Raw genomic sequence first — 98,172 nt, 5'->3', positions numbered from 1 at the left:
CGTCCGTGATCAGCGCCACGTCCGCGCCCAGGCCTCGCCCCATGATTAGGCTCGTAGGGCTTAGCATCTCTTGCATACCCGGGCCTCCGCGCGGCCCTTCGTAGCGGATGACGACTACGTCGCCTTTACCGACTTTGCCCTTTGAGATGCCCTCTATCGCCTCGTCTTGGCTGTTAAAGCACACGGCCTTGCCGCTAAATTTACGCTCGCCGATGATGCCCGCGGTTTTTATGACGCAGCCTTGCTCGGCTAAATTTCCAAACAAAATCGCCAGTCCGCCCACGTCCGAATAGGCGTTTTCGACCTTATGGATGACCGATTCGTCTTTTATGACGCTAGCGCCCACGCGCTCGCCCAGACTCTCGCCCGTGACCGTCGGCGCGCCCAGATCCAGCAGTCCGTTGTCGCGGCGCGAAATTTCGTTTATCACGGCGCTTAGGCCGCCCGCGCGGTCGATATCCTCCATGTGGATATTTGGCAAGCTCGGGCTGATTTTAGCGATGTGGGCGATCTTGCGGCTGATGTCGTTTAGGCTTGCGATTTGCAAATTTACCCCAGCTTCGCGCGCGATAGCTAGGATGTGCAGCACGGTGTTGCTGCTGCCGCCCATCGCCATATCGACTACGAGGGCGTTTTGGATAGATTTTTCGTTCACGATGTTGCGGATTTTATATTTTTCATCTAGCGCGATCTCGCAAATTCGCCGCCCGGCCTGCCTGATGAGCTCCTCGCGCTCGGGCGTAAGAGCCGGCACGGTGCCGTTGCCTTTTAGCGCGATACCCATCGCTTCGCATAGCGTGTTCATCGAGTTTGCCGTAAACATCCCCGAGCAGCTGCCGCCGCTTGGACAGGCTTTGCACTCGATCTCTTTTAGCTCCTCGGCGCTGATCTCTTTGGTTTCAAATTTACCCACCGCCTCAAACGCCGTAGATAGATCGATCGGCTCGCCTTTTTTGGTGTAGCCCTTTTTCATCGGGCCGCCGCTAACAAAAACCGTCGGTACGTTCACGCGAAGCGCGCCCATAACCATGCCGGGCACTATTTTATCGCAGTTTGGCATGCAGACAAGCGCGTCTAGCTGATGAGCGTTCATCACCGTTTCGATCGAATTTGCGATTAGCTCGCGGCTAGGTAGGCTATAAAGCATACCGCTGTGCCCCATCGCGATGCCGTCGTCCACGCCGATGCAGTTAAACTCAAACGGCACGCAGTCGTTTTTGCGGATCTCGTCTTTTAAAATTTCGGAGTATTTGTTAAGGAAAAAGTGCCCCGGGATGATCTCGATAAAGCTATTTGCTACGCCGATAAACGGCTTTTCAAAGTCCTCGTCTTTTAACCCCGTCGCTCTTAGCAAGCTTCTGTGCGGCGCGCGCGTATAGCCTTTTTTGATGATGTCGCTTCTCAAATTTGATCCTTTTGGTGAAATTTGAGCGATTTTATCAAATTTAGGATTAAAAAGCTTAATTTAAATCAAATTTGAGTATATTTAAACTCTTTTTTAAACAAGGAGTGAGATGCTTTTTAATTCATTTGCATTCATCGTTTTTTTCTTGCCGATTACTTTTAGCATTTATTTTATATTAAATAAATTTAAGCTAATCCAACTAAGCATTTTATGGCTTACTGTCGCCTCATTGTTTTTCTATGGATATTGGAATTTTATTTATATTCCGCTTATTTTATGTTCGATCACGTTTAACTTCTACGTCGGTCATCTTCTTTGCAATCACCCTTCCCGCAAAAAGCTTATTTTATGGGCGGGCGTCGCGGCAAATTTAGCCTTGCTGGCCTACTACAAATACACCGATTTTTTGATAGCGAATTTTAACGGAATTTTCGGCGCCGACGTACCGCTGCATCACGTTATTTTGCCTCTTGGCATCAGCTTTTTTACCTTTACGCAAATAGCGTTTTTGGTAGATTGCTATCATGAAAAAGTAAAAGAACCGAGCTTCCTTCGCTACGCGCTTTTCGTTACGTATTTCCCGCATCTTTTAGCCGGCCCTATCATCCACCACGCCGAGATGATGCCGCAGTTTGCGAATTTACGCTTAAAGCGCATAAACTATAAAAATTTAAGCATCGGGCTTTTTTTGTTTTCGATCGGACTTTTTAAAAAGGTCGTAGTGGCCGATTTTTTTGCTAGATTTGCTATTCATGGATTTGACGTTTACCCTACGCTTAGTATGAGCGAGGCGTGGATAACGAGCATTAGTTATACGTTTCAGCTGTATTTCGACTTTAGCGGTTACACCGATATGGCCATCGGTATTTCATATATGTTTAACATTATCCTGCCGCTAAATTTCAACTCCCCTTACAAAGCGCTAAACATCCAAGACTTTTGGCACAGATGGCATATGACGCTTTCTAGATTTTTACGCGATTATATCTATATCCCGCTAGGAGGTAACCGCAAGGGCGAATACCGCACTTACGCTAACGTTTTTGCGGTGTTTTTGCTGGGCGGACTCTGGCACGGAGCGGGCTGGATGTTTATCATCTGGGGCGCGCTGCACGGACTAGCGATGATGATTTGTAGATTTTACGGCGCGCATTTTCGCCCGATGAATAAATTTCTAGCCTGGTTTATAACATTTAACTTTATAAATATCACTTGGATATTTTTCCGCGCTAGAGACCTAGATAGCGCGATGAAGGTGCTAAAGGGCATGTTTGATTTTAGCTCGGTTAAGATAAATTTTAACTATTTAGAGCATATAAGCAATTCTTTAGGATTTAATCAAATAAATTTCCTAGAAACGCCGCAAATAGCCATGGGTACGTTTTGCGCAATCATAGGCGTCACGCTTTTGGTTACGGTTTTTGGACGAAACTCGAACGAAATGGCCGCTAGAGCAAAATTTGGCTTTCTTACCGCGCTATTTACGGCATTTTTGCTTGCTTTGGCTTTTGTTTTTAGCTCCGGAGCGCAGGAGTCTCCGTTTTTGTATTTTAACTTTTAGGATTAAATTTGAAAAAATATAAAATTTTCCTCATCGCGCTTCCCGTTTTGACGCTCGCTTTGATCGGAGCTTATTTGGCGTTTGCGATGTTTCTCATCAGAGTTTCGTCGGCTCATCACTATGCGTATAAAAACTATCTCATAACAAACACTACCGATCAAAACCGCATCATCGTAGAAAGCGGCTCAAACTCATACCACGGCATAAACTCTTTGATGCTTGAAAAGCACTTTGGCAAGCTAACGATAAATTTAGGCGACCACGGCGGCTATCCGCTGCTTCATAGGCTATACCGCGCGGCTAAATTCGCCCACAAAGGCGATATTTTTATCCTGCCGCTAGAGTATCGCTACTATATCGGCGACATACCGCCCGATACTTATTACTACGGGATTTTTTTCGAGCTACATCATTTTTACGACTATTTGCCGTTTTTAGAAAAGCTAAAAACTATCTCGCAAATCCCGCCGCAAGCCTTTATGAACGCCGTAACCAGAGACTATAGGGATAGGGCGGCGTTTAAGATAAATTTTAACAACTTTATCCATCGTTGGCCGCAAGCCGTGCACGATTTTTCGCCTAATTTTAAAAACGGCGAGCGCGGAGATTATCAATACGTCGGCAAAGTAGACGAGGCAAGAGACACCCAGATGCCCTGCCAGCAGTATATATTTTTCACCGATTTTTCGGGTAGCGAGATCGGCATAAACGATATTTTTAGGCAAAATTTAAAATTTATGAAAAAGCTGGAGCAAGAAAAAGGGATTAAATTTATCTTTACATATCCGGCCGTCGCGGGCGATGACTGCTACGATCTAAACGACCCGCACGCTGCGGATAATCAAAAATTTTTAAAAGACGTAAAAAAGCTCATCGAAGATAACGGTTTTGAGATGATAGGGGATTATAAAGATAGCTATTTCCCGCGTAAATTTCTGCACGACACGTGGTTTCATCTAGTGCCCGAGGCTAGGGATATGCGCACGCAAAAGCTAATCGAAAATCTGGAAAAATCAAAATACGCAAAAGAGCTGCACGCAAAATAAATATCGGTTTGCGGTTTTAAATCGCTAAATTTATACGAGAATCAAGGCGAGCTTTGGATTTTGGGCTAAATTTGCTTTACGAAATTCGTGCGTTAAATTAAGCAAACGCGAAAATTTAAATTTGAGCACAGATATCCTTTGCGCTCGCGTAAAAATAAAATCTCGCTATGCGCTTGATCTTATCGATTTTACACCGCGCGTAAATTTGGCTTTAAACCGCGGATTTTGCACTACTAGCGCTCATATTTATAAAGGATTACGGCCGCCGAAAGCTAAAGCCGCGACTTTAGACGCGCTAAGAGCGGTTTAAATATTGTTTCCTTTTGGTAGTTTTTATGAGATTGCGCTCCGGCTAGACTAAATTTTACTTTACTTTAATTTTTATATTATAAAATTATTAAAAGTAACCGAAAGCGACCGCTTGCAAGGAAATTTACGTCTAAGGATATGAGCCGTATCGGCAAATAAAAGCCGTTTGGCGACCGGGCAATCTAGCTTTTGCCTAATGTACGTGAATTTGGCATTTGCGGGCTTGTTTTTCGGGCATAGATTTAGTGCAAAGTCGGAGCAAATGGACTAGGCGTAATTAAACGGCGAATTTGGGTTCTAGCGCAAGAAAATGCGATAATTTTAACTTCGGTTCGTCTTAGCGCCGTTGATTTAGGGTTAAATTTGGGGCCAAATTCGCCGAGGATAAATTTAGCCTTTTGCGCTGCGAAGGCGGCTTTGGCGCCCGGTGCTTAGTTTGCTTGATTTTGCTGGCTATGCTTAAATTTGACCGTATTCACGCCGAGTCGTAAATTTAGCGCTATGATAAATTTAAAAATCAAAAAAGGATCAAAAATGCTAACCAATCCCGTTGTAATCAGCATCATCGTGATGACCGCGCTTTGTTTGCTAAGGTTTAACATCCTGCTTTCTATCCTCGTCTCCGCTCTAGTCGCGGGACTCATCTACCACGGCGGATTTGGGGGCGTAGAGTCCTTTTTGGGCGCTCTAAAGGCGACTACTTCGACGCTGATAACGGGTATGAGCGGCAACCTAGAAACCTCGCTTAGCTACATCCTGCTAGGCGCGCTTGCGGCCGCGATAGCCGATACGAACCTAACTGCGATCCTCATAAACGCCGTTAGCAAGGCTCTAGCGAAAACCAGCACCTATTTCGCGCTTATCATCGCCGCGATTGCTTGCTTGTCGCAAAATTTGATTCCCGTGCATATCGCTTTCATCCCGATTCTCATTCCACCGCTTTTGCCGCTGATGAACCGCCTAGGCATCGACCGCCGAGCCGTCGCGTGCGCTCTTACTTTTGGACTAAAGGCGCCTTACGTTAGCCTTAGCGTGGGTTTTGGCCTTATCTTTCACGGCATCATCCAAAAAGAGCTCGCAAACAACGGCGTAACGGTGCAGATGAGCCAGATTTCAAGTGTGATGTGGATAGGCGGAGCCTCGATGCTAGTCGGACTCTTTTTGGCGATTTTCGTCTTTTACCGCAAAAGGCGCGACTACGCGCACACTAAATTTGAAAGCGGCGAAGAGAGGGAGGCGCAGATAGCCGCAAGCCTAGAAATGACTAAAAAAGAGTGGGCGGTGCTAGGCGGCGCGGTAGTAGCCTTTGGGGTGCAAATTTATACCGAAAGTATGCCTCTTGGTGCGCTTCTTGGGCTTTTAGTCATGATAGTTTTGGGCGGTATCGAGTACCGTAAAATCGACAAGATCATGGACAGCGGCCTAGCGATGATGGGCTTTATCGCATTTATCATGCTCGTTGCCGCAGGCTTTGGCTCGGTTTTGCGCGAGAGCGGCGGCATCGAGCAGCTAGTGAGCTTTGCTAGCGAGGTGGTGGGCGGCAAAATAGGCGGCGCGATACTTATGCTAGCTATCGGTTTGCTAGTTACCATGGGTATCGGCACGAGCTTTGGCACGATACCGATCATCGCGGCGATCTACGTGCCGTTTTCGCTGTCGCTGGGTTTTTCTCCGGCGGCTATTATCTTGCTAGTAGGTATCGCGGCGGCTCTGGGCGATGCGGGCAGTCCCGCTAGCGACAGCACGCTAGGACCTACGAGCGGTCTAAACGCCGACGGCCAGCACAATCACATCTACGATACGTGCGTGCCGACGTTTATCTTCTTTAATATACCGCTGTTAATCGGCGGCGTAATCGGTGCGATGATTTTGTAAATTTCACGGCTTGTCTCGCGAGCGCTTTTAAATGATTTCGTAAATTTCGCCCTACGACAGACTATACGTCTAGTCTTGGGACGAAATTTACTTCAAAACATTTAAAATCATCTCACGATACTTCGCCTTAATTTTTTTCATTCAAATTTTGAAGTAAATTTACAAAATTTAGCTCATATATTCTTTTTGTCGTTACTTTCACAAATACTAAACCAAATTTAAAATTTGGAACGTCTTTTGCTTTGACTAGCTTAAATTTCACTTTTTACAAAGGATAAACTATGATGAGATCGCTATGGGCAGGCGTTACCGGACTGCAAGCTCACCAGATCGCTATGGACGTCGAGGGCAACAACATCGCCAACGTAAACACCGTCGGCTACAAATACAACCGCGCAAATTTCGATGACCTTATTTATCAACAGTCGCGTATCGCTACCTCACCGCAAAATCAACACGGCGGCGTAAATAACATGGAGGTGGGTCTAGGCACTCAGATAAACTCCACAACGAGAATTTTTAAGCAAGGCTCTTTGCAAACCACCGACAAGCAAACCGATATCGCGCTTCAAGGCGACGGGTTTTTTATGGTTAGCCCGGACGGCGGCAAGACCACCTACTATACTAGAAACGGCGATTTTTCAAGGGATAGCGAGGGTAACTTTGTCGATAACGGCGGAAATATCGTGCAAGGCTGGATGAGGGACGAGGTTACGGGCGAGATAGATCCGACCAGGCCTCTTAGCGATATAAAGATACCCACCGGCCTAACCGTGCCTGCTCGCGCTACGACAAATATCGCTCTAAAGGGAAACTTAGACAGCGGCAACGACGTGGGAAATAAAAAAATACCTATCTACCAACTCGATCAGTATCATAACTGGGTCGATACTAATAAAGACGGCATCAAAACCGACACGGAAAGACACGAAGAAAACAATATCGGCGAAAATAGATTTTACGTAAATAGGCAAGGCGAGCAGAGAATGACCGAGCGCGGAGCCGATCTTGGCGTTTTATTTAATAATGCCGGCGACGCGTATAATCTACGCACGGGGCAGGGTATATGGGTTAGCTATGCCGATGCTAAAACTAGGGCTATGGACGTAGGCGCTAGAAACGACGGAACCTTTGCGGCGCCTAAAAATTTGAACGTAAATTTAAACGGCGAGACCATAGTGGCAACGGTAAATAGCGTAAGCGAGCTAGCTACGGCTATAAATCAAAGATATAGCAAAACGGGCGTAGAAGCTAGCGTCATAAACGGCAATCAACTAGTTCTAACCAACAGAAACAACCTAGGCACTACCGCAGCCAGCAGAAACATAAAAATGACCGTAAATAGCGGCGATACCATCGGCGGAGACTTCGTAGATACTAAGGTCATAACCGCGTACCAATATACTTACAACAAAACCCGAGTCAGCGCGCTACACACATACGACGACGCTATGGCTAGAGAGGTAACGACTACCGAGGATTTGCGCGAAGCGATGCAAAAAGATGCTAGATTGTTTACCAACTACGAGGGCAGAAACGTAGATAATCCTAACGGCGCGCTCAAAGCCGGACGCGAGCTAACGACGGCTGCGACGGCGGTAACGACTGCGCTACCTAGCGATACTGCTTTAGCGACTGCTGTAACGGACGCAAATAACGCTACTACGGCTTTAGCAGCGGATCCAAATAACCCCATCTTGAAAGCCGATTACATTGCAAAGATCGCGACTCTAAATACCGCTATGAATACCGCAGTAACGGCTAACCCGACTAATGCTGCTCTAAGTTCTGCAGTAGCTACGGCTAAAAAGGCGATCGCATCTTTTACCGATACCGTAGACGCCATCAATTCAAAAAGAGATCTTGATGCCGCTAGAGGTACTTCGAACGAGGCAGCGGCTCAAGCGGCCTACGACGCGGCATACGCTAAGGCGTTTAAAAACTACAACAAAAACGACGGCGTGGAGATAACCGTGAACGAGCACGGCCAGTTTCAGGTAAAAAATCCTAGCGGAGACGCCTTTAACTCCGACGACGGCGATGCCACAGACGCAACGGGCGGCGGCACGACGAACAACGCAGATACGGGTATGGACGATCATAATATAAATTTAGCTATCACGGGTCTAACAAACGCCGCCAACAACGTAACCGAAAACGTTAAATTTACGGCATCTATGGCGCCGCTCTCAGGTTCGTTAAGCTCCGGAGACGCTGCAAGAGTAACCGATAGCCTAAATATGGCGGCTCATAGCTCTAGCACCGATATCTACGACAGCCTAGGCACGAAACATAACGTTAAGATGGACTTCGTAAAGCGCGGCTATACCGAAAACGGCGGAACGGAGTGGACGATGGTGATCCAGGTGGCCGAACCAAATCAAATAAGCACTACAGAGCCTAAAAACGTGATAACCGGTTACGTGAGATTTAACCCGGACGGCTCGCTAGCGACGTATAGCCCTGCTAGCATTACCTTCGGCGCGCAAAACGGCTCGTCTATCGGTCAGCATATCGAGCTAAAATTCGGTACTACGCAGACTACCGACGGACTAACCAGCACCGATAATAACTCAAGCACCTCCGACATCAGCCAAGACGGATATGCTAGCGGCGAGCTACACGGACTAAGGATAGACGGAGCAGGTACCCTCATAGGCTCTTTTACCAACGGCAGAAGCCTAGGACTCGCGCAAGTGGGCGTAGCTAAATTTGCAAATAACCAAGGCTTAGCCGGCGAGGGCGGAAATTTATTTTCTCGCACGGCAAACTCGGGCGACCCAATCATCGGCGCAGCTCAAACTGCCGGACGCGGTAAAATTTCGGCCTCAAGCCTTGAGATGAGTAACGTCGATCTATCTCGCTCGCTAACTCAGCTCATCGTCGTACAGCGCGGCTTCCAGGCTAACTCAAAGACGATAACTACTAGTGACGAGATGCTAAACACGCTGCTTCAGTTAAAATAATTTTAATTCTTAGGGCGGATAAAACCGCCCTAGCTTTATAAAATATGCTATACTCGCTTAAAAATTTAGGATAAAATATGCAAAAAAAAGAAGAAGAAATCAAAAAAGAGATAAAAGAAAAATTAAGAAAAGTCGTTTTAAATAATCCTAAAATAAAAGCAATTTACGAGCGGCTAAAAGATAAATGATCTACCCCGATATAAAAGACGCGGTAGAAATACATAACGACATCATCGAAAATATAGGCGGCAAAAGCGGCTATAACGAAGTTAGTATCGGTTATCTGGCTTCTGCTTTGGAGCACGTTAGAAATGATGAATTTTATCCGAATTTTTTAGATAAATTAACTCATATCGTATTTTCGTGCGTCAAATTTCATCCGTTTTTAGACGGCAACAAACGAACCGCCATACAGCTTGGGATATATTTTTTAGAATTAAACGGAATGGACGGATACTTCGTACATTTTGCGAGCGTTATGGAAGACGCGGTAGTAGATCTGGCGGACAACAAAATCTCTAAAGACGAGCTAAAAAATATTATCTCAAATATCATCTACTAAAATCAAATTTTTATCGATTTTTAGCTAAATTTACCGCTAAATTTAACTAAAAGAGTCAAAAATGCAAGTAACGCTTCTAAACTACACCCCGCTAAACATCTGCTCGCACGCGATCCGCACATGCTGGCAAAGCTTTGAAAAGGGCGATAACGGCGGCGAAAAAGACGTCGAGCTGATTGAGCGCGTCGGCAATAAATTTAAACACGCCAGCACGCTAGAGCACCTCTCATACAACTTCTACATCCAAGGTATCTCGCGCGCCTTGCTACAAGAGCTGGCCCGTCACCGCGTAGCAAGCCTCAGCGTAAAATCAACGCGCTACACGCTAAAAGAGCTAAAAAAAGAGCTCAAATTTGAGCTTGGCGACTTTGAGCGGGCGGCGAGATTTATAGTATTAACCGGCGACGAAACGGTCGATAACGCAAGTATCAAAGCGCTAGAAAACCTACGCGAAATCCTCGCAAACACCACAAAAAGCCTCGACATCGTCAAATACTGCCTACCCGAGTGCTACAAAACCGAGCTCACGTGGAGCGTAAACGCGCGCAGTTTGCAAAATTTCCTCTCGCTTCGCAGCTCAAAATCGGCGCTTTGGGAGATCAGAAATCTCTCGCTAAAACTTTACGAGTCGCTGCCGCAGGAGCATAAATTTATATTTGAAAGCTGCGTAAATCAAGAAACGCAGCCTAAATAAACGGCTCAAAAATATCGCGCCCTCTAGCTGCCGGCAGCGGCTTTGCGGAGTATGCGGGCAAATAGGGTTTAACCGCGTGCGGATTTAGAGTAAACGTTTGATAAAATTAAAAAACCTCTCTCAAGCGCTATGTTCATAGGCATAAAAGCCGAAATTTTAGGCACTTAGAAAGCAAAATTTAAAATCGGCGCGAGTTGAAGCGAAGTTTTATCTGCGGCGTAATCGCGGATTATTTATCAGGACTTTGCATTGCGCGCGTAGGCGATTACGATAAAAGCTCCGCTTTAAACAAATCTAGATTTTTTACCTCATTTTGCCGCGGTGATAGAGGCGCTTAAATTTCAAATTAGATCGCTGAAAATTTAGCGTAATAGCAATTTAAATTTCTAAATCATAAGTGCGTAATGGCGAGGCTCTACTCGCGCTTAATCAAACCAAACGCTTTAACTGCGTATGAAGGGTTTTAAATTTATCGCTAAACGGCAAAAATCTAATCAGGCCTTAAATTTATTTTTGCGCTAAATTTTTGCTATTTGAAGCTGCTTGCCCTAAAGGCACGATTCGTCAGCCGTTTTGCTTGGGATAAGTTTGGATTTAAAGACGCGGTTTTAGGCTGATTATGAGAAAAAATCGCTAATCGCCAAATTTGGCGACAAAAATCATAGAGCCGAAAAGAATGCCAGGAGAAAAAGCAAAAACCATGTAAATTTAAAAATCCGCCGAAAATCGGCGGAAAAACTATTCGTCGTATTTTAAGAAAATATCCTCGCCGCCTTTTTCAAGGTTTAGGATACCTTCGCCGCGTTTAAACGTTATCTCGGCGCCGTCGTCGTTAGCTAGTCTCGTGCCGCTTGCGGTGACCGCGTTTTTAAGGTTGATTTTGCGTCCTTTGCTATCTTCTAGCACGGCGGTATTAAATTCGTCCGTCGAGCTTAGTTTGACGACGTATTTCGGATCGTTTATGCCGGTAAATTTAATCACTTCGGCTTGCGATTTGGTGATTTGCGCTTTGTTTGCGCTTTCGCTTTTGTTTGCCTGGCAACCGCTAAGCATAGCAACTGCGGCAAAAGCCGCCAAAGATGAAACTAAAATTTTCTTCATTTTTGTCCTTTTTTTGAAATGAGACTGAAATCTTACTTTAAAATAATTTATATAAAGTAAATTTAACCAAGCGGAGTCCTCGCTCAAGGTTAAATTTACTCGCGGGCTTACGCTTACTTAGAAAAATAAGCCGCCGCGCGCTGTCCAAGACTCTTAAAAAACTTGTAAAAATAGCGAATTTAAACTAGTTGCATCCGCAACCGCAGCAAGATTTAGCGCCGCCGTGAAGCTCGGAAACGTAAAATTTAACCGAATTTAGCCCCTCTTTTAGCGCCCACTCGTAAGCGCTCGAAACAAAATCCCAGTTGATATTTTCAAACAGCTTCTCCAAATACGCCGGGCGCGCGTTTCTGTGATCAACGTAGTATGCGTGCTCCCAAACGTCCGCGACTAAAAGCGGCACGAGGCCCTCAGTTACCGGGGTTTGCGCGTTGCTTGTTTGTACGATTTGTAGTTTGTCCTCTTTTGGATTGTAAACCAGCCACGCCCAGCCGGAGCCAAAAAGCGTAGTCGCAGCCTTTAAAAACTCATCTTTAAAATTTGGAATATCTTTTTCCAAGCGCACCTTTAGTTCGTCGCTCATCTGGCTTTTTCTAGCGATGCAATCCCAGTAAAAGTCGTGGTTGTAGACCTGAGCCGCGTTATTAAACACGCCGCCGGAGCTTTTTGTCAGGATATCAAAGAGGCTAGCGCCCTCAAACTCGGTACCTTTTATCAAATTATTTAGGTTATTGATATAGGTTTGGTGGTGTTTGCCGTGGTGATAGTTACAGGTTTCCTCGCTTACGACGGCGTTTGCCTTCGGGTCAAAAGGTAGTTTTCTAAGTTCAAACATAATTTTTCCTTTGTAATAAAATTTATCGGTATTATAGCGACAAAAGAGTAACTATTTTACTAACGCTTTAATAAGCTTTTATCAATAACCGTAGATTTTGCGATAAATTCGGATGTTTTATCTTTAATGATAAATTTAGCGACATGCTCGCTGGTTTTGTAAATTTTAGCCTAAATCGCAATTACTAGCTTTTAAGCGCTAGTTCGCTCATAGAGCCGTAAAGATACGGCACACACGCGATTTTATTTAGCTCGAATGATCTTTAAAGAAAATCCTAGTCTAGCAAGCTTTTAAGCTCTATAACGAAGCGTCAAAGAGGGCGTAAAAGCGGTAATTTTAAAAGAGCGGTCCGTTAAATTTAACCAAAGCTTAGTATGATAAATTTCAACTTAAAAGCAAGCAAAATGTAAGATAGTGTGTATTTTAGTAACATTTGATTAAGTAAGGGCTGGCAAAATATAAAGTGAAACGACAATATTATCTATGCAGATTTATCTATGTGTTACTTTTTTACACATAAAAGGGATAAAATTTACGATATAAAAAGGAAAATTTCCAAATTCGCTAGTTTTATATTTTATAATCGTTTCAAGCTAACACATAGCGCATTTCACAAAAAGGACTTCACATGAAATTTAAGTTACTTTCCGCACTGCTTCTTTCTTGCGCGCTGGCCGGAAGCGCATTTGCCGCAGGCAAAACATACACGATCAAATTTGCTCACGTCGTGGCCGCCTCTACGCCAAAAGGCAAGGCTGCCGATTTTTTTGCAAAAAGAGTCGGCGAGCTTAGCGGCGGAGCGATCAAGGTCGAGGTGTATCCTGCCGCGTCGCTAATGGATGACGATAGGGTTTTTGCAGCGCTAAAGCTTGGCAACGTCCAAATGGCCGCGCCTAGTTTTTCTAAATTTACGCCGATAGTACCGCAGTTTCAGCTATTTGACCTGCCGTTTATCTTTAGAGACAACGCCCATCTTTACGCGGTAGAAGACGGCGAAGTCGGACAAGCTCTAAAAGATATGATCGCTAAAAAAGGCTTCATCGCGCTTGATTTTTGGGACGCGGGATTTAAGCACTTTAGCTCAAGCAAAAAGCCTATCGTAGAGCCTGCGGACGCTAAGGGACAAAAATTCCGCATCCAAAGCTCAAAGGTGCTTGAAGAGCAGATCAAAGTAGTCGGCGGCAACCCGCAAGTATTACCGTTTTCAGAGGTTTATCCAGCCCTACAACAAGGCGTAGTCGATGCGACGGAAAACCCGCTTTCAAATTTCTACAACTCCAAATTTTACGAGGCGCAAAGCTCTTTAACGCTATCTAGCCATGGATATTTGGGATATTTAGTCGTTATGAGCGAGAAATTTTGGAAAGGTTTGCCTGATGATATGAAAGCTCACGTAACGCAAGCTCTAAAAGAAGCTACGGCGTTCGAGCGCGAAGAGACGGCTAAAGAAGAAGAGCATATTTTAAGCGAGCTTAAAAAATACGCAGGCGAGAGCAAAAAGCTTGAGATAATCGAGCTAAATGCCGATCAAAAGGGCAAATGGGCAGAGGCTATGAAGCCGATTTATCCGAACTTCTACAACGTGATCGGTCAAGACCTGGTAGAAAAAACGATAAATACGAAGTAGGATTTTATGGGTAAATTTTTTGAGATTTTAGATGTCGGCATCGCCTCGGTAAACAAAACCGTGGCGGTGCTAGGCATCGCCGCAGGTACGCTGCTAGCCTTCATTAACGTCGTTATGCGCTACTGCTTTAACACGGGTTGGTCGTGGGCGGGCGAGCTAACCAACTACCTTTTTATCTGGTCGGCGTTTTTTGCCGCAGCATACGGCTTTAGAAAGGGCATACATATCTCGGTTACGATTTTGATCGAGAGATTTCCGCCCATCGTCGCAAAGGCCTACCTCATCTTAGCAAACATCATAACGACGGCGTTTTTGATGTTTATAGTAGATTATAGCGTGCAGTATCTACAGGTGTTGATCGAGCTTGATTCCATGAGTGTGGATCTAGGCGTGCCGGAATGGGTGCCGATGCTGGTACTTCCGATAGCGTTTTTGGGTGCTAGCTACCGTGCCGGAGAGAAAATTTTCCAGATCGCTATGACGCCTTCAGATAAAGTCATCATAAACAACGAAGCCGAGATGATACACGACTCGGTCAAGAAAAGCTAAGGAGAGCCTATGACCATTGCATTTTTATTTATCTCGCTGTTTGGCCTTATGCTTATAGGCGTTCCCGTCGCTGTTTCGCTTGGAGCTAGCACGGTTTTAACGATGCTGCTCTTTACCAGCTTAGATGTTTCGGAGGTGCCTCAGCGTATTTTTGACGGTATCAATAAATTTCCTCTCATGGCGATTCCGATGTTTATCCTGGCAGGAAATTTACTGAGCAAGGGCGGTTCTGCTAGACGCATTATAGATTTTGCTAAATCTATGGTCGGACACCTGCCTGGCGGCCTGCCGATGAGCGCGATATTTGCGTGCGTGATATTTGCCGCGGTTTCTGGTAGCTCGCCCGCTACGGTCGTAGCGATAGGCTCTATTATGTTCGTCGCCATTAAAGAAGCAGGCTACCCGAAAGAATACGCCGTGGGCGGCATCACGACGGCAGGCTCTCTAGGCATCCTCATCCCGCCTTCGGTCGTTATGATCGTTTACGGCGTGACATCGGATACCAGCATCGCGAAGCTATTTATGGCGGGCGTGGTGCCTGGACTGATGCTAGGCGGCATGATGATACTTCAGACTTATATCGGAGCGAAAAAACTCGGATTTAAAGCTACTACGCCCGAGCCTTGGAGCGAGCGAATAAAAAAATTCGGCAAAGCCTTTTGGGCACTGCTAATCGTAGTAGTCGTTATCGGCGGTATCTACGGCGGCATTTTTACGCCGACCGAGGCTGCGGCAGCCAGCGCTATATATGCGCTGATTATTTCGCTATTTGTCTATAAAGATATCAAATTTAAAGACCTGTGGGACATCTGCCTAGAGTCTGCCATCACGACGGCGATGATATTTTTCATCATCGCAAACGCGTTCGTATTTGCATACCTGCTAGCTACCGAAAACATCCCGCAAACGATAGCAGAGAGCATCCTGGCCGCAAATATCGGCAAGATCGGCTTTTTAATCATCGTAAACATCCTGCTTTTCATCATGGGACAGTTTATGGAGCCCTCATCGGTAGTGATGATCATGGTGCCGCTACTGCTACCGATCGCAAAAGCGCTAGGCGTGGATCCGGTACACTTCGGTATCCTGCTAATCGTGAATATGGAAATCGGCATGATCACGCCGCCCGTGGGCTTAAATTTATTCGTCGCCAGCGGCCTAACTGGCATGAATCTAAAAGACGTCATCGTCTCATGCTTGCCGTGGACTTTGACGCTATTTATCGGGCTTATTTTAGTGACGTATATCCCGGAGATTTCGCTTTGGTTGCCTAATCTTATGTACAAAAACTAACCGACTTATAAATTTTGCGAGCGGGCCTAGCTAAAGCCTTGCTCGCCTTAAATTATGCCTCGCTAAATTTACCTCAAAAGCCCAAATAAAGCCAAAGTGTCGTATAATTTTTGCAAATAAAAAAGGGGAGATTATGTATAGCGTCAAACTGCATATTTGCTTAAGCGAGGATTTAAAAAACAAGCTTGAAATTTTAGAAAAAATCCAGCCAAGGCTGCGCTTTACGCACGAATTTAGCACTATAAAAAGCTCAAGCGATATCCCTGCGCCCATACCCGACGAAAATCAATATCTCATCATCGCAAGCGAGAGCTGCGGACTAAATTTACCCGAGCTAAAAAACCGTATCGGCAAAAACGGCTTTTTGGCGATTTACGCGAGGGATGCGGACAAGATAGCCGGCGAACAAAAAGATGCCGCCGATGAAATTTGGCTAGAAAGCGCAAATTTAGACGACTTTTACTTTGAAAAAGCGCTAAATTTGATCGCCGAGCGTAAAGAGGCGTGGCTACAAAAAACGTGGTTGCAGACGACGATAAACTCATCTCCAGATATGATCTGGTTTAAGGATATGGACGGACTGCACCTAGAGGTAAACGACGCCTTTTGCGAGGTCGTAGATAAGCAAAAAGACGACGTTCGCGGTAAAGATCACTACTATATCTGGAATATCCCAAAGGAGATATACGAGCAAACGGGCTACGTCTGCGTCCAGACCGAGGACGACGTCGTAGCAGCGCGCAAGACCTGCCTGCTGGACGAAGAGGTGATGAAGGCAGACGGCAAGCTAAGCAAGCTAAAAACATATAAGACGCCGATATTTGACGGCGAAACTATCATCGGCACCGTCGGCATCGCTCGCGACGTGACGAAAGAGTACGAATATCTGCAAAACATCGAGCATCTAGCTCACTACGATCAGCTCACCGGATTAGCAAATCGCAACCAGCTGGACGCATTTTTAGACAATCTAAAAACCACGCATATGAGCATACTTTATATGGATTTAGATCGCTTCAAGCAGGTAAACGACGAGCACGGACATCAGGCGGGCGACAAGGCTCTGGTTGCGATCGCGGAGCTGATAAAGGAAATTTTTAACGACGCTATGAACGTACGCATAGGCGGAGACGAGTTTATCTCGATATTTACCGACGGCGCGAATATGCAAAGCATAGCGCCTCGCGTGCAAATTTTGATCGACCGATTTTTTAAAATTTGTCAAGAAAATCCACTATTTAGCGGACTATCCGTGAGTGCCGGCATCGCAGAAGGACAGATCGGACACGGCTCGTTTGATCTGCTGCTTCAGCGCGCCGACGATGCTCTTTATAAGGCCAAACACGCGGGCCGCGGCACCTACTGCATAAATCCCTGGGAAGACTTTGAGCAAAAATAAATTTACGCGAGCGTTTGTCGGCCGGTAGCGATGCGGCGCAAATTTACGGCGACTAGTCAGCGCCCACGCGGCTTGGCGGCCGACCGTAAATTTTATACCACTTCTTATCTTTTACTCTAAATTTTCCTCAAATTTTGCCGATATCGTTAGAAAGCCAAATTTTAAAAGGATTTTAGATGATAGGCGGCGTAAACGGATTTAACGCAAATGCAAATTTCGATTTTAGCGGCGCTCGCGGGCAAAATTTAAAAGCACGCGAGGAAAAAGAAGCGGCGAATTTGATGTCAAATTTGACGGCACAGATTAATTACGATACGGTAAATCCAAGCGAATTAGACTACGACCAACTAAAAATTTGGGCGGACAAGGTTGATCCAGAAAAGCTAACTGGTAAAAATTTAAGCATGTGGTTGGGTGCGAAAATGAGATTTGACGAGCTAGAGGATGGATGGCGTAAGGAGTTCGGACTAAAGCCTAGCGAGCCCGTATTTGCTAGGAGGATATTTTCTCTAAGCGGCTACACGAGAGACGATAAAATCAGCATCTGGGGCAAGATGAACGGGCTTGATCCGAGTACCGACAAAGAAAAAGCCGCCGAGCTAAAAAGCTTCGTAGATAGCACGCGAGCCTTGATCGCGCACGCGGGCGATCCGTCCGGTATATTTAGACAGGATGTCTTTAGCGTGGATAAGTTTTTGAGTAAATTTAACGTCGATCTGGGCGGGTTTGGCACAGGGCTTGGCATGCGTAGCGGCAGCGGTCTGGTAATGGACGCCGAGGCCTCGAAACTGCTGGATTCAGACATGAGCGAGGAGGAGTTTAAAGATAAGTGGCTCGAGTACGCGGCAAATAAAATCCTAGGCGAATACGCAAATGTTAAAATTTCGCTCAAGGACGGCGCGCTAAATTTCGACCAAACGCCCGCAAAAGAGCGCATTACGCTTCTTGGGCAAGAGATAGAAGATCGCGTGAGCTACGCGGACGAAGCAAGTAAAAAAGAGTTTTTTAAATTTCTAAAAGACGTATTTAAAAACGGCGAGAGTATCGGGGACGCGCTGCAAAAAATCGCGCTAAAAAAGGGCGACTTTGACGAAACAGCCAAAAAGGAAGCGCAAGCAGACGCCGCAAAAGAAAAGAAATTTAAACCGATCAAAGCGACGAGTAAAAGCCAAACCTACGTTTACAAGGATATAAAGCGCGAGTTTTTCGAGAAATTTATCAAAGCCGAACAAGAAAGAGGAACAGACGTAACCAAGCTTTTAGAAGCTCTAAATAAAATCCGAAAGCTAGATATAAATGCCTAAATTTGAAGGCAACAACCGCCAAAAATCATCAAAAGCAGGATGAATTTGTATATCGGCGCAAAGCCTGTTTAAATTTAACTGAGCCTACGCAAAACGGTCGTCTCGCCTTACTCAATATTTAGTTTAAATTTGATTACGAGTCAAATTTACGCTCCAAATTCGGCCTGCCGGCAAATTTGCCCCGCAAAGCCGAACTTGAGCGCAAATCGCATCTCGTAGCTATCTTCTTCGTCTTCGTCGCCGTATTCGTAGTCGTTCTCGTCGTAGTTATAGCTGTATTTTTCGGATCTTTCGTCGTCAAATTCGGAGTATTCCTCCTCCAAATCTTCCTCTTCGTAGTCAAATTCTTCACTCATTTTCTCTCCTTTAAAATTATTTTTTCACTTCTTCGACATATAGGCTCTGACTAGGGAAGGCAAATCCAAGCCCGTTGGCCTCTACGATATTCATTATTTTTAGCATCACGTCCTCTTTGACGGCCAAAAACTCGCCCCAAACTATCGTCTTTGAAAAGCAGTACACGAGGATATTTATCGAGCTATCGGCAAACTCGTCCACTACAACGAACAAATTTGACTTATATCCCGCCAGGTCGTCGATCGAGACGATACCGCGGTCGTAGCGGCTAGCCTTTTTCGAGCCCATATCGTCGCCCTTTGCGATATCTGGGTGGTCGATTAGCATCTGTTTGATTTCCTCGACGCACTTTTTGATCTGCTCGGTCGTGGCGCTGTATTCTAATCCGATTAGCATCCTGATGCGTCGTCCCATTTTTCGCCTGCTCCAGTTTCGGATCGGATCGCTAGCTAGCTTGGAGTTTGGCACAAATATAAGGGCGTTGTCAAAGGTTCGCACGGTCGTTTTCCTAAGTCCGATCTCCACGACCGTTCCCTCGATGTCGCCGCACACGATCCAGTCGCCCTGAGAAAACGAATTATCAAAGAGCAGCATAACGGAAGCAAAGAAATTCGCCAAAATATCCTTAGTCGCAAGAGCCACCGCAAGGCCGCCGATACCAAGAGAGGCGATGATGGCACTAACGTTAAATCCGAGCTTGCTAAGCACGATAAGCAGCGCGATAACGAAGATGATGAAATAGATGATCTTTAGGATCAAATTTATCACCTCTTTGCGCCCGCTTTTTTTGGTGAGTTCGTTGATGAGCACCATGCCGTAGCCGTTTAGTACGCTAAGTATGAGCCAAGTGACGGCGATGACGAAAGTGATCGCTAAGAAATTTGCAAATTTTATCGGCATCGGAGCGGGATAATACGCGATCGAGACGCAAATATCTATCGCATAGGCGATAAGAGTGAGTAGCATCGGGCGCTTGATGATTTCTACGATGCGCCCTTTCGTCTGTCTATCCGAGTCGTGCTTGACGAAAAATTTCATCAAAGCCCACAGCGTGAGCCTACTAAGTAGCGTCGTAAACGAGACGAAAAACAAAAATACGACGAATATAATCGCAGCCTTGCCGACGTTAAATTTACTCGTAAAGGAGGCCTTTTCGTTGATAAAATCGATCGCCGTTTTTAAATTTAGCTCCGAAATGATGTAGTTTGACGTGAGCAGCTCGGCGTTATCGCGCAGGTAGTGGAGTATCTCCTCAAGCGTCTTTTTGTGCGCCTCTAGCGCCTCTAGCTCGCCTTTATGCGCAGCGAGCGCTTCTTCATTTAGACTATCTTTAAACTCCTTAAACTGCGAGTAAAACTCGGTCTGAAAGCTAAGCAGCGTTTCCTCGACGGCGAGCCTTACGTCCACGGCCTTGCCGCCTTCTTTGAAGATATTTTCTAAATTTAAAAGCGAGGAGTAAAACAGCCCGTCAAGCCGCATACGCTCGAACTCCAGCTTGTCTTTTACGTATAAATTTTGATTGTCCGAGTTTTTTAGCCGTTTGATTTTTGATTCCAAATTTTGCATTTCGCGCTTAAATTTTTGCACCTGCTCCTCGTCGATTTCGATTTGCATGATGAGGTAGGGGATTTGCTCGATTAGCTTTTCTTTTTTCTCCGAGACGGTTTTAAAAAGCACGTTTTTATCGGCAGTTTCGTTATTTTCAGCCGATTGCGCCTTGATAACGGCGATCTGAGCGTTTGCTTCGTTGATTTGATTTACGACGCTTAGGATATCCGTGGCGTTTATGTCGTCGATTTTGGTATTTGCTAGTAAATTTAAGCCAAAGCACAGCGCAAAAACGGCGGCTAAAATTTTTCTCATTTCTCGACTCCTAGCAGTTTAAAGCTCTTCGTCGCGAAGTTGTAGTTGTAGATTTCGCCCGTTTCTATTATGTAGTGCCAGGCATAAATTTTTAGCTCCTCGTCTTTAAATTTAGCCTTGACGTCTGGATAGCTCAGTAAATTTTCAAACGAATTTACGAGGCTTAAGCGCTCGGTTAGCCACTCTCTTTTTGCGATATTGTCGCCAAAAAGCTTTTGAACGCGCTTTTTTACGGGCTCCAGCAAATCTAACCAGCGCTTTACGTTTGGCGTTTTGCTAAATTTAGCCTCATCCATCCATAAAGCCGCGCAGCCGCCGCAGTTGCTATGTCCGCAAATGATGACGTTTTGCACGTTTAGCGTTTGCAAGGCGTACTCGATCGCCGAGGTCGTAGCCAAAAACTCCTCGCTTTTGCGGTACGGAGGCACGATATTTGCGATATTTCGCACGACGACTAGGTCGCCCGGCATCGTGTTTGTTATGAGGCTAGGCACGACGCGCGAGTCGATACAGCCGACAAAAAGAGTGTGCGGCGTCTGCTTCTCGCCCAGGCTTTCAAAAAGCTCCTTGTGTTCTAAAAAATCTTCTTCCATAAATTTGACGGCACCGTCTAAAATTTCTTGCATTGTATTTTCCCGAATAATTTTTTAAAATATTATATCAAAAACGTTTCAAACTTCGTTAAAATTTTTTAAATTGCTTTTTGCGCGCCAAATTCAGCGATTTTTTATATTTTATTTACCTATTTTTGGCTAAATTTGCATCAAAAATTAAAAAGGAGAGAACATGAGTTTATACGACAGAAATTATGCAAGCTCAAGCGAGCATGAGGTTGCCGGCGAATATTCGCAAAGCGCGCTTAGTACGTTTATCAAGCAAACTTATCAGCTTTTCGCGGCTTCGCTTTTAGCCGCCAGCGTCGGAGCTTACGTCGGGCTTTATAGCTCGCTGGGAGCGACGGTAGCAAGCAACTACTGGCTGTTTGTGATACTTGAGCTAGGGCTTTTGGTCGGTTTAATGTTTGCCAAACGCAAAGCGGGCTTAAATTTGATCCTGCTTTTTGCATTTACTTTCGTTAGCGGACTTACGCTTACGCCTATTTTAGGACGCACTTTTGCGATGCCCGGAGGCGCTGCGATAGTAGCTCAGGCCTTTACGCTTACGACCATAGCATTTGGCGGACTTAGCGTGTTTGCGATGAACACCAAACGCGACTTTACGACGTGGGGCAAGATGCTTTTCATCACGCTTATCGTTTTGCTCGTGGCTGCGATTATAAATATATTTTTCCACAGTCCGATTTTACAGCTTGCGATTGCTAGCGTGGGCGCGGTTTTATTTAGCGCGTATATCCTTTACGATACGCAAAATATCATCCGCGGTAACTACGAAACTCCGATCGATGGCGCAGTTGATCTTTACCTTGATTTCTTAAATTTATTCGTTTCATTGCTTAGAATTTTAGGATTTTTTAATAGCGATGACTAACGACGAGCGGCTTTATCGCGTAATAGACGCAAATTTAAACCGCTTAAAAGAAGGGCTTAGAGTCGTCGAGGACGTCAGGCGTTACGGCTTTGACGACCTAGCCCTCGCTAAAAAAATCAAAAACCTCCGCCACAAATCAAAAATACCGCAAAAAGAATTCTTAAAATTTCGCGACGCCGCAAACGACGTGCTAAAACCGAGCCTAAAAGACGAGCAAATTCGCCTAAATTTAGACGATTTGCAAACTGCCAATATCAAACGCGCGCAAGAAAGCGCAAGGGTTTTAGAGGAGTGTTTTAAGCTCGTTGATGTTAAAATTTCCGAAATTTTTAAGGGCGTGCGCTACGAACTTTATGAGATAGAAAAAGAAATTTAACCCAAATTCAAAACTTTTTTAGTATAATCGCGACTAATTTTGAAAATTTAAAAGGATTTTTAATGGATTCGCTTTTTTTAGTATTGCAGTTTATTTTCGCGGTAGTTTTGACGATCGCCGTTTTGCTTCAGAAAAGCTCCTCTATCGGACTAGGCGCGTATAGTGGCAGTAACGAAAGTCTATTTGGCGCAAAAGGACCGGCCGGATTTTTGGCTAAATTTACCTTCGTCGTGGGCGTTTTGTTTATCCTAAACACCCTAGCGTTAAGCTATTTTTACAACACGCAAAGCAGCAAATCTCTCATAGACAGCGTCGATACTTCGTCGCTACCTGCGGCTCCTGAGGTAGTCGCACCGCAAGCTCCTAGCGCTCCTACGGCTCCTGTAAGCGAGAAAAAATAAGGAGCGTCAATGAAAAAATTAGTTTCCGTGCTCACGTTTTTCGCGGCGGCGCAGTTTGCGCTTGCAGACGCGCATATCTTTAACTATCACAGATTTGACGACGATAGGCATCCTAGCACCAACATCTCTAGCAAAAATTTACGCGAACAGTTTGAGTATTTTAAGGAAAAAGGCTACGAGATCATCCCGCTCTCAAAGCTCGTGGATGCGATAAAAAACGGCGAGCCGGTGTCTGATAACTGGGTCGTTTTAACCGTGGACGACGGCTACAAGAGCTTTTACGAGAAGGGTTTGCCGATATTTTTAGAGTACGGATATCCGTTTGCGCTGATGATTTACGTCGAGGCTACCGCGCGAAAATACGGCGACTTTATGACCTTCGAGCAGATCAAAGAGATCGAAAAATACGGCGAAGTTGGCTATCACTCCTACGGTCACTTACACATGGTCGGTCTTAACGAGGAAAAATTAAAAAACGATTTTGAGGACGGTATAAGCAAATTTGAAAAAAATATGGGCTACAAGCCGCGATATTTTGCATATCCTTTCGGCGAATATAACGACAGAGTACGCGACGTCGCGATAGAGCACGGTATCGAGGTGATACTTAGCCAAAACTCGGGCGCAGTCGCGGCAGATAGCGATCTACACGAGCTAGATAGGATCCCTGCGATGAACGGCACGCACCTACCATCCGCGCTTGCAAGCAAATTTCTAAAAGCCGAATGGATACTTCCGCAAGACTATCCTAAGGATAATAAGATTAGCGAACTTATCATCAAAACGGACGAGAACGCGACGCACGGCTACTTCTCGATGACGGGGCAAAAAACAAAAAAAGTTAAACTCGAAAACGGACAGATGACGCTTAAATTTAACAAGCCGATCGACCGATACAAAGTCAGAATGAGCCTTAAGGTAAACGGAAAAACGACGACAAAAATTTTAGTAAAGGATATAAATGCTGAATGAAATTTATAAAAAGCAAAAAGAGCATAGCGACAAGTGCATAGAGGGCCTAAAACGTGACTTTAGCACGCTTCGCACGGGCAAGGTAAATATAAGCATAGTCGATAATATTTACGTGGATTATTACGGTAGCCAAACTCCGCTAAACCAAGTCGCCACCGTACTAACGAGCGATGCTAGCACCATAAGCATTACGCCGTGGGAAAAACCGATGCTAAAAACTATCACTGCGGCCATCTCTGCGGCAAACATCGGCGTAAATCCGAACAACGACGGCGAGAGCGTGAAGCTGTTTTTCCCTCCGATGACGGTCGAGCAACGCCAAGAAAACGCAAAGCACGCTAAGGCATTCGGTGAAAAAGCCAAAGTCAGCATAAGAAATATCAGAAAAGACGCTAACGACGAGGTAAAAAAACTGGAAAAAGATAAAGTTATCACTGAAGACGAGAGTAAAAAAGGACAAGACGAAGTCCAAAAGATCACTGATAGCTACACCTCAAAGATCGACTCGCTCGTAAAAGAAAAAGAGAGCGAACTTCTAAAAGTATAACGCTAAATTTAGAGGCGGCAGCGGCGTGCTACCCCTCTTAAATTTTAGAGCTCGCCGCAAGCAAAATATAAAATTTACAGCATTCAAAAGTGCAAGATAAAGCCACTAGACAATCACGTGGCTTGTTAAATTTCAGTCTATCTCATAAATCTTAGAATCCTAAATTTAGCTCGCTTACCAAATTTATAAATTCGGCAGTATCTACCCGTAGCGTAAAGCATATCGTTTTTGGCTCAAGGCAAGTCGGTCAAATTTCTCCCGTCAACTTTAAAATACGATACGGCTCATTTTATTGGAACATCGCTTCATGATTGTTTTGCTTTTTATTATATCTAAAACCCTACTTTTCTTCACTCGTAGCTATTTTTAAAAACAACAAACATGGTGAAGCAAGGCAGAATACGCCATTTTAAACAAAGCAAGAAAATCTCTTTTTTAATTTCGTTGCAGCCGTTACTGTTGCCTGGCTTGAAAAATATCTCTTTAAGTTTAGATATATTTAGCATAAACATCCATTTACTTTGCGGTAGCAAGGCAAGTCCGTAGTATCTGCGCTTAGCTTTATTAATAAGATGCCTTCTATTTGATAAAAACTCATTTTAAAATTTTTAACTTATTTTAGTCTGTATTTTAAAAGTATTTTGAAGCTATTTAGGAGTAAAGGATATCCGCTTTTTAAGAAATTATCCACTATAATCTTACGATACAAAAATAAATCTCGAAAGTCTATAGTGGCAAAAAAAGATCTTTTAAAAGGCGCGAATAACTTAAATTTTAAAAATGCGAGCGACTCTGATATCTCTGTTTCGTCTTTTGATTTTTTGGACGATAGCGCCGTTATCGATATTAGACCTCGTATTGATAAAAGCGGGGCGGAAAAACTACTCGGTCCAGGCGATATGTTGGTAAAAATTAATGGTGAAATAACTCATATGTTCTCGCCGCTCTTAAATCCCGAAGACATAAAACAAATTTTAAAAATTTAAAAATAAAAGGTAAAAAATGAAAAAAATCCTCATCATCGCAGGCTCATGCAGCAACGGCGGCGCGGGACTGCAAGCCGATATCAAGGCGTGCGCGCACTTTGGCTGCTATAGCGCGACGGCGGTCACGGCGCTAACGGCCGAAAATACGGACAAGATCAAAAATATCGTCTCGCTAGATCCGTCATTCATCGCCGATCAGCTCGAGATGCTCTCGGCAGAGTTTAGCTTCGACGCCGTCAAGATCGGCATGCTCTTTAACGAGCCTATCATGGACGTCGTGCAGAGCTTTTTAGAGAAAAACTCCGCTCCCGTGGTGCTAGATCCAGTCTGCGTCTCGAAAATGGGGCACAAACTCATCAAAGATAGCGCCATCGAGAGGCTAAAAGAGCTGATGAAATTTGCCGCCGTCACGACGCCGAACCTGCGCGAAGCGGACGTGCTTTTCGGCGATGATTTTACGAATTTGCCGTGCGACGTGATCGTGAAAAAGCACATCATCGCGGGCAAAAGCATCGACACGCTTTACCGCAAGGACGGTAGCGTGCAAAACTTTGAGACGCCGCTAGCCGACCCGCTGGTTATCATCGGCGCGGGTTGCACGTTTTCTAGCTCGCTAGCCTGCCTGCTCGCTCGCGGCGAGAGCCTAGAAAGCGCCGTCCAGCAAGCCAAAGAATACATCTACAACGCCATAATCACCGGCATCGACACGAATCTGGGCGCAAAAAAACTGCTAAATCACGGGGTTAAATTTTAAATTTAGCGTGTTTTTGCGGCAACCTACCAAAGTACGGCCAGATAAATTTATATAAGATTAGCCCAAAAAAGCATATCGGGTTTAAAACTTAATAGCGCACGGGATAGAAGTTGCCGCATTTTACTTTGGCAGGGCTTTGGGGGCTGGGTAATATCGTTAATTCGTAAGAAAATAAACCCGACCTCGCGATTAGGAATTCAAGGTTGAGTTAGACAAATACGCCGATGTTAGATGCTACAAAAATTCTGCTAGATTGACGTTAAATTTGCGTTAGTCTAGCATTAAGTCGTTTGCGTAATAAGACCGCGTAGATTTAAGTTACTGAATCGTGAGTGCTTTACGCTGCTGGGTCATAGTCTGAGTTTTGCGCCGGTATTGTAAGATTGTCGCGTTATATGGTTGGTTTAAATTTTGCCCAAAATTTAATAGCCGATTTATCGTTTTGGCAGGTTTCAAACCCTAACGGGTTAAATTTGTGCCAATTTTGCCGTTTTTCGCGGCCTAGTTTATTTTTAGCTAGCTCTTTTGGTACGGTTTATAAAGATGACGCTATGTTAGGTTATAGTTAGCTTTTATAGTTTATTCGCTTTAATTATATTTAATAAATGATAACGCGGAAATTTAGCAAGGATTTGGGTGCGGCAAGCAAACAAAATCCCTAAAAAATTTAAACCGCTAAAATCTTGCAGATTAGATGTCTTTAGTCGTTTGCATTCGTAAAAAACAAGCTTTGGCGAGGTTTAGTATTTTTTGCCGACTTTTGCTTTAGGGCGATATTTTATTACTCCGGTTTAGCGCGTCTTGCTTGAGCGTCCTGCGCTAGCGCGGATTTAAGCGGATTTGCGCTTCGTTTAACCCTAGCCTTATAAATATAAATTTCTCTCGACGACTACAAAAGCCCGCGTCCGTATTTTATATTCGCCGCAAGCGAAATTTGATTAGAGCTGCCATGCTTGCTGCGGTATTTTTATTTACTTTATTTGTTTTGCTTTTATATTTTATTTTTTGGCATCGCTACTCTTCATATAGATTTTATTCATTTCATATCTATTATGACGATTTTTACTTTTGCGGCCCATGTTTGCTTGTTTTTGCTTGTATATCTTTGCCCGCTACGGCGATAAAGCTTCTTGTAAGTTTCGCAAATAGCGATATACTCGCGTTTTAGATTTTTCTAGCGGTTAAATTTAGGCTATTTTAAGGCCTAAAAATATAAACTTTTATCGCAAATAGCCCTAAATATGAGTGTTTTGGTGCGTGTAAATTTACCCCGTTGGGGTTTGAAACGTTATAATTCGATAAACAACTGGAATGGCGAAAATAAGTGTAAATTTACCCCGTTGGGGTTTGAAACGCTTCTAGCAAAACTCAGATAGCCTCGTAGCCCTTGTGTAAATTTACCCCGTTGGGGTTTGAAACTCAAGCCTTGAGTAGTAATTATATAGCTCATAATTTGTGTAAATTTACCCCGTTGGGGTTTGAAACCGTTTGAGGAGTTTGCGGCGATTAGGCCGGTTAGTTGGTGTAAATTTACCCCGTTGTGTGGGGGGGGAGTAAGCACCCAACCTATCCAGCCGCCAAAAATCAAATTCATACGCTAATGGGCATTTAAACGTCACCCATTTTTGGTTTTCGGGCAGATTTAAACCGACGAGCAAATAGACGCGCCGCAGACTGCACCGCCTCTAGCGATGATTTTACGCGTCTAAACCCGCTTGCTAGGGCTAAATTTGGCTTTGCTTGCAGAGGCTATTTTGCGCCCGCCTTAATCCCTTTTTATGCTTTTGATGATATAATTTCTCAAAAATAAGACTTTTGCGATTTGGAGCAAAATTTAGGCTTTGGATCAAATTTAGCGCGATTTTGGCGGCTAAGTTCGAGTCTGAAACCGCGCCGCAGCGAGCTTGATTTGCGCAGGTAAGCTTAAATTTAACGCCCTAAAAGCGCAAACGCTCTAAAATTTATCAAAAAAGGAGCCAAAATGAAAACGCTAGTAGTTTTATCCCATCCAAATTTCGCCGCCTCTCGCCTAAACAAGGCGCTGGCAAACGTCGCTAAAAGTGCGGGCGCCGAGGTTCGCCACCTAGAGGGACTATACGGCACCGACGCCCTTAAAATCGATGTCGCGGCGGAGCAGGAGGCATTTTTGCGCGCCGATCGCATCGTGTTTTTGTTTCCGATGATGGGCTTTAACGTGCCGTCGATGCTAAAGGCCTACATCGACTACGTGCTAAGCCGCGGCTTTGCCTACGGGCAGGGCGCGAAGATTGCGGGCAAACAGCTGCAAATCGCCGTGAGCGCGGGCGGCGGGCTAGGCGAATACTCCAAGCACGGCGCGATCAAATTTAGCCTAAACGAGATTTTGCTGCCGCTTCAGTGCTGCGCGGACTTTTGCGAGCTCGTTTACGGGCGCATTTTTGCTAGCTGCGGCGTGGAGCCGGACGTGTCTGATAGTGCGATAGAGGCGCACGCTGCGAGATTTACGAAGCTTTTAAACGACGAGCTTGAAGAGCACGAGTATCAAATTTAATGGCGCAAAATAGCGCGTCCTTGAGCTAAAATTTGCACCGCTAGCGGCGATTTCCTGCGCGGAGTCGTCGCTTTTCAAATTTAGCCTTAAAAGATATCTTTGGATCTAAAGCTAGGTGGTAAGCTCGGCGCGTTTTGGCAGTTTTTCGTTGTCGCATTTTGGGGCGATTTCTAGCCGGCCGGACCCGCACCTTTTTGTTACTTTTTTCGTCGCGGGCGTATTTACGGCACGAATCGGTTAAATTTGCGCTATAGTCGCAAGGCTTGCAAACCGCGTCTTTTTGACGCGGGCTATGATTTGGATTTTATGAAAATTGATTTTTACAGACTTGGTTTTTGGTTTTAAATTTAGCTCTTTTCGCCGCATTTTAAAACGGCGCAAATCCTTATAAATTCGGAGTTTTTTTATGATTTTTGGCAAGATTGATTATCTAAATTTGCTTCCTTTTCACGTATTTTTAAAGCGCTCGCGCCTAAGCTCGCGGGATAAAAAAATCATCGAATTTAAAAAAGGAGTGCCTAGCAAACTAAACCGCGATCTGCGCTGCCGTAGGATCGACGCCGCCGTGATCTCGAGCATCGAAAGCCGCAAAAAGCGCTACAAAAAGGTAAGCCTTGGCATCGTAGCTAAGGGCGACGTCAAAAGCGTACTCGTGCGAAAGGGCACCGCCGCGCGCCCCGACCCCGCGTCTGCGAGCTCAAACGCGCTAGCCGGCGTGCTGGGGCTTGAGGGCGAGGTACTCATCGGCGACCGCGCGCTAAAGGCGTATCTGCAGGAGGGCGAGGAGGCGTTTTACGACCTTGGGCGGGCGTGGCGCGAGCGGACGGGCTTGCCGTTTGTTTTCGGGCGATTTTCCTGCGTGAAGGGGCGCGGCGCGTATGAGCGGCTGGCGCGCGAGTTTTTGCGAGCAAATGTCAAAATCCCAAACTACATCCTCGCCAAATACGCCCAAACCAGAGGCATCAGCGCGGATGATATCAAATGGTATCTCAAATTTATCAGCTACGAAATCGGCGCAAAGGAGCAAAAGGCGCTGCGGATATTTTTCAAAGAAGTGCGAAAAAACGGACGCACGGCGAAGCTTTTAGCATAGCAAATCGTAAAATTTCTAGCTAAAGCACTGTTTGGGCTTGTGCCTTTGGGGTACCGATAAATGCGCTCTAGCGCTAAATTTACTTCGCGCGCCGTCCAAAAAGCATTTAGCGAGGAAGGCGGTAAATTTCCGCTAAGACCAAATCCGCAAGCATCGGCTCGGTTTTTGGCTCGCCCGGCAGGCAAAGCGGAAAGACGGGCTTGGTCATAGCGGCTCTAGTAACCAAGATCGCCTAGGACGCGACGCTAAAGGTATGCTTGGTCGCTGCCGGCTCTTTTGCGGTGCCGTTTTGCCTACGCTAAAGGCGCTAACTCGGTCGCGCCGCCGCGCGGTCTTGGATTTTACCGCCTTTATAAATGATACGCGTGCATCAAAGACGAAGCGATCTTGACCGCTAGAGACAACGGCGCCCAAGTCCGCCCAAAAAACCGTCACTACGTCGTTTGCGGCAAATTTATTAACCCGGCTTGTCGGCTTTGTGCCGATTTTATTTACTTTTGTAGCCCATGTTTGCCTATTTTTGCTTGCATTTATTTGCTTGATATGGCGATAAAGCTTTTTGTAAGTTTCGCAAATAGCTATATACTCGCGTTTTAGATTTTTCTAGCGGTTAAATTTAGGCTATTTTAAGGCCTAAAAATATAAACTTTTATCGCAAACAGTCCTAAATATGAGTATTTTGGCGCTGTGTAAATTTACCCCGTTGGGGTTTGAAACTCGGCGTCTTTTAAAAAACGCACCAAATTTTTTCTAGTGTAAATTTACCCCGTTGGGGTTTGAAACTACCGATTTTTTGACCGCAAAGCTAAATCTAGCCAAGTGTAAATTTACCCCGTTGGGGTTTGAAACTTTAAAGAAATTTCTGCCGTGATTTTCGGCTACTTGCGGTGTAAATTTACCCCGTTGGGGTTTGAAACGCCTTTTTGTGTCGAAATTCGGGATAAAATTTTTGTGTAAATTTACCCCGTTGGGGTTTGAAACAATCGGCTATCATATGCGGCGGCACCCTAAACATCGTGTAAATTTACCCCGTTGGGGTTTGAAACACCGCTTTATGCACGGCGTAGTTTTGCGGGAGCTGGGGTGTAAATTTACCCCGTTGGGGTTTGAAACTCCTCGCCGATAAAGTAAATCTTGTCGAATTTGTTGTGTAAATTTACCCCGTTGGGGTTTGAAACAGATGACCGCTGAAAATAGTTTCTGCTATATCTTGTGTAAATTTACCCCGTTGGGGTTTGAAACGGGTTTACGCTAACGGCTGGAGAAATAGAGCTTTGGGTGTAAATTTACCCCGTTGGGGTTTGAAACTTGTGGCTATCCTGTGGGTAGCCTGCCCTCTTTTGTGTAAATTTACCCCGTTGGGGTTTGAAACCAAATTCGGCGCAAAACGCGATAAGCCGCAAAGCGTGTAAATTTACCCCGTTGGGGTTTGAAACCCCTTATAGGGTTTGTAACAAAAAATTCTTACGAGTGTAAATTTACCCCGTTGGGGTTTGAAACAGTACTGTACTATTATTTTTTTCTGTACAGGATGAAAGGTGTAAATTTACCCCGTTGGGGTTTGAAACCGCCGCCTAAAAGCAAGACGTGCAAAAGAGGCGCACTGTGTAAATTTACCCCGTTGGGGTTTGAAACTATCCCGGCACAAACATTAAATAAATTTCTATACCGTGTAAATTTACCCCGTTGGGGTTTGAAACCGACGACTACGGCGGAAGTTTTAGGCACGAGGAGTGGGTGTAAATTTACCCCGTTGGGGTTTGAAACCTTTCTCTAGGCGTCGCTTTGCTGATAGCCCTCGGGTGTAAATTTACCCCGTTGGGGTTTGAAACTAGTAGTGTTTGTCGCTCACTTCTTGCGAATGTCCGTGTAAATTTACCCCGTTGGGGTTTGAAACGCTCCTTACGGTTTGCCGATACGGCTTATTATGCGTGTAAATTTACCCCGTTGGGGTTTGAAACGTTTTTGCCATTTTTCGCCTCCAGCTCGTTTGCTACGTGTAAATTTACCCCGTTGGGGTTTGAAACCTTTACGCAAGCGCCGAAGTTTTCGCTGGCAGTGGGGTGTAAATTTACCCCGTTGGGGTTTGAAACAAATCCTAAAGCACTCTACGGGGTGGCTAAACGTCGTGTAAATTTACCCCGTTGGGGTTTGAAACTTATCTACGACGCCCTCAAAGCCGTCAATTAGAGTTATGTGTAAATTTACCCCGTTGGGGTTTGAAACACGGCAAAGTTTCTACAGAAAGCCGGTTGAATGCGTGTAAATTTACCCCGTTGGGGTTTGAAACGCCGCCTCTATGGCTTGGGCTGCGCTCTGAGCCTTGTGTAAATTTACCCCGTTGGGGTTTGAAACTACCCTGAATAAACTATAAATTTGAGCCCCTCGATGCGTGTAAATTTACCCCGTTGGGGTTTGAAACAACAACCACCTATTTGAAATGATAGAGAGGCTAAAGTGTAAATTTACCCCGTTGGGGTTTGAAACAATACTCGTCCTTTTGCCCTTTGATTTGGATTTTCGTGTAAATTTACCCCGTTGGGGTTTGAAACACAATGTTTAACAGAATAGTTTTAGTTGGAAATTTAGTGTAAATTTACCCCGTTGGGGTTTGAAACATTATCTGCACGGCAAAGAGCGGCTAGACGAGATTGTGTAAATTTACCCCGTTGGGGTTTGAAACTGCCGCAAAACAACGACGTGATAGAGTTTCCCCACTGGTGTAAATTTACCCCGTTGGGGTTTGAAACCGCTGCGCGAGCAGAGCAAGGATCGGCAAATTGATTGTGTAAATTTACCCCGTTGGGGTTTGAAACCTATATCACGAATAAGAAGTTGCCCGATTACGATCGTGTAAATTTACCCCGTTGGGGTTTGAAACTTTGAGGAGCGTGTTGTACGCAAAATTTGGGATGGGTGTAAATTTACCCCGTTGGGGTTTGAAACGCATCGTAGTGTATCTATGAAAACCGTCCACGATTTCGTGTGTAAATTTACCCCGTTGGGGTTTGAAACGCGGGTTTATCGCCCAAACGGTCTTTAGCACTTTTTTGGTGTAAATTTACCCCGTTGGGGTTTGAAACCCGTTTCCAAACAGCGCAGTAGAGCCGAATAGATGAGTGTAAATTTACACCGCTTGGGGTTTGAAACCGAATAAATTTGACAAGATTTATTTTATCAGCAAGGTGCAAATTAGCAAACTATACGCTTCATCAGCCCAAAACCTAAAATCAAAGCCGCCGTTTAAGACAACCCATGCGGCTCGCGAAGCCAAAAAATAGTAGCTTAAGCGCGCTTAGGGTAAAATTCGCCCAAATTTTACAAAGGAAAAACGATGGATTTAGAGAAAATTTACAAGGATGCGGGCGCGTTTTTGCAGGGGCATTTTTTGCTTAGCAGCGGCAACCACTCGCAGTTTTATCTACAAAGCGCCAAGGTACTCGAGGATCCGCAGTTAGCAGGCGCTTTAGCAGACGAGCTAGCCGCCGTCATCGAAAAATCGGGCGTAGAGTTTGACAGCGTCTGTTCGCCAGCTCTTGGCGGCATTTTGGCCGGCTACGAGCTAGCTCGCGCGGCAAAAAAACGCTTTATCTTTACCGAGCGAGTCGAGCGCGTGATGAGCTTGCGACGCGGTTTTGAGGTGAAAAAAGGCGAGAAATTTATCGTCTGCGAGGACATCATCACCACGGGCGGCTCGGCGATGGAGGCTGCGCGCGTGATAGAAGGCCTAGGCGGCAAGGTCGTGGCGTTTGCCGCGCTTGCTAATCGCGGCTTTTGCAAGGTCGCAAATTTAGCGGGCAGCGTCGCTAAAGCTAGCGCCAAACTACCCGCGGATAAGCCGTTTTTCGCGCTTGGAAACTTTGAGTTTGAGATTTTTGATCCCGCAAACTGCCCGCTTTGCGCTACGGGAAGCGAGGCGATAAAGCCCGGCAGCAGAGGCAACTAAATTTATTAATTTTGCGGCTATGTTTGATTTGACTGCGCAAATTTGGACGGATTTTGCGGGCGTCAATGAATGCAAACCGATCGCAAATCAAATTTGGCTTGGCAAGCCGATTTTTGCGGTATCTCGGGCAATAAATTTGACGATAAACGAAGCCCGCCGTTATGTTTTTGCAAGTCGCGATCGGAGCGGAATCAAATTTGCGTTGCCGTTTTGTGCAATTGACGGCGACAGTTAAATTTGGATTTGAGCAAATTTACGTCCGCAAAGGCGCGTCCTAAAATTTATGATTTTAAAAACGGCGCATAGTTTGGGCAATTTGCGGCTTGATAACGATGCGGGGCGGGCGATAAATCAAGCTCAAGCAGGTCTAGCAAAAATATGCTGGGCGGAAATCACCGATCGTCTCAAACGGCCGCGTAGGCAAAAACAAACAAAAGGCGGTGGAACCCATAAAAATTGCACCGCGCCAAGATATGCAAATTTGGCGGCAAAAGCCTAGTTTATGAGCGGAGCAAGGTCGGCCGATAAGGCGGCGCCAAGCGGCGGGCGCGCGAAAACAAACCGTAAATTTCCGCACCGAAGTGGCGGCGCGTAAAAGTAGGGCGTAAATCGCTGCGACAAAGCAAAGGCGCATAAATTCGGGTGCTAGCGATCAAATTTGACATTCAAATCCAAAACGAGCGCCCAAAATAAAACGCAAAAAGGAGTAAATTTGGCTAAACAAAAAGCGCGGCTAGCCGGCATCGGTGCGCGAGCAAAGGCCTTTATAATCGATCTTTTTTTGATCGGCATGCCGATATATTACCTCACGACCTATGTTTTTTTGGGCGGCAAGGACGACTTTTTACGCAACCAAACCGCGATATTTGCGGCAAATCTCGCAGTCGGCCTTATCTGCTGCGCCTTTTTTGCGATCAAAGCCCAGACGCCCGGCTACCGCTCGCAAAATATCTACCTCATCGACCTGCGCACCGGCCGCAAGCTTAGTTTTGCGCGCGTTTTGCTCCGCTACGCTTGCTTTTTGATCGCAGGAGTTAGTATCGTCGGACTTTGCCTCTGTTTTTTCCGCAAGGACGCTCTAAATTTGCACGATCTACTCACGCACTCGGCCGCCGTTTGTAAAAAAGCAGACTAAATTTAGCCCGTTTACCGACTCAAATTTGACGCCGGATTTACGCCAAGCATTTTTGCGGTGCGGGTTTTGCATGCTCGCAGCTAAAATTTAATCCGCACGCCGCCCCGCTAAATTTAAATCTTTAAACCAAATTTCGTTACAATCGCCCCCTATAAGGAAAAATATGCAAAAAATAATGGGATTTACGAGAACGCGGGAAAACGCGGAGAAAAAAGGCGCGCTGATACCTAGCGACTTCACGCACGCAGCCGTCATCGGAGAAACCGGCAGCGGCAAGACGACGGCGATGATATATCCAAATTTGCTTGACCGCATGCAAAAAGGCTACGCGGTGTTTGCCGTGGATTATAAAGGCGGCGAGAGCGCCAAAATCAAGGCTCTAGCGCGCAGAGCGGGGCGTCTAAAAGACGTCGTGAGCGTAGGTGCTAGGCTGGACGCGCCGATAAATCTCATCGCCTCGATGAAGCCGCGGGACTTTAAAAACTGCGTGAAAAAGCCGATGGAGTCGAGGGAAAAGTTTTGGGAGGAGTTTGGCTCGAGCATCGCGACGGAGTTTTTTAAAGTGCTAAAGGCGCTTAAAATTTTCGCTAAAAAAATCACTCCGCTAAAGGACTGCTACACGGATGCGTTTTACGCCGACGTGCGCACGCTCGCGCGGGATTTTACCTTTGACGTCGCTACGATACTGCGCCTCTCGCAAGACCTAGAAAAGATGCTCGAGTTTAAAGACGCGCTGAGCCTCATCTGCGACAATCTCGACTCCTCGACGCTAAATTTCACCCGCGAGACGATAATGATAAATCGCGCGTTTATAGCGACTGCGGACGAGTTTTTGGACGCGACGAGCCGCTACAAGGACATCGGCGACGAGCGCACGAGGGATGATTTTCGCAACTACTCGATGATGATGTCGCCGTTTCTAGGCCTCATGAACGACGACTCGCTAAACGGCGACGGCGAGGGCGCTGCGGGCGACGCGAGTATCGCAGGACTGCTAAATAGCGGCAAGATCGTGATATTTAACGCCGCAAGCTGCGACAAAAGCGCGCTGAGCTTCCTGCTAAACAGCTTCCTGCCCGAGCTGTTAAAGCGCGTAACGATGAAGCAAAAAAGGCCTATTAGCCTATTTCTCGACGAGTCGGCGAAGCTACTGAGCGAAAATACCGAGCTAAACGAAGAGATCCTGCGCGAGTGCGAGGTGGAGCTGGTGCTGGCGTTTCAAAACGAGTTTTTGCTTAAGCGCGCGATCGGCGGCACGGCGTACGAGGCGCTGATGGGCAACCTCACTAACCGCTACTTCATGCGCAACAAAGACGTCGTGAGGCTGGGCGGCAGCGAGGTGGACTGCTCTACGCTGGAGAAATTCGAGTGCGTGCTAGAGGGCGACAAGATCGCACTGGAGCCTATTTTCATAGACGAAGCGGAGTGTCTGCAAGCGCAGCTGGAGTTTGAGCGCGAGAACCGTCTACACGAGCGACTGCTGGGCAAAATTTACGAAAACCGCGTGATAGAGTTTGACGAGGAGATCGTGGACGACGGCAAAATCTGGGTGCGCGACATAGATACGGGCGAGCGCGAATGCGTGTTTTTCAGCGACGAGGTGCTAAATATCGGCCCGCAAGATATCTATAAACGCCCGCCAAATACTGGCGGTTACAACATCTCGCTTGACGACGGCACGGACGACGCGCAGATAAGCTTTAGGTAAATTTGACGGCGACTAAACGGGAGTGCAGGTTAAATTTGACCGAACGAGCAAGCAAATTTGAATGCAAATTTAGGTCAAATTTGAAGGTAGGCATAAATTTAAACGGCAGCGTAACTTGACGATTTTAACCGCTTGCCGTTTGTATAAAACTAGGCTGGATAAATTTACAAATTTGACTTTAGGCGGAGGATATGAACGAAAGTCCAGGCAAAGAAAATAAAGAGTCGGAGCTACTTTACAGACTAAATAGACGAAATCCGCTCATGGTAATGTTTGATTTTATCAGATTTAGCTTTTTCCTACTCGTGCCCGCCTTGCCTACCGCGATATATTACGATGGCTGGATGCAGGCGCTGGGCATCCTGGGTTCTTTGTTTTTGAGTAGGCTTTTATACAAGCTTATATTTTTTAACTACATTGAAATTTATAGAGATAGGATCGTCATAAACAGATACATTTTCGGAGATACGGTTATAAAAAAGCGAGGATTTGGCTTTTTGCCGTACCTATTATTTTCCATTTACCCCCACCCAAGTTTTTATAGTGAAAAAAAGAAAACATTTATTCTATAGAGTTTCTTCGGTGGAAAGTTTAACGCAAGATCAAGCCGACGAGCTAAGAAGCCAAATAGCTCGTATAATGCCGCGGGATGCAATTGATTAATAGCGATCAGTATAAACAGTCAAATTTACCGCCGTTATCCGCATCCAAATTTAACGAGCAAGCCAGACAAAACCCGCTTGTCGGCAGTCAAATTTAACAAAACGGTTCGCAAATTTAGCCAAATTTTGGAAGCAAGTTTTGCAGCCAAATTTGAGCCAAGCTTCGGCACACTATCTATTTTGTAGGTCGGCGTAAATTTAAACGGCAGCGTAATTTGACGATTTTAACCGCTCGACGTTTGCATCAAGCCTGACGCGCTGCGGCGTAAAATTTAAATACGCTTCCAAATTCCATAGAAGAAATTGAGAGAAATTTTTATGGTATTTTTATCTGACGTAGAAAAATAGCGGAATTTACTAAAATCTTAGAAAAATGATCGATCTTGCGCTTAGTTGCGCTTTTGCCGCTATTAAGACGCCGCTCTCTTTAAAAAAAGAATGCGCGGCAAAAAATCCAGACGCTTAGCTTTGATGCGTTTGTAGTTTTTCAAGTCGCGGCTATGAAAGTAGCAAGGCCGAGTTTAGATGCGGCGCTAGGACTACGCGCGAAAACTTATATCAAAATCTTTTAAAATTAATAAGAAAAATCCGCTTAAGTTGAGTTGAATCTTATTTTAAAAACCGCGACCGGGTTTGCTAATCGGCGCTTGCAAAATTTAAGAAATCGCTCAAAAGAATGGCGGAAAAGCTCCGCCAAAAAGTAAAATTATTCGGCTTTAAATCCGCCGCCAAACGCCTTATAGACATCCACGACCGAGTCGATGAGGCTCAAATTCGCCGCTATAACTTGCAGTCTAACCGAGAGCAGGTTGCGCTGCGCGTCGAGTAGCTCCAGATGCCCGGTGTAGCCCTCCTCGAACTGATCCTTGGCTAGCTGATAGATTTTTTCTTGCGAGAGCAGGAGCTCTTTGACCTGATTTAGCGTTAGTTTGGCGTTTTTGCGGTTGTTTAGCGCGTCTCTAACTTCGCCAAGAGCCTTTTTGATGGCAGCTTCGTAAGCTACGGCCGCGATTTGCTCGTTAGTTTCGGCGATGCGGACGTTGTTTTTGGTTCTGCCGTAGTCGAAAATTTTCTGCACCAAAGAGCCGCCTATGCTCCACGTATTTGCGTTGCCGACAAATATATTTTCAAAATCCACGCTAGAAAATCCAAAAAGCCCCGTTAACGAGATGGACGGTAGATAGTCGGCCTTTGCGACGCCGATTAGCGCGTTGGTGGCGTTTAGATCGGCGTAGGCTTTAGCTACGTCGCTCCTGTGCAGCAGTATGTCCGCGCTCACGCCTGCGCTCACTTCGGGCTCTTTAGGCAGCATTTTAGCGCTCTGCACGGCTCCGTTTAGGATCTCGTCATTTGATTTGCCTGTTAGCACCGCTACGGACGTTAGAGCCTGAGATAGCGAGGTTTGCACCTCTAGTAGGCTTACTTTTGCGCTCTGCACGGCGGCTTTGCTTTGTAGATAGGTCGTCTCGTTTATGCCGCCTAGATCAAGCTGCGTTTTGCGAAGCGCTAGCGTCTCCTCGTAGGTTTTTAGCGTATCTTCCAGCACGGCTTCGCGCATATTTAGAGCTACGAGCGCGAAGTAGCTTTTAGCCACGCTAGAGCTTATGCTAAGGCGCGCGGTAGCGTAGTCAAGCTTAGTCGCGTTTAGACTGGCTTTAGCCGACTCGACGCTGTTTCTAACCCTGCCCCACAGGTCTATCTCGTAGCTTAGGCCTAAATTTACCTCAGAGTTTCGGTAGCGCGTTTGAGGCTGCTTGGTGTAGGTCTCGCCGCTGCTTTTTGCCTTAGTGTAGCCGACGTTTAAATTTACGCTAGGAAAGAGATCTGCTTCCGAGATGCCTAGGCTTGCGGCGGCTTTTTGTAAATTTAAATAAGCCGTGCGAAGGTCGGTATTTTTCTCTAGCGCGCTAGCTACGAGAGCGTTTAGGTTTTCGTCGCCAAACTCCTTCCACCACTCGTCTTTGATGTCGCTAGTTTCAAATTTATACGTAGATTCAAATTTCGTATCGACCTCGGGTATCTCGGGTCGAAACGAGCAGCCTGCTAAAAATAGCGCCGCGGCTAAAGTTAAAATTTTATACATTTTTGATCTCCTGTGCTCGGCTTGGTTTTTTGTCCCAGACTTTGTTGTTTAGCTTTTCTAGCAGATAGTAAAACATCGGTATGAAAAATATCGCTATCGTAGTGGCAGCTATCATACCGCCGACCACGCCCGTGCCTAGAGAGTGGCGAGACGCAGCGCCGGCACCCGTGCTGATAACCATCGGAAAAACGCCCAGGGTAAACGCGAGCGAGGTCATGACGATCGGGCGGAAGCGAAGCCTTGCAGCATTAACGGCCGCGTCAAATACGCTCTTGCCCGCTAGTCTTTCTTGCATCGCAAATTCTACGATAAGGATCGCGTTTTTAGCCGATAGACCGATGAGAAGCAGTAGTCCGATCTGGAAATAAATGTCGTTTGTTAGCCCTCTAGCCCAAACGGCGACTAGCGAGCCAAAAACCGCAAACGGAACGGCCGTGATAACGGCTAGCGGGATGAGCCAGCGCTCATACTGCGCCGCTAGGATCAAAAATACGAAAATCATACCGAATATAAACGCCGTAGAGCCCGTACCTTGCGAGCTAACCTCCTGATACGCCGTACCCGCCCAGCTGATGGAGTACTCCTCCGTGCTTAGCGTCTGCTCGACCACCTCTTGTATCGCTTTTATCGCGTCTCCCGATGTGTAGCCAGGTTTCGGGTCGCCTTGGATCTTAGCCGCCGGGAAAAGGTTAAATCTATCCACGATATCCGGGCCTAAAATTCTAGTTAGAGTGGCGACAGAGTTTAGTGGTATCATCTCGCCGCCTTTTGAGCGGACGTAAATTTTACGCAAGTCTTCTGGGTTGTTTCTAAAGCGGTCCTCGCCTCTAGCGTAGACGCGGTAGGATTTGCCAAAAAGGCTAAAGTCGTTGATATAGTAAGAGCCGAAAGTCGAGCCTATCGCGCTAAAAATTTCGCTCTCGCTCACGCCAAACATCTGGGCCTTTTGCCTATCGACGTCGATTTTAAACTGGCGGTAATTAGTCTCTAGCGTCGAGCGCACGCTGGTTAGATCCGGGCGAGCGTTTGCGGCGGCGACTACTTTTTTCACATCCTCTTCGATCTGGGAGTAGCTTTTACCGTTTTTATTTTGTAGATACATCTCAAAGCCGCCCGTCATCGATAGCCCCATGATAGGCGGGACGTTTACGACAAAGCTCATCGACTCCTTCGAGCCCCAAAGCATACCGTTAAAAGGCCCGGTTAGCGCGTCTGCTTGACTACCCGGCGTTTTTCTCTCGCTCCAGTCTTTTAGCTTGATAAAGCTTATGGCAGAGTTTTCTCTAAGCGCGCCCGCAAGCATATCGTATCCCGCAAAACCCATTGTAAATTCGACGTTTGGATTGCTTAGAACCATGTTGCTGATAGTTTTTACCTCTTCTTTGGTTTTTAGCATATTGCTTGACGGCGGTAGCGAAGTGATGACCATTAGCACGCCCTTATCTTCGGACGGTACGAGGCCGCTAGGAACTTTTTTAAACAGCTCGAAAGTCGCAAAACCCATGACGCCTATCAAAATAAGGCTGATTATCACGTGACGAAGCACTTTTGCAACGCCTGCAGTGAAAATTTTCGTACTCCAGTCGAAAAAGTCGTTAAATTTCTGCACGAACCAAAACGGCTTGCTCTCTTGTTTTTTTAGCATAACGCCGCAAAGCGCCGGAGTAAGCGTAAGTGCGACAAAGCCAGAAATACAAACCGAAGTAACCAGAGTGAGCGCAAACTGACGCTGGATCACGCCGACAAAACCCTCCATAAAAGAAACCGGAACGAAAACGGCTGATAAAACAAGCACGATCGAGATGACTGGGGTTTGTACCTCCTCCATCGCTTTATAGGTCGCTTCTTTGACGGTGATGTCTTTTTCCTCGTGTAAAATTCTCTCCACGTTTTCGATAACGATGATGGCGTCGTCCACGACGATACCGATAGCAAGTATGAGCGCGAAAAGAGTGATTAAATTTATGCTAAATCCCATCGCGTACAGTCCGCCAAAGGTGCCGATGATGGACACGGGAACGGCTAGCATCGGGATGATAGTCGCGCGGAAGCTTTTTAAAAACATATACATAACGATGATAACTAAGATCATCGCCTCGATAAAGGTTTTTACGACCTCGTGGATAGAGACTTCGATAAATTCGGTCGGGTTATATGCGACCGTGTGTTTAAAGCCTGCGGGGAAATTTTTACTTAGCTCGTCTAGCTTTGCGTTTACCGCTTGTGCCGTGGCTAGGGCGTTAGCGTCGTTTTGCATAAAGATTAGAAGCGGGATGGCGTCTTGGCCGTTTAGCATCGCGTCTGATGCGTAGCTAGCCGCTCCTAGCTCCACGGTCGCTACGTCTTTTAGTTTTAGCACGGCTCCGTCGGCGCTTTTGATGATTATATCGCCAAACTGCGCGGCATTTTTGAGACGGCCGTCAGAGCGAACGGAGTAAACGTAAGGATTATCCCCATCCGATGGCTGTTCGCCTATTTTACCCGCGGCGTATTGACTATTTTGGATTTTTACTTGGGCGATTACGTCGCTAGGGGTTAGCTTGTAGTAGGCTAGTTTGTCCGGTTTTAGCCAAATTCTCATCGAGTACTCTTTGCTGCCGATTAGCGCCGTGTCGCCTACGCCATTAACCCTTTTAATTTCGTCTGCGATGTTTAAATTTACGTAGTTATATAGCTCTACTAGGTCCATGTTTGAGCTCGTAAAGCCGACTGCTTCTAGGATCGAGCCGCTGCGCTCGCGTACCGTCACGCCCATATTTTGCACCTCTTGAGGCAGCCTTGAGAGTGCGGCTTGGACGCGGTTGTTTACGTCGATCGTGGCTTGTTTGGCCGAGGTGCCGATTTTAAAATAAACATTGATATTTAGCGAGCCGCTCGAGCTTGAGGTGCTTTGCATATAGAGCATGTTTTCTACGCCGTTTATCTGGTCCTCGATCGCGCTGGCTACGGAGTCGGAGATGGTCTGAGCGTCGGCGCCTGTGTAGACGGCGCTAACGGAAATTTGAGGCGGGGTTAGCTTGGGATACTCCTCGATGGGAAGCCCTTTTATCGCCATCGCGCCCGCGATAACTATGATGATAGATACGACGGTGGCAAATATCGGGCGGTCAATGAAAAATTTAGAAAACATCACTTAGCCTTTTCTTGCTCGTTTTTAGGCTCTAAATTTGCGCCTTTACCAAAGTTTTCGGTTAGGTCTTTATCTATCTCAACGGGCGCGCCTACGCCGATTTTTAGGAAGTTGTTTAAGATGATTTTATCATTTTCGTTTAACCCCTCGCTAACGACTGCGGCGTCTTTGGTTTGGTAGGTGATTTTTACGTCTTTGGAGGCTACTTTGCCGTCGGCGACCACGAGTACATAGGTCTTGACGTCGGTTTGTTGGAGTGCTACTTGGGGGATTTTAAAGCCGTCTTTTTGGTAAAATCCACCCATCGTCACGTGGCCGAACATCCCAGGTAGCAGCTTGCCCTCGTCGTTGTTAAATTCGGCCTTGGCTAAAACTGTGCCCATATTCGTATTTACGACGTTATCGATGAAATTTACCTTGCCGTTAAACTCTCCCGGACCGACTTTTAGTACGGCATCGGAGTTCGTTTGTGCCCATAGACCGCTTTCTTGCATTTTGACGCGGTTTAGATTATCTACGTCGGAGATGTGAAAGTGCGCCTCGATCGGATTGATTTTGGTTAGGCGCACGAGCTGAGTCGTGTTTGCTACGACTAGCGAGCCCACGTCTACTAGATTATCGCCCAAAACGCCGTCAAAAGGCGCGGTTATGCTCGTGTAACCTAGATCTATTTTCGCGCTTTTGGCGCTGGCTTTGGAGCTTAGTAAATTTGCGTTTGCGATTTCAAGCGCCGAAACGGCCGCGTCGTACTCTTTTTGCGAAACGGCGTTTTTCTTATATAAATTTGAGATTCTATTAAATTCGGTCTGCGCGTTTTTTAAATTTGCGTTTGCTACGCCGATAGCGGCTTCAAGCGCGTCGTAGCTTGCTTGGTATTTTTCCGGATCTATCAAAAATAGCTTGTCGCCGGCTTTTACGTTGTCTCCCGGTTTAAAAAACTGCTTGATTATCGTTCCGCTTACTTTAGGATAGACGATGACGTCTTGCTGGCTCGTTAGAGTCGCGGCGTAGTCAAAGCTGATCGGCACGTCTGATTTTTTAGCTACGAATACGTCGACTTTTGATGGCGGCATTTGTCGTTGTTGCGCGGCTGCGGCCGCGCCTTTTTTATCGTTACCGTCAAAGCATGCCGTAAAAAGTAGCGATGCTAATAATAAAACCGAGATATTTTTAAAATTTCTCATAAATTTGCCTTATGTTTTGGAGATTATTTTAAATTTAGCGTTTTATAATGAATGTTACAAAACAAGTAGATGATTTTACTCTTATTTTCTTAACAAGTCAAATTTAAGTCGTTAAATTTAGTGCTTTTTGATACCGTGTAAAAATATATTTATGCTCGTTTTTACGTGCTCTTTGCGTTCTTTTTCGTTTAGCGTTATATCCTCGTTTAGCAAAATCGCATTATAATGATAAGGCTCCCTGACGACCGCGGCAAACGCCTTAGCCGCTACGTAAGGCGAGATGTCGGGATTTAGCTGTTTTTTTATGTCTTCGCGCTCGAAAAAATCTATCAAAACTTTATCGAATTTACTTAAAATTTGCTCCAAAAACGCCTTGCCGAGCATACCGTCGTTTTTCGCGCCCTCGCTCATCATAACTCTTGAAATTAGCGTCGTTTCTTTGTCGCAGATTATGTCGAAAAATATAGAGGCGAATTTGATTAAAAAATCCTCCAATTTATGCGATAAACTGAGATCAATTTTCTCATCTATCTGCGTTCTAAAGTCGTCAAATCCGCGTTCTACGATAGCGCGAAAAAGACCTTCCTTGTTTTCAAAAAATTTATAAACGCTAGCCAGCGACCCGCCGCTTTTTTTGATTATATCCGTTAGACTCGTGTTTTCATAGCCTTTTTCGAGGAAAATTTCCATACCGGCTTGGATAAATTTTTCTTTTCTTTCGGCGCTTCTTTGCGTGATTTTCCCGTTCATTGCATACCTTTAAAAAATTAAAATTATAATTTAAGGATTATACAATAAAAATATGATTTTTAGTCCCTCGGGTATGCAAAAATAGTCTCTCTTGCGATGTTAATTTTCTCTTTTTCGTCTGCGGCGTAGGCGCGTATAGTTATCTTTGCACTTGCGTTTTTACCGGGTCTAGCGGCATTTTTAGGAGCCGTTAATACGACTACGATTTTCTTCTTTTCGCCTGCGTTTAAGGCAATGTTACTTTTTGGGCGTTTTATTTTGATATCGGCATCGTTTGCGCTAACGTCAAAGTAAAACTCGTGCGCTGCCACGTCGGTATTTTCAAACAAAAACACGTAAGCATTTTCGATCTCGCCGCTTTTATTTATCTTATATAGCTCGCTCGTGCGGTTGATGTTTAGCAGCATGTTTTCTTTTTTGGCGCTCATTAGAGCGAGTGCTACGGCGGTTATAGCGATGGCGGAGCAGTAGCCGATAGTTTTAAAGCGCAAATACCGCACCTTTTGCTTGGTTTTTAGCGAATTTGAGCTAGTCCAGCTAATTAGACTAGGCAAATTTAGCCCCGACATCGTTTTAGTGCACGCATCGACGCACTCCAGGCAGTTTATGCACTCTAGCTGCATGCCTTTTCTGATGTCGATATGCGTCGGGCAAATTTTCACGCAGGCCTCGCAGCCGGTGCACTCGTTTTGCGGTTCTGGCGGCTTTTTCCACAGTTTGGTTTGCCCGTCATAAATTTTACCGCCGCGAGCCTCGTCGTAGATCACCTGCACGCTGTCAGAATCTATCATCACGGACTGCACTCTGGCGTACGGGCAGACGTAAACGCAAAAGTTTTCGCCCAAAAACGCGACGTCAAATATCAAAAACGCCGCGATAACAAGCCAAGCTCCGAGTAAAATTTTATGTTCGGCCGGGTCTAAAATTTGAACTAAAAAATCCTGCGGCGGGACGAAAAACCAGAGAAAATTCGCCGCCGCGACAAAGGCTAAAACGCTCCAGATCGCGACAGCTAGCGCGTTTTTGACGCCGCTCTCAGCCTGCGTTTGTTTATTTGAGACGCTCTTGCGGATTTTTAAAATTTTAGTTTGTATAAGGTCGCGGTAAATCACGCGAAATATCGTCTGTGGGCAGCTCCAGCCGCACCAGACGCGGCCGCCCAAATTCGTCATAAAAAATATAAAAATAAAAAAGATGATGAGCACGAAAGGCATCAAAAATAGCTCTTGGACGTTAAATTTGGCAAAAAACAGATGCAGCTCGCTGCGCTCAAAGCTTAATAGGAAAAATTGATTTCCGCCGATAGTTATAAAAGGCAAAACAAGCGCGGTACAGGTTATCAAGATGTAGGCTATATAGCGTTTGCTGGCAAATTTGAAATATTTTTTATACTCTTCTTTGGTCATTATTTTTCCTAATTGCAAAATAGCGAGATTATAAGATTAATGCCTTAATCGCGTATTAAAATTACTATTACGCCCCTTTTACGGTGTATAATTTCATAAATTCTTTAAAGGAGATGTTATGAAAAAAATTTCTAGAAGAAATTTCATCAAAACCGGCCTCACGGCAGCCGCTGTTGGTGCGCTAAATTTGCAAGCGGCACAAGATGACGAGATAAAATGGGACGCGGAATACGACGTCTTGGTGGTAGGTAGCGGCCTTAGCGCAAACGTCGCGGGCATCGTAGCGGCCGAGGGTGGGCTTGGCGTAGCGCTACTAGAAAAGATGTCGCGAATGGGCGGAAACTCCGTCGTTTCTCAGCTTGATTTTGCCTGCGTAGGCACCGAGCAGCAAGAAAAAGCCGGTATCAAAGACTCTATCGAGCTTTTCGTAAAAGATCTAAATAAGGCGGGCAAGGGCTTTAACTACATAGAGCAGTCCTACAGGATCGCTGAGAATTCAAAAAGAGCTTATGAATTCGTCAAAGCAAGAGGCGTACAATACGCCGAAAAACTAAAGCATCTAGGCGGACATAGCGTGGCAAGAAGCCTAGAGACCGTGGGTGGTGGCGGAGCGTGCGTGCAGGCTCTAAATTCGCACTTTGAGAGCAAGGGCGGCAAGACGCTAAAGCGCGTAAAAGTCGATGAAATCGTGCTGGATAAAAACGGCGCGGCGATAGGACTAAAGGTGAGAGAGGAATATAAATTTGATAAAAACCTAGCCGACGACGATGCGCAAAACGTTTCGGGAGACGTTAAATTTTATAAAGCAAAAAAGGCCGTAATTTTTGCAAGCGGCGGATTTTCGGCGGACAAAACCTTTAAAGCAGCGCAAAATCCAAGGCTCGCTCTAGCCTCCACTCCGTCAAATCCAGGCGCAACGGCCGGTGCGTTAAAAACCATGGTAAGGGCGGGCGCGATGCCTGTACAGCTTAGCCTGGGACGCTATTCGTTTGGTATTCCGACGGAGGATTTGATATTTGCTATTGCAGTCGACGGCAAAAACTCAAAGAGATTTATGAACGAAGACGGCGACAGGCAGACTTTGTCCGATAATATTTTAGAAAATATGCAAAAAAACGAAAGCGATCTGTTTCCGACTATAATCTTTGACGAGACGGGATTTACCTCCAGTCATGACCCAAAAAGGCTGCAAAAATTTATAGAAACCGGCAAGATGAAAAAATTTGAGAGCCTAGACGAGCTAGCTGCGGAATTTAAGCTAAATGCGCAAATTTTAAAAGAGGAAATAAAGCGGTATAACGAAAGCGTCGCCGCCAAAACCGATGCCGATTTTAAAAAGGATTTAACCAAAGTCGCTCCGATAGAAAAGGCTCCGTTTTACGCGATACTCGGGGCTCCTGGCATCAGCTATACTCCGGGCGGCGTGAGGGTAAATTTGAACTTTGAAGTTCTTAATATAAATGATAGCAAGCCTATTAAAAATTTATACGCCGTAGGCGAGGCGACGGGCGGAGTGCACGGATTTACGAGGCTTACCAGCTGCTCGACGCCTGATTGTATCAGCTCGGCGATGATAGCGGCGGAGCATATACTAAAAGGCTAAATTTAAAACCCTGGCGGCTAGCAAAGCTTAAATTTATAAAATTTAAACTATAATCGCCGTCTATTTTAATTGAAAGGTGGTGAGGACGTTGCCTGGTATTAAGGTACATCCTAACGAGTCTTTTGACGAAGCTTACAGAAAGTTCAAAAAGCAAACCGACAGGAACCTTGTCGTGACCGAAGTTCGCGCAAGACGCTTTTTCGAGCCTATGACCGAGATCCGCAAAAAACAAAAAATCGCGGCTCGCAAGAAAATGCTTAAACGTCTATATATGCTTAGACGCTACGAGTCAAAGCTCTAACCAAAAGGGTCGCTTCGGCGGCCTTTTCTTTTTAAACTCCCGTTTAACTCGCATCAAAGCCAAAATTTGCCATAATCTACGCCAAATTCAACGATCAAAGGAAAAATATGTCCAAAGTGCCCGTGAGCGAGGCTGCGGAAATCTTAGGCGTAACCAAAGAAGCCGTTTACAACCGCATTCGTCGCGGAACGCTAAAAACCTTTGAAAAAGACGGCGTAAAATATGTGGTTTTGGACGGATACGAGCCTGATACTGCGGCAAATTTAGCGCCAAATCAGCCGCCAAAAACATCTACCGAAAAATCAGCTAAAAGCGCGAAATCCAAAAAAACAAAGACGGGAGAATTCGAAGTGAACGAATTTCTACTGTCGCAAATTAGCGAACTAAAAGAACAAAATCAAAATTTGCAAGCCGACAAAGAGAGGCTTTTTCGCGAAAAAGAGCAAATTTTGCTAAATAATAAAACCGAAATCGCTCAAATTTACCGCGAGCGCGACGAGAAAATTAGAAATTTTTTAAATCTACTCGAGCGTCCGCTTCTGGCTCGTCAAAACGGCGAATACGCGGCTCCGATCGATGTCGAATTCGTCGAGAGCGAGCCTAAAAGCGAGGGCAAATGGACGAGCCTAGCCGAGTTTTTAAAATCGCAAAATTTAAGCGGCAAGAGCCTTAAAAAAACGCAAAATAAAATCATAAAAAACATCGGAAAATCAAAATTTATCAAATTTAAAAAAGGCGTGATAATGGTAAAAAGCAAGAAAATTTCAAAGGAGCTAGATAAAAAATGAGAGTTTTTAAACATATCAAAAAAGTAGCCAGCTACGCCGCTGTGGGCGGCTTTGGCGCGATGGTGGCGGCTGGGCTGGCAGGATGCGGCAGCGATAACGGGGGAGCAAACGGTAATGACGGCAGCGCGCTAAAAGAAGCGGCGCAAAAAACGGGAGCTTTCGTCATCATCGAAGAAACCGCACCGGGCAAATATAAAGTTCTAGAGGAGTATCCAAGCAGCGAAACGCGCGTCGTGCTAAAGGATATCAACGGCACCGAGCGCGTGCTGAGCAAAGAGGAGATGGATAAGCTAATCGCCGAAGAAAACGCTAAAATCGATGCCGGAACGTCAAATTTGACGAATCCGAACGCTCAAAACGCGCAACTTTCAAGCGGCGGTATGAGCCTTGGCGAGACGCTTCTAGCCTCGGCTGCGGGCGCGATCATAGGTAGCTGGATCGGCAATAAGCTCTTTAACAACCCCGGCTATCAGTCGCAGCGCCAAAGCGCGTATAAAAACCCAAGCGCCTATTCAAGGAGCGTAGATAGCTTTAATAAAGCCAAAGCCACGAGCTCGGCAAGTAAACCAAGCGGTGGAAAAAGCGGATTTTTTGGCGGATCAAGTTCAAGTTCAAGCTCAAGTTTCGGAGGATAAAATGATAAATTTAAAAAAAATCGAACCGCTAAATAGCGAATTTTTAAGCGAGATCGGCTTTACGTGGCACACCGATCCAGACGGCAGCGACTACGTAGCAGACGAGCTAGTCGAGGTTAGCGAGGCGCAGGCCGAGGCCTACTACAACGCCGCAAACGAGCTATACGACATGTTCGTCGCAGCCGCCCAGCACGTCATCGACAACAACCTCTACCACGAGGTCGGCATCCCGTTTAACCTCGTAGACCTCGTGCGCGAAAGCTGGGAAAACGACGTGCACTGGCATCTCTACGGTAGATTTGACCTAGCCGGCGGTCTAGACGGCAAACCGATAAAACTCATCGAATTTAATGCCGACACTCCGACGGCCGTGTTTGAGACGGCGATCATCCAGTGGGCGGCGCTTAAGTTTAACCGCATGGACGAGAGCGCGCAGTTTAACGACCTTTATGACGCTTTGAAGCAAAATTTTAGGCGCCTCGTGACGCTAGATGAGGAGACCGAGAGCTTTAACGAGCACTATGAGGGCTGGAAAATTTTATTTAGCTCGGTTGCGGGCAGTAGCGAGGACGAGCAGACGGTGAAGCTACTGCAGTATATCGCCGAGGAGGCGGGCTTTCACACGGCGTTTGCTTACGTTCACGAGGTCGTATTTAACGACGAGGAGGGCGTGTTTTTTGACGGCGAAAACTACGAGTACTGGTTTAAGCTCGTGCCGTGGGAGGATATCGCCGTGCAGGAAGGCGAGCTAGCCATCATCCTAAAAAACATCGTCCGAAATCAAAAAGCAATCATCCTAAATCCCGCATACACGCTACTTTTCCAAAGCAAAGGGATACTAAAAATTTTATGGGATTTATATCCGAATCACCCGCTTTTGCTCCAAGCTAGCGATAAGCCGTTAGCTGGTAAAAAGTGCGTGAAAAAGCCGGTTTTTGGGCGAGAGGGCGCAAACGTGAGCGTGATCGAGGCCGACGGTAGCATTAGCTCGCAAAACGGCGGCGACTACGGTCAAAACCGCGCGATCTATCAGGAATTTTATGAATTTAACAAAGACGCCGCCAATAATAGCTACCAAGCTGGCGTATTTTTCGCCTACGAGGCGTGCGCGCTGGGATACCGCAGAGGCGGCGAAATTTTAGATAACTACTCCAAATTCGTAGGGCACTTTATCAAATAAGGACGCAAAATGAAAATAGTCTGCCTCGATGCCGCGACGCTTGGAAGCGACGTAAATTTGGACGTTTTTGAGCAGTTTGGTGAGTTTGTTAGCTTTGAGACGACCGCCGCGGCCGAGTGCATAGAGCGGCTAAAGGGCGCGGACGTCGTCATCACGAACAAAGTCATCATCGACAAAGAGACGATGGATGCGTCAAATTTAAAGCTAATCTGCATTAGTGCGACGGGTATGAACAACGTCGATCTCGCCTACGCCGCAGCAAAAGGCATCGCGGTAAAAAACGTCGCGGGTTACTCGACGGCTAGCGTCGTGCAGCATACGTTTGCTTGCCTTTTTGTGCTGACGAATCGCATCAAATTTTACGATAACTACGCGCAAAGCGGCGAGTGGGCGAAGAGCGAAATTTTTACGAATTTAGACCGCAGTATCGGCGAGATAGCGGGCAAGAGTTTTGGCATCATCGGCCTTGGCGAGATCGGCAGAGGCGTGGCGCGCGTCGCGGCGGCATTTGGCGCGAGGGTAAGCTACTACTCAACTAGCGGCGCAAACGCAAACGCGGAGTTTAAAAGGCAAAATTTGGGCGAGCTTTTAAGCGGCTGCGACATCGTGAGCATCCACGCTCCGCTAAACGAAAAAACGCGAAATTTGATCGGCGAGCGGGAGTTAAATTTGATGAAAGAGGGCGCGATTTTGATGAACTTCGGACGCGGCGGCATCGTGGACGAAAACGCCGTAGCCCGCGCGATAGATGGGCGAAATTTGCGATTTGCCTCGGACGTGCTGGAGACCGAGCCCATGCGCGCGGATCATCCGCTGCTAAATATCAAAAATAAGGAAAATTTGATACTCACTCCGCACGTGGCGTGGGCGAGCTTTGAGGCTAGAGAGCGGCTCGTAGCGATGATCTCGGAAAATATAAAAGAATTTTTGAAAGGATAAAAATGGCAACTGAGCATAGTTTTGATATAAGCGCGGCGGTCGATATGATGGAGGTCAAAAACGCGCTAGAAACGGCGAAAAAGGAGATCGCGGCGAGATATGATTTTAAGGGGCTTGTGGCCGAGGTGGAGCTAAACGAAAAGGAAAAAATCATCACGCTTCTTAGCTCTAGCGACAACAAAATCGACGCGCTAAAAGACATCGTGATCTCAAAGCTCATCAAGCGAAACATCCCACCCGTAGCCGTGACTGAAAGCAAACGCGAGAGTGCGAGCGGCGGAAATATCAAAGCTACGCTAAAGCTAAACGACACCCTAGATAGCGAAAACGCAAAAAAAATCACCAAAGCGATCAAGGACGCAAAGCTAAAAGTAACGGCGACGATCCGCGGCGAAGAGGTGCGAGTAAGCGGCAAAAGCATCGACGACCTGCAGGAGTGTATAAGGCTTGTGAAGGGGTTAAATTTGGAGCTGCCGATAAGTTTTAAAAATTTGAAGTAAATTTAATGGATAATTTTAAAAAGTTAATCCAAGAAAAAAATAGCGCCGCAAAGGAGTACGGCGATTTTATCAAAACGCTTAAAAATAAAGAGTGCGACAAGGACGTCTTGGGACTAATTGGTCTATTAAAAGATAGACTGGCTAAATTTGAAAACCTTAGCTGCGATAATTATTCGCAAACGGCTGCGGATATATACGAGCTAAACGACAGAATTTATCGCCAGGTAAATTTGCTTGCGAATTTGGATAAGTTAAGCCGCGATTCGGACGTTTATAAAAAATATAAAGAAGTATATAATCTAAAGCGTATCAAGCTTTTCGTCTCGGAGCAAATTTGCCGCGTGAAAAAATACTATCAGGTTCTAATAGCGCTGTTGGGGCTGATTCCGTTTATAATATATTTTATCTTTTGGCAAAATGTCGGATTTTTCTCGGTAGCCGTCAGCGACAGCATCTTTTCGCTACTTAGCGCGCTTGCGATATCGGGTTTTGGTTTATTTGTTATTTTATATATATTTCCCGCTTTGCATTTGGTTTTGATCGTTTCTTACGACGGCGACGAAAAAAGAAAAGCCTTTTTACGCGATTTATCTGATAGCTACGCTTGCGGGCATAGCATTTATAGGTGCCGGATATTTTTTCCCGAGAGCAGTAGATTCTCCGAGCCTTTATTTTGCGGGGATCGGGGCGGTAGTGGCGGCGTTTTGTATATATTACCGCATTAAAAACGGTAAATTCGACATTCCTCTTTTATTTTTATGATATTGCACGGATTTTTATCCTTTGCAACTCCGTTTATGGTAGCTCTGCTTGCCTACGTCCGCGTGAGCGATGATGGGTTTACTACCGCTTTTTTAGTGATTTTTATGGCATTTTTTGCCGTTTTGTTTAGAGCGTTGATAAGGTCTAAGGATATAGATTATTTCAAGATGATTTTTTGGTCTTTGATAATCATAAATTTAGTCATCGTCGCGGTTATGAGCGGTAAAATCGTCCAAGTAGCCGATCTGGGAAATATAAACTACAAAATGCTATCGCTCAAAAAAGACGCCTTAAACGCTTTGCCAAAAAGCGTTTGCCAAAATAATCAAAACGGCTGCATCGGCGCGGGAGCAAAGGACGGCTGCTACGCAAAACAAAAGGCGCAAATCGTCTCGTACAATAAGCAAAAAGCCGAGCTAGCCGTAAAAGACCGCAACGAGACGTATATTTTTAGCGGAGTAAACGACGACGAGATAAAATTTATAGACGCTAACGGCGCAGACATAGGCGTTGCGTCCAGCGATGAGGTCGTTTTTGAAAACTCGGTTTTAACGTACGGTAAAAACGGCACGCGTAGCGGCCCGCTCAAGGCAAGCGCGGTAAATCTCTCTCCCGTTTGCAAAACGTACGCTTTAGAGCAAAAAAACTCCGTAGAGCTCTACAACGTCAAAGTCCTATCGGCTCTGGGTAAATTTTACTATCTGCAGACTAAAAGCGGAGAGAAATTCGAGCTGGACTCAAGCCTGATAATCTCAAAGCAAAAGGCGGGCGATATCCGTTAAAAGCGGTAAATAAATATAAATCAGATATCTAGCGGCGACTAACCAAAACCGCTATGCTAAAAATTGTAACTTGGCGGCGAATTTTGCGCAAACCGAGCAAAGATTAAAGCTAATACGGGTAGATTTTTGCTTCAAAATACGAGCCCAAATTTTAAATTTTACGCCAGATTTTGATAAAACTTCGGCAAATTCAGCCTTTTTCAAGGCGAGATTAATAAAATTTTAGATATCCTTACGAACATAAATTTGGATTTACGGGAGAAAATTAATTATGGGTTTTAAGAATATTATAGAAAGATTTGCGATTAATTACGCCCATAATACCATGCAAAAATCTCTTTATAATGGCCTAAATATCGACATCCTAGATAAAAAATACGTAAAAACGCCGCGCGAAAATACCGAATACATGCTTTACGCTCACGTGCCGTTTTGCCACACGTTTTGTCCGTATTGCTCGTTTCACAAGTATCATTACGAGCAGGAGCTGGCTAAAATTTATTTTGAAAATTTAAGGCAAGAGATGCGGCAGGTTAAGGCCGCAGGCTTTGATTTCGGCTCGCTTTACGTCGGCGGCGGCACGACGCTCATAAACGAACCCGAGCTTGAAAAAACGCTCGTACTGGCTAAAGAGCTCTTTAGTATCAAAGACGTGTCCTGCGAGAGCGATCCAAACCACATCCGGCCCGAAAATTTAAAGAGATTTCAAGGACTCATCGACCGCCTAAGCGTGGGCGTACAAAGCTTTGACGACGAGACGCTAAAACGCGTAGCCAGATACGAGAAATTCGGCTCTAGCGAAGCCTTGCAAGAAAAGCTGAAAAAAGCTCTTGGCGTGCTGCCGGTTATGAGCCTTGATCTTATCTTTAACCTTCCTAATCAAACCAAAGAGCAGCTACTAAACGACATCAAAATCGCAAAATCCATAGCTCCCGAGCAGATCACGTTTTACCCGCTGATGAAGTCGCCTCTTACGCGCGATGCGATCGCAAAGTCGCTAGGCGTCGCAGATAGCGATAATGAGCGCGAATTTTACGAGATCATCTGCGAGAGCTTTAGCGACTATCATCAAAGCAACGCTTGGGCATTTGGCCGAGATAGCGCAAATTTGCGCGACGAATACGTCGGCAGCCACCACGAGTACGTGGGCGTGGGTAGCGGCGCGTTTAGCTTTTTAAACGGCGAGCTGGTTATCAACGCCTTTAATCTGCTCGACTACGGCCGCCGCGTTAAAAGCGGCGAAAGTCCAGTTATCGCAAAGTGCGGCTTTACGAAAAAAGAGCGGCTAAAGTATATCTTCCTCACCGAGCTGTTTGACGGCAGCGTAAATATCGCCAAATACGACGAATTTAACGGCGCAAATATCAAAAAAGAGCTATTTGCGGAGCTAAATTTACTAAAGCTAGTCGGCGCTATCTACGAAGAGGGCGGCCGCATCGTGCCGACGGGATTTGGCAGGTATCTTTGCCTCGTGCTCATGCGCGATTTTTACGCGGGCATGGATAAGGTGCGCGCGATATTTAAAGACGACGCGAAGATAAAGCGCAGTAAAATTTTGCGTATAATGAGCGAAGAGACGCATGCGGACTTTGAGGACGCTCTCATCTCGCCTAGAGCCGCGGTGTAATTAGCAAACCCCGTAAATTCGGCTAAATTTAACCAAGCCTGCGCGAAATTAAGCTTTAAATTTACTCTTTTTAGCCGGATTTACTCGGCCCGCGTCCGCTAAAGGCGCGCTAAAGTGCTTTAAATTTAGCCCTGCGTATCCAAAAACTCCAAAACGAATTTGCTAAAAGGAAAAATATGCAGCTTCAAGATTTGCTGGCAGACCGATCCACTCTAAAGAGGTCAAAGAGTTTTTAGCGCGGTGCGGCTTGCCGCGTAATCCGACTCCAAATTACGATTCTTACGGTAATTTGTTTTGGGTGAGGGCAGATAGCGACGAAAAAGGGTTGATAGCGTATTTACGGGCTACGTAAGATATGCGAATATGTACGGAGAGCCCATCGGCAGTTACAATAAAGAAAAAGACCAGCTGATTTTGCACGAGATTAGCGTCTATCCCGAAAAAGCGGGCGGAAACTCGGTCGTAGATTTGCCTTTTGGCTTAAATTTAGGCGACGATAAAAAGACCGTCGAGGCAAAAATAGGCAAGAAGCTTACGGGTAAATGCAAAACGGATTACGGGTTTGGCTACGACGCTTTCTTTGAGGAATTTCGTTTGATAGTGGCATTAAATTTTGACGAGAAGCTGAGCTGGATTAGGTTGTTTAAATTGGAACTGCACGAAAAAGAGCGCGCCCGCCTAAAAGCGCATCTGCGGTCGCAAAATAAAAACATAGACCCAAGCCGCATCCCCGAGATTCAAGCGCTTGGCGTCAAAACGCCTATGGCGGCGTGGCGCAAACGTATGCAAGAGGGCGATGAGATGTTTTGCGAGCAGAGTATTGCGGCCGTAGAGGCGGCTCTAGCTAGCTACGCGCAAACTCTGTGCGAAGCGACGCAAAAGAAAAGCGCCTCGGCCGTATATAGCCGCACCGCAAAGCTCGTAAAAGCCCTAAACAAAATCAACGACAAATACGGCCTCATAGAGACCGTGGAGCGCGAGGAGCTGTGGGAGTGGATAGACGCGCTCGTGCGTAAAACGGGGCTAGAGTTAGGCGAGGACGTAGACATAACCGAGGAGTGGCGCGAGTGGTAGATAAAGGGGCTCGTAAAGGAGACCAAAAAGCCTTTGCCAGAGCGAGGCTATGCGGCAGCATAGGGCTGAGCGAGGCTGACGCCATCGACGACTACGCCTAGACGGAGGAAATAACGCGCCGCAAAGCGCAACACAAACGGCAAGATTCGCAAGATATCCGCCCAAATTTAAATAAATACAACGTAGGGCTTGCTTTTTTTGATGTCAAGGGGATGCTCTTTGCTTGCCTGCTTCTCTTATAGGCGATTTAAGAGGCGAGTACCGTTTTGATTTGAAATTTACCTTTACTCGTCTTACCGACTATACTTTGTCGCAGTTTAGCCTTCTAAACGATAACCAAAAGCAAGCAGTCGGAGACTATCTGCGTTACAAAGACGCAAACGGCCTAATCCGCGACAAAAAGCGCTCTCAAAAGCCCTTAAATTTTGGGGCGAACCTGAGCCGAATTTAAAGTCCAAATAAACCGCCGATTAAGAAATGGCAAATTTTCTCAAAAACCTCGGTAAAGAAGCCCTAAAAGCTCGCACAAAAGCTTTACGCGCAGGCGCTGCAAGGCGGCCTCGCGAGCTAGCTATGTTTTGAGCTATTTTGACGGTGCGGACGGCTACGTGGCCTTCATATGCGCGAAACTTCCCCGTAAGAGCCAAAATGTAAGCCTTGAAGCAGACGCGGACACGGCCTGCTTTATTACTTTTGGCGATTAGCGCCGATGAAATCCTCTGCGCGGGACATCTTAGCCTTTGCCTTAGGACGGTAAATTTACCGCCGTTTCTACGGCGCCAAGCCTCTACGCGGTGCTTAAAAATACTATAAAAAGCAAGAAGCCCAATATAGCCTCGCGCGGCGGATAAACGCGTAAATTTAAACGCCCTAAATTTACGCGACGCGGTATAAATTTGCTAAAATCCCGCGAAATTTGATTAAATTTGCGGGATTTGGCGCGCCTGAGCCGTCAAATTCGCGCTGTTTTTGCAGGCTGCGCAAATGGATTTAAATTTAACATCAAATCTACCCGCCGCCCAAGCTTGTTTAAATTTAATTTATGCTAAATTTCGCCCCGAAAGCGACCTTGCGGGCGCAAATTTTATCAAAGGCGAAGCGGTGGATACGGATAAATTTTTAAGCGAAATTTGGGGCGCTCTTAAGCTCTTTTTAGACCCCAAAACGCAAATTCTCGCAGACGAGCGAAGCCTCGCTGTTTTACTCGCGGCGGATGTGGAGAATTTCGATAGATTTATGGCGCTAAAGGAGTTTAGGGATATCCTTCACGCGCTTGGGCTAAAAGCCGACATATACAGCCTCCAGTGCGCTCAGCTAGGCGCGATAAATGCTCTAAAATCCGCAAAAATCTCAAAATCAAAGCTCCTGGCCGCCTTAGAAATCCTGCAAACCGAAAATATAATCTCCGCCGCGCATTTTAAGAGACTCTCGGAGTTTTTGCAGGCCCTCGGCGCGGATTTGACCGCAGGGAACGAGCAAGAGGGCTCAAATTTTAAAAAATCAGACGTATTTCACCAAAAAATAGACGCGCTAAACGATATCTGCGAGCGAATTTTATCGCTAAACCCGCACGCGCACGTCGCAAACGCGGCGACAAAAGCGCGGCAAAAAGCGCATGAGTTAGAGTTTAACGTCGCGGTTACCGGCGTCATAAACGCGGGCAAATCAACTCTGCTAAACGCACTGCTGGGCAAAAAAATTCTGGGCGCTTCAAACGTGCCGGAAACCGTAAATTTGACCGTGCTAAAATACTCGCCCGAGCCTTTTGCGAAGGTAAATTTTTGGAGCGAAGCTGAGCTAAGAGAGCTTGGAATAGCCCAAGTTCAAGATAACGAAATAGCCGAAATTTACGGCGGCGCGGGCGTCAAATTTGAGAGCGAAACGGCGCAAAATTTAAAGGTCAAATTTAATGCGGACGACGAGTCGGCGGTTAAATTTGAGAGCCCTGACGCGAGAGAGATTTGCGCCGAACCGCCGGCTAGCAAGACCGTCAAAACGGACGAGATCAAGTGCTACACCTCGGCAGACTCCAAATACGCCAAATTCGTAAAAAGCGTCGAGCTTTACGAAAATTTGGAGCTTTTAAAGGATAACGTGCGCATCATCGACACGCCCGGCATCGACGACGCTGTGGCTGCGCGCGAGGAGCTGGTACGGCGATTTATGCGGGAGTGCGACCTGATGGTGCACCTGATGAACGTCTCGCAAAGCGCCACACAAAAGGATCTGGACTTCATCGTCGCAAGCTTGCAAAACTCGCATGCCGTAAAGCTCGCCGTGTTGCTAACTCACGCCGACGTGCTAAAGGTGGGCGAGCTAAACGAGGTTGCCGCCTACGCCAAAAAGAGCGTCGAGGAGCGTACGCGGGGGCTTGGCGTCGGGGCGGAGTTTTTCGCTGTGAGCGCTAAAAGCTACTTTGAAGGCGGGCAAAACAGCGGCGTCGAGGAGTTTAAGGAGTATCTTTACGAGACGCTTTTTGGTCAAAATAGCCAAAAATCTCGTCTTGGCATCGAGGCGTATAAAAAGGAGCTCGGACGCGTCTGCGTGCAGTTTGCGGCGGATACGCAAAGCGAGATTTTAAAGCTAACGGGTTCAAATTTGAGCTTGTCGCAAAAGCTTTCTGAACTAAACGAGCAAAAAGCCGCGCTAGCTAGCCGTCTAGAGGACGTGAGGGGCGCGGTAAAAGAGGAGCTGGAGCGCCTAGATACGGCCAAAACTGCGGCTAGCTACGAGCTTGGGCTAAAATCTCTTGCTCAAACGCTAAAGCAGCGCATCGCGGATGATATAAACTACGCGGCCTCTAAAAAACAAAAGATCGATCCGCAGCGCCTCTCGCGCATCGCGCAAACGACGATCAAAGACGGCGTTGCCGCCTTGATGCGTCAAAACCGCAACGAAATCGTACGGCAAATCACCGCGTGCGCGCAAAATATCGCGCTAAAATTCGGCGAATTTGAGGGTAAAACAGCAGCGACCGAGGTCTTTAGCATAAACGACTATCTGAACTCAAAAGGGATAAGCTTAGAGTGCGCCCAGGTCGCGGACGCGGTGGCTAGCGCGGCAAACTCGGGCGCGCAAGACGTAGCCGAAGCCGCCAAAGTAGCCGCGGAGGAGTTTTTGGGCGCTCAGCGGATCAAAAATTTCGTTTTCGAGCTTAGCGAATTTGAAAAAAGCGAGTTTAAAAAGCAGATCGAAGCCGCGCTAAAAGATAAAGAAAAAGCGCTCGCAATCAGCGAAGAGGCGCTAAAAAACGAGCTTGCCGAGCTGGCAAAAACTAGCGGGCGGGACTTGCAGGAGCTAGAGCGCCTAAACTCGCAAAGCGAGGCGATAAATGCCATAAATTTGGAGCTGCAAAGTGTTTGAGGAGTTTATAAACGCGTATAAAACGCGGTATTTTAAGATATTTTCGGACGATTTTCACGGGCGATTTAGACGGCTGCAAAACGAGCTAACCGAGCCCAAATTTCACCCGAGCGCCGAGCTAAAACGGGAGCTAAATAAACTCGATCTGTTTTTATCTAGCCCGCTTACGGTCGCTATCGTCGGCCAGTTTTCTAGCGGCAAATCGACGTTTTTAAACGCGCTTTTGGGTAGCGAGATTTTACCCTCGGGCCTAACTCCCGTGACCTCAAAGCCGACTTTTATCAGATACGGCGCCGCGCCAGGACTTAGCGTGCTTTACGAAAACGGCAGAGAGTTGTATCTAGGCGTCGAGGAGATATCACGCTTCGTCGATCAGCGCGTGTTTGGCGATGACGTGAGCAGGCTTTGCGTTTATGCGCCCTCTGAAATTTTAAAGTCGGTAAATTTCGTCGATACGCCCGGGCTAAACTCGCTCTCAAAGGCCGACACCGCCGTCACGCACGAAGTGCTAAAAGACGTCGCGGGCGTCATCTGGCTAAGCCTCGCCGACAATGCCGCGCGCGCTAGCGAAGCCGCGCAGATCGAGGAGTTTTTGGCTGGCGGGGGCAAAACGGCGATCTGTTTGCTAAATCAAAAAGATAAGCTAAGCAACGACGAGCTTGAGCGTCTCAAAACTCACGCGCAAACGACGTACGGGCGATTTTTCGAGCGCATTATCGCAGTTTCCGCCAAGCAAGCCGTAAACGCCCAAGCTGCGGGCGATGCGGCGCTTTTAGCAGAGTCGAATTTTAGTGCGGCGATAAGCGCTATCCGCGAGCTTTTTGGCGGCGAAGAGATAAAAGAAAAATTCGTGCGCGAAAAGTGCGCTAGGCTGGTTGCCGTAAACGCTGCTCAGCACGAGCGAATCGCTAAAATTTACGAAAAAGCGGGCGAGATAATCTCCAAATTTGACGCCGAGCTGGAGTCAAATTTAAGAGCCGTACAAGAAAATTTTAAACCGAAAATCGAGCTAGCCTTTAACGAGCTAAAGCACGTCGCAAAGCTCGTTGCAGACGAAATCCTAGCCAGCCTAAAAAGCAAAAAAAAGTATAAATACTCGCCGCGAAAAACGTTGCTAAAGGGCGAGTATTTTGAAGCTAGCGAGTATGAGGCGGTGGATTTTGACAGCGACGAGGTGTTTTCAAAACTCATCTACAACGACGTGAAATTCGCCAAATTTTTTAGAACGTACAAGCGGGGTTTAAGCGCGTTGCAGGAGGAAATCGGCGCGGCGTTGGATGAAATTTACGCACGGCTGGAGCGCGAGTTTATGATGTATAAGTCCGAATTTGAAAACGCGCAAAAAGAGGACGAAACGCACTCGGATACTCTGTTTGCCGACGTTAGGACGTATGCGGGGCAGGTGTATAGGACGTTTTTGCGAGACTATGAGACGGCGAAATTTAAAGGACTGCAAAAGACGGCGCTGTTTTTTGAAAAGCTAAACCTCAAAGTCGCCGCAAACTACGAAAACGCCGTTAAAATCGCCGTGTATTTTCTAAAAGAAAAGATAGCAGGCTCTATGCGCGCGCACGAGCAAAACGGCTTTGCTCTGTTTATCCCGAGCTTTGACGAGGTGCAAGACCGTGTTTTACTGTCGCTAAATTTATACGAATTTGAAAATGAAATGCTGGGCAATGCGTCTTTTTTAAATAAAATTTTATCGGCATTAAAGAGCGAATTTGCGCAGATAAAGGACGAAAAACTAGCTAAGATCGCGGCCCTATCGGCCGGACATGAGAGGCTAAGGGATGAAATTTTAAAAGCGGGCGAAGGGTTTGGCGGTAAAATCCTGCTTTGAGCGTGGCGATCTAGGCGATATTTGACAGCCAAGTTAAAATTTGCTCCCAAACGGGCTTTTTGTCCTCGTCCTTGAAGCCTAAAAGTAGCTTGATGAATTTAAAAACGAAAACAACGAGCAGGAAAATATACGTGACGAAAATGCCGACTAAAATTTCGTCGAAATACTCTTTTGATATAAAGTAGATGAGCGCGCATAGCGGAGCGCAAAGGGCTGCGATGCCTAAAAATAGCTTGGCTTGGCGTAGTAAAAAATCACCCATGCTTAATAATCCTTTCAAATTTGAGCAGCTATGGCTGTGATAAATTTAAATCGCTTGCCAAATTTGCGTCCGCCGAGCTACGAATTTAACGATCAAATTTGCAAAAACGCGCAATAAAGCTTTGCAAGCGGCGTAAATGTGGTAAAAGCGTCTTAGCCAAACAGCGAGCTAAATTTAGCCGATTTAGCCCAGCCGCACTCTCAAATTTAGCCGAATTTACCCGTCAAATCCGACTTTCTTATCCTCGCCGAAATTTGAGCTCATCTCGCGTTTGATCTCGCTTTCAAAGTCGCCCATCGTAAATATCCCATCCTCGCGCACGGCTACTTTTAGCGCGGTATTTTTGAGCGCGAGCATGATTTGCGCGCCGCTTAGCTCAAATTTAGCCAGCTCTTTGACGTCGAAATTTTCCTCAAAGCTCGCATTTTCGGGCAGTACTTTGCGCCAGATCGCAAGGCGAGCGGCGAGGTCGGGCTTTTTAAACTCGATCTTATAATCAAACCTGCGAGAAAACGCGACATCTAGGCTTTGCAAGAAGTTCGTCGTGGCGATGAGCACGCCCTCAAAGCGCTCGATTTGCTCCAAAAATATATTTTGCATTTGATTATGCATCTTGTCCGCGCCGCTACCGCCCTCGACGCGCGTGCTTAGAAACTGATCGGCCTCGTTTAGCAGCAGCACGGGCTCGCTCTTGCTTTTAGCGCAGATTTCTTTGTAGGTGTCAAAAATTTTACGCACGTTTTGCTCGCTCTCGCCGACGTATTTACTCAAAATTTTAGAGCAGTCAAAGCTAAGAACCTGCTTTTTTAGGCTCTTTGCGAGGCTTAGTGCGCTCATAGTTTTGCCAGTACCCGGCGGACCGTAAAAGATGATTTTGGCGTCCACGTTTTTGCGCGACTTGATGCCCCAGCTAGATAGGCGCGCCAGCACGCGGCGATCTACTTGCTTTAGGATTGCGTCCAGCAGCTCTTTTACCTTGACGTCTAGCACGACGTCGTTTATGTCGGTCGAGGGCTCGATGAGCTCAAAGATTTCCTGCTCTTTTACGAGAGTTTCTAGCGCTAGTTTTTTGCTTTTGCTCTCGGTTTTTGGGTGCATTACGCTTTGTAAAATTTCGTCGGTTATGTAAAACGTTCTGCTAAAGCCGCCGTAGGTATTTAGCGACTCGTCGTAGTCGATGAGGCCGTTTTCGATTAGTTTTGAGCCCTCATTCAGTAGCGCGCGATGTTTTATGCGCTCAAATTCGTCCGCGCTTAAAATCCCTACAAGCGCGTTTAGATCGCGGTTTGCGTCCGTTTCGCCGACGTACTCTTCCTTTAAAAGAGCGAGGAAAATAAGCTGTTCTTTGTCGTTTAGCGCGTTATCTTTGAAAATTTGCTCGACGGAAATCGAAATTTTGCTTAAATTTAGCCGTTTTTCGATGATGGCTTCTAGCTCTTTCACGTCTTTTTCTAGGCGGTTTTTGGCGTCGCTTGATACGTTTTTGCTAAAAAACGAGAGCTTGCCGTAAAGCTCCACGCGTAAAAACTGATCTTTTAGGTAGTCGAGGTGATCGGCGTAGGGCGCGACTGATGGCAGCGTGAGCCCAAACTCGCCCTCTTCTAAAATTTTTAGAAAAAGCGGCGATAGCGAGATCTCGCTGTGAAGCAGGCCGAGTAAATTTGAGCCGGAGCCATCTGTGCCCTGGTTTTTAAAGATAGAAAAGCCCTGCACGATCCAACCGCTCTCTAGCAGGTTTTTTACGTCTGTAAGTCCTGCTATAAATTTATATTCCTCGCTGCCAAAAACCGCGCAAAGTACGTCGTAGACGCTACTTTGCGGAGTGCCTTCGACGTAGCCTTTGCTTAGATGGCGTAAAATTTTCGCCTCGTTTTGGCTGCATTTTATGAGCGAGGAAATTTTCGAATTTTGCTCACCGCCGATAAACTCTATCAAAAACCGCACTAAATTTCACCCCTTATCTGGTCTTTTAAAACGCGCTTTAGCACCTTGCCCGTCGCGTTTTTAGGCAGTTCGTCTTTAAAATAAATCGTCTTTGGAATTTTAAAATTCGCCAAGTGTTTTTTTAGGTGCGCGCGGATATCTTTTTCGTCCAGGCTCATGTTTTCTTTAAACTGTATAAACGCCGTGACTTCCTCATCCGCATGCTCGTCTCTGACGCCGATAACGGCGGCGGCTTCGACCTCGGGCAATTTAAACAGCACCTCCTCGATCTCGCGCGGGTAGATGTTGATGCCCTTTGAGATGATGAGGTCTTTTTTGCGGTCGACGATAAAGATATAGCCCTCTTCGTCGATCTTAACGAGGTCGCCCGTACGCAGCCAGCCGTTTACGATCGTTTCGTCGGTGGCGTCTGGCATATTTAGGTAGCCCTGCATTACGCAGTCGCCTTTTACGATTAGCTCGCCGACCTCGCCTGCGGGCAGTTCGATCATCTCGTCGTTTATGCATTTTACTTCGTAGCCGGGCAGCGGCAAGCCGACGCTTGAGATTTTTTGTTTTTGCAGCGTATTTGCCGATACGATAGGCGAGCATTCGCTAAGGCCGTAGCCCTCTATCAGCACCGCGCGCGGAAATTTAACGCGAAAATCGGTGATAGTCTGCTCGGCCAAAGGCGCTCCGCCGCTGATGAAAATCCTAATGCAGTTAAACCAGCGAAAATACCACGGGATTTTTGCTTTGCCGATAGCTGTGTATATCGCGGGCACGCCCAAAAATACGGTTGCGCGCTTGAGCAGGACTTGTTTTAGGACGTTTGAAAACGGGAAAATGGACTTTACTAAAATAAGCGAACATGCCGAAAATATCGGTAGCAGCACCATCGCCGTGAGAGTAAAGCTGTGAAACATCGGCAAAAACACGGCAAATCTATCCTTCGTGCGTACGTGAAAGACCTCGTGCGCGCCCTGAACGTTTGAGATGAGGTTGCGGTAGCTGATCATCGCGCCTTTTGGCTTACCCGTGGTGCCCGATGTGTAGATGATGTGGGCTAGGTCATTAAGCTTTGGTCGGTCGGTCAAATTTAGCTCTATACGGCAGTTTAGCGCGTGGGCATAGGCGATATTGTTTCCGTCAAATTCGGCTCTATCGCCGATCCAGACGATCTTTTTTACCGCAGTTTTACTCTCTAGTCCGCGTATCTCTTTGGCTAGCTCGGCCGAGGCAAAGAGAAATTTCGCCCCGCAGTCGTTTATGATGTACTCGAATTCTTCGTATTTTAAAAAGGTATTTATCGGCACGGCCACGGCGCCAAGTAGCGTGATGGCAAAGTAGCTAGCGATAAACTCCGGCGAGTTATTTACGATCATCGCGACGCGGTCGCCCTTTTTCACGCCCATGCCTTGTAAAAACGCGGCCAGCGTAAAGGCGTTTGCGCGTAGCTGCTTGTAGCTTATTTTGTCCGTTTCGGTGTAGATCGCGATACCGCCGCCGTTTTTTTCGACCGCGGCGTTTAGCATATCCTCGAAATTTTCGTAAGGGTAGTTCATGGCCGCGCCTTAAAATTTATATTTTACGTTCAAATTTATCGCCTGAGCGTTGCCGCGCTCAAATTTGCCGTTTGGATAAAGTCCCGACGCGTTTGAGTAGTAGTTCACGTCGCGCGCCTTTCTGTCTTGGTAGAAGTAGCTAGCTCCCAGCTCCAAAGCGTCCGTAAATTTGTAGTTAAAGCCCGCTGCGTAGATGACGGCCTTGGTATCGGGCAGATCAAAGCCCGTGGTGTCAGCTCTAGAGGCGGCTTCGTCAAACGTAACCGCGCCCATCAGGCGGAGCTTATCCGTTGCGTCGTGCGCTACGCCGATGCGGTAGGCGTTGCTGTCCTTCCAGTCGCGCTTTTTGGACGCGTCAAATGCCGCAAAAAACGGGTTGCGGTAGTGAGCGGCCGAGGCGCCCGGGTAGTTGAAGTCAAGCTCCCTCCACGCCGACCAATAGGTTCTCTCAAAGTCAAATAGCAGCGTGGTATTTGCGATTTTATACGAGAGGGCTAAATTTAAGCTCGCAGGTAGCGGTACGGATAGCTTTGCGCTGCCGCTATACGAGCCGCTCGGAAATGCTCCTCTCGGATGCGCCGGCGCGCTGATATCGGTGTCGCCTTTTAGATTCATATTTACTTTCGAGCGGTAGGTGGCCGCTAGGCTCAAATTTGAAGTCGGTTTATACGTGATAGCCGCGTTGTAGCCGAAATTTACGCGGTCGCCCTTGATGTCTTGCGAGGCGGGTAGTGCGCCAGGGACCTCCTGCACGGCCTCTCCTCTAGCGTAAACGGCGCGAAGGCCAAAGCCCAACGCGATGTTATCGGTTAGCGCGTAGGCGACGCTAGGATTTACCTCGATCACTTTTAGGTCGAATTTTTTAGAGGTGGCTTTAGGTAGATTTTCGTCCCATCTCATCGACATTCCCGCAGGTACGACGACTGATAGGCCAAAGCGCCAGTCGCCAAACTGCGGCGAAACGTAATGAAAAGTCGGAGCTAGCGCGCCTGCTCTTTTTGAGGTAAATTTAGCCCCGTTAAAGTGTCTGTACTTCGTCTTTGACATGCGCAGGTAGGTTAGCGAGCTTTCAAAGTAGTGTCCGCCGTCCAAAAATATCATATTCGCCGGGTTATTATAGGCTGCGTCGGGTCCGAAGCTCGTTGCGACGTTTGAGTTTAAAAGTGCGATGCTATCGCCGCTTTGCTCGGGGATTTTGAAGCCCGCCGCATTTAGACAGCAAGCCGCTAGGCAAACGCCGATATATTTTCTCATTTATTCTCCTTTAAAGTTTCTTAAAATTTTTATCTCGTCCGCCCAGATGCTCTCGTCGATCGTCTCTAAAACTAGCGGGATATCGTCCGTGCGGGGGTCGTTTATGATGTTTTCAAACGTTTTTAAGCCCAAGAAGCCCTTGCCCAGGCTCTCGTGGCGGTCTTTTTTGCTGGCTAGGTCGAATTTAGCGTCGTTTAGATGCATGCCGCACAGCATATCGCGCCCGACTATCTCGTCAAATTCGCCCATCACGCGCCGGTAGTCGCCCCTGATGTCGTATCCAGCGGCAAACGTATGACAGGTATCTAGGCAAACGCCGATCCTGCTTTTATCGATACAGTTTTTGACGATAAAGGCTAGGTGTTCAAATTTAAAGCCTAAATTTGAGCCCTGACCCGCGGTATTTTCTATGACTAGCTTTACGTTTTGGCTATTTTCGAGTAGGAAATTTACGGAATTTGCGATATTTTGGAGGCAAATTTCGGGCGAAATTTCGTTTAGATACGAGCCCGGATGAAAATTTATCATCGCTAGGCCTAGCGCCTCTACGCGGTAAATTTCGTCCAAAAAGGCGTTAATGGACTTTTGCCTTTGCTCGGCGCTTGGATGGCCTAAATTTATAAGGTAGCCGTTGTGCGGCAAAACGTGCCTGGGCTCGATGCCGACTGCTTTTAAATTTTGCTTAAATTTGGAGATACTTTCCTGGGAAAGCGGCTTGGCCTCCCATTGGCGCTGGTTTTTGACGAACATCGCAAAGGCGTTCGCGCCGATATTTGCCGCATTTAGCGGAGCGTTTTCTACGCCGCCCGCGATGCTCACATGCGCGCCGATAAATTTCATTGAAGCTCTTTTATGATGATTTTTATGCGGTTTTTAGCGTCGAAAAAGCTGATATTTTTACCGCAAACTTCGTATTTTATTGAATATTTACTTATATCTTGTATAAAACCGCACGAATTTGTCATTACATTTATGCCGTCATACAGCGGCTTGCGCTCCAAAATTTCCGCGAAAAAGTCGTCATATCTCTCCTCTAAAAAGAACTTTTTGTTAAATTCTTTTTTCTCGAAACACGCGCCGTTCATGCAAATTTTGTCGTTTATTTTGAGATTTACCGTATTTACGCCCGAGCTGTAAATTTGCAAATTTAGCTGATTTGCGGTTTTGTGCAGGAAGCCCACGTCGTTGATTTTTAGCGGCGGAGTGAGGATGGTGACGGTAAATTTGTCTGATGATTTTTGACTTTGTAGCGCGGCACAGCCGCCAAGCGCGAGGCATGCAAGCGCGCTCAAAGCAAATTTAGAAAATTTTTTCATAATTTTTTATCCTTAATTTAAGCTGTTTTTTATTATCTTTAATGTAAAATCCCATTTCCGCTAATTTGTGGCCCCTTCGTCTAGCGGTTAGGACATCGCCCTTTCACGGCGGTAACACGAGTTCGAGTCTCGTAGGGGTCACCACTTTATTTTAAATTTCACAAAAGATTTTAATTTTATCCGCTTATCGCTTAAACGCCCTTTATCCAAGATAATTTTCCTTAAATTCGTTTTTTCTAAAAATTTATTCGCAGAGCCGTTTGCGGCGTATTTTACAAAACCAAATTTCATCGCGGCAAATTTAACCGCTACCAAATAAACCAAAATCCGTCAAATTTAATCGCCTCAAAACGCAAATATTCGTGCGTTAAAGCGCCAAATTTGATCCCCAAACGCCCGTGCCCGCTCGCTCAATCAAATTTAAACCCGTTTTGGCTATAATCGCGCCCTAATTTATAAAAAAGGAAAAAAATGTTTGATTGGATTTTTTCGCCCGAAGCGTGGCTGTCGCTCGTGACGCTAACGGGGCTTGAGATCGTGCTTGGTATCGACAACATCATATTTATCGCGATCCTAGTGGGCAAACTCCCGCCAGAGCAGCGCGACAAAGGCCGCATTTTGGGGCTTTCGCTTGCGATGCTAACGAGGATTGCGCTTTTGCTTTCGCTATTTTGGATTATGAAGCTTACCAAGCCGCTATTTAGCGTGTTTGACTTTACGATCACGGGGCGCGATTTGGTGCTGATTTTAGGCGGGCTTTTCCTTATCGGCAAATCCACGCTCGAGATCCACTCAAGCGTCAGCGGCGAGCACGAGGAGCACTCGGCGAGCAAAGGGCATGCGAGTTTTTGGGTCGTTATCGCCGAGATCGCCGTACTTGACATCGTCTTTTCGCTTGATAGCGTCATCACCGCAGTGGGCATGGCAAACCACATCGAGATCATGATCCTAGCCGTGATACTTGCCGTGGGCGTGATGATGTTCGCGTCTAAGGGCATTTCAAATTTCGTCGATAACAACCCGACGATCAAAATTCTCGCGCTTGCGTTCTTGATCCTGATCGGCTTTACGCTTGTGGGCGAGGGGCTTGGTATGCATGTGCCTAAGGGCTATGTTTACTTTGCGATGGCGTTTTCTCTAGGCGTGGAGCTCATCAACATCTACGCTCGCAAAAAGTCGGCAAAACGCGCGCAAGAGGCTCAAAAGTAAAATTTGAGCCTTTAAAATTTGCTTTTAGGCGCGCAGGGCGGCAAATTTGACGCTTCGGCTTTTTGGGGCGTCAAATTTAAGCAGGACGAATTTGAGCAGTAAATTTAAAAAGCAAAGGAGCTAGCGTGGACGTAAAAGGCGAATTTTTAGAGATTTTAGAGGGGCTTGGGAGCCAAAAGCTAGCGGCCTTTTCGCAAAAACTCATCAAAAGCCCCGAAATTTTAGGCGTAAAAACTCCCGAGCTAAGACGCCTGGCAAAGCAAAATTTTGCTCGGCTAAATTTAGAACAGATCGCTGCTTATGAGCCGTTTTTTCACGAGGAGTTTATGCTAAAGGGCTTTTTGATAATGCTCATAAAAGACGACGAAGCTAAATTTAAGCTAGCTAGCGAGTTTATCAAAACGATGCCAAACTGGGCTGTGACGGACGGCTTTGAGCCTAAATTCAGCGATGCGCGCTACGTGGATGCGCTACTAAAGCAGGCTCTAGGCTCAAATTTAGAATACGAAAAGCGCTTTTTCTACGTTTATTTTATGCGCAATTTTGGGGCGATTTCGCTCGAGCGGTTTTTTGAAATTTGCGCTGAGGAAAAGGATGAGCGATACTACGTGCAAATGGCGGCTGCTTGGTGTTTAGCTGAGATTTTTATTAAATTTGACGGCGCAGGGCAGCAGCTGCTAGAGAGTGGGCGACTGAGTAAATTTACCCACAACAAAACGATCTCAAAGATCCGCGACAGCTACCGCGTGCCAAAAGAGGTAAAAGATGCGCTTTTGGAGCTCAAAATCAAGTGAATCTCACAAAAGAGCCCATAAACAAGCTCGTGCTGCGCCTAGCCGCGCCCGCGGGCGTCGCGATGAGCTTTAACACGCTTTATAACGTTACGGGCGTGTTTTTTGCCGCGCGCATATCGACGCAGGCGCTGGCGGGCTTTTCGATGAGTTTTTTGCTCTATATCAGCGTCGTGGGCGTGGGGCTTGGCTTTGGCTCGGCGCTAACGGCGCTTGTGGGCAACGCGCTTGGCGGAGGCAAGGACCGGCTAGCTAAAATTTATGCCGCAAAAGGCGTGTTTTTCGTCTTTCTTTGTGCGCTTTTTATGGGGCTTTCAGGATTTATTTTTACTCCGCATCTGCTTAAAATTTTAGGTGCGAACGAGGAGTTTTTGCGCGAGGCCATGGCGTATAACCGCGTGATATTCCTTGCTTCGCCATTTTTCTTGCTTATAAAATCGCTAAACGGCGTGTTGGTAGCCGCGGGCGACACGAAGAGCCTGCGAAACTGGCTTTTTGCGGGACTTTTTATAAATTTGGGCTTTTGCTTTTTTTACGTGGATTTTTGCGGGCTGGGTATCGGCGGCATAGCGCTGGCGACGGCTTCGGTGCAGCTTTTGGGTTCGCTATTTTTAGGCATCAAAGTCGCAAAAACGGGTATGATAAATTTTTTAAATTTACGCTCATTTGCACCAGAACTCGCCATCTACCGCAAAATTTTAGCCCAAGCCTTGCCTGCGTGTCTAAACTACCTCTCGATGTCGCTTGGCGGGCTCGTTCTCATGCACTTTATCAGCCGCTACGGCACGCACGCGGTCGCAGGCTATGGTCTCGCGCTACGTATCGAGCAGATCGTCATGCTGCCGACGACTGGCATCGCATCGGCGGTGCTTGGTATCGTGTCGCAAAACTTCGGTGCGCGCGAATACGCCAGAGTGTGCGGCTGCTACGCTTATGCAGTCAAATTTTTAGCGGTTTATTGCGTTTTTGCGGCGGCTTTTTGCCTTGGGCTCGGCGGGATTTTGGTCGGGTTTTTTGACGAGACGCCCGAGGTAGTGAGTGCGGCAAAAAGCTATTTTGCGGTAAATTCGCTAGCGTTTATAGGCTACGCGCTCATAAATCTCTCCGGCTCGACGCTTCAAGGCGTAAAAAGGCCCGCGGCGGTTTTTGTTTTAAATTTTACCCGTCAGATAGTGCTGCAAATCGCGCTTTACTCGCTTGTTGCCGATGTTTTTGGCGGCGAGTTGCAAGATATTTTTAAGGCGATGTTTTTTAACGTTTGGCTGATCGGGCTAACTTTTTTCTTTTATGCAAAATTTATTCTTAGCCGAGTTTGCGCGGCTAGAAGCGATAATTTTCGCAAATTTTGAAATTTAAGCTTATTTTTCTTGACATAGTATATTTTTTTCGCTACAATGCGCCTTTTCAATAAGTAGGCTAAACTCGCAATGCCTCGGGGTGTAGCGCAGGCTGGTTAGCGCATCTGGTTTGGGACCAGAGGGCCGAAGGTTCGAATCCTTTCACCCCGACCATTTTTAGATGGTGAGTGTAGCTCAGTCGGTTAGAGCATCAGATTGTGGTCCTGAGGGTCGTGGGTTCGATTCCCATCACTCACCCCACTTGGGCGCTCGTAGCTCAATTGGATAGAGCGACAGACTTCGGATCTGTAGGTTATGGGTTCGACTCCTATCGGGCGCGCCACTTTGTTTTTATGCGCTCATAGCTCAGCTGGATAGAGCAACGGCCTTCTAAGCCGTAGGCCTCAGGTTCGAATCCTGATGGGCGTACCACTTTATTATTGTTGTGCGGATGTGGTGAAATTGGCAGACACGCCAGACTTAGGATCTGGTGCCCCACGGCGTGAAGGTTCAAGTCCTTTCATCCGCACCATAAGACTCTCGAATATGAAACTTTCCCCAAAATACATGCTTTTGACGTAGTCCGTAATGGGACTTATTGCGATAAATTTCCTATTTTCGCTCTTTTACTCACTAAAAACTACTCACTAGCTAAGATTAGTGAGTTTTTTAAGACTTAACATGATGGCATCGTTCCGTTTTCTTATAATTAATTAGAAATCCACGATTCGGAGCTGAATATGAAGCTAGCAAAAACCTCTAATCCTAAGTTGCACGATACCGCTAAATTTCGCGTTAATCCCGACGAGGCTATACGAGATTATCGTCTAGAAAAGGACGTAAAAGCAAGCCGCCAGGCTTTAACTCCTAATCTTTGGCTAAATATCCGCTCTATCGGTAATACTCGCATTAAGTTTCGTAAAGACTTCTATTTCGCCTCTAGCGGTATTCTGACGAAGTTTTTAGGAACATTCCCCCAAGTTTCTTGTCGAGACGCCTTAAATTTAGCCGATGAATACCTGGAGGCTAACCTTACCGCTAATATTTCTAAAAACTCTCTCGCCCTCGTATTCGACAAATATCTCGAATGCTTTGGGGTGGGCTGGAAGCCTACGACTATCCTCAAAAAACGGAAAATTTACAAATTTAGCCTCAAAAACGATAACAAGTATCGCCGTTAAGGAAATCCGAAAAATTGCCGACTCTATATTCTCGTCTCGCAAATATTCTGCATTATGGGACTTCTTCGAGCTAGTTTATCATATTTGGTATTTTGCTCGAGTTCGAGATTACCTAAATAGAGATATTTTTGGCTGTATAAAATTGATCGACCGTTACGATTTGCCCGAAAGCGACGGTTGCGGCCACATAGATGACGTTATCGACTTAAAAATCCTCTAAACTACATAAAAAATTATCCAAATACCAAAAGCGTCCGAAATGCCTTATTTTCTGACTTATTGTCTGACTTGTGCGCCTTCTAAACGCAAAAGAGTGCCTGGGTTTGGTCTACAAATGCGAGACAAAGATCTAACCGAATACGAGATTAAGCTACAGAGCAGGGGTTAAAGGAATACAACAAGTCAAAAAACAATTGCTGTCCGAAAAGTCATAAGGTAGATTTTCTTGCTCCTGGTTTTTCTTATGTAGGTTTGACATTGGGCTTGGATAAACAGTACGTTCTATCGCATAAAAACAAGCAAGCCGCCAAAGCCCTAAAAAAGAGCTCTACTCCTTAATCAAAAAGACTTTATCTACGATTCCGTTTTTGGTTGTGCGGGTTTTTGAGAGCCGCAAAAATAAAAGCCCGCATATTTACGCTTCGCTTTTTCCCGATACGCGATCTAGCCCAAGCCGTCCAGAAGTATAAATCCATATAACAAAAGTGCCGTAAAAATAAACGCTTTAAGTCCCGCCTATATTTTTAAGGATAAAGCGGCACCATGCTTTGATGGAGCCGCTTTTATGAGATGCGATTGCTTTTGTCGGCGACGGACTTATAAATTTAGCCCGAGGTCTTTGTTTTGGGCGGATTTATTCGGGTCGCTCGCGCCGTAAATTTAAACTAGCAAAGCACATTTTTAAATTCCTATTAGCCGGCAGAAGCATAAACCAAACTCCGGGCTTACTGCTCATATTTTTTCATTATCCTTTTTGCGACGGTTTTGCCGATATTTTTGTAGCGTTTTTCGTTAAAGGCTAGAGACTTTAGATACTCCGTATCGCTCGTATCGCCCAAAGCCTCAAAGCAAATCGCCGCATGTTCGGCCACGATTTCGTCCTTCGTACCGATCGTTGCTGCGATGAGCCCCTTTAAAATAGGCGCGAAAGCATCGTGCGTTCGCGCACCGACTTTTTCGCTCTTTATGCTGCGAGAAGAGTGCGTAAGCGCGTAGATATAGCACTTTGCAAAGCTCTTTTTCTTAGGCGGGATACCGCGTGCGAACTCCTCTCCCAGCTGCAAAAACGCATCCAAGGCCTCGTGTGCGGCAGTAGCTCCTCTATGGTGCCAAAAACTATGCGAAAAAACCGCTTTGGGCGGTTTATGGCTTTGATCAGTCCTGCTACGCCGCTTTCTAGATAGATGCAGATAGCATCGACCCACGCAGCCATCGGTACCACTAAGTCGTCGTTCATCGGCTGCCAGTCATACTGCCTAGACATCTCGCGCAGAGGCTCTATGAGAGCCGGGTCCGGTATCTTTAGCGCTTTTAGTAGATGCTCGACCTCCAGATCGCCGCTTTTTTCCAGGCGGTGGAGCTTTTTTATAAATTTTTCTACTTCGGTCATATTTTTCCTTGGATTTGATTTGGCCGATTTTATATTATTTTGTCTAAATTTATGCCACAAAGCCGCCTGCTAGGTCGGTATCAGAGCCGGATACGGTTTGCCCGGAGCAAAGGCGCGGGCCTGCCAAAGGGATAAATTTACGCCGTTTTACCGCAGGCTAAATTTGTTTTTTTGCGCTTTTACGCCCTAAAACTTGCTTGCCGCTTTATACCGTAAATAGGGCGAAAACGCTAAATTTACGGCTATTTGGCGTTTAAATTCGCTTAGTTTCGCATTTGGGTTTTGGTAAAATCGTAGGCTAGAGCTTGACTCGGAGCTAAATTTAACGCCAGACGGAGCATTTTGGGCTAAATTTGCGGCTTTATAAACGGCTTGACGGCTGTTTTTGTCTTTGCTTGGGTCAGGCTTTGAGCGGTTTTTGCAGCGCGCCTATGCTCGCTAAGAAGCGGGCGCTAGCGGCCGGAAGTTTGCGCCTAAAATGCCAAACGCAAACTAAAATCATCCTCTAGCGAGATTAAATTTGGGTTTTTAAAAGGCGAGTTTGATCTAAATTTGGCCCGAAAAATCAAGATAAAATCTCAAATTTTACCCGCTCGTTTTCCTCCGCAAGGTCGGTAAAAACGGCGATCAGATCGTCAGCATATCCCCCTAGCGCGGCAAGAGAGGAGTGATTTTTTAGATTTATCTGCGTGGGTTCGTTTATCTCGCCGAGCGCGTCGTAAAGTGCATCGAGATTTTTTATCTCGGGGCCCAGGCCGAATTTTCGCGCCAGATACTCAAAGGTCGCCGTTTTCTCGCGCATTTTCGCGCCGTTTAGAGTTATGATTTTCACTGCCGCCTCCGCTCATAAAGTAGATAAAAGTTCTCGTAATGATCGGGCGTGTAGTAGATCAGCCCGTCGTTAGAAAATACGATGCGCTCGGCTCCGCGCCGTCCTCCGCCATATCCGATATCGCACTCAAACCACTTGCGCCCGCTAGCCTCGGGCAGCCTTTTTTCTCTGTTTGAAAAGCGGTCGCCGCCGATGCTTTTTTTGTCCGCGACCTGCCATAGATTGCCGCTTTTAGCGTCCCATCCGAGCGCGAGGGCTTCTTTTTTTGTGATGAAGTTTCGCGGCAACCCGCCGAATCTATAAATATACGCCGCAACCTCGTCTTTTGAGGTGTAGACGCCGTCTTTTACGACGTTTACGCTCGGTGCGGCGGCTACATTTTTCTCTGCGCCGCCGCCTCTAAATTCGCTTTGCGGCTGATTTTGACCTGGAGCGGCCAAGTCGCTTGGAGATAGAAATTTAAACAGCGCCGCTAGCAATAAAACGGCTAGCGGCAAGATGACGTTTCGTAAAATTTGTTTATTCAAAAAAGACCTTTTTAGTGAAATTTAAAGCGCGTTCCGCTCGGTAAATTTGCCCTTTGACGGCTAAATTTAGCTCGCTTTTGGCGGTAGCGACCCTTATTTTGCGATGCGGCAAACTTAGGGCTAAGGCAGGTTTTAAATTTGAAGGTTTGGCAGAGGGCAAAATCTATCAAATTTAATCTTGATTTTAGTGCCTTTTTTACGCTACGCAAATCTAGCCGCGATTTTAGCGTAAATTTTAAAAATTCGGCAGATTTTTGCCAAATTCGCACTTTTACGGCGCGTATTTATCTATCAGCGCCTATACGCCCCCCCCCTTTTTTTGGTAGCGAATTTTTTGATTTAGGGGAGCATGAGCGAGCCTAGAGCGGATAAACTCGGCGCACTCTTCCTCGTTACCTTTTTCGTCAAAATTTACGCCTCTTATCAAATGCTTAAACTAGGGATAAACTACCGCTGATGTCTTGCGCCCGCAAAACCTCGCGATACTCGGCGTTTGCGGCTGATTTTTAAAATACAAGTTAAAAAACATATCGAGTATCTGCTTTTTTGTAGCCCATATCCGCGCTTTTATAGATAAATTTCGCGTCGGTTAGCTTGATAAAGCCGCGTTCTTTTAGTTTTGATTTGAGCAATTTTAGAAAAATCGATCTGAAATTTTTATTCGTATTTTGCCATGAACGTAAAATTTGCCGAAATTTAATTCAAAATTTGGGCGAGCGCAAATTTGAGCGTGAAAAATAAGCGGAAGTACGCGAAATGCTGGGAAAGTCGGCTTTTGCTAAAAAACGGCGCAAGAAAAACGAGCGCCGAAATTTTTAGGCGGATTTAAATGCCGTGGCGAAAATTTCATCCCAAGACTTGACGTATAGCCCGTCGCAGGGCGAATTTTCTAGCTCATTTAAAGGCGCTCAAAAAAACGCGCTATTTACAAGGTATTAAACACGCGGTCTCCCGCGTCGCCAAGGCCCGGCACGATGTAGTTTTTTTCGTTTAGCCTCTCGTCGATCGCGGCGGTATAAACGCTCACGTCCGGATAAATCTCGCTAAATCTTTTTAAGCCCTCGGGCGCGGCGATAACGGAGATAAATTTGATCCGCTTTACGCCTTTTTCGCGTAAAAATTTGACCGCGTCTATCGCCGTGCCGCCGGTAGCAAACATCGGATCGATGACGATAGCGACGCGCTCGCCGGCGTCTGCGGGCAGTTTAGCGTAGAAAAACTCGGCCTGCGCGGTCTTTTCGTTCCGCTGAAAGCCCAAAAATCCGACGCTGGCGTTTGGTATGATTTTAAAAACGCTCTCTAACATCCCCAGCGCGGCGCGCAAAATAGGGCAGATCATGACCTTCGTCGCTAGCTTTTTAGCCTGCGCCTGCGCGACGGGGGTCTGCACGCTCACGTCTTTTAGCGCCAGATCGCGCGTCGCCTCAAATATCATCAGGTGGCTGATCTCGTCGACTAGCATCCTAAACTGAAAGGTCGGCGTCGAGGCGTCTCGCAAAATAGCTAGCTTATGCTCGATGAGCGGGTGAGAGACTAGGCGGACGTTTGGTAGTTCGGCGGCATCGGCGGCGGTGAAATTTTTCATAATGATCCTTAAATTTAGCGGATAAAATTTAAAAAACGCTAGGCTAGGGCTTTTTAAATTTTACCGTTTTGAGTCGTAAAATTCGCAAACCACTCGTTTCGCGCGTAAGGCTTGCTCGCGGCTAAGAGGCTATGAGCGGGCAAAATTTAGCTCCCCGTTAGACGGGTTTGCGAGCTTGTGGCATTTGGCTCAGAGCAAAAACGGCGCGCGATAAAACAAGGCTAAATTTAGCCCGGCGAGCCGCTCTAAATTTTAGACTTTTTAACAAAGCCAAAGCGCGTAGCAAAATTAATAAATTTAGCGCAGGCTAGCCTCGCTCGCCGCAGCCTTTAAAAGCTAAGAACGGCGAGCAAGGCGCCTCGCAAATTTAACTAAAATAACTTCGCCAGACTCGCTCTATACGCTTCGACGTCAAAATTTTTTACTCTAGCTACGCCGTCCTTTACCGCAGCCTGCGCTACCGCAGGAGCCACGGCTAAAAGCACGCGATTGTCAAACGGTTTTGGTATGATGTAGTCTTTGCCGAATTTTAGCTCTTTTACGCCAAACGCCGCACAAACCTCAGCAGGCACGGGCTCTTTGGCCAAATTTGCAAGCGCGCGTGCCGCAGCCATTTTCATATTTTCGGTGATCTTTTTGGCTCTGACGTCAAGCGCTCCGCGGAATATAAACGGAAAGCCAAGAACGTTATTTACTTGGTTTGGATAGTCGCTGCGGCCGGTACCCATCATCACGTCGTTTCGCACGCTAGCTACGTCTTCGGGGAAGATTTCGGGAGTCGGGTTAGCAAGTGCGAAAATAATCGGCTCGTCGTTCATCGACGCGACCATTTCCTTAGTTACGACGCCTGGTTTTGATAGGCCTAGGAACATATCCGCGCCCTTCATCGCGTCCGCTAGCGTTCTATCTGTAGTTTCGAGGGCGAATTCGACCTTTTCCGGAGTGAGATCGGTGCGGCCTTTGTGGATCACGCCTTTGCTATCTACCATCACGATGTGTTTTGCGCCCAGAGCCTTGTACATCTTCGCGCATGCGATACCTGCAGCACCTGCGCCGCTAACTACGATTTTGATTTTAGAGATGTCTTTGCCGGAGATCTCCATCGCGTTTATTATGCCCGCGCTTGTTATCATCGCCGTGCCGTGCTGATCGTCGTGCATGACCGGGATATCGACTGCTTCTTGTAGTTTGCGCTCGATCTCAAAGCACTTCGGAGCGCGGATATCTTCTAAATTTATACCGCCGAAAGTCGGAGCTAGAGCCTTGCAGATCTCTACGATCTTATCAGGATCATGCTCGTCTAGCTCGATGTCGAATGCATCTACGTTTGCAAATTTTTTAAACAAAACCGCCTTGCCCTCCATCACGGGTTTGCCAGCTACCGCGCCGATATCGCCTAGGCCTAGCACGGCCGTACCGTCGGTGATGACGGCTACTAAATTTGCCTTGTTGGTGTATTTGTAGGCTAGTTCGTTGTCGGCTTCTATCTGCTTGCACGGTACCGCAACGCCCGGCGTATAGGCCATAGATAGGTCTCTTGCCGTGGCGCACGGGGTTTTTACTTTTATCTCTATTTTACCGCCCTCGTGATACGCGAGTGCCTCTTCGTTAGTTACGTGTGTCATTTATTCTCCTTTAAAATATTTTTTATTCTTTTTTTCGTCTCGTCCGCGCCCAAAACTTCGAGCACCTCAAATATCCCCGGGCTTACGCTATTTCCCGTTAGCGCGACGCGAAGCGCCTGAGCTAGGTCTTTTAGCTTTAAGCCGTTTGCTTCTAAAAATTTAGCCGTCATCTCCTCGTAGCCTTTGGCGTCTAAATTTTCGTCTAAAATTTCGGCAAATTTAGCCAAATTTTCCTTACTTTGGGGCGTGATAAATTTAGCGTATGCTTTTTCGTCGTATGCGCTTGGAGCGTTTATGATCGTCCTTGCGCTTTGGCTCATTTCAACTAGTGTTTTTGAGCGCTCGCGCAATGAATTTAACAGCACCTCGCCCTTTGACATCGCTTTAAAATCTATCTCAAATTCAAGCATCTCGCTTGCCAGCCTCTCGTAGGGCAAAGTCTTGATATAGTGGGCGTTTAGCCACTCTAACTTGCTTGCGTTATAGGTGCTTGAGCTCTTGTTTATATCGTGCGGATCGAAGTACTTTAGCATATCGTCCATACCGAAAATTTCGTCGTTTCCGTGGCTCCAGCCTAGGCGCACGAGAAAATTTAAAAGAGCTTCGGGCAGATAACCCATTCGCTTATACTCCATCACGTCGGTTGCGCCGTGGCGTTTGCTTAGTTTGCTGCCGTCCTCGCCGTTTATCATCGCGACGTGGTAAAATTTCGGCGCTTTAAAGCCCAGCGCATCGTAAAGCACGATTTGTTTCGGGGTATTTGAGAGGTGATCGTCGCCGCGGATGACGTCTGTTACTCCCATCAGCGCATCGTCTATCACGACCGTAAAGTTATAGGTCGGCGTGCCGTCGCTACGCGCGATGATGAAATCATCCAGGATATCCTCGACTCTAAATTTGACCTCGCCTTTTATGCCGTCGTCGATCACTATCTCGCCGCTTAGAGGCGCTTTGATACGAATTACGGGCTCTACTCCTGCAGGCGGAGTACCCGTAAATTCGCGGTAGCGATTGTCGTATTTGGGTCTTTCTTTTCTGGCTTCTTGCTCGGCGCGCAGAGCGTCTAGCTCGTCTTTGCTCATGTAGCATTTGTAGGCTTTGCCCTCGGCTAGCAGCTTTTCTACGTACTCTTTATACACGTCAAATCTACGCGACTGATACGTCACCTCGCCGTCGTGATCTAGCCCGCACCAGGCAAAGGCCTCTTTTATCGCTTGCGTTGCCTCTTCGGAGTTGCGTTTTAGGTCGGTATCTTCGATACGTAGCAGAAATTTCCCGCCGTTTTTGCGCGCGTAGAGATAGTTATATAGCGCTGTTCTTAGTCCGCCGATGTGCAAGTAGCCCGTCGGGGATGGCGCAAATCTGGTTACTATTTTTGGATTTTGCATTAAATTTTACCTTTATAGCTTGCGCTTAAATTTAAAATGTTATAATGCTCAAATTATATTTACTTTAGACTTAAACAAAGGTTTTATATGTTAAAAAAGATCTCGTTCGCCGCGTTTTTACTCAGTTTTTGTCTGGCTAACGCTAGTCAGATATCAAACGGCATCGCCGTCGTTATCGAAAACGAACCCATCACGATAAACGAACTACGCAAAGCCGCCGCACAGCTAAAAACGGATGAGACGACCGCTCTAAATTTACTGATCCGCGATAGGCTAGAAACCGCGCAGATCAAAAATTTAAAAATCGAAGCCAGCGACTACGAAGTAAATCAAAGGCTAGAAAAAATAGCAAACGACAGCGGTATGAACGTAGCAGGCCTTCGCTCCGCCGTAACGTCAAAGGGCGGAGATTACGCGCAGTTTAAGGACGACGTCGCAAAAAGCATAAAGCAAGAAAAGCTATATCAAAGCATATTTTCCGAGGCTAAAATCAACATTTCAGAAAACGCCGCTAGAGCGTATTTTGAGCAAAATCCTAGCGCATTTGCCCGTTTTAGCGATATTAGCGTGACTAGATACGTAGCCCCGTCGGCTGATTTTTTGGAGGTCGCTAGAAAAAGCTCCCCGATGAACACCAACCACAGCGTGCATATGGACGTGCTAGATCTAAAAAGCGAGCAAATACCGCCTCAGCTAAGAGAGATATTTCAGCAGACCGCAGACGGCACTTTCACGCAGATTTTTCAGACTCCGGAGGGCTTTGAGATGTTTTACGTAGCGGCTAAAAAAGGGCAGGTCGTACCGTCTTTTGACGAGGTAAAAAACGAGGCTATGAACGCGGTTTACAGACTAGAACAAGAGCGCGTCATCGGCGAATACTTCAACAAACTCCTGGCAAAAGCTAACGTCAAACATCTGCGCTAAACTCAAATTTAAGCCGATTTGATTCGGCTTAAATTTATTTTTGGCCGAGTTTAGATTTAGCCGCTTACTCGCCCAAACCCGCACCTTTACAGCGTAAATTTCGCTAAAATTCGCTCTAAACGTAAAATCCTAAAAAGGCAAAATTTGAACATAAACGAAGCGATAGAGGCAACTAGAAAAAAGCAAAAAGAGTGCAGACGCGAGTTTGTAAAGTATCTATTTTTAGGGATCTTTTTTATAGCCATATTGCCGCTTAGCGGGATTTTCGTAGCGGAAAAAATTTTTAGAAGCGAATTAGGTGTAATATTTATCATCATCGGTTATATTCCAATTTTTATCGTCTCATGGGTGACAACTTGGTCTAATGTAATTGAACCATTATGGGTTTACGAGGAATTTTACAAAGATGTTTATATTCGTACCATTATTTCAGATATAAACCAGGCTTTTAGTTATGAACCGTCGGCAGGGATTAGCCGTGAGGAATTTAAAAAGATAGGCATATATGCGCAAAATAAATTCCGCGCCGAAGATCAAATCAGCGGCATTTATAACGGCGTTAAATTTAGCTTAAGCGAAGCGATCGATATTCCAAACGACGCGAAGCTAAATTTAGGCGACTCGCCCGGACTTAACCTAATCTCTCTAATATTTTTTGCATGGTCAACGATGAAGGATGTGCAGGCCTTTAGCGGTTCGGTCTTGGTTTGCGAGTTTTACAAGAAATTTAGCGGGCAAACGATAGTGGCAAGCTGCACTCTAAATACTAAATTTTTAGGCGAAAAAGAGCAGATGGATGATACTCTTTTTAACGATGAATTTAGAGTTTTTACGAAAGACAAGGTCGAAGCAAGGTATCTTTTGACGCCCGCGTTTATGGCGCGCTTGCGTGAGCTAAAGATAAAATACGCCTCGCAGATGGGCGTGAGCGCTGCGTTTATGGACGATAAATTTTACTTATTTTTAAACGGAGCGAAAAATAGATTTGAAACTACGCTCTTTTCGCTACCGCCGAGCTTAGAGGACGCCGCGCTGATAAAAAAGGAAATTTTAGAGCTTTTATCTATCATAGACGAATTAAATTTGAACCTTGATATTTTTAAGCTAGGATAAAATCGCGGCTTTTAACTTAGTCGCCGCATAAATTTAGACTATAAGCGGCGTTTTGGCCGCAATCGCCTGTTTTACCTAAACCGTCGCACCGGTTTTTGCCGCAATTTATTTTAGGCGCGGCTGGGCGAAAACTAGGCAAAATCATACGGATTTTTGCGGCGCCGTTTTGCCACGGATAAAGTAATGCCGATAACCGAATTTGCGTTTTTAGGATTTAGCGGATTTGCGGCTAAATTTATAAAACTCAAAATCTCTTTAAGCTTATGCGTCAAATTCCGCCCGCTAAAACGATTTTAGAAGGCGCGAGATAAATTTAATTATCTAGCGGCGGGGCGCCTGGCAAATTCTAATTTGGGGTAAATGAAATTTGGCTTGATATTGAGTCGCCGATTTTGCCGAGATAAATTTGATTTTGCTTGGCATCGCCGCGGTAAGTGCCGTAAGTTTATAAATAAAACGTATCGGCAAATTTGCCCTAGGTTAGCGTATCGGCGGTTTGCCCATACTCAAAACGTCTCGGTCGGTTTTTAAATAAAGTAAATTTGAGCTAGGTTTACCTAGCCCGCAGCCTTTTGGCCGCTAGGCAAGGTAAAAATACGTATCCGTCCAGCCCGTAATTTAATGGCGAGAGAGGTAGTTGGTATCGTAGTTGTTTTCGATGAAATCGCGATTTTCCATCATCGCTATATGAAAGTCTCGCGTGGTTTTGATGCCGCTTATGACGAGCTGTTCTAGCGCGACCTTCATTTTGCGTATCGCGCGGTTGCGGTCGGTATCCCAGACGATGAGTTTGCCGATCATACTGTCGTAGTACGGCGGGATCGAGTAGTCCTGATAGATGTGGCTATCCATGCGCACGTTTCGGCCACCTGGGCAGACGTATTTGGTTATCTTGCCGGGACTTGGCGTAAAGGTGTTTGGATCCTCGGCCGTGATGCGGCACTCGATGGCGTGGCCTTTTAGCGTGATGCTTTCTTGCGGCGGCAGCGCCTCGCCCTGGGCTACTTTTATCATTAGCTCGATGATGTCTAGGCCGCTCACCATCTCGCTCACGCAGTGTTCGACTTGCAGGCGCGTGTTCATCTCGATGAAGTAAAAATCCAAATTTTTATCGACCAAAAACTCAAACGTTCCCGCACCCTCGTAGCCGATAGCTTTTGCCGCTTTTATCGCCGTTTCGTGTAGCCTCTCTCGCGTCGCTTCGTCTAGTAGTATCGCGGGGCTTTCTTCGATCAGTTTTTGGTGGCGACGCTGCATAGAGCAGTCGCGTTCGCCGATGTGTAGGACGTTGCCGTGGCTGTCGCCGATGATCTGAACCTCGATGTGGCGCGGGTTTAGGATGTATTTTTCCATATACATCGTCCCGTCGCCAAACGCGCTCATCGCCTCGCTTTCAGCCGACCAAAACGCCTTTTCGATATCCTCTTCGCGCTCGACCACGCGCATGCCGCGCCCGCCGCCGCCTGCCGCTGCTTTTAGGATGACCGGATAGCCGATTTTTTTAGCTAACTCTTTAGCCGCTTTGGTGTCGGCTACCGCGCCGTCAGAGCCAGGGATCACGGGAACGCCCGCGCGCTGCATAACTTGCTTTGCCTTGCTTTTATCGCTCATTAGCGCCATCGCGGCCACGCTAGGACCGATAAATTTTAGCTTGTGATGCGAGCAAATTTCGACGAAATTTTGATTTTCGCTTAAAAATCCGTAGCCCGGAAATATCGCGTCGGCTTCACTGATTTCGGCCGCGCTGATTATGGCCGGGATATTTAGGTAGCTGTCGCTTGAGCGCTCCTTTCCGATGCAAATCGCCACGTCGGCGTATTTGACGTAGAGCGCGTCTTTATCGGCCGTGGAGTAGACCACGACGGCTTCTTTGCCCATTTCCTTTATCGTTCGCAAGGCTCGCAGCGCGATTTCGCCGCGATTTGCGATTAAAATTCTTTTTATTTCCATCAAATTTTCTCCACGCCAAATAGCGGCAATCCAAACTCGACCGGCTGGCCATCGGAAACGAGTAGCTCGGTGATCTGGCAGTCAAATTCGGCCTCGATCTCGTTCATTATCTTCATCGCTTCTATGATACCTACGACGTCGCCTTTTCTCACGCGTTGGCCTACTTTGACAAAGGGCGCCGCGCCGGGGCTTGGAGCAGTGTAGAAAGTACCTACCATAGGCGATTTTATGCTGTCTTTTGGAGAATTAGCAGGAGCTTTGACCTCTGAGTTTACCACCACGTTTACAGGAGTCGGAGTCGGGGCGGGAGCCTGGATGACGGGCTTTGGCAGCTCGCAGCAGTCGGCGAATTTTTCAAGCTCAACCTCAAAATCCCCGCTTTTTATCTTTATGCGGTTCATATCCATGTCGTTAAAAAACTCGATCAGCTCTTTTATGTCTTCTTTTTTCATAGAAATTTCTCCTAAATTTTTGTAGATTTTAAAAATTCTAATTGTAGCAAAAAATTGATAAATTTAGGCATTTTTTAGGTTTTTTGGCGGCCTTGATGCGCTTAAATCGCCAAAGCTAGTTTGATTTTGATTAAATTTACAAAATGCCTAAGTTAAATTTAGCTTGCCTAAATTTACCGCCTCGCGCGTTTATAATGACGGGCGCGGCTTTTGCAGCGATTTTTATGCACGCGACGTTTTTGCGTATTTGCCTGCGATAAATTCTTCGGCGTTTATGCGGCAAATGAAGTTTTGCAAACTAAGCTTGGATCTAAGCATAGCTTTGCGCGGCGCATAAATTTATCGCCATGTCTTAAGCCTAGCTCCAAACCAGCCCCTCATAAGGCGCATCTTCGCAGATACATTTTTTGATCTGATTTGCCTCGCGGCGGATCACCTGCCGCCACGTGAGATCGCGCCCGCCCAGCGAAACCGTTTCGCCAAGCCTCGCGATCATCTTTAGCTCGATCTTTTGCACGGCGTCGTTGCTAAATTTTATCCGCCCGGCGTCCGTTTGAAAGTCCTTTGCCGTGATCTCCTTTTTATTTAGCATGCTAAAAATCAGCGTGTCGCCCAAAATCGGTTTAAAGATCTCTGCAAGATCGAGGTGCAGGCTCAGCGCACGGTAGTTTGGCTCGTGCAAAAAGCCGATGCGCGGATCAAGCTCGGTTTTGTAAATTTCGCTGAGGCAGACGTTATAAATGCGCGTATTTACGTAGCTTATGAAGCTGTTGATTTTATCGGCGGGCGGGCGCTTGGAGCGGACGGTAAATTTAAAGCTTTTTTGATCCGCGATTATTTCGTTCTATTTTTCGTAGTAGAGCTTTTGAAACGCCCCTTCCACCGCCATTATTGCAGGCACGTCCTCTGCGGCGTTTAGCGCCTCTATGTGGGGCGAGACGTCAAATTTCACGCCGTGTCTTTTGCAGTTTGCCGCGTCGTTTAGGATGTGCGCGCGAGTGATCTCGCGGGCGATGTAGGCGCGCTTGAGCGGGTCGTCAAAAGCGCGGACCTGATTTAGCAGCACGAAGCCGCTTTTATTGACCGAGTTTGAGGTATTTGGATAAAAATTACCGCGAAAGCTCTGATACGGGCTAAAAACGTGCAAAAGGACGTTGTTGTCGGCCAAAAACGCCATAGTGTAGGTGTCGATCTGCACTTTTGCAAGCACGTAAATTTCATCGATCGCGTTTATCGGCAAAATTTTGCTGGCGACGACCGTGCCCGCATCGTCAAATTTATCAAAATAGATATTGTTATCTTGCCTGCGAAGCCTGCCTGCGCTCAAAATAAAATGCGTCCTGTCGCTTTTTTGCATCTTTTTTCCTTAAATTTAGCTGGGATTTTAAGTGCCGCCAAACTCGGCAAATTTACGCGAGCAAATTTAACTAAATAGCGCGCTGTTTTTGTCCCGTCCGATTACGATACGCTTGGAATACTTCAGTGAATTAAACGTGTAAATCACGATAGAATCAAGCTGCGTAACGCACTCTTTTTGCAGCATTGCGGTTAGTTTTTTAAAATCGCTCTCGCGAATTTCGCCTTCAAAAACGGAAAACTGCACGCGCGGCAAAAACTTCTCGACCGCCTTTCTGATGCGGTTTGCGTTGTTTTTCTCTTTTTGCTCGGCGCCGGCGATGTCGTAAAATAAAATCACGTACATTAAATTTAACTCACACAATACCCGCTATAAGCGCAGTTTGCGCAAAATTTGCCCTGCGTAAATTTTGGCGGTCGCTCTAGATTTACGAGTGCCGTTATCTCGCTTAAAATTTGCTCGATTAGAGCGAAATTTTCGCTGCTATCCTCCACTAAAATCACCTTTTTACCGCTGATTAGTTTGCCTTTTACCTCTTTTAAATTTAAGCCCGTTTTTAAAAGATAGACATAAAAAAGTAGCTGCATCTTGCCTGCAAGCTCGTTTTTTAGGCTCTTTTTGTATTCGGTGATGAGGTAATGTCCGCGCTGCTTGGAAAGTTTGTCGAATTTCAAATTACAAAACGCAAAGTCCTGCAAATCGCTCTCTTTGATGTCCGCCAGCGCCTTGCCCATCAGCACGTTTTCATCATCCTGATCTGCGTGGATATGGTGCGCGTAAAGCCATGCCTCACGCTTGCAGGTGACGTAATAATTTACAAGTGTACCGGTGATTTGGTCTTTGCAAAACATTAGTCGAATACCTCGTCTGCTGCCGTTAGCTCAGGCAAAAATCCGTCAAATTTATTATAAAAATCGCTAGGCGCTAAAACATATCTGCCAAAAAACTCTCTAGTATAAGACTTGATATTGCCAAGCATATTTTTGCCAACTGCAATGGTATATAGCGCTAGCTCTTTTTCAAGCTCTTTGATATTTGCCAAGATGATAAATTTATCTTTGCCTGAGGTCAAAAGCGCCTCTCGCTTTTCTAAAAACTCACTGAAATGACCATCATACTGCTCTATAAAAAGCGATACTTTGTAGTCTTGTTTTGGCATGAAGTTGGCATTAAATTTATCAAATAGCGTTTGAAATTTTAACTCTTTAGCAAGGCCTAGTAGATCTATGCTCGTCGTTTCGTCTTTGGTGCTCTGAAAATAGCTCTCTAAAATTTGATAAATTTCGCTCTCTTTTATGGAGCGAGCTAAAATTTCTTTTACCTTGTCTTCTTGCAGGTCTATATCGTGATATGGAAATGGTTTGCCGTCTAGATAATGAAAAACCATGACCTTTGCCGGCTTGCTAGATGTGGCGTTGCGATTTACTCTGCCGGCGGCCTGGATGATGGCGCCAATAGGTGCAAATTCGCGAAATCCCACGTCAAAACTAAGATCAACCCCGGCCTCGATGAGCTGAGTGGCGACTAGGGTAATCTTCTCGCCGCCTTCAAGTTTTTCTTTTATCTCGTCTATTATTTGTACTCTATGAAGCGGGATCTGATGCGTCGTCAAAAGATAGACGCTTTTTTTGCCGCTATTTTTTAGGGCTTCGTATAGTTTTTTGGCTTTTGAAATTGTATTTACGACGCAAAGCGCGCTCTCGTCTTGATGTTTTAAAATTTCATTTACCAAATCATCAAGTCCTTTTATATTCGGCTCATAGATGATCTCATATCTATCTTTTTCGCGTTTATATAAAATAGGCTCAGAAAGTTCGGTAAAGCTCTCTAGCTCAGCTGCGATATGAGGCATAGTTGCCGACATGATTATAAAATGGATATCGTATCTTTTTGAAAATTCGTTAAAAGCGGCTGCGATGGACTTTAGTAGCACTCGCGGAATATTTTGTATCTCGTCTATTATAACGACGCTATCTCGAAGGGTTTCAAGCTTGAGATTGTCTTTATTGTGGTTTGAGAAAAAAGTAAAAAATAGCTGGTTAAATGTAGTAACTATAAAATTTTCATGCCAGACGTCGGCCAAGAATACCTTTTGCATAAACTGCTCTTGCTCATCGTCGTTTTGGCTTTTATAGCTTGTTAAATGGTGATACTTTAAAACGTATTGATCTGCTATGATTTTTTGATACTCGGCGTGCGTTTGATCTATGATAGACGTAAAAGGTATAGCCGTTATGATGCGCCTTTTGTTGCCGTTTCTAGCTATTTCTAAGGCTAAATTTAATGCCAAAAATGTTTTGCCGATACCCGTTGGCGCCTTTATGAGAAATGTTTTCTTGTCTTTATTGGAGTTAAAATTTTTAAATATAATCTCTCTTGCCTTGTCTTTATAATCATCTTGCTTTTTGTCGGCTATTAAGCTCTTTATTTGGTCTATGTAAAGATCTATCTTTTCGGCATTTAAAACGGCTAAATTTTGATAGCTTTCTGAAAAAATAGCTTCAAATTTATCAGCTAAAATGAGCCTTGAGTATCTTTTTTTAAAAATAAAAAAGCTCTCCAAGCCGTAATACTTTGGTAGTTTATTTTCCAAGTCTAAAAAATAATCCACAAAGTCGTAGAGATCTATATCGATATCCAAATTTGCTCTTTGAGCTATCTCATCTATCTTTTTAAGCCTGTCTGTTACTTTTGCTTTTGTAGATCCTGTATTTGAGAGAAAGTAGTCTATATCCGGTAAATCAGAGTGGTGCTTTAAGATAGCAAAGAAATTTGCTAAGAAATTTATATCTTTGTCGGTTCTAGTAAAAAAGTATATAAAAGCGCTTTCTAGCGTGTGCGTAGTTTTTAGCTTTTGCCGTGCTTTTTCAAATTCATCTGCCGAGTTAAAATTTTTAGCGTCTAAATTTATATAGTCTTGAAATTTTTGTGAAATTTTGGCTAGATCGTGAAAAGATGCAGCTTCCTTGTGCCAATCGTCATCAAAGCTGTTGGCTATATTTTTAATGTGCGAGTTGTATGATTTTTGCGGGTGGGAGTTAAAAACATCTGAAATTTGCATCATACAAATATGCAGCGATAAGTTTTTTGAGCGCAAATCACCTCGCAAGCCTCTATATTTTTTACCCTTATTTGATCGTTTGAAACTATCAAATTTATGTGCGTTTTTGGAGATCTATCGTTATCTAGGCTTCCGGCAAAGCAGATTGGCGAGTATAAAATATTTTCGTCAAAACATATATTATGCGCCTTGCTTTGTGGCAAAAACGAGTCAATACTTACCTCATCAAAATTTTTGTTTGTAAAATTTACTATCTCTATAAACTCAAAATTACCGGCAAATTCGCTATTGCCAAGATAAAAAGGGAATTTGGAAATTCTATTTTTTAGACTATCTATCGCTTCGTTTTCAAATTTAAATTTATCGATAAAGATCGTATATTTTGGATCGATTAATAGTTCTCTGTTTATAGGTTTTTGCGGCGCGGATTTATCTCTTAAACCGTTTGAAATCTTTTGCATATCTAAATTTTTAAGGCTATTTAGATGAGTTTTTGTTTTTTTGGTGTAGTCGTTTATGTAGTTTTGCGAAAAGGTTTTCTTTAAAACGCAATCGTCCAAAACGACGCTATATCCAAAATCCATAAAATTTTCGTCGCCTAAATAATCATCCACGCCAAGCAGCGCCGCTAGCATACCGCCTACGGCGGTTTTTGGCGGTAGCGGTAAAGTGATATTTTGGCTTATAGAAAGCGGATCTCTAAAGCAAGCAAATTTACCCCAAATTTTAAATGCAAACATTATAGCTCTCTTGCGTCTACTTCTAACCCCGGCTCTTTAAACTGATCCACATATCCTCTAAGAGAGTCATCGTAAAAGATCACAACCTTTTCTATCTTTTGGCTCATATTTTTTAGCGATCTAGCAAGGGCTGTAAAATTTAACTCGCACTCGTCAATGCTTCTGATCTGATCGGAGTCTTTATTGTCTAGCTTTACAAGCTCGTCAAGTAACCCTATCATATAAGCGTCTTTATAGATCACTCTAATAAGCATTCTTGGCTTTTGACCGACCTTACTTCTTGTGTTTAGTAGTTTTGTGCCTTGCCACATCGAGTCAAGCATTTGTGCGACATCTTCTTCGCTAGCGTTTGATTTGGCGGCGTTTAGTGAATTTATAGTGCCATACATGGCAAATAAGCCATACGGTATGTAGTTGTCGGTTCTAAGTGATTTAGACTTAGCTGTATCGCCACCGAATGCTGCTGTGCCTTGTGAAAAAACAGTCTCTGTCTCGTTTAGCGATTTAGCCCAAGAAAATTGCACTGCACCTATGATTTGGATATTGCTTTTTGGTGCCACGCCTCCAAAAAGTCTATTATCTATGCAGCTTAAAAATGCCTTTTTATCGTCTGATTCGCCTAAAATTTTCTTTACCTCGGCAAATCTAGTTTCTGCCGACTGTACCTGTTCGGCATTATTTACAAAGATAGTTTGAGACTTTCTGTATTGCAGATCATCCCTGATGGTTCGCTTTACTCTTACGTCGCTCACGATAGCTTTTCTGTCGCTCTCATCGTATCTTGGCGCATTATCGTTTAGCATATCTCCGTTAGGATTTGTCATCTTTGCGTCCCATAAAAACAAAATTTCGCTATGTTTTGCTATCTCACTCATTATTTTCTCCTGATTGTTGATTATCTTTTTTAAATTTAACGTAGTCGTTCATGCCTCGTATAAATGCAAATGAAATTTCATAGCGAGAAACGCTCTTACCTTTTTCATTGCAAAAATGCGTAGTTATCAGCTGCGACAGATCGCTATTTGTCGCGCTGCCTAGCTTTAGTTTTCTTTCAAATTCATTTGCTTTATTAAAAATTTTCTTTAAATTCGGCGCTATTATTTTTTGATTTGAAAGCCACTTTTCAAACGTCTTATTTTCTTTAGAAACTTCTGATGTAAAAGAACTATTTATAATACTCTTTGAATAAGCGCCTATCAAATAAGCACCTTTGATTAGATCATCTTTAAAATAATCGGACTGTTTTTCTAATAGCTCCTCAAAATAATCAGAAAAAAGCTTCATAATCACATCCTTATCGCGTTTATCTCTTGTAAAAATCCTAAAATTTTATTTTCATTTTCGACGATATTTTCAGGAAAGGCTATCCAGTTTTTGACGCCGTCTTTTATTTTTTTCTTATTTTGGGCATCAAATTCCCTAAAATGTTCAAATCGTTTCAAAAGCTCGATATATTTTATCTTTGCGTATCCAAGCAACAACTTTGCTAAAAAAATTTTCTCTTGCATGATTTTATTATCAAGGCCTTTGACCCTTGTGGCAACGGCATATTTTTCAAGAACGCCAAAATAATCTTTGAGATAGGTAAATTTGATATCATCATCTGTATCTTGAATTTGCTTTGAAGAGTCGGTAATATGACGCTCTTGCATTAGTTTTACGACCTTTGCTATCCTGCTTGGCAAAACGTCTTCAAGCGTAGAAAATATCTTAACGGATAAATTTGTCTGATCAACCTCGGCAAATAAAATATCAAGAGTAAAGCTATTTATTTGGTCGTAATTTTCGATTTGCTTTCGCAATCTTCTCATAAAGCTCTCTTCTCTTTCGGATTCTTCTTGCATATTTTTTGCATTTTTAAGAAAGCTTATTAATCCTTTGAAAATTTTAGCATCGAAATTTGCCATAGAAGGGATGATTATGTATTCTAGGCCTTTGTAGTAAAATTTTAAGTTATTTATCGCAAACATCCAACCCTTTTTTATCGTCTTTGCGCTTTCTAGCGACATGGGTAGTTTGTTTATCTGCTGTATGCCGTAGCTATCATCATAATTATCCATGGTGAAAAATTTAATATCAGGATTGTATCCGCAGGCTATTTTCTCTTTCGTGACGACATCTGCTAGCTCTTTTAGTAGCGGCTCGTTTTTACTATTTTTAATGTGAGGGCGAACAAATTCGTTAAGATAGTTTTGCAAAATTTCAGGCATAAGCTCAAAAAAACTCTTGCCGTTTATAAGTAAAACTAAAAAATAATCATCCTGCTTAAAATTCTTTAGCTCAAGCTCGTCATTTTCATAGTTTTTAATGTACTCAAATACCAAGGCGGCAATACGCTTATTGTCGTCGTTTGCGTAGATCATAGCCGAATTTTGCAGCGTATGGGAGATGGCTTTAAATTTCTTGTATAGGTCTTTTTCGCCTTGATACTCAAAATTTGGATATAGATAGTATGAATTGCTCGTGCCGCCTATCTTTTTCGTAAAAAACGTTTTTATATTATCTAGGGAATATATAGATATTTCAGGATGGCCAATAAGCTTTCCATTTTCAATTTTAAAATCAACAACTAAGGTTTTATGATCGCTGTCCTTAAAATTAGAGCTTTTAATCATAGCTATAATACTATCGTCGCTCAGTAGGCTGCCGACATTATATAGTTTATGAACTAATCCCATATTTTATCTTTACCTTGAATATTTCATTTAATTTTATAAATATTTTACTTAAGCATTTCTAAAATTATTTTATTAATAAATACTTAGCTAAATTTGTTTTAGATCTAAATCAAATATTTTAATATTAGAATCAAAAAATATAAACAAAATGCACAGTATACATTTTGTTTTACTTCCGCCTTCGTTGTAAAGCAAAGCACTATTTACGAAAGGTTTCCCTTTGGGATTTGAAATTATTTATTTAAAAGTTACGGCCTTATTCTTTAAATTCTACCTTATTAAAGTCATATCTACAACAGTAAACTATGATAATAATTGTCATATAGTATAAAAGCTAAATTTTAAGTTCTATATAGCACATTTCCCTAAAATACGCTCTATAAACACAATAAAAAACTAAAAAATGACATTTTCAAAATGCCCCGTGAGCAAATTTTGGTTACTAAATTTAAGCCAACTTTGCCTATACTTTCGTCAAATTTATCATCAAAATTTAACGTAAGGAACGAAATGAAATTTATCCTAAAACGCGACGGCACGAAGCAAGAATATCTCCCGTATAAAATCCAAGACGCGATCAAAAAAGCCTTTGAAAGCGAGTCTAAAGAGTATGACGACAATGTCTTTTTAGACGTGATGGGGCACGTGTTTGACAGCGAAGTTTTGAGCGTCGAGGACGTGCAAGACTACATCGAAAAGGCGCTTTTTAACGCGGGACACTTTGACGTGATGAAGAGCTTTATGCTCTACCGCCACACGCACAAGCTTCAGCGCGAGCAAATTTTAGGACTAAACGAAGACACCACCTACATCAACTCCACCCAAACCATCAGCGAGTACATCAACGGTACCGACTGGCGAATTCTCGCCAACTCAAACACCAGCTACTCAAACGCCGGCCTCATCAACAACACCGCAGGCAAGGTCATCGCTAACTACTGGCTAGATAAGGTGTATAGCAAAGAAGAGGGTCTCGCACACCGAAACGGCGACTATCACATCCACGATCTTGACTGCCTCACGGGCTACTGCGCGGGCTGGAGTCTAAGAGCGCTTTTAAACGAGGGCTTTAACGGCGTGCGCGGAAGGGTCGAGAGCAAGGCGCCTAAGCACTTCCGAGAAGCGCTTTATCAGATGGCAAATTTCCTAGGAATTTTACAAAGCGAGTGGGCGGGCGCGCAGGCGTTTAGCAGCTTTGACACCTATCTAGCGCCTTACGTTTTCCGCGACAAGCTAAGCGACAAAGAGATCAAAAAGGCGATAACGAGCTTTATTTTTAACCTAAACGTACCGGCTCGCTGGGGCCAGAGTCCGTTTACCAACGTGACGATCGACATCACCTGCCCGTCCGATCTGCGCGATCAGATACCTACGCGCGAGGATAGGCATATATTTAGCGATCTAGAGGATGCCCAGCTAGCGCAGGAGGCCGCTAAGCGCGGTTTTAACAAGCTAACCGATATGACCTACCGCGCCTTTGAGCCCGAGATGAACCGCATCGACAAGGCGTTTTACGAGATTATGACCGAGGGCGACAAGTGCTCGCAGCCATTTACTTTCCCGATCCCTACCGTAAATATCACCGAGGATTTCGACTGGGACAGCGAGGTGGCGAAGGTTCTTTTTGAAAATACGGCGAAAATGGGCTCGAGCTATTTTCAAAATTTCGTCGGCAGCCAGTATACGGTCGATGAAAACGGTAACCGCGTCGCAAACGAAAAGGCCTACAAGCCCGGCCACGTGCGCTCGATGTGCTGCCGCTTGCAGCTTGATTTGCGCGAGCTGCTAAAGCGCGGCGGAGGGCTGTTTGGCAGTGCGGAGATGACCGGCAGTATCGGCGTCGTGACGCTAAATTTGGCTCGCCTAGGCTACCTATATAAAGGCGATAAAAAGGGACTCTACACGCGCCTTGAGTATCTGCTAAATTTAGCCAAATCCACGCTCGAAAAAAAGCGCGCCTTTATCCAGGAGATGTACGAGCGCGGCCTATATCCGTACACCGCGCGCTATCTAAAGCACTTTAACAACCACTTTAGCACCATCGGCATCAACGGCATGAACGAGCTTTTGCGAAATTTTACAAGCGACAAGGAAAATATCGCGACCGATTTTGGGCGAGAGTTTGCGATCGAGATGATAGAGTTTTTACGCGGTAAAATTCGCGAGTTTCAAGAGAGCACAGGCAACCTTTATAACCTCGAAGCTACGCCTGCCGAGGGCACTACGTATCGCTTTGCCAAAGAGGACAAAAAGCGCTATCCGGACATCATCCAGGCCGGTTTTGGCGAAAATATCTACTACACCAACTCCACGCAGCTGCCGGCAAATTTCACCGACGACGCGTTCGAGGCGCTCGATCTACAAGACGAATTGCAAAGCTCCTACACGGGCGGCACGGTGCTGCACCTGTATATGAAGGAGCGCATCAGCTCGGCTGCGGCCTGCAAGGATCTCGTGCGCGGAGTGATAAACAACTACAAGCTGCCCTACATCACGATAACGCCGGTCTTTAGCGTCTGCGCCAAGCACGGCTACATCAGCGGCGAGCACGAATACTGTCCGAAATGCGACGAGGAGCTTTTGGCGGAGTTTAAAGCGCAAAATGGCGCAAAATAGCCTAAATTTAGGTGGCGAATTTAGCTTTTAAATTTGCCGCCGCTAGCCGTGCCGACGCTTTTTTCAAAACCCGCCAAACTCAATCAAATTTAAGCATTTTTAGGCAAAATACGCCAAAAATTTACGGAGCTTTTATGAAAAGACATTACGAAGTAGCCGTCGTCGGAGGCGGGATCTCTGGCTGCGCACTATTTTATCAGCTCGCGCGCTACGCGGACGTAAAAAGCCTCGCGCTTTTTGAAAAATACGAAGACTTAGCGACGCTAAATTCGCGCGGAGAGTGCAACTCGCAGACGATCCACTGCGGCGATATAGAAACGAACTACGATTTTGAAAAAGCCAAAAAAGTAAGCGTCGCGGCGCGCATGGTCGTAAAATACGCGCTGATGCACGGCTACGCGGACGAGTTTATGTTCTCGCACCAAAAGATGGTTCTAGGCGTAGGCGAGGAGGAGAGCGCGGCCTTGCGCGAGAGATTTAGCAAATTTCGCGAAATTTATCCGTATCTGCGGCTTTTTGAGAAAAACGAGCTAAAAAGCCTTGAGCCAAACGTCGTTTTAAACGCCGACAAAAGCGGCGACAGAAGCGAAGAGATCGTGGCGATGGGTGTGCAAAGCGGCGAATACACGACGATTGATTTCGGGCGCGCGGCTAAGAGCTTCGTAAAAAACGCCTGCGACGCCGCATCTAAGGAAAACCGCGACGCAGAGGTGTTTTTAAGCTGCGAGATAGAGCGGATAGTCCGCGCTAGCGATAGCTTTTGCCTCACGGCTAAAGACGGGCGCGAATTTAGCGCGAACTACGTCGTAGTCGATGCGGGCGCGCATTCGCTGTTTTTGGCGCACAAGATGGGTTATGGGCTTGATTACAGCTGTTTGCCCGTCGCGGGGAGCTTTTATATGAGCAACAAACGCCTACTAAAGGGTAAGGTCTATATGGTACAAAACCCAAAGCTGCCCTTTGCCGCGCTACACGGCGACGCCGATATCCTAGCGGACGGGCGCACGAGGTTTGGCCCCACCGCGCTAATGATGCCAAAGCTCGAGCGATACCGCGGAAGCGCGACATTTTGGGACTTTTTAAAGACGCTGAGGTTTGACGGCAGAGTGGCCAGGTCGATGTTTGAGCTACTTTGCGATAGGGAGATTAGAAATTATCTATTTAAAAATTTCGCCTACGAAATCCCCTATATAAATCGCCGCCTATTTGTCAAAGCGGCGCGAAAAATAGTACCTTCGCTAGCCTACGAAGACGTGAGATACGCGCGAAATTTCGGCGGAGTGCGCCCGCAGGTGCTGGATAAATCAAGCGGGCGTTTGATGCTGGGAGAAGCGGGCATAAACACCGGCGAGGGCATTAGCTTTAACATGACGCCAAGCCCTGGAGCTACTAGCTGCATGGCTAACGCGCTTCGCGATGCGCGCGAGGTTTGTGCCTTTTTGGGAAGGAAATTTAACGAAGATAAATTTGCGGCCGAGCTTTTGGATTAGCCTAAATTTATAAATACAATAAGGCGAGCCATAGTCGATTTTATCGACCTACGGCTCGACGCATTATTTTAAAAGCTCATACATATCGCAGGATTTTTGCCAAGTTTCTTTAAATTCCGGCGATAGATTAATGAAAGGACTATCTTTGCCGGAATCGCAAGCTTTTTTATAATACTTTGCGGCTTTATTTTTGTCTTTTTCGACATAATGATTAAAAATCGCAAAGTTATAGCAACCCAATAACTCTCCTACCAAATCGCAACCTTTTTTATAATAAATCGCCGCTTTTGTTGCATCCATTTTGACGCCGTCTCCTTTGCTATATCTCTCCGCCAACATAGCACAAGATAATCCTTCTCCTAGGTTACAAGCCTTGTCATGATAGATTGCCGACTTTGATATATCTTTTTCGACTACTTCTCCGTCGCTATACATGGTTCCTAGTAATCCGCAATCGGTAGATTCTCCGGCATCGCATCTCTTTTCTAGGTATTCTATACCTTTTTTAGTGTCTTTTTGCATCATTATGCCAGACATTGTAAGGCAACCGAGTTTGTTTCCGCCATCGCAAGCTTTTTTAACTAGTTTGAGTTTTTTGTCGTCGTCTTCGTATTGAAAAGCGGCTTTAAGACAAGACTCCATATTGCCGTCATTGCATTCTTTCTCCAGTATTTCGAGTTCAGACGAGCCAAACGCAAAATAAGCCGTAAACGCTAACGCGAATAATGTTTTTTTCATCCCGTATCCTTTTAAAATAAGTTCCTTAATTTTATCCCCCCCCCCTACTAAAAAATCGATTAAATTTACCGCGAATTTTTAACAGACGATGAAAATTATTCGGCGTCGGAGCTTAAATTTTTACCCAGTATCGTTAGGCTCTCCGGTTTGCCGCCCATATCGCAGACTTCGGGTAGTTCGCCCCAGCGCGTAAAGCCGAATTTCGCGAACAAATTTAAGCTAGCGGAGTTGCTTGAAAATATCAGCGCGATGACGTTTTTGACGCCGAATTCCGGCGCGCGTTCAAGCATAAAATTTACTAGCCGTCCGCCCAGTTCTTTGCCGCGAGCTTCGGGCGCGACGTAGACGCTGATTTCGGTGGTTATGCGGTAAGCTTCTTTCGGATTAAAATCGCTCAAACTACCCCAAGCTAAGATTTCGCCTTTTTGGTTTGGCGAGCCTGTCTTTTGCGCACCTAAATTTTCGCCGTTTGAGCCAAATTTTCTCTCGCGATTAGACTTTAGGGTTTCGTCGTCTTTGTTCGTCAAATTTCCCTCGCAAAGCTCGCGTAGCACGTATACCTGGCGATTTGCCGCCTCGTGCGCGTCAAACCACGCTTCGCGCTCCTCTATGCCGACCGGATGCAGCGCGGCCGTGGCGTTTCGCTCCAAAACGCTCGCGTTATAAATGTGCGCAATAGCGGCTAAATCGGTCTTGGCGGCGCGCGATATTTCGTATTTTGCGTCGGCTGGATTTTCTTGCATCTTAAGTCCTTTTTAAATTTAGCTGATTTTACGCCAAATTTGATTAAAAATAGCAACTTTGACTCCAAATTTAAACTAAAGGCAGGTCTGAATTTTAGCGCCGTAAAGGTGCTAGTCTATCCGCCGCAAAAAGCAAAATTTGCGCCCAAAGGCGAAATCGCCGCAAATTTGAGTTATAATCTATTTTTAAATTTAACCTTGGATAAAGATTTGAAAATAGCTTTTTTTGACTCGGGTATCGGCGGGCTTAGCGTGCTTGCCGAGGCTTTAGTGCGGTTTAGCGGGGCGGAGTTTTTGTATTTTGCCGACGAGGATCACGTCCCCTACGGCACGAAAAGTAGGGCCCAGATCGTGCGCCTGAGCCTTGATGCGGTCGGGTTTTTGGTCTCGTGCGGCGCGGAGGCGATCGTCGTTGCTTGCAACACCGCCACGAGCGCGGCCATCTCGGAGCTTCGCGGCGCATTTAGCGTGCCGGTTATCGGCATGGAGCCCGCCGTCAAGCTAGCTGCGGATAGCTTTGGCACGCGTCCGACGCTACTCATCGCCACGCCACTAACGATCGCCGGCGAAAAGCTCGCGCGCCTCGTGGGGCGGCTGGAGTGCGAGACGTGGAGC

Annotated in this window: 81 protein-coding genes, 6 tRNA genes, 1 pseudogene and 2 CRISPR repeat arrays; of the genes and pseudogenes, 52 read left to right on the top strand and 36 right to left on the bottom strand. The window is 45.8% G+C overall.

The genetic code is table 11. The annotated features are described in order from the left end of the window. Positions 1 to 1,405: dihydroxy-acid dehydratase (locus Q0218_RS04835; RefSeq protein WP_297966882.1), on the bottom strand; the 1,405-nt coding region annotated here is incomplete at its 3' end. A 109-nt stretch (positions 1,406 to 1,514) separates the two neighbouring features. On the opposite strand from Q0218_RS04835, the gene Q0218_RS04830 reads away from it, so the two are divergent. The 6 genes from Q0218_RS04830 (at position 1,515) to thyX (ending at position 10,418) form a co-directional block, all read left to right on the top strand. Then, positions 1,515 to 2,966, top strand: a complete 1,452-nt coding sequence (locus Q0218_RS04830) for an MBOAT family O-acyltransferase (RefSeq protein WP_297966879.1) — start codon at positions 1,515 to 1,517, stop codon at positions 2,964 to 2,966. An 8-nt stretch (positions 2,967 to 2,974) separates the two neighbouring features. After that, complete coding sequence (locus Q0218_RS04825) at positions 2,975 to 4,012, top strand: hypothetical protein (protein WP_297966875.1); 1,038 nt, start codon at positions 2,975 to 2,977, stop codon at positions 4,010 to 4,012. Positions 4,013 to 4,855: 843 nt separating this feature from the next. Then, the gene (locus tag Q0218_RS04820; RefSeq protein ID WP_297966873.1) at positions 4,856 to 6,196 is read left to right on the top strand and encodes a Na+/H+ antiporter NhaC family protein; all 1,341 of its coding nucleotides are present in this window, start codon (positions 4,856 to 4,858) and stop codon (positions 6,194 to 6,196) included. A 281-nt stretch (positions 6,197 to 6,477) separates the two neighbouring features. Further along, a complete protein-coding gene (locus Q0218_RS04815) occupies positions 6,478 to 9,162 on the top strand; it encodes a flagellar hook-basal body complex protein (protein ID WP_297966871.1) in 2,685 nt (894 codons plus the stop codon). Between the two features lie 184 nt (positions 9,163 to 9,346). Continuing rightward, positions 9,347 to 9,724, top strand: a complete 378-nt coding sequence (locus Q0218_RS04810) for a type II toxin-antitoxin system death-on-curing family toxin (protein ID WP_297966869.1) — start codon at positions 9,347 to 9,349, stop codon at positions 9,722 to 9,724. A gap of 61 nt (positions 9,725 to 9,785) precedes the next feature. Continuing rightward, a complete protein-coding gene (gene thyX / locus Q0218_RS04805; RefSeq protein ID WP_297966867.1) occupies positions 9,786 to 10,418 on the top strand; it encodes an FAD-dependent thymidylate synthase in 633 nt (210 codons plus the stop codon). A 738-nt stretch (positions 10,419 to 11,156) separates the two neighbouring features. Here the strand turns inward: thyX and Q0218_RS04800 are convergent. Both Q0218_RS04800 and sodB read right to left on the bottom strand, forming a co-directional pair. Then, the gene (locus Q0218_RS04800; protein WP_297966865.1) at positions 11,157 to 11,519 is read right to left on the bottom strand and encodes a hypothetical protein; all 363 of its coding nucleotides are present in this window, start codon (positions 11,517 to 11,519) and stop codon (positions 11,157 to 11,159) included. Positions 11,520 to 11,703: 184 nt separating this feature from the next. Continuing rightward, positions 11,704 to 12,354 carry a superoxide dismutase [Fe] gene (gene sodB, locus Q0218_RS04795; RefSeq protein ID WP_297966863.1) on the bottom strand — a complete coding sequence of 217 codons (651 nt, stop codon included), beginning with the start codon at positions 12,352 to 12,354 and terminating at the stop codon, positions 11,704 to 11,706. A 628-nt stretch (positions 12,355 to 12,982) separates the two neighbouring features. On the opposite strand from sodB, the gene Q0218_RS04790 reads away from it, so the two are divergent. From Q0218_RS04790 to Q0218_RS04770, 5 genes are all read left to right on the top strand, one after another. Next, positions 12,983 to 13,981, top strand: a complete 999-nt coding sequence (locus Q0218_RS04790) for a DctP family TRAP transporter solute-binding subunit (RefSeq protein ID WP_297966861.1) — start codon at positions 12,983 to 12,985, stop codon at positions 13,979 to 13,981. 6 nt (positions 13,982 to 13,987) lie between these two features. Further along, the gene (locus Q0218_RS04785) at positions 13,988 to 14,530 is read left to right on the top strand and encodes a TRAP transporter small permease (RefSeq protein ID WP_297966859.1); all 543 of its coding nucleotides are present in this window, start codon (positions 13,988 to 13,990) and stop codon (positions 14,528 to 14,530) included. A gap of 9 nt (positions 14,531 to 14,539) precedes the next feature. Continuing rightward, positions 14,540 to 15,823, top strand: coding sequence for a TRAP transporter large permease subunit (locus tag Q0218_RS04780; protein WP_297966856.1), 1,284 nt, complete (start codon positions 14,540 to 14,542; stop codon positions 15,821 to 15,823). A 133-nt stretch (positions 15,824 to 15,956) separates the two neighbouring features. Then, positions 15,957 to 17,222 carry a sensor domain-containing diguanylate cyclase gene (locus tag Q0218_RS04775; protein ID WP_297966854.1) on the top strand — a complete coding sequence of 422 codons (1,266 nt, stop codon included), beginning with the start codon at positions 15,957 to 15,959 and terminating at the stop codon, positions 17,220 to 17,222. A gap of 176 nt (positions 17,223 to 17,398) precedes the next feature. Further along, a complete protein-coding gene (locus Q0218_RS04770; protein ID WP_297966852.1) occupies positions 17,399 to 18,526 on the top strand; it encodes a hypothetical protein in 1,128 nt (375 codons plus the stop codon). A gap of 146 nt (positions 18,527 to 18,672) precedes the next feature. Here Q0218_RS04770 and Q0218_RS04765 read toward each other — a convergent pair whose 3' ends face one another. Genes Q0218_RS04765 through Q0218_RS04755 form a run of 3 tightly spaced genes read right to left on the bottom strand, consistent with a single transcriptional unit; the run spans position 18,673 to position 21,372 of the window. Further along, a complete protein-coding gene (locus Q0218_RS04765) occupies positions 18,673 to 18,882 on the bottom strand; it encodes a hypothetical protein (protein ID WP_297966849.1) in 210 nt (69 codons plus the stop codon). A gap of 16 nt (positions 18,883 to 18,898) precedes the next feature. After that, the gene (locus tag Q0218_RS04760; RefSeq protein ID WP_297966847.1) at positions 18,899 to 20,746 is read right to left on the bottom strand and encodes a mechanosensitive ion channel domain-containing protein; all 1,848 of its coding nucleotides are present in this window, start codon (positions 20,744 to 20,746) and stop codon (positions 18,899 to 18,901) included. Continuing rightward, positions 20,743 to 21,372 carry a carbonic anhydrase gene (locus tag Q0218_RS04755; protein WP_122873118.1) on the bottom strand — a complete coding sequence of 210 codons (630 nt, stop codon included), beginning with the start codon at positions 21,370 to 21,372 and terminating at the stop codon, positions 20,743 to 20,745. The genes Q0218_RS04760 and Q0218_RS04755 overlap by 4 nt, the downstream gene beginning before the upstream one ends. Before the next feature lie 160 nt (positions 21,373 to 21,532). Between Q0218_RS04755 and Q0218_RS04750 the strand changes: the two genes are divergently transcribed. From Q0218_RS04750 to Q0218_RS04690, 13 genes are all read left to right on the top strand, one after another. Then, positions 21,533 to 22,234, top strand: a complete 702-nt coding sequence (locus Q0218_RS04750; protein WP_297966843.1) for a Bax inhibitor-1/YccA family protein — start codon at positions 21,533 to 21,535, stop codon at positions 22,232 to 22,234. Beyond that, positions 22,227 to 22,610 (top strand): thiamine-phosphate pyrophosphorylase, encoded by a 384-nt coding sequence (locus tag Q0218_RS04745; RefSeq protein ID WP_297966842.1) that lies wholly within the window; start codon positions 22,227 to 22,229, stop codon positions 22,608 to 22,610. The genes Q0218_RS04750 and Q0218_RS04745 overlap by 8 nt, the downstream gene beginning before the upstream one ends. Before the next feature lie 62 nt (positions 22,611 to 22,672). Continuing rightward, on the top strand, positions 22,673 to 23,011 hold the full coding sequence (gene secG, locus Q0218_RS04740) for a preprotein translocase subunit SecG (protein ID WP_297966839.1): 339 nt from the start codon (positions 22,673 to 22,675) through the stop codon (positions 23,009 to 23,011). Positions 23,012 to 23,020: 9 nt separating this feature from the next. After that, the gene (locus Q0218_RS04735) at positions 23,021 to 23,983 is read left to right on the top strand and encodes a polysaccharide deacetylase family protein (RefSeq protein ID WP_297966837.1); all 963 of its coding nucleotides are present in this window, start codon (positions 23,021 to 23,023) and stop codon (positions 23,981 to 23,983) included. Then, on the top strand, positions 23,973 to 24,530 hold the full coding sequence (frr, locus tag Q0218_RS04730) for a ribosome recycling factor (RefSeq protein WP_297966811.1): 558 nt from the start codon (positions 23,973 to 23,975) through the stop codon (positions 24,528 to 24,530). The genes Q0218_RS04735 and frr overlap by 11 nt, the downstream gene beginning before the upstream one ends. A gap of 731 nt (positions 24,531 to 25,261) precedes the next feature. Continuing rightward, on the top strand, positions 25,262 to 25,516 hold the full coding sequence (locus tag Q0218_RS04725; protein ID WP_297966809.1) for a hypothetical protein: 255 nt from the start codon (positions 25,262 to 25,264) through the stop codon (positions 25,514 to 25,516). A 16-nt stretch (positions 25,517 to 25,532) separates the two neighbouring features. Beyond that, entirely contained in the window at positions 25,533 to 26,270 is a 738-nt protein-coding gene (locus Q0218_RS04720) for a hydroxymethylpyrimidine/phosphomethylpyrimidine kinase (RefSeq protein WP_297966807.1), read from the top strand. A gap of 1,257 nt (positions 26,271 to 27,527) precedes the next feature. Further along, positions 27,528 to 27,822: direct repeats of the CRISPR family, unit length 30 nt; unit sequence GTGTAAATTTACCCCGTTGGGGTTTGAAAC. Positions 27,823 to 28,251: 429 nt separating this feature from the next. Continuing rightward, entirely contained in the window at positions 28,252 to 28,800 is a 549-nt protein-coding gene (locus Q0218_RS04715) for an NAD(P)H-dependent oxidoreductase (RefSeq protein WP_297966804.1), read from the top strand. A 406-nt stretch (positions 28,801 to 29,206) separates the two neighbouring features. Continuing rightward, the gene (locus Q0218_RS04710; protein ID WP_297966801.1) at positions 29,207 to 29,893 is read left to right on the top strand and encodes an MqnA/MqnD/SBP family protein; all 687 of its coding nucleotides are present in this window, start codon (positions 29,207 to 29,209) and stop codon (positions 29,891 to 29,893) included. A 687-nt stretch (positions 29,894 to 30,580) separates the two neighbouring features. After that, positions 30,581 to 33,043: direct repeats of the CRISPR family, unit length 30 nt; unit sequence GTGTAAATTTACCCCGTTGGGGTTTGAAAC. A 184-nt stretch (positions 33,044 to 33,227) separates the two neighbouring features. Then, a complete protein-coding gene (pyrE, locus tag Q0218_RS04705) occupies positions 33,228 to 33,839 on the top strand; it encodes an orotate phosphoribosyltransferase (RefSeq protein ID WP_297966800.1) in 612 nt (203 codons plus the stop codon). Between the two features lie 712 nt (positions 33,840 to 34,551). After that, positions 34,552 to 34,974, top strand: coding sequence for an RDD family protein (locus Q0218_RS04700; RefSeq protein WP_297966798.1), 423 nt, complete (start codon positions 34,552 to 34,554; stop codon positions 34,972 to 34,974). A 163-nt stretch (positions 34,975 to 35,137) separates the two neighbouring features. Continuing rightward, a complete protein-coding gene (locus Q0218_RS04695; protein ID WP_297966796.1) occupies positions 35,138 to 36,682 on the top strand; it encodes a type IV secretory system conjugative DNA transfer family protein in 1,545 nt (514 codons plus the stop codon). A gap of 191 nt (positions 36,683 to 36,873) precedes the next feature. Further along, positions 36,874 to 37,254: a hypothetical protein gene (locus Q0218_RS04690; protein WP_297966793.1), complete on the top strand. Its 381-nt coding sequence runs from the start codon at positions 36,874 to 36,876 to the stop codon at positions 37,252 to 37,254. A gap of 796 nt (positions 37,255 to 38,050) precedes the next feature. Here Q0218_RS04690 and Q0218_RS04685 read toward each other — a convergent pair. From Q0218_RS04685 to ccoG, 5 genes are all read right to left on the bottom strand, one after another. Continuing rightward, complete coding sequence (locus Q0218_RS04685; RefSeq protein WP_297966790.1) at positions 38,051 to 39,427, bottom strand: efflux transporter outer membrane subunit; 1,377 nt, start codon at positions 39,425 to 39,427, stop codon at positions 38,051 to 38,053. Next, complete coding sequence (locus Q0218_RS04680; protein WP_297966788.1) at positions 39,420 to 42,557, bottom strand: multidrug efflux RND transporter permease subunit; 3,138 nt, start codon at positions 42,555 to 42,557, stop codon at positions 39,420 to 39,422. Before Q0218_RS04680 ends, Q0218_RS04685 begins: the two co-directional genes overlap by 8 nt. After that, positions 42,557 to 43,741 carry an efflux RND transporter periplasmic adaptor subunit gene (locus tag Q0218_RS04675; protein ID WP_297966786.1) on the bottom strand — a complete coding sequence of 395 codons (1,185 nt, stop codon included), beginning with the start codon at positions 43,739 to 43,741 and terminating at the stop codon, positions 42,557 to 42,559. Before Q0218_RS04675 ends, Q0218_RS04680 begins: the two co-directional genes overlap by 1 nt. A gap of 117 nt (positions 43,742 to 43,858) precedes the next feature. Next, entirely contained in the window at positions 43,859 to 44,491 is a 633-nt protein-coding gene (locus Q0218_RS04670; RefSeq protein ID WP_297966782.1) for a TetR/AcrR family transcriptional regulator, read from the bottom strand. Positions 44,492 to 44,550: 59 nt separating this feature from the next. Next, complete coding sequence (gene ccoG, locus Q0218_RS04665) at positions 44,551 to 45,897, bottom strand: cytochrome c oxidase accessory protein CcoG (RefSeq protein ID WP_297966779.1); 1,347 nt, start codon at positions 45,895 to 45,897, stop codon at positions 44,551 to 44,553. 118 nt (positions 45,898 to 46,015) lie between these two features. Between ccoG and Q0218_RS04660 the strand changes: the two genes are divergently transcribed. The 13 genes from Q0218_RS04660 to Q0218_RS04600 all read left to right on the top strand — a co-directional run bounded on the left by Q0218_RS04660 (position 46,016) and on the right by Q0218_RS04600 (position 61,291). Beyond that, positions 46,016 to 47,500, top strand: coding sequence for a flavocytochrome c (locus Q0218_RS04660; protein ID WP_297966776.1), 1,485 nt, complete (start codon positions 46,016 to 46,018; stop codon positions 47,498 to 47,500). Between the two features lie 88 nt (positions 47,501 to 47,588). Further along, a complete protein-coding gene (gene rpsU, locus Q0218_RS04655) occupies positions 47,589 to 47,801 on the top strand; it encodes a 30S ribosomal protein S21 (RefSeq protein ID WP_002951513.1) in 213 nt (70 codons plus the stop codon). A gap of 107 nt (positions 47,802 to 47,908) precedes the next feature. Further along, positions 47,909 to 48,589 carry a DNA-binding protein gene (locus tag Q0218_RS04650; protein WP_297966775.1) on the top strand — a complete coding sequence of 227 codons (681 nt, stop codon included), beginning with the start codon at positions 47,909 to 47,911 and terminating at the stop codon, positions 48,587 to 48,589. A gap of 59 nt (positions 48,590 to 48,648) precedes the next feature. After that, positions 48,649 to 49,224 carry a UPF0323 family lipoprotein gene (locus Q0218_RS04645; RefSeq protein WP_297966889.1) on the top strand — a complete coding sequence of 192 codons (576 nt, stop codon included), beginning with the start codon at positions 48,649 to 48,651 and terminating at the stop codon, positions 49,222 to 49,224. Positions 49,225 to 49,228: 4 nt separating this feature from the next. Next, positions 49,229 to 50,404, top strand: coding sequence for a glutathionylspermidine synthase family protein (locus tag Q0218_RS04640; protein WP_297966887.1), 1,176 nt, complete (start codon positions 49,229 to 49,231; stop codon positions 50,402 to 50,404). A 9-nt stretch (positions 50,405 to 50,413) separates the two neighbouring features. Next, complete coding sequence (locus Q0218_RS04635; RefSeq protein WP_297966773.1) at positions 50,414 to 51,343, top strand: D-2-hydroxyacid dehydrogenase; 930 nt, start codon at positions 50,414 to 50,416, stop codon at positions 51,341 to 51,343. A gap of 2 nt (positions 51,344 to 51,345) precedes the next feature. Further along, a complete protein-coding gene (locus Q0218_RS04630) occupies positions 51,346 to 51,843 on the top strand; it encodes a YajQ family cyclic di-GMP-binding protein (RefSeq protein ID WP_297966771.1) in 498 nt (165 codons plus the stop codon). A gap of 5 nt (positions 51,844 to 51,848) precedes the next feature. Beyond that, positions 51,849 to 52,568, top strand: coding sequence for a hypothetical protein (locus Q0218_RS04625; protein ID WP_297966769.1), 720 nt, complete (start codon positions 51,849 to 51,851; stop codon positions 52,566 to 52,568). A gap of 141 nt (positions 52,569 to 52,709) precedes the next feature. Further along, positions 52,710 to 53,387: a hypothetical protein gene (locus Q0218_RS04620; protein WP_297966766.1), complete on the top strand. Its 678-nt coding sequence runs from the start codon at positions 52,710 to 52,712 to the stop codon at positions 53,385 to 53,387. 271 nt (positions 53,388 to 53,658) lie between these two features. After that, entirely contained in the window at positions 53,659 to 55,014 is a 1,356-nt protein-coding gene (locus Q0218_RS04615) for a coproporphyrinogen III oxidase family protein (RefSeq protein WP_297966764.1), read from the top strand. Positions 55,015 to 55,377: 363 nt separating this feature from the next. Next, complete coding sequence (locus Q0218_RS04610) at positions 55,378 to 56,088, top strand: hypothetical protein (RefSeq protein WP_297966762.1); 711 nt, start codon at positions 55,378 to 55,380, stop codon at positions 56,086 to 56,088. 984 nt (positions 56,089 to 57,072) lie between these two features. Next, positions 57,073 to 59,451 carry a dynamin family protein gene (locus tag Q0218_RS04605; protein WP_297966759.1) on the top strand — a complete coding sequence of 793 codons (2,379 nt, stop codon included), beginning with the start codon at positions 57,073 to 57,075 and terminating at the stop codon, positions 59,449 to 59,451. Continuing rightward, complete coding sequence (locus Q0218_RS04600) at positions 59,444 to 61,291, top strand: dynamin family protein (protein ID WP_297966756.1); 1,848 nt, start codon at positions 59,444 to 59,446, stop codon at positions 61,289 to 61,291. Before Q0218_RS04605 ends, Q0218_RS04600 begins: the two co-directional genes overlap by 8 nt. 10 nt (positions 61,292 to 61,301) lie before the next feature. On the opposite strand, the gene Q0218_RS04595 is transcribed toward Q0218_RS04600, so the two are convergent. The 6 genes from Q0218_RS04595 to Q0218_RS04570 form a co-directional block, all read right to left on the bottom strand. Then, entirely contained in the window at positions 61,302 to 61,553 is a 252-nt protein-coding gene (locus Q0218_RS04595) for a hypothetical protein (RefSeq protein ID WP_297966753.1), read from the bottom strand. Positions 61,554 to 61,769: 216 nt separating this feature from the next. After that, on the bottom strand, positions 61,770 to 63,497 hold the full coding sequence (locus tag Q0218_RS04590; protein WP_297966751.1) for an ATP-binding protein: 1,728 nt from the start codon (positions 63,495 to 63,497) through the stop codon (positions 61,770 to 61,772). Beyond that, positions 63,497 to 65,041 (bottom strand): fatty acid--CoA ligase, encoded by a 1,545-nt coding sequence (locus tag Q0218_RS04585; protein WP_297966748.1) that lies wholly within the window; start codon positions 65,039 to 65,041, stop codon positions 63,497 to 63,499. Before Q0218_RS04585 ends, Q0218_RS04590 begins: the two co-directional genes overlap by 1 nt. A gap of 9 nt (positions 65,042 to 65,050) precedes the next feature. Next, complete coding sequence (locus Q0218_RS04580) at positions 65,051 to 66,295, bottom strand: OmpP1/FadL family transporter (protein WP_297966746.1); 1,245 nt, start codon at positions 66,293 to 66,295, stop codon at positions 65,051 to 65,053. Beyond that, positions 66,296 to 67,135 carry a deoxyribonuclease IV gene (gene nfo, locus Q0218_RS04575; protein WP_297966744.1) on the bottom strand — a complete coding sequence of 280 codons (840 nt, stop codon included), beginning with the start codon at positions 67,133 to 67,135 and terminating at the stop codon, positions 66,296 to 66,298. It abuts the gene before it with no gap. Beyond that, complete coding sequence (locus tag Q0218_RS04570; protein WP_297966741.1) at positions 67,132 to 67,611, bottom strand: hypothetical protein; 480 nt, start codon at positions 67,609 to 67,611, stop codon at positions 67,132 to 67,134. Before Q0218_RS04570 ends, nfo begins: the two co-directional genes overlap by 4 nt. Before the next feature lie 69 nt (positions 67,612 to 67,680). Here Q0218_RS04570 and Q0218_RS04565 point away from each other — a divergent pair. The 10 genes from Q0218_RS04565 (at position 67,681) to Q0218_RS04520 (ending at position 72,129) form a co-directional block, all read left to right on the top strand. Next, positions 67,681 to 67,755: transfer RNA gene (locus tag Q0218_RS04565), tRNA-Glu, on the top strand. A gap of 327 nt (positions 67,756 to 68,082) precedes the next feature. Continuing rightward, complete coding sequence (locus Q0218_RS04560; protein WP_122872901.1) at positions 68,083 to 68,820, top strand: TerC family protein; 738 nt, start codon at positions 68,083 to 68,085, stop codon at positions 68,818 to 68,820. Between the two features lie 125 nt (positions 68,821 to 68,945). Next, entirely contained in the window at positions 68,946 to 69,614 is a 669-nt protein-coding gene (locus Q0218_RS04555; protein WP_297966736.1) for a DNA alkylation repair protein, read from the top strand. After that, positions 69,611 to 70,960, top strand: coding sequence for an MATE family efflux transporter (locus tag Q0218_RS04550; protein WP_297966734.1), 1,350 nt, complete (start codon positions 69,611 to 69,613; stop codon positions 70,958 to 70,960). Before Q0218_RS04555 ends, Q0218_RS04550 begins: the two co-directional genes overlap by 4 nt. Before the next feature lie 84 nt (positions 70,961 to 71,044). Then, positions 71,045 to 71,122 (top strand) — tRNA-Pro (locus Q0218_RS04545). A gap of 10 nt (positions 71,123 to 71,132) precedes the next feature. Further along, positions 71,133 to 71,209: transfer RNA gene (locus tag Q0218_RS04540), tRNA-His, on the top strand. A 5-nt stretch (positions 71,210 to 71,214) separates the two neighbouring features. Further along, positions 71,215 to 71,291, top strand: a tRNA-Arg gene (locus tag Q0218_RS04535). Positions 71,292 to 71,303: 12 nt separating this feature from the next. Continuing rightward, a tRNA-Arg gene (locus tag Q0218_RS04530) sits at positions 71,304 to 71,380 on the top strand. A gap of 15 nt (positions 71,381 to 71,395) precedes the next feature. Next, positions 71,396 to 71,480, top strand: a tRNA-Leu gene (locus Q0218_RS04525). Positions 71,481 to 71,688: 208 nt separating this feature from the next. Further along, the gene (locus Q0218_RS04520; RefSeq protein WP_297966733.1) at positions 71,689 to 72,129 is read left to right on the top strand and encodes a hypothetical protein; all 441 of its coding nucleotides are present in this window, start codon (positions 71,689 to 71,691) and stop codon (positions 72,127 to 72,129) included. 944 nt (positions 72,130 to 73,073) lie between these two features. Here the strand turns inward: Q0218_RS04520 and Q0218_RS04515 are convergent. The 7 genes from Q0218_RS04515 to gltX form a co-directional block, all read right to left on the bottom strand. Next, entirely contained in the window at positions 73,074 to 73,220 is a 147-nt protein-coding gene (locus tag Q0218_RS04515; RefSeq protein ID WP_297966730.1) for a hypothetical protein, read from the bottom strand. 92 nt (positions 73,221 to 73,312) lie between these two features. Beyond that, positions 73,313 to 73,738, bottom strand: a complete 426-nt coding sequence (locus Q0218_RS04510) for a hypothetical protein (RefSeq protein ID WP_297966729.1) — start codon at positions 73,736 to 73,738, stop codon at positions 73,313 to 73,315. A 565-nt stretch (positions 73,739 to 74,303) separates the two neighbouring features. Beyond that, positions 74,304 to 74,570, bottom strand: a complete 267-nt coding sequence (locus Q0218_RS04505) for a barstar family protein (RefSeq protein ID WP_297966727.1) — start codon at positions 74,568 to 74,570, stop codon at positions 74,304 to 74,306. Further along, the gene (locus Q0218_RS04500; RefSeq protein ID WP_297966724.1) at positions 74,567 to 75,097 is read right to left on the bottom strand and encodes a ribonuclease domain-containing protein; all 531 of its coding nucleotides are present in this window, start codon (positions 75,095 to 75,097) and stop codon (positions 74,567 to 74,569) included. Before Q0218_RS04500 ends, Q0218_RS04505 begins: the two co-directional genes overlap by 4 nt. A gap of 925 nt (positions 75,098 to 76,022) precedes the next feature. Next, complete coding sequence (gene upp, locus Q0218_RS04495; protein WP_297966721.1) at positions 76,023 to 76,682, bottom strand: uracil phosphoribosyltransferase; 660 nt, start codon at positions 76,680 to 76,682, stop codon at positions 76,023 to 76,025. Between the two features lie 371 nt (positions 76,683 to 77,053). Further along, entirely contained in the window at positions 77,054 to 78,307 is a 1,254-nt protein-coding gene (locus Q0218_RS04490) for a malic enzyme-like NAD(P)-binding protein (protein ID WP_297966718.1), read from the bottom strand. After that, entirely contained in the window at positions 78,304 to 79,695 is a 1,392-nt protein-coding gene (gene gltX, locus Q0218_RS04485; protein WP_297966715.1) for a glutamate--tRNA ligase, read from the bottom strand. Before gltX ends, Q0218_RS04490 begins: the two co-directional genes overlap by 4 nt. Positions 79,696 to 79,782: 87 nt before the next feature. Here gltX and Q0218_RS04480 point away from each other — a divergent pair, with 87 nt between their 5' ends. After that, positions 79,783 to 80,619 carry a peptidylprolyl isomerase gene (locus Q0218_RS04480; protein ID WP_297966713.1) on the top strand — a complete coding sequence of 279 codons (837 nt, stop codon included), beginning with the start codon at positions 79,783 to 79,785 and terminating at the stop codon, positions 80,617 to 80,619. Positions 80,620 to 80,763: 144 nt separating this feature from the next. Further along, positions 80,764 to 81,732 (top strand): DUF3137 domain-containing protein, encoded by a 969-nt coding sequence (locus Q0218_RS04475; protein WP_297966710.1) that lies wholly within the window; start codon positions 80,764 to 80,766, stop codon positions 81,730 to 81,732. A 618-nt stretch (positions 81,733 to 82,350) separates the two neighbouring features. Here the strand turns inward: Q0218_RS04475 and Q0218_RS04470 are convergent. From Q0218_RS04470 to Q0218_RS04425, 10 genes and pseudogenes are all read right to left on the bottom strand, one after another. Then, positions 82,351 to 83,682, bottom strand: a complete 1,332-nt coding sequence (locus tag Q0218_RS04470) for an acetyl-CoA carboxylase biotin carboxylase subunit (protein ID WP_295143929.1) — start codon at positions 83,680 to 83,682, stop codon at positions 82,351 to 82,353. Next, a complete protein-coding gene (accB, locus tag Q0218_RS04465; RefSeq protein ID WP_297966707.1) occupies positions 83,682 to 84,134 on the bottom strand; it encodes an acetyl-CoA carboxylase biotin carboxyl carrier protein in 453 nt (150 codons plus the stop codon). Before accB ends, Q0218_RS04470 begins: the two co-directional genes overlap by 1 nt. A gap of 358 nt (positions 84,135 to 84,492) precedes the next feature. Continuing rightward, positions 84,493 to 85,491, bottom strand: a pseudogene (cas1, locus tag Q0218_RS04460) (CRISPR-associated endonuclease Cas1). 66 nt (positions 85,492 to 85,557) lie between these two features. Continuing rightward, the gene (cas2, locus tag Q0218_RS04455) at positions 85,558 to 85,836 is read right to left on the bottom strand and encodes a CRISPR-associated endonuclease Cas2 (RefSeq protein WP_297966884.1); all 279 of its coding nucleotides are present in this window, start codon (positions 85,834 to 85,836) and stop codon (positions 85,558 to 85,560) included. 5 nt (positions 85,837 to 85,841) lie between these two features. Further along, a complete protein-coding gene (locus Q0218_RS04450; protein ID WP_297966704.1) occupies positions 85,842 to 86,342 on the bottom strand; it encodes a Dna2/Cas4 domain-containing protein in 501 nt (166 codons plus the stop codon). Beyond that, positions 86,342 to 88,588 (bottom strand): CRISPR-associated helicase Cas3', encoded by a 2,247-nt coding sequence (cas3, locus tag Q0218_RS04445; RefSeq protein WP_297966701.1) that lies wholly within the window; start codon positions 88,586 to 88,588, stop codon positions 86,342 to 86,344. The genes Q0218_RS04450 and cas3 overlap by 1 nt, the downstream gene beginning before the upstream one ends. After that, positions 88,552 to 89,292, bottom strand: coding sequence for a CRISPR-associated protein Cas5 (gene cas5 / locus Q0218_RS04440; RefSeq protein ID WP_297966698.1), 741 nt, complete (start codon positions 89,290 to 89,292; stop codon positions 88,552 to 88,554). The genes cas3 and cas5 overlap by 37 nt, the downstream gene beginning before the upstream one ends. After that, entirely contained in the window at positions 89,292 to 90,167 is an 876-nt protein-coding gene (gene cas7b, locus Q0218_RS04435) for a type I-B CRISPR-associated protein Cas7/Csh2 (RefSeq protein WP_297966695.1), read from the bottom strand. The genes cas5 and cas7b overlap by 1 nt, the downstream gene beginning before the upstream one ends. Next, positions 90,160 to 90,576, bottom strand: a complete 417-nt coding sequence (locus Q0218_RS04430) for a hypothetical protein (RefSeq protein ID WP_297966691.1) — start codon at positions 90,574 to 90,576, stop codon at positions 90,160 to 90,162. The genes cas7b and Q0218_RS04430 overlap by 8 nt, the downstream gene beginning before the upstream one ends. Positions 90,577 to 90,578: 2 nt before the next feature. After that, entirely contained in the window at positions 90,579 to 91,970 is a 1,392-nt protein-coding gene (locus Q0218_RS04425; RefSeq protein WP_297966688.1) for a TM1802 family CRISPR-associated protein, read from the bottom strand. Between the two features lie 510 nt (positions 91,971 to 92,480). Here Q0218_RS04425 and Q0218_RS04420 point away from each other — a divergent pair. Both Q0218_RS04420 and Q0218_RS04415 read left to right on the top strand, forming a co-directional pair. Then, positions 92,481 to 94,586: a ribonucleoside triphosphate reductase gene (locus Q0218_RS04420; protein ID WP_297966685.1), complete on the top strand. Its 2,106-nt coding sequence runs from the start codon at positions 92,481 to 92,483 to the stop codon at positions 94,584 to 94,586. 134 nt (positions 94,587 to 94,720) lie between these two features. Next, on the top strand, positions 94,721 to 96,076 hold the full coding sequence (locus Q0218_RS04415; RefSeq protein ID WP_297966682.1) for an FAD-dependent oxidoreductase: 1,356 nt from the start codon (positions 94,721 to 94,723) through the stop codon (positions 96,074 to 96,076). 63 nt (positions 96,077 to 96,139) lie between these two features. Here the strand turns inward: Q0218_RS04415 and Q0218_RS04410 are convergent, their stop codons facing one another. After that, a complete protein-coding gene (locus Q0218_RS04410) occupies positions 96,140 to 96,814 on the bottom strand; it encodes a tetratricopeptide repeat protein (RefSeq protein ID WP_297966679.1) in 675 nt (224 codons plus the stop codon). 95 nt (positions 96,815 to 96,909) lie between these two features. Next, on the bottom strand, positions 96,910 to 97,557 hold the full coding sequence (locus tag Q0218_RS04405; RefSeq protein WP_297966677.1) for a GNAT family N-acetyltransferase: 648 nt from the start codon (positions 97,555 to 97,557) through the stop codon (positions 96,910 to 96,912). Positions 97,558 to 97,767: 210 nt separating this feature from the next. Here Q0218_RS04405 and Q0218_RS04400 point away from each other — a divergent pair. Then, positions 97,768 to 98,172, top strand: a 405-nt coding sequence (locus tag Q0218_RS04400; RefSeq protein ID WP_366517418.1) for an aspartate/glutamate racemase family protein, incomplete at its 3' end; no start/stop codon positions are given.

It is taken from the genome of uncultured Campylobacter sp. (assembly GCF_938039245.1).
In the GTDB taxonomy this organism is placed as follows: domain Bacteria; phylum Campylobacterota; class Campylobacteria; order Campylobacterales; family Campylobacteraceae; genus Campylobacter_A.
Note: the sequence above shows the minus strand (reverse complement) of the source record. Positions and strands in the feature narration are given on the sequence as shown.

Coding starts and splice junctions, on each gene's coding strand:
- Q0218_RS04830 (WP_297966879.1), top strand. CDS start 1,515: ATGCTTTTTAATTCATTTGCATTCATCGTTTTTTTCTTGCCGATTACT.
- Q0218_RS04820 (WP_297966873.1), top strand. CDS start 4,856: ATGCTAACCAATCCCGTTGTAATCAGCATCATCGTGATGACCGCGCTT.
- Q0218_RS04815 (WP_297966871.1), top strand. CDS start 6,478: ATGATGAGATCGCTATGGGCAGGCGTTACCGGACTGCAAGCTCACCAG.
- Q0218_RS04810 (WP_297966869.1), top strand. CDS start 9,347: ATGATCTACCCCGATATAAAAGACGCGGTAGAAATACATAACGACATC.
- thyX (WP_297966867.1), top strand. CDS start 9,786: ATGCAAGTAACGCTTCTAAACTACACCCCGCTAAACATCTGCTCGCAC.
- Q0218_RS04800 (WP_297966865.1), bottom strand. CDS start 11,519: ATGAAGAAAATTTTAGTTTCATCTTTGGCGGCTTTTGCCGCAGTTGCT.
- sodB (WP_297966863.1), bottom strand. CDS start 12,354: ATGTTTGAACTTAGAAAACTACCTTTTGACCCGAAGGCAAACGCCGTC.
- Q0218_RS04790 (WP_297966861.1), top strand. CDS start 12,983: ATGAAATTTAAGTTACTTTCCGCACTGCTTCTTTCTTGCGCGCTGGCC.
- Q0218_RS04785 (WP_297966859.1), top strand. CDS start 13,988: ATGGGTAAATTTTTTGAGATTTTAGATGTCGGCATCGCCTCGGTAAAC.
- Q0218_RS04780 (WP_297966856.1), top strand. CDS start 14,540: ATGACCATTGCATTTTTATTTATCTCGCTGTTTGGCCTTATGCTTATA.
- Q0218_RS04775 (WP_297966854.1), top strand. CDS start 15,957: ATGTATAGCGTCAAACTGCATATTTGCTTAAGCGAGGATTTAAAAAAC.
- Q0218_RS04770 (WP_297966852.1), top strand. CDS start 17,399: ATGATAGGCGGCGTAAACGGATTTAACGCAAATGCAAATTTCGATTTT.
- Q0218_RS04765 (WP_297966849.1), bottom strand. CDS start 18,882: ATGAGTGAAGAATTTGACTACGAAGAGGAAGATTTGGAGGAGGAATAC.
- Q0218_RS04760 (WP_297966847.1), bottom strand. CDS start 20,746: ATGAGAAAAATTTTAGCCGCCGTTTTTGCGCTGTGCTTTGGCTTAAAT.
- Q0218_RS04755 (WP_122873118.1), bottom strand. CDS start 21,372: ATGCAAGAAATTTTAGACGGTGCCGTCAAATTTATGGAAGAAGATTTT.
- Q0218_RS04750 (WP_297966843.1), top strand. CDS start 21,533: ATGAGTTTATACGACAGAAATTATGCAAGCTCAAGCGAGCATGAGGTT.
- Q0218_RS04745 (WP_297966842.1), top strand. CDS start 22,227: ATGACTAACGACGAGCGGCTTTATCGCGTAATAGACGCAAATTTAAAC.
- secG (WP_297966839.1), top strand. CDS start 22,673: ATGGATTCGCTTTTTTTAGTATTGCAGTTTATTTTCGCGGTAGTTTTG.
- Q0218_RS04735 (WP_297966837.1), top strand. CDS start 23,021: ATGAAAAAATTAGTTTCCGTGCTCACGTTTTTCGCGGCGGCGCAGTTT.
- frr (WP_297966811.1), top strand. CDS start 23,973: ATGCTGAATGAAATTTATAAAAAGCAAAAAGAGCATAGCGACAAGTGC.
- Q0218_RS04720 (WP_297966807.1), top strand. CDS start 25,533: ATGAAAAAAATCCTCATCATCGCAGGCTCATGCAGCAACGGCGGCGCG.
- Q0218_RS04715 (WP_297966804.1), top strand. CDS start 28,252: ATGAAAACGCTAGTAGTTTTATCCCATCCAAATTTCGCCGCCTCTCGC.
- Q0218_RS04710 (WP_297966801.1), top strand. CDS start 29,207: ATGATTTTTGGCAAGATTGATTATCTAAATTTGCTTCCTTTTCACGTA.
- pyrE (WP_297966800.1), top strand. CDS start 33,228: ATGGATTTAGAGAAAATTTACAAGGATGCGGGCGCGTTTTTGCAGGGG.
- Q0218_RS04695 (WP_297966796.1), top strand. CDS start 35,138: ATGCAAAAAATAATGGGATTTACGAGAACGCGGGAAAACGCGGAGAAA.
- Q0218_RS04690 (WP_297966793.1), top strand. CDS start 36,874: ATGAACGAAAGTCCAGGCAAAGAAAATAAAGAGTCGGAGCTACTTTAC.
- Q0218_RS04685 (WP_297966790.1), bottom strand. CDS start 39,427: ATGTATAAAATTTTAACTTTAGCCGCGGCGCTATTTTTAGCAGGCTGC.
- Q0218_RS04680 (WP_297966788.1), bottom strand. CDS start 42,557: ATGTTTTCTAAATTTTTCATTGACCGCCCGATATTTGCCACCGTCGTA.
- Q0218_RS04675 (WP_297966786.1), bottom strand. CDS start 43,741: ATGAGAAATTTTAAAAATATCTCGGTTTTATTATTAGCATCGCTACTT.
- Q0218_RS04670 (WP_297966782.1), bottom strand. CDS start 44,491: ATGAACGGGAAAATCACGCAAAGAAGCGCCGAAAGAAAAGAAAAATTT.
- ccoG (WP_297966779.1), bottom strand. CDS start 45,897: ATGACCAAAGAAGAGTATAAAAAATATTTCAAATTTGCCAGCAAACGC.
- Q0218_RS04660 (WP_297966776.1), top strand. CDS start 46,016: ATGAAAAAAATTTCTAGAAGAAATTTCATCAAAACCGGCCTCACGGCA.
- Q0218_RS04650 (WP_297966775.1), top strand. CDS start 47,909: ATGTCCAAAGTGCCCGTGAGCGAGGCTGCGGAAATCTTAGGCGTAACC.
- Q0218_RS04645 (WP_297966889.1), top strand. CDS start 48,649: ATGGTGGCGGCTGGGCTGGCAGGATGCGGCAGCGATAACGGGGGAGCA.
- Q0218_RS04635 (WP_297966773.1), top strand. CDS start 50,414: ATGAAAATAGTCTGCCTCGATGCCGCGACGCTTGGAAGCGACGTAAAT.
- Q0218_RS04630 (WP_297966771.1), top strand. CDS start 51,346: ATGGCAACTGAGCATAGTTTTGATATAAGCGCGGCGGTCGATATGATG.
- Q0218_RS04625 (WP_297966769.1), top strand. CDS start 51,849: ATGGATAATTTTAAAAAGTTAATCCAAGAAAAAAATAGCGCCGCAAAG.
- Q0218_RS04620 (WP_297966766.1), top strand. CDS start 52,710: ATGGCATTTTTTGCCGTTTTGTTTAGAGCGTTGATAAGGTCTAAGGAT.
- Q0218_RS04615 (WP_297966764.1), top strand. CDS start 53,659: ATGGGTTTTAAGAATATTATAGAAAGATTTGCGATTAATTACGCCCAT.
- Q0218_RS04610 (WP_297966762.1), top strand. CDS start 55,378: ATGTACGGAGAGCCCATCGGCAGTTACAATAAAGAAAAAGACCAGCTG.
- Q0218_RS04605 (WP_297966759.1), top strand. CDS start 57,073: ATGGATTTAAATTTAACATCAAATCTACCCGCCGCCCAAGCTTGTTTA.
- Q0218_RS04595 (WP_297966753.1), bottom strand. CDS start 61,553: ATGGGTGATTTTTTACTACGCCAAGCCAAGCTATTTTTAGGCATCGCA.
- Q0218_RS04585 (WP_297966748.1), bottom strand. CDS start 65,041: ATGAACTACCCTTACGAAAATTTCGAGGATATGCTAAACGCCGCGGTC.
- Q0218_RS04580 (WP_297966746.1), bottom strand. CDS start 66,295: ATGAGAAAATATATCGGCGTTTGCCTAGCGGCTTGCTGTCTAAATGCG.
- nfo (WP_297966744.1), bottom strand. CDS start 67,135: ATGAAATTTATCGGCGCGCATGTGAGCATCGCGGGCGGCGTAGAAAAC.
- Q0218_RS04570 (WP_297966741.1), bottom strand. CDS start 67,611: ATGAAAAAATTTTCTAAATTTGCTTTGAGCGCGCTTGCATGCCTCGCG.
- Q0218_RS04560 (WP_122872901.1), top strand. CDS start 68,083: ATGTTTGATTGGATTTTTTCGCCCGAAGCGTGGCTGTCGCTCGTGACG.
- Q0218_RS04520 (WP_297966733.1), top strand. CDS start 71,689: ATGAAGCTAGCAAAAACCTCTAATCCTAAGTTGCACGATACCGCTAAA.
- Q0218_RS04510 (WP_297966729.1), bottom strand. CDS start 73,738: ATGACCGAAGTAGAAAAATTTATAAAAAAGCTCCACCGCCTGGAAAAA.
- upp (WP_297966721.1), bottom strand. CDS start 76,682: ATGAAAAATTTCACCGCCGCCGATGCCGCCGAACTACCAAACGTCCGC.
- Q0218_RS04490 (WP_297966718.1), bottom strand. CDS start 78,307: ATGACACACGTAACTAACGAAGAGGCACTCGCGTATCACGAGGGCGGT.
- gltX (WP_297966715.1), bottom strand. CDS start 79,695: ATGCAAAATCCAAAAATAGTAACCAGATTTGCGCCATCCCCGACGGGC.
- Q0218_RS04480 (WP_297966713.1), top strand. CDS start 79,783: ATGTTAAAAAAGATCTCGTTCGCCGCGTTTTTACTCAGTTTTTGTCTG.
- Q0218_RS04470 (WP_295143929.1), bottom strand. CDS start 83,682: ATGGAAATAAAAAGAATTTTAATCGCAAATCGCGGCGAAATCGCGCTG.
- accB (WP_297966707.1), bottom strand. CDS start 84,134: ATGAAAAAAGAAGACATAAAAGAGCTGATCGAGTTTTTTAACGACATG.
- cas2 (WP_297966884.1), bottom strand. CDS start 85,836: ATGTACGTGATTTTATTTTACGACATCGCCGGCGCCGAGCAAAAAGAG.
- Q0218_RS04450 (WP_297966704.1), bottom strand. CDS start 86,342: ATGTTTTGCAAAGACCAAATCACCGGTACACTTGTAAATTATTACGTC.
- cas5 (WP_297966698.1), bottom strand. CDS start 89,292: ATGTTTGCATTTAAAATTTGGGGTAAATTTGCTTGCTTTAGAGATCCG.
- cas7b (WP_297966695.1), bottom strand. CDS start 90,167: ATGAGTGAGATAGCAAAACATAGCGAAATTTTGTTTTTATGGGACGCA.
- Q0218_RS04430 (WP_297966691.1), bottom strand. CDS start 90,576: ATGAAGCTTTTTTCTGATTATTTTGAGGAGCTATTAGAAAAACAGTCC.
- Q0218_RS04425 (WP_297966688.1), bottom strand. CDS start 91,970: ATGGGATTAGTTCATAAACTATATAATGTCGGCAGCCTACTGAGCGAC.
- Q0218_RS04420 (WP_297966685.1), top strand. CDS start 92,481: ATGAAATTTATCCTAAAACGCGACGGCACGAAGCAAGAATATCTCCCG.
- Q0218_RS04415 (WP_297966682.1), top strand. CDS start 94,721: ATGAAAAGACATTACGAAGTAGCCGTCGTCGGAGGCGGGATCTCTGGC.
- Q0218_RS04410 (WP_297966679.1), bottom strand. CDS start 96,814: ATGAAAAAAACATTATTCGCGTTAGCGTTTACGGCTTATTTTGCGTTT.
- Q0218_RS04405 (WP_297966677.1), bottom strand. CDS start 97,557: ATGCAAGAAAATCCAGCCGACGCAAAATACGAAATATCGCGCGCCGCC.